Source organism: Ruegeria sp. ABV3_008, assembly GCF_056161185.1.
Map to the genome: position 1 here is coordinate 1 of NZ_JBSWYP010000004.1, position 115,343 is coordinate 115,343.

The following is a 115,343-nucleotide window of genomic DNA, read 5'->3' on the forward strand; positions in this document are numbered from 1 at the left end:
TCAAAGACAAATGATCCCGCAAAAAACCAGACAATAACGTCCGACCCTCAACTTCACCGCTCACAGACATGCCATTCACAGTCAGCGATATATTTGGCATAAGACCTCCCCTTCTTTAGCTTGTTCGCTTGGGGCGAGTTAAACACGGGAGGTCTGGCTTGAGAACAGGAATTTGTCGCTTTTTGACGCCAGAGGGACGCAAAGGACCGATGTCATAGTTTCACCGGCGTCGCCTGTGGGCGTCCGACCTACTTCTTTCGCTGTGCGCGAGGTTGCGGCCGGGTTGGGATTTCCTTGAGCAGACCACCCACACCCATCGCAGCAATATCAGCACCAGTGGTCTCGACCCCACAGGCCACCCGGGACAAAACCCAATCAGCCCCGTTCAAAGCCGGAGAGCGCGCGCATCCTGGCAGGCCGATCACAGGTCGAGTGTTCAACGCCCCCAGAAACAGCAAGTTGCCCGGATCTACCGGCATGCCGAACCGGTCAACATCCCCGCCCGCGGCGCGCACGGCGGACGGGGCCACGTCGTTCACATCCGACGTGGCCGAGGCCGTCAGGATCATCAGCACATCGCCTTCAGCACGATCAATGGCGGATGCAAGTTGATCGATTTTATGCGGGACGATTTGAACATCGCACAGGTCCATGCCCAGAGCTTCGACACGCCCGCGCATGGCTGCGATGCCCTTCTCATTGGGCGGCCCTCCGGCGATGTCCGTTACGATCAATCCCGCGCTGCGATAGACCGGCGCGACAAGGCGGACCGAGGCCTGCGCCAAGGTGGCCGCGCGTTGGACATCGGCTTTGGGAACGGCGTATGAGATCACCTTGATTGTCGCGACCATACCGCCCGCGCTCATCTGCTGATGCTGCGGGACCGTTGCGACGGTGATCATTGGATTGATGCGGTTGAACTGCTCGAGTGCGGCCACATCCAGCAGCACCACGCCCGGCCCCTCGGCCAGAAGGTTCACGCGGCCGGTAAACGCCTCGGTCAGGCGCAAATTGGCGTCGGAGGGGTCAGGGACCAGAGCGCGGGCGAGCATCTCGGCGGCCTCGTCCTCATGACAATCGCCCGGCTCCAGACCGGCGACGATAACCTCGTCAAACCCCGCGCTGGACAATTGCGAGACATGCTCGGCAGTTAGCATGAGCCCTTTGCGCAGCTTTTGATCCGAGACTTTGACGGAATGCGCAAGAATGGCTCCGGCGGCTTCGGTCACGGGCACAGGGCCGAATTTCATGCCTTACCTCGCAAAACCGCCGTCATCTGGGCCAGAATAGCCACGGCAATCTCGGAGGGTCCTGCAGCACCGATATCAAGACCGATCGGCCCGTGAATGCGTGCGATCTGAGCTTGGGTGAACCCCGCCTCGGTCATCCGCTCAACCCGTTTTGCATGGGTGCGGGTCGACCCAAGGGCGCCAATGTAGAGCACATCCGCATCCAACGCGGCCTGCAGGGCCGGATCATCCAGTTTCGGATCGTGGGTTAACAGCACAATCGCCGTGCGCTGATCCAAACCTAACTTGGCAACCGCTTCATCCGGCCAATCGGTCAACAGGGTCTCTCCGGGGAAGCGGCTGTCTGAGGCAAATGCCTCACGCGGGTCGATGATGGCCGGGTCGTAACCCGCAATCCGCGCCATCGGCACCAAGGCCTGCGCGATGTGAACCGCACCGACGATGATCAACCGCAAAGGCGGGTTGTGAACGGCGACGAAGGTCTTGCCGTCTTCCTCGAACCCAGACCGATCCATACGCAACCGATCCGCATAAGCATTGCGGCGCAAGGCCCTGTGTCCGCTGTCTGTATTCACTTCATAGGCCAGCGGTTCACGGCGCGCACGGGCGGCGACCAGCTCGGCCAGCATCGGTTCAGGCAGGACAGAGCCGACCGGCTCGACCAAAACCCGGATCGTGCCGCCGCAGGCCAGACCTACGGCAAATGCGTCCTCGTCGCTGACACCGAATTCAAGCAGGCGCGCCTCACCCTCGTCAATTGCTTCAATGGCTTCGACGATCACGGCGCCTTCGACGCAACCGCCCGAGACCGACCCTTCAATCCGCCCATCCCCGCCAATAACGAGCTGTGACCCCACGCGCCGAGGAGCGCTGCCCCAGGTTTCGACAACAGTGGCCAGCGCGGCACCGCGACCGCTGCGGTGCCATTCCAAAGCGCGTTCCGGGCTGCTGTCGAATCGATCCATCGAATCCTCCTGGCTTGTTGCAAACCAACATAGGCAGCCTTGGACCAATGAAAAGCGAACGTTAGTCGGAGACGCCGGTCAATTCGCCATTATGTGGGCAGTAAAAGGCCGATTTGATATTCACACTCTCAAAGGATTGATTGCGAATACCCCACGTCTTAAGTTGAAACCGTGCCTGAATTTGGATTGGGCGCTCTCAATAAATTTCTCAACGGAGACGAAGAGTTGAAACGCATTCTTACACTGGGAACGGCGCTCGGCCTGTTGGCCTCGACCGCTGCATGGGCTGATACATTCGAACGCTATGGTGAGGTCGAAGGCTGGAAAGTCTTCATCGACAACGAAAAGAAATCCTGTCTGATTGAGGCCGTGGATGACGCGGAAAACGTTGTTCAGATGGGCCTGACCGAGGATCGCGGTGTGGGTTACGTTGGCGTTTTCACCAAGGCGGCAACCAATATCAAACGCGGAGAAAAAGAAGCCGTGGCAATCCTGCTGGGTGATAACCTGTATGTGGGTGAAGCCACTGGCATGAAGGGCAATATCACCAAGGGTTATTCAGGTGGCTATGTCCTGTCCGACGACCCACAGTTTGCGGATGATCTGGCCAAGAAACAGGTCATGATCGTCTTCCCCGAAAAGGAATTTGCTTTCACCGTCGATCTGACTGGCACTTACAAGGCCATGGAAATGGCGCGTGAGTGCAACGAAAAACAGCTGGGCTAAATCCTAGCCGGAAAGCGCGGACATGAGCCGCGCTTTCTCTCCGACGTCGTCCTGAGCAGAGATGACCGTGGCGAGGTCTTCCAACGACGCAATTGAATGGCCTGCGCGGAAGCTGTCGACATGGGGCAGCATGGCCGCCACGCCTTGTGCTTTGGGGGCGAACCCATCCCAGCGCAGCAGCGGGTTCAGCCAGATCAGACGACGGGCCGAAAGATGCAGGCGCTCGGTTTCTTTCGCCAAGGCTTCGGGCGCGCCGCGATCCAGCCCGTCCGAGATCAGCAGAACCACCGCGCCCTGCCCCATGACGCGCCGCGACCAGTCTCGGTTGAAGGCGTGCAGGCAGTCTCCGATCCGCGTGCCGCCTTCCCAATCTTGCGCCTCGGTCCCAGCGGCAGCTAGGGCGACATCCACGTCGCGCTGGTGTAGGTGACGGGTGATATTGGTCAGTTGCGTGCCGAAGGTGAAGGCATGGACCTTGGCCCAGCCGGCCCCCTTGGCGTTCGAGACCGTGTGCAGAAAATGCAGGATCAGGCGGCTATATTGGCTCATCGAGCCGGAGATATCGCAGAGCACGACCAGATTGGGCCAGCGCGGCCGGGGTTTTTGTTTCGCGATATCGTGCAGCTCTCCGCCCTGACGCATGGCGGCGCGCAGGGTTCTCGCCCGGTCGATCCGGTGGCCGATATGGCTGGCCTGGCTGCGGCGGCTTTCGATCGGTTTCACCGGCAGGCTGAGGCGCGACAGGAGGCGCTTGGCCTGAGCGATCTCTTCGGTACTCATCTGTTCGAAATCCAGACTGCGCAGACGTTCCTCGGACGAGGCGGTTTGCGAAGCGTCAATCTCAAGCTCGGTCTCTCCCTCCTGCTCCTCGGAGGTTTCAGGCTGATCGCGTTCAACCCCGTCAAGCAACGCCTCAGCCGCACGTTTTTCACCAGCGTCAGCTTTGCGTTCTTCCTGCACGCCGCGAATGGCGGGCAGCATCATGGACATCATGTGTTCAAGATACCTTGGGTCCCGCCAATAAAGGCGAAAGACCTGCGCGAAGACGGTGCGATGTTCGGGGCGGTTCACGAAACAGGCGTGCAGGGTCCAGTAGAAATCCTGCTTTTCGGTGAAGCCTGCCGCCTCAACAGCGCGGATGGCATCCACCACACGACCGGTGCCGATCGGCAGCCCGGCTTTTCGAAGGGCGCGGGCGAAATGTGTGATGTTCTGCGCCAGCTTCGGGTTTTCGGGAATGTCGAGCGGGATCTGTTCGGCCATCAGCGCTCATGGGGGCTCTGCCCCCATACCCCCGAGGTATTTTCAAACAGAAGAAACATCAGGCCAGTTCTAAATCGGCCTTGGCTTCGTCAAGAATGCGTTTGGCCTCGGACCCTTGCAGTTTCTGGATGTCGTCCTGGTATTTGAGAATCGCGCCGAGGGTATCTCCGATCACTTCGGGGCTGAGGTTGATAACGTCCAGCGCCAGCAGGCATTTGGCCCAGTCGATGGTTTCGGCCACGCCGGGTTTCTTGAACAAGTCTTCGGTGCGCAAACGCTGCACGAAGGCTACGACCTCACGACTGAGGGACTGGGCCGCTTCGGGCGCGCGGGCGTTCAGGATTTCAATCTCCCGGTCGAAACCCGGGTAGTCGACCCAGTGGTATAGACAGCGGCGTTTGAGGGCATCATGCACCTCACGCGTGCGGTTTGAGGTGACGATCACAACCGGCGGTTCGGGGGCTTTGACGGTACCGAGTTCCGGGATCGTGACCTGAAAATCGCTAAGCGCTTCCAGCAAGAAGGCCTCGAATGGTTCATCGGTGCGGTCAAGCTCGTCGATCAGCAGCACCGGCGCGCCGTTTTCATCGGGCCTCATGGCTTGTAGCAATGGGCGTTCGACGAGATAGCCATCCGAGAACAGCTCGGTCTGCAGGGCTGAACGGTCTGCGCCACCCGCAGCTTCGGCGGTTCGGATGGCGACCATCTGCGCAGGAAAGTTCCATTCATAGACGGCAGAGGACGCGTCCAGCCCTTCGTAACATTGCAGGCGGATCAGGCGGCGACCAAGTCCTGCGGCCAGTGCCTTGGCGATCTCGGTCTTGCCGACACCAGCCTCGCCTTCCAGAAACAGCGGCCGGCCGAGTTTCAGCGACAGAAAAACGACCGTTGCCAGCGCACGGCCGCAAACATAGCCCTGTGCGCTCAGCATGGTTTGAACCGCGTCTATGGAATCTGGCTGTGTCATGTGCTGAATTCTCCCTTGCCACAAAAGGTCATGGCCGCGCCTGTGCGTCAAGGCCATCACCCATTTCTGAGCTACGACGTTCGAACGAGTTGACAAGGGCTTTTACGGCGGCGGCCTCTGTGTTAGCGGAGGCCTCATGACCGATAGCATCACGATCCGCCGCCCCGACGATTGGCATCTGCACCTGCGCGATGGCGCAATGTTGCAGGCCGTCCTGCCCGAAACCGCGCGCCATTTTGGCCGTGCGATCATCATGCCCAATCTGGTGCCCCCGGTGGTCACCGGCGCGCATGCTGCCGCCTATCGCGAGCGTATCATGGCTGCGCTGCCCGAAGGCATGACGTTCGAGCCGCTGATGACCCTGTATCTGACCGAAGATACCGATCCTGAAGACCTCGCTGCCGCGCATGCAAGTGGGTTGGTTAAGGCGGTCAAGCTCTACCCCGCGGGTGCGACGACCAATTCGCATTCGGGTGTTCGGAATTTCGACAATGTGCGCCCGGTGCTGGAGAAAATGGCCGAGATCGGCCTGCCTCTATGTGTTCATGGCGAGGTCACCGATGCCGAGATAGACATTTTCGACCGCGAAGCCGTGTTCATCGACCGCGTTCTGGATCCGATCCGCCGGGCCACGCCGGGCCTACGCGTTGTGATGGAGCATATTACGACCCGCGACGGTGTTCAGTATGTTGCGGCAAATAAGACCGATCTGGGCGCAACGATCACCGCGCACCATCTGATCATCAACCGCAACCACATTCTGGTGGGCGGGATCAAACCTCACTACTACTGCCTGCCCGTCGCCAAGCGTGAAGAGCATCGGTTGGAGCTGCTGAAGGCCGCGACCTCTGGCGATCCGCGTTATTTCCTGGGCACGGACAGCGCGCCACATACGGATGACAACAAGGAAATGGCCTGTGGCTGTGCGGGCTGTTTCACGGCGACCAACACCATGTCCTTGGTAGCCGAGATGTTCGACCGCGAAGGTGCCATGGACAAGCTGGAAGGGTTCGTGTCGTTGAATGGTCCGGCCTTCTATCGCCTGCCGGTGAACGAAAGTTCGATCACGCTGACCAAGGGTGACCCGGTCGAATACCCGTCGAAGATCGAAAGTGGCGACGGCCCCGTCACCGTATTCGACCCCGGCTTCCCCCTGCACTGGCGCGTGGTTTAACCCGCCAGTTTTGCAGCCAGATCGCGGGCGCGACCTCCGGTGCGCAGCATCGACCAGATCGCGTCTGCCTCGTCCCCTCCAATCAGTTTCGACGCTTTGGCCCGGACACGGTCTTCCCGATCCGCCAGAGACATCGGAGCCATCAGATCATGGGTAACCTCGCGTCGCACGCCGTCGCGCCGCAGAAGCTCTAGGCGGGCCTGGGTCTCGGTGAGGGTTTCATCCGCCTCGACCGTGATGCGATCTCGTAAAGAGCGAATTCGAGGATCAGCGCAGACCTTTTCGGTGTAACTGCTTGGCAAAGCGGTGTCGTAGCCGAGCGCCTGCATGGCGATCACCGAGCGATAGGAAAACTTCGCCCCCAACCCCGTGGTCGGAGACATCTGGTTGCACACGCTCATCCAGCGCGGATGGGTTTTGACCTTGATTTCAGCCACTTCGGGTTCGGCAATATCAAGACGCAGAGCAGCCTCAAGCGCGGCGTGCAAACCGTGGCAGCAGGCGTGGAACTTGTGGCTGACCGATTCGAACAGCCATTCCTCTCCCAATCCGTCCAGCGCCGCCGACGTATCCGCCGCGCCCTGATGGGTGGCGCCAAAGCCGTACTGGCCCTCTAGCGCACTCGCATTGGGCTCAAAGCCCCGTTTAATCAGCAACGCGGCCTCAACCCCGGCTGATGCGGCCAATCCTGCATTGTAGGGTTTGCCCATGGTGCCGAACTGAGTTTTCAGACCGGCCGCGCGCGTGGCCGTCAAGCCCAGAACTTCCTGCATCTGGTTGGCATCGAACCCAAGCACTCGACCCACTGCAACCGCCGCCCCAAAGGCCCCCGAAGTCGCCGTTTGGTGGAACCCAGCCTGATAGTGGTCTCGACCGAGCCAGAGGCCGATACGGATCGAAACCTCCATCCCGATCAGGGCCGCCTCCAACAGATCAACGAGGATACGGTCATCCCATTCTGAAACCGCCAAGGCCGCAGGAAGGATGGCAACGGACGGATGTCCGATATGGGCGAAATGGGTGTCGTCATAGTCCAGCGCGTGAGACACCGTTCCATTGACCAGCGCCGCCGCGCGCAAGGGCGCTGCCCCGCCGCCGAAAAGATGGGCCTGCGCTGCTCCGCCCTCCTCCTGCACCATGTCCCGGACGGCGACCGACACGGGTTCGGACACACCGGCACGGCCCACGGCGATCCAGTCGAGAACGGACAGAGACGTAACAGCCCGCGCCTGCGCGGTTGTGTTTACGGGGCCAGCGGCAAAACTCGCGAGTGTTGAGGTAAATCCAGACATAGCGCGCAGTCTAGCGCGCGTCGGTCGTTGGTAAAGCCTTAGCTGTAAAGCTCAGCGGCACGCGCCTCAAACGCGCGTACGATGCGCTGCATGGCCTCGTTGAAGACTACACCAATGATCCCTTGCAGGATGGCGTTCTTGAACTCGAAGTCTACATGGAACGAGACGTTGCACCCACCTTCGGGCGCGTCTTCAAACTGCCAGTCCGATTTCATGTATTTGAACGGGCCGTCCAGATATTCAGTATCGATCTTCTTTTGACCGGCAAACAAGGTCACTCGGCTACCAAACCGTTCGCGAAACACCTTGAACGAGATCACCAGGTCCGCCTCCATCACCTCTGCCTCGCCAGACGCATAGGTCTTTCGGATACGCGCGGCGGCACACCAAGGCAGGAACTTGGGATAGCTCGCCACGTCAGCAACCAAATCATACATCTGCTGAGCCGTATAAGGCAGGTGACGAGTTTCCGAGTGGATAGGCATGGCAATCCGGCATTAGAAGGTGACAATGGCGCGTCATGTCGTATGTTGCGCGCCAAAGATCAAGGGGGCTGCGATGACTGACCGCGCTTATGTGATAGATGAGATGATCTCGGCCAAGGCAATTGCAGCCAGAATCGAAGAGCTTTGCCGCGAGATTACCGAGGAATTCGGCAATACCGACAAGCTGGTCGTCGTCGGCCTGCTGCGCGGCTCTTTCGTGTTCATCGCTGATCTGGTCCGCGAGTTGGACCTGCCGATCGAGGTGGATTTCCTCGAGGCATCCTCTTACGGCGACGCGATGGAGAGCAGCCGAGAAGTGCGTATTCTCAAGGACTTGCGCGGCGCGATTGAAGGTCGCGATGTGCTGGTAGTCGAAGATATCGTCGATACGGGCCATACGCTGAACCACGTCACCAACCTGCTACGCAGTCGTGAGCCAAAACGGCTTAAGTCCATTGCGCTACTGGACAAACCGAGCCGGCGCGAGGTTGATTTTCGTTCGGATTGGATCGGGTTCGAAATCCCTGACGAGTTCGTTGTGGGCTACGGAATCGACTACGCGCAGCGCAATCGCAACCTGCCGTTCATCGGTAAGGTTCGGTTTACCTGAACGCGACCTCAGCCCAGCACCTGCCGGATCGCCGCCAGAAAGACGCCTGTTCCAATTGGGATCAGCGCGTCGGGGAAATCATAGTCGGGATTGTGCAACTGGGGGTGATCTCGCCCTGCTCCCAACCAGAACATCGCCGATTTTGCGCCTTTACCGAACTGGCCAAAATCTTCCGAAAACCTTTGCGGCTCATTGGTCAACTTGCATGCAACAGAATGATCCGCGCAGGCCTCGGCCAGAATAGTCACCGCCTCAGCGTCGTTGATGCAGGCCTCGAAGACATCCTCATAGGTGAACTCGGCACTCAGGTTCTCGGACTTGGCGACCTGCTTAACCAAGGCTTCAGCATCGGCAACGAGCTTTGCCATACGGTCGTCTGACACGGTGCGCAATGTCACCCACAGCTCAGCCTGACCGGGGGCGACGCCAAAGGTCTGTGCCCCGAGGCTGGCATGCGTGATCGTAGTCAGCGCATAGTCGGCGTTTAGGGCGCCCGCCGTGCCGAGCCGGGTGAGTTCCGGTATCAACGCGGACAAAGCGCCCGCCGGAGAAACCCCGTCCTGCGGCGCAGCGGCATGAGAGGTCTTTCCGGTCAACGCAATCCGCATACCCCGGGAGGCGCAGTTGGTTGGCCCCTGACACAGCTCAACCTCGCCCAGTTCCAGCCCCGGCAAGTTATGGAGAGAAAGCACGTAATCCGGCGCAAGTTGCGCGAATTGGGCATCGTCGCGGAACGCCCTGGCCCCCTGCCCCGTTTCTTCAGCGGGTTGGAAAATAAGAACCACCCGTCCGCGCGTCGGGCGCTGTTCCTGCAACTCAAGCGCCACGCCGAGAACCATCGACATATGGCCGTCATGCCCGCACAGATGCCCATTACCCGGCACGGTCGAGATATACGGCAGTTCCGAGAGTTCCTTGATCGGCAACCCATCCAGCTCGCACCGGATGGCGACGGTGGGCCCGGTTGTGCCGCTGTCGAAGACCGCCGCAACTCCGTGCCCGCCGAGGTCGGTCACCACGGTATCCGCCCCTGCGCGACGCAGCTCATCAGCCATACGCTTGGCGGTCTCACGTTCTTGCCCAGAAAGTTCGGGATGTTGATGCAAACTGTGGCGCAGCGCTGTCAGCCGCGCCAATCTTTCAGGCGTCACGCTTGACCCAGCTTCGCTTGCCGCGCCGCGCGCAAACACGCGAAATCGTCGCCCGCGTGGTAGGAGGAGCGCGTCAGAGGTGTAGCTGAGACCATCAGGAAGCCCTTGCCATAAGCCGCTTTTTCATAGGAGGCGAACTCTTCGGGCGTCACGAAACGGTCCACCGCGTGGTGCTTTGGCGTTGGCTGCAGATACTGACCAATGGTCAGGAAATCTATGTCAGCGGCGCGCATGTCATCCATGACCTGACCGACTTGCTGTTTGTCCTCTCCCAAACCGACCATAATGCCGGATTTGGTGAAGATCGACGGGTCCAGTTCCTTCACCCGCTGCAACAGGCGCAGCGAATGGAAATACCGCGCGCCGGGGCGAACCTCAGGGTAGAGGCCCGGTACCGTCTCGAGATTGTGGTTGAACACATCCGGCTTGGCTTCGACCACGGTCTCAAGCACTTCGGGCTCACATTTCAGGAAGTCCGGCGTCAGAATCTCGATCGTCGTCTTGGGTGAGCGGTGACGTACGGCGCGAATTGTCTGCGCAAAGTGATCCGCTCCACCGTCTTTCAAATCGTCCCGATCAACCGAGGTGATCACAACGTGGTTCAGACCCAATTTTTGAACCGCATGCGCTACACGACCCGGCTCGAATGCATCCAGCGAGTCCGGACGTCCCGTGGCAATATTACAGAAGGTGCAGCCGCGGGTACAAATCTCGCCCATGATCATCATGGTGGCGTGACCCTGGCTCCAGCACTCGCCTACGTTGGGGCATCCGGCCTCTTCGCAAACCGTCACCAGATTGTTTTCACGCATGATCTTATGCGTCTCGGCATAACCCTTGCCGCCTGGCGCCTTGACCCTGATCCATTTCGGCTTCTTAGGCTGGGCGTTGTCCGGGCGATGCGCCTTTTCGGGGTGACGTTGTTCTGGGATTTTCAGATCGCGCACGGGCAGTTTTCCTAACTTTGGGTCAACTTTGTGTACCCATAACATAAAACACTCACGCCTGTTACACCAGCGACGCATAGCCGCTATGCACATATCTCGCGAGCGTCAAATTAGTTTAACCTTAAACTGTATTTTTCACGCAAAAATCAATAGATAAGTCAATCAAACCTATCTTGCAGATGCAGCATTTCATGGATTGAAGGCAGTTTAGAACTGATTTAAATCGCCAGAACGTCACAACTGAATCACAGGAACTTGAACATGAAGACCGGAGCAAAACTGCCCGATGTGACCTTCCATACGCGTGTCCGCGACGAGGCCATCGAAGGCCCCAATCCGTTCCGCTGGGAAGACAAGACAACCGCCGATTATTTCGCTGGCAAACGGGTGATCCTGTTCTCGCTGCCCGGCGCTTTCACCCCCACATGTTCAACCTACCAGCTGCCCGGGTTTGAAAACGGCTACGCCGACTTCACCGCCAAGGGTATCGACGAGATTTACTGCATGTCCGTCAATGACAGCTTTGTCATGAACAAATGGGCTCAGGATCAAGGCCTGAATAACGTCAAGGTCATCCCTGATGGTTCGGGTGAGTTCACCCGCAAGATGGGCATGCTGGTCGACAAGGACAACCTGGGCTTTGGCATGCGCTCTTGGCGCTATGCGGCCATCATCAATGACGGCGTTGTCGAAGCATGGTTCGAAGAGCCTGGCCTGATGGATAACTGCCCCGAAGACCCCTATGGTGTGTCCTCGCCCGAGACTCTGATCCAGCATCTAGAAGCTGCCGCCGAACCCGCGTTGGCGTAAATCTCTTGCTTAAGCGCTGAATACAGGCCCGCTTCCGGCGGGCCTTTTCATGTCCGCGTGGCCGAAACGATCTGGTCCCCCACGTCCCGGATCACCTGGGCCAAACGATCCACCCAACCGTCATCCGTTGTTGACGCACGCCGGACAAGCCCCACCGTGCGTGCAGGTTGCGGGGCGCCGAAACGCAAGAGCTTCATGCCCGGCACCGCCTCTGATTCCGATTTCGCGGCGAGTTCGGGCATCAGCGTCAGGCCGAACCCCTCGGCAACCAGCCGGGAAAGCGTCGCAAGCGAGGAGGCCCCCATGTTGATCTGCCCACTGCCCCGATCCTGCCCGCAGACTTCAAGCGCTTGATCCGTTAGGCAGTGGCCATCCTCCAACAACATCAACTGCGCTGATTGCAGATCCAGAGGGCGCAGCATCTCGGGACTGGTGTTCACACGTTGCAGACGCGCTGCGCTGCCTGCCAGCAGGAAGTGATCCTGGAACAACGGCGTTTCGCGGAATTCCGAGCCGCCCGCCGGCAGGGCCAGAACTGCAGCGTCGATCTCACCTTCGCGGAGCAAAGACAGCAACCGTTCGGTCCTCGCTTCGCGGATCTGCACACGCAACGAAACATCTGCGGCGCGTAGACCACCCAGAACGCCGGGTAGAAGATACGGTGCAATCGTCGGAATGATCCCGATCGACAACGACCGATGGCCGCCAGAATGATCCCGCGCGAACTGGTCCAACCGCACAGCTGCCCCCAGCACCTGACGCGCATGTTCCAGAACGTCTCGCCCCAACGGCGTCAGCAGGATGTCCCGCGCCTGACGTTCGAACAGTACACCGCCCAGCGTTTCTTCAAGCGATTTGATCTGAACAGACAGCGCAGGTTGCGAAACGTTGCAGACCTGCGCGGCGCGGCCGAAATTGCGCTGCTCGGCCACGGCTTGAAAGTACTGCAACTGTTTGAGTGTGAAATTCATAGCCCTTGATTATCACCAAGGGCTGAAACCACAAGAGGGACTTATACCTAGCCAATCATGCGATCTTGCCCAGAGAGGTCCTCATAGTGTCGATTCAGGCGCTGCAACGCGATGCGCAGAACGATCTTGCCCGAGCGGGCGGACCAGCCCATGCGTTTTTCGGCCAGTTCCAGCCCCTCAAGATAGCAACAACAGCGCAGCGCTACATCACTGAGTCCCGGCCCGAGGTCCGACAACGCGTGCGCCACACGGTCTTTCGCGTCCGAGGCCCTTCGCCCGCCGTGAGATTCACTTTCGAAATTGCCGCGCCCTCCTCCGGTCAGAAAGCGATCCCAGTTCTGCGTAACCTGCGGGCCGATCTGCGCAAGTTCAAAGTCTTCGCGCAGTCTTTCCCCGGCACGGACAAGCGTTTCATCGAGAAAGGGTTTGCCGTCTCGGTCCCGCCGCCGCGCCAAGGCGATCAACGGGCTTTCCGCAGCACTGTAGCGCATACGTCGGGCGCGTTCCGGGACGTCTCCGTTCGACTTCGGCTGAAACGCTGCCTGTGCCTCGGCCACGCCGAATTCATTGCGCGACCGGGCCTTGTTTTCCGCCTCGGCCACCAATCGGTTGAGCGCGGCGCGCCCCGATGTCGAGATCCGGTATCGGGAAATACGGCCCGGATTGTCGCAAGTAATCCAGTCCTGCAAGGCAAGCGCCTGAGCGATCTTGCAATCAACAACGGCCGTTCTTGTGGTCCCGGCCTCACCGGTGTCACGTACGACCACGGCCTTCTCCATATCCTCGGCCACCGCCAAAACCGATCCCGTCTCACATAGGCGTCTCAGCACACGCAGCGCTTCGCCCTCGAATGAGTCGTCTTCCTGGTTGTCCTGTCCGCCTGCGTCAAAGCGGCGCGTCCGATCAGAGACCGAGAAATGTGTCTCGGCCAGCGATTTCAGAGCCGCATCGACCAAGGGATCATCGCGGCGCATTTCGACCCGTCGGATTTGTCTGAGAATGGTAGAGGCATGGCACCCGGCCGATCTTGCGATATCCCGGATCGACTGACCAGTTTCCGTGTGCGCAAGGTAGCGCTGTGCCCCCTCGGGAACCCATGCCGGAATAGAGAATGCCACGTTGTTTTCCATGTTCATTTGCCCTCGTCGACAAAACAGACTGCCACTTTTGCCCCCCGAAATTATAGTTAACCAAATCTAACTAGAGGTGGTTTCGTTACTCGTTCGTTAACCCCGACGCGCAGCAACCAGATTTGGTTCAAAAAGATAAACAGTCGTGAAACCAACGTTCGGGGCGATCCTTAGCGACGCAACACCCGCTCAGGTTGTGTGACAAACAGGGCGTCAATTATCCGAACAAGAGGCACATGAAATGCAAGACCTGATGACTATGAGCACGAACCTGCGCCGCCCCCGTCTATTGGCGCGCGCTGCAAAATTCGGAGCTCAGGATTACAACCGTGACCGGCATCTTCAGCGTATACTGGGCTATGGTCGACTGCCGGGGAACGGGGCCGCTCTGATGCGACTTATGGATATGGAGAGAGAGCAAAATACGCTTCGAAAAGAAGAGGATGCCGCCTATTCTCTGGTCAGGCACCTTGATCTTCTGATTGCGCTTTTGGGTGAGGCGCAGCTGTACCAAGCCAGCCGCGCCGCACAGTTCGAGTAATCAGGTAAACGCGTCCGGCATCGAGGCTTTCTTGTCGGCAATATAAGCCTCGAGCGCCTCTTTGGCGGCCGGGTCCATCTGCGGCTGCTGGTAGTTAGCCAGCAGATGCTCGACCCGGGCCGAAGCCAGCTGACGCGTATCGCGCGAACCTTCGTCCTGCCAGGTCTCGAAGGGTTTGTAGTCCAGTACCTCGGTTTTCCAGAAGGCTTCCTTGAAGTTGGCCTGCGTGTGTTCGCAGCCAAGATAGTGGCCGCCCGGTCCCACTTCGCGGATCGCACCCATCGCCTGTGCGTTCTCGTCATAGGCGACACCTTTGGCCAGACCGTGCAGAACACCAAGTTGATCGGCATCCATCACGAACTTCTCAAAGTCTGCAACCAGACCGCCTTCGAGCCAGCCGCACGAGTGCAGCATGAAGTTCACGCCCGACATCAGACCCATGTTCAGCGAGTTCGCGGTCTCATACGCCGCCTGCGCATCAGGCAGTTTCGAGCCACAGAACGACCCCGCAGAGCGGTAAGGCAGGTTCAGACGACGTGCCAGCTGACCTGCACCATAGGTGATATGCGCGGCCTCGGGTGTACCAAAGGTCGGCGCGCCCGAATTCATGTCAATCGAAGTCACGAACGCACCAAAAATCACGGGTGCGCCCGGACGGATGATCTGGCTATAGGCGATACCCGCCAGCACCTCGGCCAGAACCTGCGTCAGCGTCCCTGCAACCGACACCGGCGCCATCGCACCACCGACGATGAAAGGCGAGACGATGCAAGCCTGATTGTTCTTCGCGTAAACCTCTAGCGACCCCATCATCACATCGTCAAAGGTCATCGGCGAGTTGATGTTGGTCAGCGAGGTCATCACGGTGTTGTTCTGAACGAAGTCCTTGCCGAATAGAATCTCGCACATCTCAACCGAATCCTGCGCGCGGCTGGGGTCGGTCACGGATCCCATGAAGGGTTTGTCCGAGAGGCTCATATGCGCCATCAGCATATCGAGGTGGCGTTTGTTCACCGGAATATCGGTCGGTTCGCAAACGGTACCGCCCGAGTGGTGCAGCCACTTGGACATATAGGCCAGCTTCACGAACTTGTTGAAATCATCCATGGTCGCATAACGACGACCACCCTGCGCATCACGCACGAACGGAGGGCCGTAGACAGGCGCAAGAACCATGTTGCGGCCGCCGATCACCACCGATTTTTCGGGGTTGCGGGCGTGCTGAGTGAACTGGCTCGGGGCCGTTTTGATCAGCTGGCGCGCCAGACCACGCGGGATGCGCACGCGTTCGCCATCGACATCTGCACCTGCATTGCGCCAACGCTCCAGCGCGGCGGGGTTGTCGACAAAGTTGACGCCAACCTCTTCCAGAATCGTTTCCGCGTTGTACTCGATGATCTCCAACGCTTCCTCGTTGAGGACCTCAAAGTTCGGAATGTTCCGCTCAATGTACTTTGCGGTGTCGATCCGAACCGCAGTGCGTTCTGCCCGGCGGGCGGCTCCGCCACCACCGCGACCTCGACGACGTGCTGATGCTTCAGCCATTTTTCCTCACCATACTTTGGATGTGTTGATTGGGGTTCTATCTAGCCCGCCAACACTCGCTACTATTGGAAGATAACGGCTTTTGGCACATAAAAGCGACATCAAGCCGCGACGGGACCCTTTAAAACAACGGTTTCAGGTCTCGTTCGAGTCTTCCCATTCGACACTCAGAATCCCCGGCTCAAGAATTAGGGGCGCAGCAATTTTGTGTTGCACATTTTCTGGATGATCTTCGGTGGAAATGAGAATTTCCAGTGTTTGCAAACCTTTGTCGTCTGCATCCCCCTTCTGAAACCCGACAATGCGCACCCCGTTTTGCGCCAAAGCCTGTAGTGCCGCCGCGCGAACCTCTGCCTGCGCATCTGCCGCACACTGCACGAGGATGCGGAACTCTTGCGTCAAGGGAACCCCGGCACGTGTCGTTTTTTTCAACCATTTCACCAAAGGCCGAAGCCCCAGATTCACAAAAATGACGAAACCCGTCATCATTATCGCAAAGACCCAGGCACCACTGCCAGCCATCATCCCCACAGCCGCCGAGCACCACAAGGTCGCCGCCGTGTTCAAGCCGTGAATGGTGAAACCATGCCGAAAGATGATGCCAGCGCCAAGAAACCCGATCCCCGAAACGACCTGCGCGGCCACACGAGTCGGGCTCACCTCATCCGGATAGAGCGCCGAGAAAACCACAAAAGCCGCGGCGCTCAGGGCCACCAGCGCATTGGTGCGCAAACCTGCCATACGTTGGCGCACTTGACGCTCGGACCCGATCAATGCCCCGCAGAACATGGCCAATGCTAGATTTAAGGCGGCAAGTTCAACAGCTATCGGCAAACGCATCTCTCCTATTCGGGTGTCCGTATGACGTGGACGGAAAGATCGTCATATTTTTGTTACAAAACTTTTACAATAGCCGAAGCGCAGTTTCCCGGAAATGCGGGTATCCGCCCTTCAGCAAAGACCTTATCTCTTGCGAATTCGTTACGCTTGGCCTATGGCCCGCACATGAGTGATACATCCCACGACCGCCTTCTGATCATCGACTTCGGCAGCCAGGTAACGCAGCTGATTGCACGCCGTCTACGCGAGCTGAATGTCTATTGCGAAATCCACCCTTACCAGAACGTCACCATGGAATTTGTGCGCGAAATGGCGCCCAAAGCGGTGATTTTTTCGGGTGGGCCGGACAGCGTCACGCGCAAGGGCTCTCCGCGCGCGCCGCAAGAGATTTTCGACTATGGCGTTCCGATCCTGGGCATCTGTTATGGCCAGCAGGTGATGATGCACCAACTGGGCGGCAAGGTCGAAAGCGGCCATGGCACTGCCGAGTTTGGCCGCGCCTTTGTCACTCCGAAAGGTCAGTTGGATATTCTGAAAGACTGGTTCGCGGATGGTGATGAACAGGTCTGGATGAGCCATGGCGATCATGTCAGCGAGATCGCTCCGGGGTTTGAGGTTTACGGCACCTCCCCCAACGCGCCGTTTGCCATCACGGCAGACAGCAAGCGCCATTTCTACGCTGTGCAGTTCCACCCCGAGGTGCATCACACACCTAAGGGCGCCAAGCTGTATGAGAATTTCGTGAAGCTCGCCGGGTTCAGCGGCGACTGGACAATGGGTGCTTATCGCGAGCAGATGATCGAGAAGATCCGCGAGCAGGTTGGTGACAAGAAAGTCATTTGCGGCCTGTCCGGCGGTGTCGACAGCTCGGTCGCGGCGATCCTGATCCACGAGGCGATTGGCGATCAGCTCACCTGTGTCTTTGTCGACCACGGCCTGCTACGCAAGAATGAGGCGCAGGAAGTCGTCGGCATGTTCCGCGACAACTACAATATTCAGCTGATCCACGCGGATGAGAGCGATCTGTTCCTAGGCGAGCTGGACGGTCAAAGCGACCCTGAGACCAAGCGCAAGATCATCGGCAAGCTGTTCATCGACGTCTTCCAGAAACACGCCGACACTATCGACGGGGCCGAGTTCTTGGCCCAAGGCACTCTCTACCCCGACGTCATCGAGTCCGTCTCTTTCAGCGGAGGCCCTTCGGTCACGATCAAGTCGCACCACAATGTTGGTGGCCTGCCCGAGAAGATGGGCCTGAAGCTGGTCGAACCCCTGCGTGAGCTGTTCAAGGATGAGGTCCGCGCGCTGGGTCGCGAACTGGGCCTGCCTGACAGCTTCATCGGCCGCCACCCCTTCCCCGGGCCGGGTCTGGCCATTCGCTGTCCCGGAGAAATTACCCGCGAGAAGCTGGAAATCCTGCGGGAGGCCGATGCGATCTACATCGACCAGATTCGCAAACACGGGCTCTATGATGAGATCTGGCAGGCTTTCGTGGCGATTCTCCCCGTCCGCACGGTCGGCGTCATGGGCGATGGCCGCACATACGACTACGCCTGCGCGCTACGTGCCGTGACATCAGTAGATGGCATGACCGCCGACTATTACCCCTTCAGCCATGAATTCCTCGGCGAAACCGCCACTCGGATCATAAATGAGGTCAAGGGCATCAACCGATGCACCTATGACATCACCTCGAAACCTCCGGGAACAATTGAGTGGGAATGAGACAAAAGCCGGGTTCTGACCCGGCTTTTTTGTTTCTCCGACACTGAGAAAAGTGATTTAAAGTCAGACATCTAAACCAATCGTTAAGAGGCGCAGCGTGCAGGGCGACAAAACGCAGTTTGGTAAGGCCGCTCTGTGGATGACCGGCGCTATTGCCTCGTTCTCCTCAATGGCCGTCGCCGGTCGAGAGTTGAGCCTGCATCACGATACTTTCGAGATCATGATGTATCGCAGTTTTGTCGGCGTGATCATCGTAGCGCTAGTATTGACGGCGACCCGCAAATGGCATCAGGTCACAACCGAGCGTCTTGGTTTGCACGCCCTACGCAACACGTTCCATTTCACCGGCCAAAACCTCTGGTTCTACGCGGTCGGAGTGGCTCCTCTGGCGCAGGTCTTTGCGCTTGAGTTCACCCAGCCGATCTGGGTAATCCTGCTCTCTCCGCTGCTGTTAAAAGAGCGCCTGACCGCTATCCGCATGACATCGGCACTGATCGCGTTTGCTGGCGTTCTGATGGTGACAAGACCCGGAACCTCAAGCCTTTCGCCGGGCATTCTAATGGCTGCTGGAAGCGCGATTTTCTTCGCGTTTACAACAATCACGACGAAACAGCTCACTCGACATGCAAGTATCGGATGTATCGTGTTTTGGCTGACTGTGATGCAGGCTGTTCTGGGCACGATTGCGGCAGGGGTAGACCAGCAGATCGCATTGCCAACACTGCAGACGGCACCCTTTTTGTTGCTGGTTGGTCTAGCCGGTCTTTTGGCGCACTTCTGTATCACAAACGCGCTTGCAATCGCCCCCGCGACCGTGGTGGTGCCGTTCGACTTTGCCCGCCTGCCGACGATCGCAGTTGTCGGTATGCTTCTTTATCATGAACCACTGGATCACTGGACGCTGCTCGGAGCAGCAGTGATCTTTTCAGGTATCTTTCTGAATGTTTGGTCCGAAAATCGTAACAGTTTAGCAACAGTTCGTGCCGACACTCATAAGAAGTAACGCACGGTCACTAGTTGACGATAAAATAGACACCGAGACAGTATCGGGCATTCAAATCGAGCGGGTCGGCATCCGTACACTCACACGATGCCATACAGGCCTTCAAGGGACAGTAAGGGAGGAATACATGAGAAAGGCGCTACTATCAGCGTGCGCGCTTTGCGTGGGGGCAACGGCTGGCCACGCTGGCGGCCTGGACCGAAGCGGTCAGGGCATCAATCTGATTTTCGAAGAAGGGTCGGTTGTGCAGTTCCGCCTCGGGTATACAGATCCGAGCGTCAGCGGTACGTTACTTGACGCGAACCCCGCCAGCCCCACAAACGGGCAGGTTATTAACTCTGGAAACGTCTCCAACGACTTCTTCACGCCACATCTTGGCTACAAGACGTCTTTGACTGAAAAGATCGACTTTGCGATCATGTACGACCAGCCCTATGGCGCTGACATCGCATATGCTTCCAACTACCCACTTTCGATCAATCCGGCATCGCCCACAACCACCGGCTCTTTGCGCGCAACGGCTGATACCGATGCAATCACCGCCTTGTTCCGCTACAAGTTCGACAACGGGTTCAGTGCTCTTGGCGGCGTTCGCGCCCAACGCGTGAAAGCAAGCGTAGATGTGCCGGCCGCATTGGGGTATTCAGTTGAAACGGATGCTGATACGGCCTTTGGCTACGTGCTTGGTGTTGCGTGGGAAAAACCAGAAATTGCCGCTCGCGTCTCGCTGACATACAACTCGAAGATCTCGCACGATCTGTCGCAAACAGAGAGCGGCACTCTATTTGGATCGGTCGATACCAGCAGCGAAATCGAAACGCCGCAGTCGGTGAACTTGGATTTCCAAACCGGCGTAGCACCGAAAACGCTGCTATTCGGCTCGATCAGATGGGTTGATTGGCCGCAATTGGAGTACGATCCGCCAAACTATCCGCCGACCACTGCACTGGTTAGCTATGGCAATGCCACCTACACTTACACTCTGGGTTTGGGATACCAGTTCTCTGAAGAGTTTTCGGGCGCTGTGACGTTAGGCTATGAAACCGACGAAGGAGAACCGGTGACCAACCTGGGTCCCACAGACGGTTTCTGGAGCATCGGTCTTGGCGGCACCTACTCTCTGGAAAAAGCCAAAATCTCGGCGGGCGTTCGCTACACCGATATTGGTGACGCAACAGCTGACGGTGGGTTTGGTCAAACAGCTGACTTCTCGGGCAACAGCGCTTGGAGTGTCGGCTTCCAGATCACCTACGCTCTGGACTAATCACCCCCACACAAAAAACCAATCAGACCTCGCTATTTTCGGTGGGGTCTTTTTGTTTCCGCATCTTTCGGGTCGCCGCATGAACTCAAAGCTGCCACAACCTTTTCATGGAACACCAAAAACACCTATCCCCCCGCGCATGGGCTGAGCTTTCGCTGCTGGGTGCCATATGGGGCGCCTCATTCGTTTCAATTCGGATTGCGCTGGATACGATACCGGTGATGACCTCGGTGCTGCATCGGACTTTCTGGGCTATGCTGGCCTTGTGGTTGGTGGTTTGGCTTAGGGGTCTAAGCGTCCCGTCCTCACCACGCCTGTGGTTTGGTTTTCTGGTCATGGGACTGCTCAATAACGTGATTCCGTTTTCGCTTATGGCGTGGGGACAGTTGTACATTGACACCGGCCTCACGGCGATTTTGAACGCGGCGACGGCTATCTTTGGCGTTCTCGTTGCTGCGCTCTTCTTTTCCGACGAGAGGTTGACACCACCGCGCCTTCTCGGCGCTGGACTCGGCTTTTTTGGCGTCTCAATCGCAATCGGTATCGGCAACCTCACCAGCTTCAGCCTGCAAAACACAGCTCAACTTGCCATCCTCGCGGGCACTATCTCCTACGCGTTTGCCGGCGCTTGGGCGCGCAAACACCTAAGCTCCCTGCCCCCTATTGTTGCGGCTGCAGGGATGCTAACCGGCTCGACTCTCTTCATGATCCCGATTGCCCTTATGACTGACGGCATCCCAAGTCTCAGCCTGCCTGCGGTCACATGGGCGGCAATCGCGTATTATTCCCTGATCGCGACGGCGGGTGCCTATCTTCTCTACTACCGGGTCCTTGCAATGGCTGGCAGTGGCAATTTGTTACTCGTGACCCTCATCATCCCACCTGTCGCGATCGTTTTGGGCGCCTTGCTGCGCGACGAGGCACTGGATCCACGCGCCTATGTCGGCTTTGCCGTGCTGGCCGCGGGACTATTGATCCTCAACCGAGCCTCCCCACGCGATTGACGCCGCCGCCTGCCCGAATTAGCAAAGGCAAAAACAAGGGACAGCACAAGATGATCTACAGCTCGGCAAGAGATTGGCGTGTGGCTGCACGCAAGAAGGTGCTGTTTTTCGGCATGTCGGGGCTGGGCAAGACCTATGTATCCAACATCCTGCGAGACAGCGGTGGCTGGTTTCACTACTCGGTCGACTACCGGATCGGCACCCGCTACATGGGCGAATACATCGCCGATAACGCCAAGGCTGAGGCGATGAAAGTCCCATTCCTGAGGGACCTTCTGCTGTCGGATTCGATATATATCGGCTCGAACATCTCGTTCGAGAACCTGACCCCTGTCGCATCCTATCTTGGCAAACCCGGTAATCCGGCGCTTGGCGGATTGGAGATGTCCGAGTACCGCCGCCGACAGGAGCAATTCCGACTGGCCGAAATTCACGCCCTTCTCGACACCGAATACTTCGTGGATCGGGCAGAGCGTCTCTATGGCTATCCGCATTTCATCTGCGACACAGGCGGGTCGATTTGCGAGTGGGTCGACCCGAACGACCCAACAGATCAACTGATGTCCGAGCTGTCAAAACAGGCGCTGATGATCTGGCTGAAGGGTGACGACGACCACACGGCCGAACTGGTCCGACGCTTTGACAAGGCCCCCAAGCCGATGTCCTATCAGGCTGAATTCCTGACCCGCGTCTGGACCGAATATCTAGATCAACACGGCTGCTCCGAGTCTGACGTGGACCCGGACGCGTTCATCCGGTGGACCTACGCTCAGGCGCTTGCCCATCGTCAGCCCCGATACGAGGCGATGGCGAAGAACTGGGGCGTTAAGATAACGGCCAAAGACATCGGAAAAGTGCGCGATGCGGCTGATTTCGATGAGTTGATCGAACGCACCCTTGAGACCGGGCGCGATCGCGCCTAACTACCTCCTCCTAACCTACTCAAAAGTCTGACCCGATGCCGATCAAAATCCCATCCGAACTGCCCGCCTTTGACGTCCTGACCCAGGAAGGCGTCATGGTCATGGCTGCGGATCAGGCAATGCGGCAAGACATTCGCCCCCTGCGGATCGGGCTGCTGAATCTGATGCCCAAGAAGATCCAGACCGAGAACCAGTTCGCGCGGTTGATCGGGGCCACTCCGCTGCAGATTGACCTGTCGCTGATCCGCATGACCGAGCATCGGACCAAAAACACCGCCGCCGCGCATATGGCGGAGTTCTATCAGTCGTTCAAGGACGTGAAGGATCAGAAGTTCGACGGTTTGATCATCACCGGTGCGCCGATCGAACATCTGGAATTCGATGATGTCACCTATTGGGAAGAACTCCGCGAGGTGTTTGAGTGGACTCAGACCAATGTCCATTCCACATTCGGGGTCTGCTGGGGCGGTATGGCGATGATCAACCATTTCCACGGTGTGAAAAAACACATGCTGGACGCCAAGGCCTTTGGCTGTTTCCGGCATCGGAACCTCCTCTCGTCCTCGCCGTTTTTGCGGGGCTTTTCGGATGATTGCGTTATTCCCGTCAGCCGCTGGACCGAGATGAAGCAGGCCGAGATCGACGCCGCTGATGGCCTCGTCACCTTGCTTGGCAGCGATGAAGCAGGTCCTTGCCTTGTCGAGGACCCGGCGCATCGTGCGCTCTATATCTTCAATCATTTTGAATATGACAGCGATACGTTGAAGCAGGAATATGATCGGGACATCGCCAATGGCACACCGATCAACGTGCCGATGAACTACTATCCGGATGATGATCCGACGCAGGCGCCGCAGAACCGGTGGCGCAGCCATGCGCATCTGCTCTATGGTAACTGGATCAATGAAATATATCAGTCCACACCATTCGATATGAGTGAAATTGGCCGTTAAAATCTGGATACTTCTGACGCTGGGCCTGATCGGCTTTGCAGCGTTTACCCTGTGGCGCGCGGCCCAGAGCGAGGCCCGCGCCGCGCAGGCGTTTCCGCCCGAAGGCCAGATACTCGACGTAGACGGAATTGCCGTGCACGCGGTTGTCATGGGGAATGGACCTGATGTCGTCTTGATCCATGGCTCCAGCGGCAATACCCGTGACATGACCTTCGCTTTGGCCCCTATTCTGGCCGAAAACTACCGCGTGATCGTGTTTGACCGTCCCGGCCTTGGCTATTCGGACAGTTTCAATCCCGAAGGCGAGACCATTCAGGAGCAGGCGGATATCCTGCAACGTGCCGCTGCCAAACTTGGCGCAGAGAAACCCATCGTCGCCGGGCAGAGCCTTGGAGGGTCGGTGGCGTTGGCGTGGGCGGTGACCCGGCCTGACAATCTCTCGGGCCTCGTGCTGATCGCCCCGGCCGCGATCCCGTGGGAGACGCCGCTGGACAATTTCAACCGATTGGCAGCGACGGACCTTGGCAATGCGCTTGCCCTGCCCCTGATCACCTCCTACGTGCCGGAGTCTTATGTTGAAACGGCCCTCGACAAAGTGTTCGCTCCGCAAACTGCACCGGAAGGCTATGCCGAGCATTTCGGCCCCGCCCTGACGATGCGCCGCGCCTCGATGCATGCCAACGCAAAACAACGGGTCCGGCTGCTGGAAGAGGTTGAGCGCCTGCAGCCCCGATACGGTGAAATCTCTGTGCCCACCGAGATCATTCACGGCACGGCAGACACGACGGTCAAACTGGATTGGCACTCGATCCGCTTGATCGAACAGATCCCCGGTGCTGAGTTGATCGAGCTGCCGGGCATCGGCCATATGCCTCAGGTCGTTGCCGCCGATGAAGTTGCCGCCGCCATCGACCGCGCCGCACAACGGGCGGGTTTGCGTTAGACTAGCACCTAATCCATAGTAAGATATGGATTTTATCGCGAGGTAGCTCATGGCCCGGTCAGAAAAAGGTGCAATCGAGAAGTATTACCGCAAGAAAGCGCCCGGCGACGTGCGTAAAATTATCGAAAAGGCTAACAAGGGCGACATCCTGAATCCGAGCTATCCTTACACCGAAAAAATGAAGACCAAGGACTACGAGCAGCAGATCGAGGCGCTGCAAATCGAACTGGTCAAAATGCAATCCTGGGTCAAAGAAACCGGCCAACGCGTCGCGATCATCTTTGAGGGCAGAGATGCGGCGGGAAAAGGCGGCACCATCAAACGGTTCCGCGAGAACCTAAACCCACGCGGGGCTCGGAATGTTGCGCTCAGCAAGCCCTCGGATTCCGAGCGCAGCCAATGGTATTTCCAACGCTATATCCAGCACCTGCCCTCGGCCGGTGAGATAGTGTTTTTCGACCGCAGCTGGTACAACCGAGGTGTCGTGGAGAACGTCTTTGGGTTCTGTAACCAGGAGGAGCGCGAACGGTTCTTCCGTCAGGTCTTGCCGCTCGAAACCGGGTTCGTGAACGACGGGATCAGCCTGTTCAAGTTCTGGCTGAACGTCGGCCGTGCTGAACAGCTGAACCGCTTCTTGGCGCGTGAAACGGATCCGCTGAAACAGTGGAAACTCAGCCCGATTGATATCGCCGGTTTGGAAAAATGGGATGAATATACTCAGTCGATCTCTGAAACTCTGACCCGATCACATTCGGAAAACTGCCCATGGACGATCGTGCGATCAGACGACAAAAAACGTGCGCGCCTTGCTGCCATCCGGACGGTGCTGCTGGCTTTGGACTACGATGAAAAAGACGAAAAAGCCATCGGCGAGAATGATCCGAATATCTGCGGCGGGCCGGATGTCTGGGAGTCCTGACGTAAATAAAGGGCCGGGCAAGAATTGATCGCTTGGGCGTTGGACCATTGGCTGAAATTGGACTATCTCTTGGCACCCGAACACGTGAAAAACCAATAACCTGAGGCCGGAATGACGAAGCGCGGGTATCACCACGGAAACCTGAAGCAGGCCTTGATTGAGGCCGCGCTGTCGTTGATTGAAGAGAAAGGCCCCACTGGTTTCACCCTGTCCGAGGCCGCCAAGACCGCCGGGGTCACTCCTGCTGCCGTCTACCGGCACTATCACGGGCGTGAGGACCTGATTGCCGAAGCCGCCCGGCAAGGGTTCGAGATGTTCGCCGACCTGATGCAATATGCCTATGACGAGGGCCAGCCATCCGCTCTGGCCGCGTTTGAGGCCACCGGGCGCGCCTATCTGGCCTTTGCCCGCAAGCATCCCGGCCACTACATCGCCATGTTCGAAAGTGGGATTTCCCCGAACCGCACGCCCGAGCTGTCGTTAGCGTCAAACCGGGCCAAAACGGTTCTGGAGAAGGCCGCTGCGGACCTGTCGCAACATATCCCACCTGAAAAGCGGCCTCCCGCGTCCATGTTCTCGGCCCATATCTGGGCGATGAGTCACGGTGTGGTCGAACTCTATGCGCGCAACGCGACAGGTGCGACCTCCCCCTTTTCGCCCGAGGACCTTCTGGAAAGCGGGATTGGGATTTACCTGCGCGGGCTGGGTCTGGTGCCGCAGGACGACTGACCCTCAGAACAATCGGCTTCCTTGATTGGCACTGAGGCCCGATGAGACGTTGATCAGGTCCATCTCTCCCATCCCCTTGATCTCGACCCGCCCCAGATCTGAGACCTGAAACTCGTCGATCAACGCGTATTTCATCTCCTCTGGCGCGACGATATTCATCGGGTTTGCGAAGACCTGCAGACGCGCGGCGATGTTCACGGCTGGGCCAAACACGTCATAGACATATTTCTGAATGCCCACGACCGACCCGACAGCAGGCCCCATACCTAGACCGATCCGGGCCTGCCATTTATGCGGATGGCTTTCGTTTCGACGTTCCAAATACCGCAAGAAGCGCACCGCGCAATGGGCGACAGCCGTGGCATGGTCGGGCGTCGCATCCGGCATGCCAGAGACGGCCAGATAGGCGTCCCCAATCGTTTTGATCCGCTCGCAACCGTATTGCTCGACAATCCGGTCGAAGGCCGTGAAGATATCGTTCAACTCGCTCAACGTGACCGTCGGGTCGGTTTTGGCAGCAAAATCCGTGAACCCGACGAAATCCAACATCACCACCGAGACTTGATCGAACAACTGAGGGGTCACGACGCCAAAAGTCTTGAACTCTTCATACACAGCGCGGGGCATCACGTTCAGCAAGAGGCGTTCAACCCTTTCCTTCTCGCGCTCCAATTCACGCGTGTTGCGCTCGACCATGGTCGAGTAGCTGTCAATCATGCTCTCCAGTTCGCGAATGCGCGTGATGTTCTGGCATTCTACGATCAGCACCTGTTCCGACAACCCACTGGCCAGTGAGACAGTGACCGCAAAGATCAGCGTCCGGCGTTTGGGTTTGATCTGAAGCTCGACCGAATACCGCAGGCCGGATTGCTTGACGTCCTCCAGCTCTCTCACGTCGAGGTCCGGTAGGATATCCAAAAGAGATTGCTTTTTCTCAGGCTTGCCAAACCATTCGGCGAAGGGGCTGTTATGAAAGACGAATTTCAGATCCGAGGCCCGCACAACGGCAACGCCAACGCCGATGGCACGCAGCAGCTGTTCGTTGATGGCAAGGATGCTCATGCCGCGTCACGGCTGACGATGATCGAACGTTTGCCTTCAATCGCGCCAAGGGCCGTTTTGATATCGCGCTCGGACATGCCATGCATCTCGAGCGCTTTGCCGAATAGCTCTGCCATGACATCGAAATGATCATGTGAAATGCCAAGGTGCCGATGAACGGCTTCGATCCTGTCGTCGCTGAACGCTGCAGGACCACCAACGAGGGATGAGACGAATTTGGTCTGATGGTCAATCAAGCGCGGCATGTCGATATCTTCGAAGAAATGCCCGATTTCATCGGACTCCAGGGCTATTTCGTAGAAACTCATCACCACACGGCTGATGGTTTTGAAGCCGCCGTATTTCTCATAAAGCGTTTGTGACACCCCAACACCCAGTCAATAACTAGAAATAACGTCACAAGCTTATATCAAATTGGTATTTTTGTTAATGCTTTTGAAAACTTGGTTTCTTCAGACTCGGTTTGCCTCTGCATCGGTGAGACAGGCCTCAGACCCGAAGGTCCTTATCAACCGGAATGAACCCAACAAACCCACCCTGATCGAGCAGTTTCTTCTGCCCTCCAAAGCGCCAACCAAGCTTGCGTTTTGCCGCCAACAGTTCGCGTCGCGCGCGGAACCAGAACGGGCCTTTGTCCAAGCCTTTATTGGTGGATTGATCGCCTTCCCGCTCACTGGTCTTGACCTGTTCAAGATCCTGCTGCTGCTTCGACCAGATCATCTGCACACCCACAGCCGGGAACACCTGATACATCCGCCAATCTGGCCGGGGGATCGATACGAAATCATCGAGATGGTCGGAATACTGCTGAGACCATGCCAGCAGTTTGCGACACCCTTCCTGCGATAAGATATAGGCGGCAGCACTTGGGGCCATTTCCAGCATTGGGCGAACTGTGACACCGCCTATTTCCACCTCCGCTCCAAAGCGCAGGCTGCGGGGCGAGTAGTCCATCTTTGCGAAATCGAACCTGTCCGCGTTCTCGACAAGGCTGTCGATCACCTGCCCCAGTTGGGACGACATCTCGACATCATCCTCGAAAATCGCGGCCGCCTTCAGGTTTTGATCCACTGCTTGCTGCCAGACGGCGCGATGGCTTTCAAAACAGGCGATCTCGCTTTGCTTCAAACCCCAGCGAGAACCAACGCCCGGCACATACCCATTCCCCTCCAGAGCATCCGCCTGACGTGCATCAACTGCGCCAAAACGGATCGGGTCGCTCACGCCAGCTTTTGCGAACTGCGCCTCCATGAACGCACGGCGTTCGGGAACCCGGTCAAGGTTTATGTAGAACACAGCCGTCTCCAGCTGTTCATCCGCTTGCGTCACGCGTTGTCCTTTCGCTGCCTTTTATGTGCCATGCGACCGGTCATAAGCCGAGACACTGGGCTGCACATGCGACCGCCGCACGGGCTCACCCGGATCAAAGACCTCGATCAGCAAGGGGTAGCACGCGGCGGTATCCGAGGAATGCTCGGAGGAACAGTCCCCGCCCGGACAGGCTGAAAGGCCGACGATCAAGTCGATCTCGGCGTGGAATTCAAGGTAGTCACCTGGACGTACCGGGCTGGCCTTCATGAAGTATTGGCCGGTGTCACGCGTGAAGCCGGTACACATGAAGACGTTCAGAACGTCATGCACATAGGTCTCCGCCTCGTGCAGAGGCAGATCGCAATGCTGCGCCAAGGCCCGGGTCAGGTTCGAATGACAGCAATAGTGGTAGTCATCCCCCGACAGCAACCGCCCGGTATACGGGTCGCAGCGGGTGCCGATCACGTCATGAACGGAGCCCCCAAAGGCGTCAAAGCCGTACCAGTCCAGCGTATCAGCCGTGATGGTCGCCATGGGCCGCATATTTGGGAAACTCGACCACATGCGGTCTCCGGTCGAAAGATGCGTTCCGTGCAGCGCGCGGGTTTTACCGGAGTAGAACCGTTCGGTCAGATCGTGCTTGTTCCACAGGTTCAGATCGCCGACCTGCGCGCCTTCGACGGATGTGATGCGGAAAAAGGCACCGGCTGGAACGTCGATACAGGCAGCGTCTCGCGGTGCGGCGGTGACCTCGGCAGTTTTCTCGGATGTGTCCCGCAAGCGGGTCAGCCCGTCTAGATCAGGGCTGGGCAGAGTTTCAGGCGGATAGCAGATGACAGGGCGGATGGCCTTGCGGTCCTCGGCGTCAGTTGGGGCCGGGAAATTTGGGGTTGAGAGTTTCACTTAGCACCTCCGCCAATTTGGGCTGTCTTGCACCTAACATCGCCAGACATAAAGCAAATACAGGACAGCGGCCAATGCTCAAATTGGTCCATTCTGACGCAACTAGCCCGCCATGCGCGCGCGCCGCCGTGCCATGGATTTGCGAAACGCCCAATCGCTGAACAGTGTCAAAGGCAACAGGACCCTCTCGCCCAACCCGTCAATGACGACAAGCCTGCCACCGCGCTCCTGCGCGCGCACGATGTTTCCGATCCCCATGTCACCGACAATGATGCGTCCGCGCTCCAGATCATCCAGCAACTCCAGCAAGTCGGCCCGCAGCTTCTGAGCCACTTCCGGGTCACCATTTGCAGCCACCATTTCTGCATGCAGGGACGGGGCGAGATCCCCATCCGGGCCGGTCATCTTTTCCACCACGATTGCAGGCCCCCGCGAAGTTGGTGCATAGCCCATGAACTTCGCCAGACGCTCGATCTCGGGGCAGCCACGGTGCAGCGCGGCAAGGTATTCGTTTGCCTCGCGATTCCACTGTCGCAAATTGCCGTAACGCCATTCCGCATAACGCGGGATAAGGTGGTTTCGCTTCGGCTCATCCACTCGGACTTTCAGCAGGGCGCCATCCATTTCGGGATGCTGGAAAATCTCATAGTTCTGGCTTGTACGCAGAGGCACCTGCCCGGTCAGGTCAATCATGTTCGTTCGTCTGTCCTGTGCAGAAAATTCGCGTCGACCGGCACTATATGGCTGTCACGGAACTGATACAATGCAACCAGATCTCGCCACACAGAACGCTCATATCTAGGTGCGACAAAAACTGATTCAGGGGGATTGTGGCGGAGAGACAGGGATTCGAACCCTGGAGACGGTTTCCCGCCTACACACTTTCCAGGCGTGCGCCTTCGACCACTCGGCCACCTCTCCGTGAGCGCGATATGTGACGCAATGCAAACGGATTTGCAAGGCCCCAATTCCGTGAATTCGCGTCCGTTTGCACATTAGTTTGCGGACCATTCCCCACGCGAGCAATCCTCAGACTTCGTCCCCTCCGTCGCCGTCCAGATCTCCCTCGGTCATGGCTGCGGGTTCGGTGCTGGGTGCTCGTTGCTCCGGGGCTGACGCGGTTGGATCTTGTGCTTCAGTGCGCAAGGCTTCTGGGTTGCGAAGCCAAACGTCTCGTTGTGCGAACGGGATCTCGATCCCCTCTTCCACGAAACGGCGGTTGATTTCGTGGTTCATATCGGATTTGACCGACAGAACCCAATTCACGTCGCGCAGAATACCCCGGATTTCAAAGTCCAGCGAATCCGCGCCGAAGCCTTGAAAGACCACGCTGGGGGCTGGGTTCGCCAAAACCATCGGATGAGAATTCGCGATCTCGCCCAGAATGGTCTCGACCTTGCGCGTGTCGGTCCCATAGGCCACGCCCACAGGCACGATCACCCGGCCAATCGTGTTGCCACGGGTATAGTTGGTGACGACGCCGCTGATCAGATCCGAGTTCGGAACAATGACATCAGTCCGGTCAAACGTCTCAATCCGCGTGGATCGGACCGAGATATCGCGGACGTAGCCCATCATGCCGTTCACATCGATCCAATCCCCTTTCGAGATCGGCCGCTCAACCAGCAGGATGATCCCCGAAACGAAGTTCGAAACGATGGTCTGAAGGCCAAAACCAATACCAACAGACAAGGCACCGGCGACAATCGCGAGCGATGAGAGATCAAAGCCAGCCACCGTGATTGCAACCAGCGAAGCGAGGAAAATGCCGACGTAGCCAGTGCCCGATACGATCGCATTTTGCCCACCCGGATCAATGCTCGTCTTGGGCAGCAGCGAATTGCGCAAGCCTCCCTGTAGCAGTCGTGTCAGTCCATATCCGATGGCAAACACGGCAACAAAAGTCAGGAAGTTGGAAGGAGAGATCGTAACCCCGCCCAAGCTGAACCCTTGCAGGATCTGCGACCAGATCTCGCTAAGATCCGCTTCGCGCGCGCCCCAGAAAAGGGCCAGGATAGGGATCGAAATCAAGGCGAGGAAGAAACCCACCAGAACCGCGAACAGAGAATCGCGGGCGTTATCCCCCTGCCCAGTAAACCAGCCGTATAGCGAGCTGATAAAGCGCTGTACGATCACAAGAATGGCTATCAGGATCAGCGTATTGACTGCAGGAAACACAATCGCTTCGGCCGCATTTGTGTAGCCCAACAAGGCCAGAACAGGCGCGCTGACACCAAGCAAGAGCACGATGCGCCGGACAACCTCGACAACCTGTGAAAACCCGCTGACGCGTTGGACCTCGCCGCCCTCGGTTGCTGGATCTGACCGTCGGATCTGACGAATGCGCAGCAGAAGAAGTGAGGTGACGACAATGACCGGAAAGACCACAACAGCGCGGGTGGACTCCGCTATGTTCTCAATCCTCTCGAACAGACCGATCAAGTCATGCAGGATCAGCATCACTGCCAGAATATCGACGTAGATACGAATCTCGGTGATCTGCCCCGCCGAGAATCTTCGGAAATTCTGTGCCGCGGCCATCAGGTAGACCTGCCGTCCCACCCAGTCGAAAACAAGTACGATTGCCGCCCAATACGGCACCTGCTGCAGCAAAAGCGTGCCGCGCAGCCCAAGTACACCAGTCAGGTCAATCGCAGCCGTCAGAGCCACCACGCCAATCCAGGGAAGGATGATGCGCAACAAGGAAATCACAAAGGTCCACGCACCGGTTCCGCGCCCACCGAAACGACGCAGATAGTCGCCTCCGCGTTCAGACCAACGGCGTCCATAAACCAGTAAGATGACGGCCAGCGCGACCAAAGCCAGTATCGCAGGGGCCTGATTCTGTACACGTTCTTTAGTGACGTCCGAGGTCAGATTGGCCGACGTCTCGTTGAACAGTCCGAACAGAGCCTCGCGAATATCGGACCATGCGGCGGGCCATGTCGAAAGATTCAGCGGCGATGGACCACGTTCCAGAAACTGCTTTCTCTGTCGTTCTCGCAGAATACGGTCAATTTCGCTGATCAGACCGTTGGCGCGGCTAAAGGCTTCCTCGGAGATAATCCGCGGCACCCGCAAGGCGTTGAGCTGTTCATCCAAATGCTCGCGAAGTTGCGCGATATCCTCCGGCTCCGTGCCCCCTTCTTCAGGTTTAGGACCCAGCGCATTTACCTGGCTTTCCAGTGTCTGGATGCGGTCGGCATTGGCATTGCGGGCCGTATTGAACGTATTGCGATAGCCATCGATCTCGGTTCGCAATTGCTCCATCGCCGCGTCCGACGCCCTGTCGGCTTCAACAACGCTTTCGGCACGGTCCGCAGTGCTGAGCCAGCCTTTGTAGAACTCGCTTTGCCGGTCGGTCAGTTGGGCCGAGGCCGCCCCCGCCAATCCGACAAAGATCAGCGCGGCGAGAGCCAGAAACAGGCGGACCTGTCGCAGCATCAGACGTCCTCGAACACGCCCGGTATCTTGCGCGGGGCGTCTGTCATCCAATCCGGTACCGGCAGTTCTTTTTCGCGCAGGAATTCGGGATTGAACAGTTTGGACTGATAGCGTGTGCCATAGTCACACAGTATGGTCACAATCGTATGCCCCGGCCCAAGGTCCTTGGCCAAACGCACCGCACCAGCCATGTTGATCGCGGTCGAACCGCCCATGACCAGACCTTCTTCGCGCAGCAAATCAAAGATGTAAGGCAAGGCCTCATTGTCGGTCGCCTGATAGGTGTAGTCCGGCTTGAACCCTTCGAGGTTCTTGGTGATCCGCACCTGTCCGATACCTTCCGCGATCGAACCGCCCTCCATCGCGATTTCGCCGGTTGTGTAATAGGAATACAGCCCCGCACCCATCGGATCGACCAGGCCAATCTTCACGCCCTTGGGCTGCAGCGCATCGGCCACGCCCGCCAGTGTTCCGCCCGAGCCGACCGCGCAGACAAAACCATCGACCTTGCCGCCGGTTTGTTCCCAGATTTCGGGGCCAGTTGTTTCCACATGGGCCTGACGGTTGGCAACATTGTCGAACTGGTTTGCCCAGATCGCGCCATTGGGTTCCGTCTGCGCCAGTTCCTCGGCCAGACGGCGGGAGTAGTGAACGAAGTTGTTGGGGTTACGATACGGTGCCGCAGGAACCTGAACCAATTGCGCGCCCGCAAGGCGCAGCATGTCTTTCTTTTCTTCCGACTGGGTTTCCGGGATCACGATCACCGTTTTAAAGCCCATCGACGCGCCGACCAAAGCCAAGCCGATACCGGTATTGCCTGCGGTGCCTTCCACAATGGTGCCACCGGGCTTCAACTCACCCCGCGCAACTGCGTCGCGGATGATATAGAGCGCGGCGCGGTCCTTGACCGACTGGCCGGGGTTCATGAATTCAGCCTTGCCGAGGATCTCGCACCCGGTTTCTTCACTGATGCGCTTCAACCGGATCAGTGGCGTTTTTCCGACTGCGTCGGCAAGATCTCTTGCAATGCGCATGGCACCCTCATTTCATTACGTAACACTGCAGATTTACAGCCGCTATGCGCCAACCACAAGCGCGATAGTCAACCACGCAGGCGGTCGCGATGGCGCGCCAGCCAATGGGCCAGAGTCAGCAGAGGTAAGTCCTTGAATTCACCGCGATCCACCATGGCGATAAACGTCTCAAACGGTAGAACACGAGAGCGTATATCCTCACCTTCGGTGGCCAGCCCTGCGGTTGCTGCAGGATCTGTCAGATCGCCAAGCCCGACATAGAGATAGACGTACTCGGTCGACGACCCGCTGGAGGAATAACCTCCGCCTGCGTTGTACAGAGCATCGAAAGCGATGCCGGCCTCCTCCATCCCTTCACGATGTGCGGCCAGCTGTGGCGTTTCGCCTGGGTCGATCATTCCCGCAACCGGCTCCCACATCCAAGGTTCGGGATCATCGATCAGATAGATTGCGGCGCGGAACTGTTCTACAAGCAACACGGCATCTCGCACAGGATCATAGGGGAGAACGATTACCGCGCTGCCTTGCAATAGCGCGCTTCGGTTCAGCGTCGGCCCCATGGTTCCATCGTATTGACGGTGTTGCAGGTCGATCTCTTCCATCGCGAAGTAGTTGACATGGGCGCGGTGATGTCGATGCACGATCACATCCTTGGACACATCGCGCGCATCCCCAGTTAGGCGCTGCCGCGCGAAGAGTTTCGCCCAGGCCCGCGTCTGAATCGCCGGCATGCTGCGCGCCACATCCGACGGCTCAACACGCCCGAAATAGCTCATCTCTTCCACGGCGGCGAGCGCGGTGACTTCTCCGAGACGTTCAACCCACGCGTCCAGAGACCAAGGGCCATCCGGCACCCACACCGCAGGTTCGGGAAAAAATACCTGAGCCTGCGTTTCGGTTCCATCCCCTAGCGTTACAGTCAACGGCCTCAGATCATAGTCGAACCCACCCTCATAATAGGCCAGTCGATCCAGATCCGATTGCGACAGGCCTTGCACAAACAGTCCCGCGGACTGCTCACCATCTGCTTGTTGGATCATCGGGAAATCCTGCCCCTGAACCGCAGAAACGATGTGGTCTGGCAAGGCGGCAGGCGTCAGCGACAGCTCAGACGACGAGCGCCCCAGAACGGCCTCCAACAGCGGCACATGCCGCAGGGTTCCATAGAAGAACAAATCGGACACGAGAGGCTAGACTTTCGCTAAGTGTTCACATTCAACGCCAGCGACGGCTTGCTATTTCAGTCAGCAAGCCGGTGGCAACGGCCCCAACACCCAAGGTGATCAGGATTTCCGGCGCGAGCAACTGCTCCCCGAATTCGACGCCAATCTTGAAGATGGCAATCAGCGCCTCGAAAGGGCCGTCATAGCGGTGGCGCATGGCCAGTCGGAACATTTCATAAGTGCCCTGAACGAAAAGGCCCCAAAACACCAGTGAAGCCACGCCGGTCAGGCCGTTATTGATCCCGGCCGTCCAGCCTCGGCCAGCGCGCTTGCCCATGATCTTCCAACCACAAATCCAACCCAAGGCTATGTTGACCACAGTAAAATACCCGTAGTCCTTACCCTCTTCTCCGTTTGCGATAACCATGCTGGACACGATGAACGCCAACACCACAAGACAAGCGGCGGCGACAAGGCGACTGGCGGTGGGCATGTATGAATTCCGTTCGTTAACTGGGCTTTGCTATGGTGATCTGTGTCACATCGCAATTGCCCGTGTCAAAGGCTGCGCCGCAGGCCGTCAAATAATAATTCCACATGCGGCGGAAACGCTCATCAAATCCCATCTCCGAGATCTGGTCCCACTTGTCGTTGAACGTATCGAACCAACGCCGCAAGGTCAGGTCATAGCTCTTGCCGAACTCCTTCGAACGCACGACATTCAGCCCCGCCTGATCAATCTGCTGTCGCAAGATCGTAGGCGATGGCAGCATTCCCCCCGGAAAGATGTATTTCTGAATGAAATCAACGCCGTTCTTGTAGTAATCCCAGCGATGATCTCCCACGGTGATGATCTGCAACGTGGCTTGCGCCCCCGGCTTCAACCGATCCCGCACAGTATCGAAATAGACCGGCCAGTATTTCTGACCCACGGCCTCAAACATCTCGATCGAGGCGATGCCGTCATATTGCCCTTGTTCGTCGCGATAGTCTTGCAACTTCAGATCAACTAAATCCGATATGCCTGCTTTCTCAATGCGTTCCTGCGCGAACTTCAACTGTTCTTGGCTGATCGTAAGACCCGTTACACGCAGGCCACGCTCTTTCGCGGCATATTCGGCGAAGCCGCCCCAGCCACAGCCGATCTCAAGCACATGGTCGCCGGGTTTGACGCCCATCTCATCGACCATGCTAGCGTATTTGGCAGTCTGCGCCTTCTCGAGGCTTTCCTGCCCTGTCTCGAAAATTGCGCTGGAGTAAGTCATCGTATCGTCAAGCCAGAGCGCGTAAAAATCGTTCCCCAGATCGTAGTGATACGAGATATTCTTCTTGGCCTGTCTACGATTGTTCCGATGCAGCCAAAACCGCAGACGCTCATAGGCCTGCACGAGAAACTTGCCTGTGAAGCCATCGTAGGCCGTCTCACTGCCCATATGGACCAAATCCATGAAGGCGCGCAGATCAGGCGTGCTCCAATGCCCTTCCAGATATGCGTCGGAGAAGCCAAGCTCACCTTCCCGGATCAGGCGGGCAAACACGTCGGGATCGTGAATTTCGACCTCGGCAACCGGGCCTGGCTTTGTGCCCTCAACACGGAAGGTCCGGCCGTCGGACAAAGTAATGTCCAAGCGCCCGGCTTCCATTTTGCTCAGCATCTTGAACACCTGCGCGAAATATCTGGGCAGACCTTTCTGGCCTTCGGTCGTTGTCAAGATCATCCGCTCTCCCCTCTGCGGTGGTTGATGCAGGCTAGGACGCAATTGTGTTTGTGGCAAGTTTTCAGTTCCTTACTGGTTTTTTCGGCTTTCATACGCGGCCAGCGCGCGGGTGCGCCCTGTTGGCAAATCGACCACCGGTGGCGGGTAATCTGCCTTCGGGTTCAAACCCCAAGAACGGGGTGTGGCTTCAAAGTAGGACAAAGCCGTCTCAGACGGGTTTGGCGTGCCCTCGGCAATCCACTGTTTTAAGTAGGCACCCTTGGGGTCGAATTTTTCCTGCTGTGTAACGGGATTGAAAATGCGGAAGAATGGAGACGCATCCGGTCCGGACCCCGCGACCCATTGCCAGCCCATCGCATTGCAGGCCGGGTCCCAATCGATCAGGCAATCCTCGAACCACTCCATCCCAATTTTCCAATGGATCATCAGATGCTTGGTCAGGTAACTTGCAACAATCATCCGGGCACGATTGTGCATCCGCCCAGTCACATACATTTGCCGCAGACCCGCATCCACAACCGGAATGCCGGTTCTGGCTTGCAGCCAAGCTTGCACCTCGGGCGCATCTCGGGCCTCGTTCCACGGAAAAGCGTCCCATTCCGGCTTCCAGTTGCCCGACACCAGCTGAGGCGTGTGGTACATTAGATGATAGGCGAACTCGCGCCAGACAAGCTGTCGCAGAAATGAACCGGTGCCTTGGGTCCCTTCGAAAGCCGCACGTTGTACGCGATGCCAGGCGGTACGCGGGCCGATTTCACCCAATGAGAGGTACTCGGACAGGTTCGAGGTACCGTCCAAATCCAGCCTGTCACGGTCAGCGCCGTAATTCGCGATCCGGTTCAGGAACCCCTCAAGATGATCATGCGCCGCTTGTTCGCCGGGTTGCACATAATGTCTGACGACCGCCGCCCCTCGGTTCATCGCCGCGCCAAGGTGCCAGGTCGCCAGATCGTCAGAGGCAGGCCAGTGCGCGGGGGCGGTCAACTGGGTCGGCGCGGCCTCGGGCGGAGGGACCTCACGCCCCTGCACTGCGCGCCACATCGGGGTGAAGACGCGAAACGGCTGACCGGCCTTGGTTGCAACCGTCCAGGGTTCGAACAGAAGATGACCGGCAAAGGATTTTGCCTCGATCCCCTGCTCTTTCAGCGCCGTTTTGATCTTTGTATCCCGCGCAATCGAGACCGGATCGTAAGCGCGCGACCAGTACACATCCGTCGCGCCGGTTTCAGAGATCAGCCGCTGCAACTGTGCCAACGCATCGCCCCGTCGCAGGATCAGACGGCTGCCAATATCGTTCAGCGCGCGACCAAAGACCTCAAGCCCCAGCCCAAGCCGCCATTTCGGGGCCGCGCCAAGGGTGTGCACCAGATCATCACACAGGAACACCGGCACCACAGGACGCCCCGTCGCCAGTGACGCAGCAAGCGCCGGATGATCGCTTAGCCGAAGGTCACGCCTGAACCACAAAATAATCGGAGGTTGCCCGCCTTCCATATTCGCCCCGCCGTTTTCTTTCCACTACGGAGCGTATCGAAAACTGGATCACAAAACCCGGTCAAGTGCATTCAATAACTGATCAATTTCCCGTTGGGAGGTGTAGTGCGTAAAGCTGACCCGCAAAACGCCTTGATCCGGATCGACCCCCATCGCCTGCAAGGCGCGTACAGCATAGAAGTCACCACCGCCGGCCATCACGCCATGCTCCGCCAGTTCAGCCGCTACAGCTTCGGCCGGTCGCCTCAAAGCCAAGGCGACGGTGGGCGCGCGTCGAGTGGCATCAGACGGGCCAAGCAGTCGCACCGCGTTTCGGTTTTTGACAGCATCAAGCACCGGTTGCAGCAGCGACACCTCGTGATTGCGCATCAGGTCGTGGGCGAAAGCGCCTTGCGCCGCGGCAACCTCAGTTGGGCCGCCATGGTGGGTGCTGAGCAGCGAGATGTAATCCGCCATTCCCGCGCTGGCAGCGATTTGCGCATGGTCCGGGCCTGCCGGCGTGAACCGTTTGTACAGAGTATCGCCGTTGAAATAATGCGCCTGATTGGGCAGCAACTCACCCAATGCGCGCCGAATGATCGTGCAGCCCTGATGCGGGCCGTAGGTTTTATAAGCCGAAAACAGATAGATATCCGGCCCCAGATCGCCCACATTCGGAAAACCGTGCGGCGCGTAGGACACGCCATCCACGCACACGAAAGCGCCTGCAGCATGGGCAATGGCGGTGATCTCGGTTACCGGGTTGATCTCACCCACCACGTTCGAGCAATGCGGGAAGCAGACCAACCGAACTTTTTCATCCAGCAGGTTTTCCAGATCCTGCGGGTTCAGAGATCCCGTTTCGGGATCAATCTTCCACTCGCGCACTTCGATCCCGGCCTCGACAAGGCGTCTCCACGGGCCGGAATTGGCTTCGTGATCTTGATTGGTGACAATAGTTGCTTCGCCGGGGTTCATCCACTGACGGAAGGCCTGCGCCAGAACGTAGGTGTTCTGGGTGGTCGAGGGACCAAAACTCAGTTCGTCAGTCTCAACCCCCAGAATCGCGGCCATCCGGGCGCGGGCTTCATCCATCTCGGCACCTGCGAGACGGCTGGCCTCATAGGGCGCGTAAGGCTGAACTTTGCGTTGAGTGTAGAACCGCGTCAGCCGGTCGATCACTTGCTGGCAGGTGTAGGAGCCACCTGCATTCTCGAAAAAGGCCTGTCCCTGAAGGCTGGGTTCGGCAAAGGCGGGGAACTGAGCCCGAACGAAATCAATATCCAACGTAGTCATGGCCAGGCCTATCGATGAGTGGAGAACGGTATTAGCTGAGCGCGCGCCTCAGCCTTCAACCTTGGTATAGGTCCCCTCACCGGCCAGAATGCCCCGAAAGCCGCCCGGCTCATCCAGACCGAACACGATCAGCGGCAGGTTGTTGTCACGCGCCAGTGCGATGGCCGAGGCATCCATGACCCGTAGCCGTTTAGCCAATACGTCGTCGTAGGAAACCGTGTCATAGCGCTTTGCATCGGCATGTTCTTTTGGGTCTTTATCATACACCCCATCCACGCCGTTTTTGCCCATGAAGATCGCCTGGCAAGCCATCTCATTCGCACGCAGGGTCGCGGCCGTATCTGTAGTGAAATACGGGTTGCCCGTCCCAGCAGCAAAGATACAAACCCGTTTCTTTTCAAGGTGGCGCACGGCGCGGCGGCGGATATACGGCTCGCAGACCTCATCCATACGGATGGCCGAGATCACGCGGGTAAATACCCCGATCTCTTCCAACGCCGACTGCATCCCGAGCGCGTTCATCACGGTCGCCAGCATCCCCATATAGTCGGCCGTGGTCCGCTCCATCCCCTGGGCCGAGCCGCTGAGGCCGCGAAAGATATTGCCGCCCCCGATCACCATGCAGATCTCGACGCCCAGATCATGGACCGATTTCACCTCCTGCGCGATGCGCTGGACGGTGGGCGGATGCAGGCCGAATCCCTGATCACCCATCAGCGCCTCGCCGGAAATCTTCAGCATCACGCGATCATACTTGGGTTTTTGGGTGTTGGGGGACGAGGTCAGGCTCATATTGCGCTCCGGGCTAGCACGGGTTTATTTTCCGGCGCAAAATGAAGCAAAACGACCGCAGGTTCAATGCGGATACTGAGGGACCATGACCAATCACCCCACCGCATCGATTTGGGACCGGCTCCCCGAGATACCGGATGACAAGCCGGTTCTGATCGCTGGCCCGACAGCCTCGGGCAAGTCCGAGCTGGCGCTGCGCATTGCCGAAAGGTTCGGAGGGGTGATCGTCAACGCCGATGCAAGTCAGGTTTACGACTGCTGGCAGGTGATCTCGGCGCGCCCCTCGCCGGACGAGGAAGCGCGCGCGCCGCATCGCCTCTATGGTCACGTCGCGTTTGATCAGGAGTATTCCACTGGCCACTGGCTGCGTGAGGTCACACCACTGCTGACGGGCAGCCAGCGCCCGATCATTGTCGGCGGCACCGGGCTGTATTTCACCGCTTTGACGGAAGGAATGGCCGAGATACCGCCAACACCCCCGCATGTACGTCAGGATGCCGATCAGATTGATCTGGCCCAGCTGATGGCGGGTGTGGATTCCGAAACCCTGGCCCGGCTGGACACCAACAACCGCGCCCGCGTTCAGCGCGCGTGGGAGGTTCAGCAGGCAACCGGTCGCAGCCTTGCATCCTGGCAGGACGACACTCCGCCGCCTGTGCTGGCCCTGCAGGAAACAGTGCCCATTGTTTTTGACGTCGACAAGTCATGGCTGCTGGACCGCATCACCCGTCGGTTCGATCACATGTTAGAGAGCGGCGCTTTGGACGAGGTTGTGGCCATGCGCGACCGCTATGATCCGTTGCTACCCGCCTGCAAGGCCATAGGGGTGCCGGAACTCATGGCCTATCTGGATGGCTCAATGACATTGGAGCAAGCACGCGAACGGGCCACGATCTCGACCCGTCAGTTTGCCAAACGCCAGCGCACATGGTTCCGGGCGCGCATGAAGGCGTGGAATCACCTTGATTTATCAAACTGATACGAAACGCGGTTGATTCTCGTTATCCAATCTGGCCGCCCGTCGAAATGAACCAATATTTCCAGTACTTACGGCGCTTGGCTTCCATGAGTTGGCGTCGCGCCCCGCGTCGAGAATAGGTAAGAAACACTGGGCAAGTGACGCGCAACAACCGCCCAGACATGTCGTTTTTTTGCTCTTCATGCCGCATTCGAACATTGACGTCCTTCGGATTCTGTTGCCGAATACCGACATGGGGAATTTCAACGTTCAAAAAACCGAACCCTTCGACCTTCGCCTTGGCCTGAAAAACGCCGGCTAGGTTCGTTCATTCCATGCAAAAAAACAAATATGTCACAGGGAGAGACATTCATGACTAACCATACAACAAAGGGAACGTCGGTGCACTGGGCCGCAGAGATGCACGCCCAGGAATACCGCGACGGCAATCTGAGCCGCCGTGAGTTTATGGCCCGCGTCACCGCACTGGGCGTTGCCGCTCCGGTCGCCTACGGCATGATCGGTCTGCAATCACCAGGAGCGGCAGCTGAGCCGCAGCAAGGCGGCACTATCCGTTATCAGATGGAAGTCCGCGCCCTCAAAGACCCACGCACCTATGACTGGACGCAGATTGCGACCTTCACTGCGGGCTGGCTGGAGTATCTTGTCGAGTACAACAACGACGGTACGTTCAAGCCCATGTTGCTGGAAAGCTGGGAAGCCAATGACGACGCCACTGAATACACGCTGAACGTCCGCAAGGGCGTCAAGTGGAATAACGGTGACGACTTCACCGCCGAAGACGTGGCTCGCAACATCGAAGGCTGGTGCGATGCGTCGCTGGAAGGCAACTCGATGGCCTCGCGCATGGCGTCGCTGGTCGATGAGAGCACCCAGAAAGCCGCTGATGGCGCCATTACCGTGGTCGATTCGCACACCGTCAAACTGAAATGCAACGCGCCGGACATCACCATCATCCCCGGCATGGCGGACTATCCGGGTGCTATCGTCCATAGCAGCTTTGACGCAAATGACATGCTGTCGAACCCGGTGGGCACAGGCTTCATGATCCCCGAAAGCCACGAGGTCGGCGTGAAGGGCGTTCTGGTCCGCAACGAGGGCTTCGACTGGTGGGGCTATGAAGCTGGCAAAGGCGGTTATATCGATCGGATCGAATTCATCGATTACGGCACCGACCCTGCCGCCTTCCTGGCCGCTTATGAGGCCGAAGAGATCGACATGAACTGGGAGTCGGTCGGTGAGTTCGTCGACATCTTCGACGGCATCGGTCTTGTTCGCTCGGAAATCCCGTCGGGCTTTACCATCGTCATCCGCCCGAACCAGCTGGCTGAAGATGCGGACGGCAACAAAATCTACGGCGACAAGCGAGTCCGTCAGGCCCTCGCAATGGCCGTGGACAACGAGGTTTGTCTTGAACTCGGCATGTCCGGTTACGGCATCCCTGCCGAGAACTGCCATGTGGGCCCGATGCACCCCGAGTTTGACTCGGCTGTGACCCGCATACCTTACGATCCGGCCGGCGCGAAAGCGCTGATGGACGAAGCAGGTATGGGTGATTTCGAGCACGAAGTGCAGTCCATCGACGATGACTGGCGCCGGAATACCACTGCGGCGGTTGTCGCTCAGCTGAACGACGCGGGCATCAAGGCCAAGCACACGGTTCTACCGGGCTCGACCTTCTGGAATGACTGGACCAAGTACCCGTATTCCTCGACCAACTGGAACCACCGCCCGCTGGGCACTCAGGTTCTGGCGCTGGCTTACAAGTCCGGTGTTGCGTGGAACGAATCCGGCTTTGCCAACGAAGAGTTCGACAAGCTGCTGGCCGAGGCAAACTCGCTCGCTGATGTCGACATGCGCCGCGAGGTAATGGCGAAACTGCAGGCGATCATGATCGATGAAGGTGTTGTCATTCAGCCTTATTGGCGGACTGCAATGCGCCACCATCGCGACAACATGGTCGGTGTCGAAAAGCACATCGCGGACCTGCCGCAGCTTTACAAGTTCGGCCTGACCTCCTGACCCAAAACACACAAGGGCCGCGCCACACTGGCGCGGCCCTTCGTCCTCAATACGGCGACCATAAGAATAGCAACGCGTGAGGCGAAATGCCGTCCACGCCAGCCGACCAACAGGGGCTAACATGGGACTTTTCATTTTAAGGCGTGTGGGGATTATGCTGCTGACAGCATTGTGCCTGACATTCCTGGTTTTTTTCCTCACCAATCTCTACCCGAACCTGGAAAAGCTAGCGAAAACGCAGGGCAATTTCCGGATGTCAGATGAGCAGGTCGAGAGCTTTTTAGAAAAAGGCGGATACCTTCAGTCGACGCCCATAAAATACGGTGAATGGCTGGGCGTTCTGCCCTCATACCGGCACACGAATGAGGACGGCACAGTTCAGGGCCGATGTATTCTACCGGGCAAAACCGCCGAAGAGTCTCCTAATTTCTGCGGAATCCTTCAGGGCTACTGGGGGTATTCGACAGTCTTCAAAGAAGAAGTCGGAACCGTCGTCGGCACCCGGCTCGCTTTGACCGGCAGGCTGATGTTCTGGGTGATGCTGCTGATGGTCCCCTCGGCCCTGATCCTTGGCATTCTGGCTGGGATGAAAGAAGGGTCGGCTACGGACCGGACGCTGTCGACCTTTGCCATCACCACCACCGCGACGCCGGAATACGTCTCGGGTGTGATCTTCATCGCGATCTTCACGTCATCCGCTGTGGGCCTGAAATGGTTCAAGGGCACGGCGACGCAAGCGATGGAGAACCCGACGTTTGAGAACTTCTTCTTACCGGTGCTGACAATTGCGCTTTATGGGATGGGCTATATCGCCCGCATGACCCGCGCCTCAATGACCGAGGTAATGACCGCGCAATATATCCGCACCGCACGCCTGAAGGGTGTCTCGTTCCCGAACATCGTCATGAAACACGCGCTGCGAAACGCTCTAATCGCGCCGTTCACCGTCATCATGTTGCAGTTCCCATGGCTGCTGAATGGTGTGGTGATTGTCGAGACCCTGTTCAACTACAAGGGCTTTGGCTGGGCGCTAGTGCAGGCGGCGGGGAACAATGACATCCAACTGTTGTTGGCGATCTCGGTCGTGTCGGTCTTTGTGGTGCTGGTGACGCAGCTGATCTCAGATATCGGCTACGTCTACCTCAACCCGCGCATTCGCATTTCTTAAGGGAGGGTCAGATCATGGAACCACTTACCTGGACCGGCTCTATCGCCTTCCTCAACCCGCTACTCGCGCTGGCACTGGGGGTCATGGCCCTGTCCATCGTCGTCTGGATGCTGGCCAGCATTGTGCTGCCCGAAGATCAGATGACAGTGAACCCGGACGGTACGTTAACCTCAAGCTCGGGCCTGCGGAACATGATACAGGCCGCGCTGCGCTATAGCTTCATGGCCAGCGTGGTGATCGCGGTCGCCTATGTCGTGTTGGGCATACTAATGGGCACCAGCGCCGGGATCATTGGTGCGATCTCGCAGCAATTCCTGCCCGTCTGGCTGTCACTGATCATACTGTATGCGATGTCAATCGCGTTCAAACGCAAGCTGGGTCTTTACGGCAAGCTGTTCGACAGCCCTATTGGCATGATCGGCTTTGGCCTTGTGATGTTCTGGGTTTTCACCGGCATCTTTGGGGCGCTTGATCTGATCGTGACCCATGACCCGCTTGCACAGATCTCTGGTATGAAGAACAAGGTGCCCGGCACGCCGTTGCCTAACCTGGAGGATGGCCAATACGCCTGGTACCTTCTGGGCGGAGATAACCTGGCCCGTGACGTATTCAGTCGCATGGTCAAGGGCGCATGGATCGTGGTGCAAATTGCGCCGCTGGCCACGATGTTTGCCTTTATGGTTGGGATCACACTGGGCCTGCCTGCCGGGTACTACGGTGGTCGCCTGGATACGCTGTTGTCGTTCCTGGCAAACCTGATCCTCGCCTTCCCTGTGATCCTGCTGTTCTACCTGTTGGTGACACCCGAGATCGTGGCCACCGGTGTGCCGAACTATATGGCAGCCATCCTGTTTGTCTTCCCGATCATCTTCCTAGGCGTCCTGCTGAATTCGCGCTATTACACGCGTCCGAATTTCCGAACACCTCTGCTGATCGGGGTTCTGGGCGTGGCGCTGTGGTTCTACCTGTCGCTGATTTCGACCGGTGGATACATTATCAACACCGACAGCTACCGCATCTGGGGTCTGCCGACCTATCTGGATTTGTTCGACATTCCGGGCGGTATTCTGGTCGTGTTCGTTTCGGTGGTCTTTGTGAACTCTCCCACGGTGTTCCGCATCGTGCGCGGGTTGGCGCTGGATATCAAAACCCGCGACTACGTCGCTGCGGCACAGACGCGTGGTGAGGGTCCGTGGTACATCATGCTGTGGGAAATCCTCCCCAACGCACGTGGTCCGCTGATCGTCGATTTCTGTCTGCGGATTGGCTATACAACCATCCTTCTGGGGACTTTGGGTTTCTTCGGGTTGGGCTTGCCGCCCGAAAGCCCGGATTGGGGCTCGACGATCAACGAAGGGCGCAAGCTGCTTTCGATCTACCTGCATCCTGCCCTTCCGCCTGCTTTGGCCCTGCTGTCATTGGTTCTTGGTCTGAACCTGCTGGCAGACGGTCTGCGCGAAGAAAGTCTGAAGGACTGATGTGATCAAGGCCGGGGGCTCTGCCCCCGGACCCCCGAGGTATTTTTAGCCAGATGAAGGGGATCCCCCGGACTCTCGCGAGGAGTAACAAGATGAACAAACTGGCGGACTATGACGGGCCTATTCTTGAGATCGACAAGCTTTCGATTTCGTTTTTCACCCGGCTGAGGGAAATTCCCGCCGTGATGGATTTCTCGGTCAGTGTGCAGCCGGGTGAGGCTGTCGGGCTGGTGGGTGAATCCGGCTGCGGCAAGTCTACGGTGGCGCTGGGTGTCATGCAGGATCTGGGCAAGAACGGGCGCATCGTTGGCGGCTCGATCAAGTTCAAGGGGCGCGATCTGGGTGAGATGACCACCGAGGAACTGCGCGACATTCGTGGCAATGAAATCGCAATGATCTATCAGGAGCCGATGGCCTCCCTGAACCCGGCGATGAAGATCGGCAAGCAGTTGATGGAAGTGCCGATGATCCATGAGGGCGTCGGTCAGGAAGAGGCTTATGCGCGTGCATTGGAGGTCGTCACGGATGTACGCCTGCCAGACCCTGAGCGGATGCTGAACTCCTTCCCGCACCAGTTGTCGGGCGGTCAGCAGCAGCGGATCGTCATTGCGATGGCGTTGATGTCGAAACCCGCCCTGTTGATTTTGGACGAACCCACCACGGCTCTGGACGTGACCGTTGAGGCCGCCGTGGTCGAACTGGTCAAGGATCTGGGTAAGAAATACGGCACCTCAATGCTGTTCATCTCGCACAATCTTGGGTTGGTTCTGGAGACCTGCGACCGACTGTGCGTGATGTATTCTGGCGAAGCGGTCGAGCGTGGCTCGATCAAGGATGTGTTCGACGAGATGCAGCACCCCTATACGCAGGCGCTATTCCGGTCGATCCCCCTGCCCGGTGCCGACAAGAACGCGCGCCCGCTGGTGGCTATTCCGGGGAATTTCCCTCTGCCGCATGAACGTCCGCCGGGGTGTAATTTCGGCCCGCGCTGCGACTATTTCGAAGAAGGTCGCTGCGACGCTCAGAACATCCTCATGGAAGCGGTGCCGGGCAATGATCGGCACCATACGCGCTGCCTGAAGTTCCAGGAGATCGACTGGAACGCGCCGATCACAGTCGGTGAGCAAAAGGAAAAGGGCGAGATCGGACGGACTGTCCTGAAGATGGACAACCTCAAGAAATACTATGAGGTGGCAGCAAACGCCCTGTTCGGAGGCGGTACGACCAAAGTGGTCAAAGCCAACGAAACCCTGAGTTTTGAGGCGCACGAATCCGAGACCCTAGCCATCGTGGGCGAATCCGGTTGCGGTAAATCCACTTTCGCCAAGGTTCTGATGGGTCTGGAAACGGCGACCGACGGGCAAATCCTGTTGGACAACCGCAATATCGAGGCCGTTCCGATCGAGGAACGCGACGCCAAGACAGTGGGTGAAGTTCAGATGGTGTTCCAGAACCCGTTTGACACTCTGAACCCTTCAATGACCGTCGGACGTCAGATCATCCGGGCGCTCGAAATATTTGGGGTCGGCAATTCCGAGGCCGAGCGCAAAAAGCGCATGCTGGAACTGCTGGATTTGGTGAAACTGCCACGCGCCTTCGCGGACCGGATGCCGCGACAGCTCTCCGGTGGCCAGAAGCAGCGTGTCGGTATCGCGCGCGCCTTCGCGGGTGATGCACGGATCGTGGTGGCGGATGAGCCGGTCTCGGCCTTGGATGTTTCGGTGCAGGCGGCCGTGACCGATCTGCTGATGGAGATCCAGCGCGAACACAAGACAACCTTGCTGTTCATCAGCCATGACCTGTCGATCGTGCGCTATCTCAGCGACCGTGTGATGGTGATGTATCTCGGCCACGTGGTCGAGCTGGGCACAACCGATCAGGTCTTTTCGCCTCCGTATCATCCCTACACCGAAGCACTGCTGAGCGCGGTTCCGATTGCCGATACCTCGATCGAAAAACAGCATATCGTGCTGGAGGGCGATATTCCGTCGGCTATGAACCCACCGCCTGGTTGCCCGTTCCAGACGCGTTGCCGTTGGAAATCCGAGGTGCCGGACGGGCGTTGTGAATCTGATGTTCCGCCTGTGAAAACTCTGGCCGATGGTCATCAGGTCAAATGCCATCTGGCCGAAGATGTTCTGGCCCGAATGGAACCTGTGATCAAAATCGCCGCTGAATAGGCGCTTGTGCGAACTTGAAAGGCCGGTCCCTGACCGGCCTTTTTCGTTGAATACTACGGTCAAATTGCGCTGTTCTGCGCCTTAGCCGCCCCAGATCACCTTCACGTAATTCTGGGTTTCTGCATAAGGCGGAATGCCGCCGTGTTTCTCAACGGCCTTAGGGCCCGCATTATATGCTGCAAGCGCCAAGGGCCACGATTTGAACTTGCGGTATTGCCATGACAGATACCGCGCGCCGCCTTCTAGATTCTGCTTGGGGTCATGTGGGTTGACGCCCAACAGCTGAGCCGTCTGCGGCATCAACTGCGCCAAACCAAGGGCCCCTTTGTGAGATTTCGCTGTGGGGTTCCAGCCGCTTTCCTGCTGCACCAGACGCAAAAACAGCTCCTCTGGGATGTTGTGCTGGCGGGCGGCTTGTCGGGCAAGCTTCAGGTATTCTCCACGATACTTTCCTGTATATCGTTTGTCGAAACGCTCCTGCGCCACCTTCGGTTTCAACCGCTCGGACCCGCGATATTGCGTAGCCGCGCGCGAGTCCAACACTTTGGATTGCTTCAGGAATAGGTCTTTTCTGTTCTTGGTAGAAAGTGTCTCGGCCTGCACCGGGACCGAGGTCAGCAGCAGAAACACACCGACAAAACCTAAAACCAAAGACCGCATGAATGCCTATCCTGCCCGATCCAAAAACAAGCGGAGTATATGATCCTGCCGGCCGAATTAAAAGCGTGCAGAACAGGGCAGCCAGATTCTTGTCTGACACTGTGTCATCAACTGTGTTTCAACCCTGATGCAGGCCGTATAGGGTCTCTGGCATATTCAGCGCCAGATTCGGCGCATTCAAGTGAGAACAAAGCGGGGAACTACATGGCGGGTTCAGTTAACAAGGTCATTCTGATCGGCAATCTTGGTGCCGACCCTGAGGTGCGGTCGTTCCAGAATGGCGGGAAAGTGTGCAACCTGCGCGTTGCAACATCCGAGACGTGGAAAGATCGCAACACCGGTGAACGCCGGGACCGCACGCAATGGCATCAGGTCGCCATCTTTTCTGAACCGCTGGTTCGGGTGGCAGAACAATACCTGCGCAAAGGCAGCAAGGTTTACATCGAAGGCCAGCTTGAAACCCGCAAGTGGCAGGATCAGTCGGGCCAGGATCGATACACAACCGAAGTTGCCCTGCGTCCCTATCGCAGCGAACTGACGATGCTGGACAGCCGCGGCGAAGGCAGTGGCGGCGGCTATGGTGGCGGTCAGTCGGGCGGCTATAGCGGTGGTCAGGTCGGTGGCGGCTATGGCGATCCTTATGGCGCACCGTCCAGCTCTCCTGCCCCTGCATCCGGCGGAATCGACGACGACGAGATTCCGTTCTAAACGAAACGGAGACACAACATGGCATGGTCCTTCGCTCTCGGCCGACTTCTCGGGTCCGAACTGAGGGTCCATGTCACCTTTTTCCTGTTGTTGGCCTGGGTCGGATTCGCGGCCTATTCCAGCGGAGGTTGGCCGGCCGCGATCGAAAACCTGATCTTCGTGTTGGCCCTGTTTGCCTGCGTCGTGGCGCATGAGTTTGGCCACGCCCTGATGGCGCGCCGCTTTGGCATCAAAACCCCTGACATCACCCTGTTGCCCATCGGCGGTCTGGCCCGGTTGGAGCGTATGCCAGAAAAACCGATGCAAGAGGTCTGGGTGGCCCTCGCCGGTCCGGCTGTGAATGTCGCGATCTGGTTGGTTCTGATGGGGTTTGGCGCCGGGATACCCTTTGAGACGATCAGCCAGATAGAATCCGCAAATGTCGGGATGCTGGACCGTCTCGCCTACATCAATCTTCTGCTTGCCGCGTTCAACATGATACCTGCCTTCCCAATGGATGGAGGTCGCGTTTTCCGGGCGCTCCTCTGCCTTCGTCTGGACCGCGTCACAGCCACGCGCGTCGCAGCGCTAAGCGGTCAGATGCTTGCCGTTGGGCTCGGGTTTTACGGGCTCAGCTCAGGTAATCCGATCCTCGTCGTGATTGCGGTTTTTGTGTTCTTCGCGGCCAATGCGGAAAGTCAGGATGTGGCGCTGCGCTCGGCCACGCGGCATGTTTTGGCGCGTGATGCGATGATAACAGAATTCCACGCGCTGTCGCCTCAGGACACATTGAATACAGCCGCACAGGCCGTGATCCATACAACGCAACATGAGTTTCCGGTTCTGGACGACAAAGGCCACCTGCAGGGCTTCGTAACCCGAGATCACTTGTTCAAGGCGCTGGCGGGCGACCACCCACGCTCTGACCCCGCCGTTTCGATCATGGAGCGTAACATCCCGCAGGTCGGCTTGACCGCTGGATTGGCAAAGGTTCTGGACGGGTTGCACAAAGGCGCGCCGGCGGTCGCCGTGATCAATCGCACCGGGCTTATGATCGGCTATATCACCCGTGAAAACATCGGTGAGTTGATGGTTATCCGAGGGCGCTGACCGTCTCGTCAGACGGACGCCAACGCATCCTCTAGCACCGACAGGACTGCCTCACGCGGGACATCCGAGGTGACAAAGGCCTGACCGATCCCTCGCGCCAAAATGAAACGCAACTGACCGTCGATCACCTTTTTGTCCTGCGCCATCAGGTCCACCAGGGCCTCGGCCCCGGGAAGATCACCTGGAATATCAGCCAGATCGGTTTTCATCCCCATAGCCTTCAGATGCGCCCGCACTCGGCTTGGGTCTTCCTGCGAACACAGGCCCAGTCGTGCCGACAATTCAAAGGCCAGCGCGCAGCCGATGGCAACGCCTTCGCCATGCAGCAGCCGGTCGGAATACCCCGTCGCGGCCTCCAACGCGTGGCAGAACGTGTGCCCGAGATTCAGAAGCGCGCGATCGCCCTGCTCGGTCTCGTCGCGTGCGACAATGTCAGCTTTCATCTGAACCGAGCGTGTCACGGCACGCACCCGCGCGGCCATATCGCCTGAGGAGACATCGGTGCCATTCCCTTCAAGCCATTCGAAGAAATCAGCGTCGCCCAGCAGGCCGTATTTGACCACCTCTCCATAGCCAGACAGGAAATCACGCTGGGTCATCGTGCCCAGAACCGAGGTGTCAGCCAACACCAAGGAGGGTTGATGAAACGCTCCGATCAGGTTCTTGCCCTGCGGCGCGTTGATCCCGGTTTTACCTCCGACCGAACTGTCGACCTGCGCCAGCAACGAGGTCGGGATTTGAACGAAACGCACGCCACGGCGCAGCACAGCGGCAGCGAAACCTGCGAGGTCCCCGATCACTCCTCCACCAAGGGCGATGACGATGTCCCGCCGTTCGACCTTTTCGGCCAGAAGCCATTCAACCGCGCGTTCAAAATGCGGCCAGCTTTTGGTCGCCTCACCTGCGGGCAAAGCCAGTGAGGACATCTCAATCCCCGAAGCCGCCAAACCGTCGCGCAGGGCCTCCAGATGAAGGGCGGCGACGTTTTCATCGGTCAGAACGGCAACTTTCGGACGGTGCAGTAAAGGCGCGATCCACGCGCCGGATTGCGCCAGCAGGTCCGGGCCAATCTCGACATCATACGAGCGTTCGCCCAATTCCACATGTACGGTTTGATGCATCTAATTTCGTTCCAAAACATCAGGTCGCGCCAACAGGGCGTCGACCACGCGGTCCACCATATTGTCGATCGAGGTCTCCCCATCCGAGGCCACCGTCAGATCGGCCTCGGCATAGACCGGGACACGCGCCTCGTACAGCGCCTTCAACGTCGCATAGGGATCGTCCGTCCTCAGCAACGGTCGGGTATCCTTGTGACGTACCCGGTTCCACAACACGTCAAGATCCGCCCGCAACCAGACCGAGGCACCCCGTTCGGTGATCATGTCGCGGTTGCCCTCGGACAGAAACGCGCCGCCACCCGTCGAAAGAATACTTTTCTGCTCATCCAGCAAGCGACCGATAACCTGGGTTTCCTTGGCGCGGAAAAACGGCTCTCCGTCGCGCTGGAAAATCTCGGGGATGGTCATATTGGCGGCTGATTCGATCTCGGCGTCGCTATCGAGGAAAGGAACACCCAGCCGCGCCGCTAGTGCGCGGCCCACAGCGGTCTTTCCGGCCCCCATCATGCCCACAAGAACAACGGTTTTGTGCAGATCAAACCCGCCCTGTGTGCCTGCCGCGTGTGTGTTATGCTTAATTTCGCTCATTTAACCGTGAATGACGTGATCTTAAGAAAAATGCCAGTTATAACTTGGTCAAAACCAAAAATTGAGGCAGCGTGGCGCCATGGGCCGTCTGATCAAGTTCCTGATATATATTGTTTGCCTGGCCTTCATCGGGCTGGTGGCCTACGCCTATGTGGGTCCTTATTTCGGTGCCAATTTCTCGGCCCCGCAAAGCGAAATCCGTGAACCGGTCACGTTGGATGTCGATTAAGCACGTGTTGGTTGCGCTGTCTCTGGCCGGAGCAGCGCAGGCGCAGCAGCCGCTGACTGCGATTGATTGGCTGAACGACCCGCCCGAGAACCTGCCGGGAACTGTGCTGCTGGAACCTCCGGTCGCGCAGAACGGAGGCCAGCCCGAGGTTGAGGTCACGCCTCTGGACGCGCTGTCGCAGCCGATTGGTTTGGTATCGTCGAGTGTAACCGGGCTACCCGTCGACCTCTGGCATGGCAGTGACCCCGAGCGGATTTCTGAACTGATCGCCCGCATCCCGGTCAAGCACAACCCCGCGATGCAGCGGTTGCTATTCACCCTTCTGCTGTCCGAGGCCCGCGCGCCCGGCGGTACGTCTGGGGAAGAGACGCTTTTGCTGGCGCGTCTGGACCGGCTGATGCAGCTGGGTGCGGCGGACCCGGCGCAGTCGCTGGTGCAACTCGCCGGTCCTACGGACACGCAGGCCCGGTTCGAGCGATGGTTTGACGCGACGCTTCTGACCGGAGACGAAGATCGCAGCTGCACGGCGCTGATTGCCCAGCCCAACCTATCCAAGGACTATGCGGCCCAGATCTTCTGCAAGGCCCGCCGGGGAGATTGGCCCTCTGCCGCTTTGACGCTTGAGGCCGCCCACGCGCTAGAGCTGTTGCCGCCCGAGGAACTGGACCTCCTCGACCGTTTCCTCAACCCCGACATTTTTGAGGACGCGCCTTACCTGCCCCAACCCGAGGACCCCGATCCGCTGAGCTTCAGGTTGTTTGAGGCCATTGGGGAGCGTTTGCCCTCAGCCCCTCTGCCGCGGGCCTTCGCCAATGCCGACCTGCGCGATGTGGCAGGCTGGAAGGCGCAGATCGAAGCCGCTGAACGCCTGACCCGCATTGGCGCGCTGACCCCGAACCAGTTGCTTGGTCTTTACACCGAACGTTCTCCGGCAGCTTCGGGTGCCGTTTGGGATCGGGTGGCCGCTGTGCAGCAGTTCGAGACCGCCCTTGAAACCGGCAATGTCGAGGCGATCAGCAAGACCCTCCCCCTTGTCTGGAAACAGATGCGCAGCGTCGGGCTTGAAGTGCCCTTTGCCGATCTCTTCGCCGAACGCCTCTATGGGGTCGAATTGCAGGGGGCCGAAATGGAAGCCCTGCGCTGGCGTATCCTGATGCTCTCGGACTTCTATGAACGCGCCGCGATGCAAGCGCCGGACACAGCGGTTGAGACGCAGTTCCTGGCAGCTTTGGCGCAGGGTGATCCGGGCCGCGCTGTTTCGCCGTCGCCCTTGGCTGATGCGGTCGCGCAAGGGTTCGCCTGGGCCGCGCCGGTGCCGTCGGACATCGAGGCCCTGCTGGACAATGGCCAACTCGGTGAGGCGATTTTGGAAGCAATGCAGCTGTTTGCCCACGGTGCCCGCGGCAATCTGGTGGACATGACCGCCGCCATCGCCGCCTTCCGCCGTGTCGGGCTGGAGGAAACCGCCCGCCGCGCTGCACTGAACTTGCTGATCCTGAACGAGCGCGGATGATGAGCGGCCCGGCATCAGATGAGCTGTGGATTTCGACCTTTCTGCAGGCGCAGGCCGCCGAATTGGGCGCGGCCACTAACACTCTCCTGGCCTATGGTCGCGACCTGAAGGATTTCGCCACGTGGCTAGAGCATCGAAAAACCAGTTTCGAGCAAGCGGATCGGGATCGGATCGAGGCCTATCTGATTGACTGCGATGCGCAGGGCCTGTCCCGCGCGACCCGCGCCCGGCGGTTGTCGGCGATCAAACAACTCTACCGGTTTGCGTTCGAAGAAGGCTGGCGCGAGGCCAACCCGGCCATTCAGATCAAAGGCCCGGGGCGCAAGAAGCAACTGCCCAAAACGCTGGACGTCCCCGAGGTCGACCGTCTGCTCGAGGCCGCTCGCCAGACTGGGCGCAGCCCGGCCGACCGTATCCGCAACACCTGCCTGATGGAGCTTCTCTACGCGACCGGTATGCGGGTGACGGAACTTGTCTCCCTGCCCGTCTCATCCGCGCGCGGCGATCCCCGCATGTTGCTGGTACTGGGTAAGGGCGGCAAGGAACGAATGGTCCCCTTGTCTCCTCCGGCCCGCGATGCGCTGGCCGTTTGGCTTGAGGAACGAGACAAGGCCGAGGATAAGACTGTTGAAAAAAGCGGCACCCGCTCAAAGTTCCTGTTCCCGTCGCGTGGCAAATCCGGGCACCTGACCCGGCACAGGTTCTTTCTTCTGGTCAAAGAACTGGCGGTTCAGAGCGGTGTCTCGCCCGAAAAGGTCACACCGCATACGTTGCGCCATGCCTTCGCCACCCATCTGTTGGCAAACGGGGCCGACCTGCGCTCAATCCAGACCCTACTGGGTCACGCAGACATCGCGACGACCGAGATCTACACCCATGTGCTGGATGAACGGCTGTCAGAACTGGTGCTGGAACATCACCCGCTGGCGAAAGACAAGGGTAGCAAGGGCTAACCCCTTGATTGCAAGGGTCCGCATCCCCATAACGGGTGCAGAAACACGAACAACCAAGGACCGATGGAACCCACATCCTCTCTGATCGACGGCGCATTCTGGTTTACCACTGGCGCTATCCTGCTTTTGCTTGTCCTTTCGGGCTTTTTCTCAGGCTCAGAAACAGCGCTGACCGCATCGTCCCGAGGGAAACTGAGGGCACAGGCCGACAAAGGCTCTCGCGGGGCGCAAAAGGCGCTCGATATCACCGATGATAATGAGAGGCTGATCGGCTCAGTCCTGCTGGGCAACAACCTTGTCAACATCCTTGCAGCCTCGTTGGCAACGGCCCTGTTCACCCGACTGTTCGGTGAAAGCGGCGTGGCACTTGCGACGCTGGTCATGACCCTGCTGGTTCTGATCTTTGCCGAGGTCCTGCCCAAGACCTATGCCATCACCAATTCGGAAAAAGCCGCCTCTGCCGTGGCGCCGATCATCAGCGTCGTCGTCACCGTGTTCTCGCCCATCGTGGCTGCGGTACGCCTGTTGGTGCGCGGCGTCTTGCGCATTTTCGGTGTCCAGATCGACCCCGATAGCAATATCCTCGCTGTGCGCGAGGAAATCGCAGGCGCGCTGCAGCTGGGCCATTCGGAAGGCGTGGTCGAGAAAGAAGACCGTGACCGCATTCTAGGCGCATTGGATCTGGGGGATCGCGCTGTTGAGGAGATCATGCTCCACCGCTCGAACATCGAGATGATCGACGCCGATGCAGAGCCGGATGCCATTCTGGAACAATGCCTGCAAAGCCGCCACACTCGCCTGCCCGTCTTCCGTGACGAGCCCGAGAACATCATTGGTGTGGTACATGCCAAAGACCTGTTCCGCGCGATGTACGCGCAAGTCGGCGGATCCGAAAGCAACTCGGACCGTTTGGCAGGGTTCGACATCACCAAAGTCGCCAACGATCCCTATTTCGTGCCGGAAACCACCACTCTGGACGACCAGATGCGAGAGTTCCTGCGCATTCGCAGCCACTTTGCTCTAGTGGTCGACGAATACGGATCGCTGCGCGGCCTGATCACTCTCGAAGACATTCTGGAAGAAATCGTTGGTGAAATCGCCGACGAGTTCGACATCGAGGAAGAGGTTCCCGTCACCCGCACCGAGGACGGCCAGTTTCTGGTCGAAGGGGCCATGACCATCCGCGACGTCAACCGTGCCCTAGACTGGTCCCTGCCGGATGAAGAGGCGAACACCGTCGCTGGCCTTGTTATACATGAGGCGCAGATGATCCCTGTGGTCGGTCAGGTGTTTTCCTTCCACGGGTTCCGGTTCGAGGTTACCGCGCGCGAGGGCAACCGGGTGACGGAGCTGAAGATCAGACCTCTCTAAGCGCGGGACGACGTGCGCGACATTTTTTGTCGTTTTTACACTTGCACCCCCGGAGCCTCCGGTCAGACTTCCAGAAAATCTGGGAGTCTTTCATGAAACTGCAAACCCGCGTGGCAGTCATTGGGGGCGGCGTTGTTGGCTGCTCGGTTCTGTATCACCTGACCAAACTGGGGTGGTCCGATGTGATGCTGCTAGAACGGTCCGAGCTGACCTCAGGCTCGACCTGGCACGCGGCGGGTGGGTTTCACACGCTGAACGGCGACACCAACATGGCGGCGCTGCAGGGCTACACGATCCGCCTCTATAAGGAACTGGAAGAGATCACCGGCATGTCCTGCGGCTTGCACCATGTAGGCGGGGTGACGCTGGCCGACAACCAGGATCGGTTCGACATGCTGCTGGCCGAACGCGCCAAGCATCGGTTCATGGGGCTCGAAACCGAAATCGTCGGCCCGGATGAGATCAAGAAAATCGCGCCAATCACCAATACCGACGGCATTATCGGCGCGCTCTATGATCCGCTGGACGGGCACCTGGACCCATCGGGCACTACCCATGCCTATGCCAAGGCTGCGCGGATGGGTGGGGCCACGATCGAGACGCATTGTATGGTGCGCGAAACCAACCAACGCGCGGATGGCACCTGGGATGTGGTCACCGACAAGGGCACGATTCACGCCGAACATATCGTCAACGCGGGTGGTCTCTGGGCGCGTGAGGTCGGGGCGATGGCGGGTGTCTATTTCCCGCTACATCCGATGGAACATCAATATCTGGTCACCGACTCGATCCCTCAGATCGAGGCCATCATCGACGCGGGTGGAGAGCATCCGCATGTGATGGACCCTGCTGGTGAGAGCTATCTGCGGCAGGAAGGACGCGGGTTGTGCGTCGGGTTCTACGAACAACCCTGCAAGCCTTGGGCCGTCGACGGAACGCCATGGGAGTTCGGGCATGAACTGCTGCCCGACGACTATGACAAGATCACCGACAGTATCGAGTTCGCCTATCGCCGCTTCCCGGTTCTGGCCGAGGCCGGGGTGAAATCGGTGATCCACGGCCCGTTCACCTTTGCGCCCGATGGCAATCCTCTGGTCGGTCCGGTGCCCGGGATGCGCAACTATTGGTCTGCTTGCGGTGTCATGGCCGGGTTCAGCCAGGGCGGTGGCGTTGGTCTGACGCTTGCGCAGTGGATGATCGAAGGCGAACCGGAGCGCGATGTGTTCGCCATGGACGTGGCCCGGTTCGGCGACTGGATCAGCCCCGGCTACACCCGCCCGAAGGTCATCGAAAACTATCAGAAACGGTTCAGCGTGGCATACCCGAACGAGGAACTGCCCGCCGCGCGCCCCAATCGCACCACGCCGATGTATGACATTTTCAGCGATCTCGGCGCGGTCTGGGGTCAGCAATATGGGCTGGAGGTGCCGAACTACTTCGCACAAGGCGACGAGCCGGGTTATGAGACGCCCTCGTTCCGGCGCTCGGACGCGTTTGACGCAACCGGGCGCGAGGTCCGCGCTGTCCGCGAAGGCGTGGGGATCAACGAGGTCCACAATTTCGGCAAGTACCGCATCTCGGGCCCGAATGCCCGCGCGTGGCTGGATCGGATCATGGCGGGGCGCATCCCTCAACCGGGCCGAGTCTCCCTGACCCCGATGCTGTCCCCGAAAGGCAAATTGATCGGCGATTTTACCGTGTCTTGCTTGAGTGAGACTGACTTCCGCCTGACCGCCTCATACGGCAGCCAAGCTTACCACATGCGTTGGTTCCAGCAGAACGCAGGCGAGAACGTCTCAATCAGCAATATAAGCGACCAGCTGAATGGCTTCCAAATCGCGGGCCCTAAGGCGACCGATGTACTGGCCGCCTGCACGCGCGAGGATGTCTCGTCCCTCCGGTTCCTAGACGTGCGCCCGATGACGATCGGCATGACGGATTGCCTCGTACAGCGGGTCAGTTACACCGGCGATCTGGGCTATGAGTTCTATTGCGATCCGATGGCGCAACGACAGCTCTGGTGGACCTTGTGGGAGGCAGGACAGCCCCATGGGATGGTGCCTTTCGGAATGCGGGCCATGATGTCCCTGCGTCTGGACAAGTTCTTTGGCTCATGGATGCGTGAGTTCTCTCCTGACTACACAGCCGCAGAAACGGGGCTGGACCGGTTCATTTCATTCTCCAAAAACACCGACTTCATCGGCCGAGCAACGGCCGAGGCAGAGCGGTACAGCGGTACGGCTCGCAAACTGGTCGCCTTCAAGGTCGAGGCCGAAGATGCGGATGTGAACGCGTACGAGCCGATCTGGCTGGACGGAGAAGTAGTTGGCTTTTGCACCTCAGGCGGCTATTCCCACTATGCCCAAACCTCCGTCGCGATGGGGTTCCTTCCGACGGACCGTATCAAAGACGGGCTGGAGGTTCAGATCGAAATCCTCGGTCAGATGCGGACCGCGCGGGTGATCTCCACCCCACTGTTTGATCCTGAGGGCGACCGAATGAGGGGCTGACAACGCAGCAAGTGGACGGCATGTTGCCCCTATGACAGAAATACCCACCATACTGCTTGCGGCAGGACAATCGCGGCGCATGCGCGGTGCAGATAAGCTGCTTCAAGCGGTCGACGACATGCCCCTTTTGCGGCGATCTGCCATGACAGCCTTGGAAGTCGGACCGGTGATCGTTGCGCTTCCTCCACGCCCTAATGCGCGTTACGACGCGCTGGGTGGTTTGGATGTGCAGAAGGTCCCAGTTGCGGATGCGGCAGAAGGCGTGAACGCCAGCCTGCGCGGCGCGCTGGCCAAAGTGGATGGCGCTGCGCCGGCTGTCATGGTTCTGCTGGCGGATTTACCTGAGCTAACCTCGAACGATCTAAGAGCTGTGAAGACCGCCAGACGCGTCAATCCCGATAATCTGATCTGGCGCGGGGCCACGTCGGCTGGCAGGCCTGGCCATCCCGTTATATTTGATCGTCAGCTTTTTCCAGAGCTTCGGAAGCTGACCGGAGATCAAGGTGCCCAATCCGTCATTCGCACGCATAAAGATAAGGCTCACCTGACACGTCTTCCCGGTGAAAATGCCCTACTTGACCTCGACACCCCCGAGGCATGGGCGGATTGGCTCAGAAAACGAGGGTCGTAAATGAACACGACCCGGTCGTTAAAGACCGGGTCGCGTGCCCAAAACAGGACTACCACTTTCAGCAATCAATAAAGCTAAACCAAATCACCTATACAGGTGGTCGGGCGTACAGCAGCTAAAACCTAAACAAGACCCCCTCGTTAACATGCCACCAGCGCTTTAAGACTGAGCAAGCCACGGGCACCCCCTAGTGCCTTTGGCTCCCCCTCACTTGGGCATGTTTATATTTGCTGATCCGATCCTTCGAAACAACGTAAAATTGGAAGAAACGGTTAACGAGGGACGTCTCAGTTTGGTTTTTGGGCAACATCCCGTCGCATCAAGATCAACCCTAAGGGGATTTCCGTTAGCTGAAGCTCCGACAACCGCCCCATTAAACGTGGTCTTATTCAAAAATAACTATGTAATTGCAGTAATATAGTTTACATCGTCTGAATATTTTTCGGCCAACTTCTACTTTAAGTAGAGTATCCAAAAACACCACCAAACGACCTACCGTTTGTTCATGTTCAATATTCAATTCAACTAAATTCAAAGTTTGACAGCCGATTCAGCAACAATCCTCCGATTCGCAGTGTGTCAGCAGGCCTGAATCCGCGAATCCCAACAGAGCTCCGCCGACACGGAACATGTACTTTGTGGCAAAATTAAGTTTTCTTAATTCATCAGTCAGGAAAGACACAGATTGAGGGTTCATTTGCTGTTTCAACGCGCGCCTCAATTCGCGCGACGTGAACAGGAGACAAAAAATGAGCATCCGTAAATCCTCACTATTATTACCGAGCAAATCCAGCTGGGTTGGCGCCAGTGCCTTGGGCGCAGCCCTTCTGGCCACAACGGCCCTGCCCTCGATGGCTGATGAAGCGCTGGCCGATCTGGTCGAGACGGTCTCGCCTTCGGTCGTGACCATTATTGCCGAACAGGACGCGGTCGCGACGCCTGCTCGGGGTCAGGACTTTGATCTGGAAAACCACCCCTTTGGTGAGTTCTTCAAAAGGTTCGGAGCGCCCGAAGGCTTCGACATGCCACAGCGCGGTCCGTCCCAGGGTCTGGGCTCCGGTTTTGTACTGGATGCCGAGGGTTACATCGTCACCAACCATCACGTGGTCGACAATGCATCAACCATCACCGTCCGTCTGAGCGACGACCGCACTTATCACGCCGAGGTCGTCGGAACCGACCCGTTGACCGATATCGCCGTCCTGAAGATCGAGCCAGAGGCTGAGCTGCAAGCGGTGACTCTGGGTGACAGCGACGTGATCCGCGTCGGTGAAGACGTCGTGGCCATCGGTAACCCCTTCGGTCTGAGTTCCACCGTCACCACCGGCATCGTGTCCGCCAAAGGGCGCAATATTTCGCAAGGACCATACGCCGAATTCATCCAAACCGATGCCGCCATCAACAAAGGCAATTCGGGTGGCCCGCTGTTCAACATGGAGGGCGAGGTTATCGGCGTGAATTCAGCCATTTACTCGCCAAGCGGCGGTTCGGTCGGGTTGGGTTTCGCCGTTACATCCAACATCGTGGATCACATCACGGCCGATCTGCGCGATGATGGAGAGATCAGCCGCGGATGGCTGGGTGTTTCGATCCAGAATGTCAGCCCTGAATTGGCAGCTGCGTTGGGCATCGACGCTTCAACCGGCGCGCTGGTGTCAGATGTCGTGACTGACAGCCCGGCAGATGGTGTACTGCAGCAAGGCGATGTGATCCTGAGCTTCAATAATGAACCCGTGGACAACAGCAGCGACCTGCCTCTCCTTGTGGGCACCACCAAAGTAGGCACCGACAGCGTTCTGACTGTCCTGCGGGATGGCACCGAGCAGCAGCTGGAGCTGACCATCGGTCAACACCAGACGGCGTCTGCCCAGACCGATGCGCCGGTTGAAGCCGAGGTATCGGGCACTTCGCTCGGCGTTACCGTTGCCCCTCTGACCGAAGCCGCACGTGCTGAAATGGGTGTGGGCGAAGGGATCGATGGGGTTGTCGTGACCGATCTGAAGCCCGATAGCCCTGCCGCCAAGGCCGGACTGCAGCGGGGCGATGTGATCGTCAAGCTGGGCAGCCAGGAAACCGCTTCGCCAGATGCCCTCAAGGCGGCTTTGGACAGCGAGAAGACGGACCCTGCCCTCGTTCTGATCAACCGCGGTGGCAACCAGATCTTCGTGGCGGTTGAAATCGCCTGACCTCAGGCCCGCGCGCGCCACATGATGGGGAGATCTGGTGCGCGCCTCCTGGCGGATTGGTTTGTCCGCAATTCGCCGGGCGTGCCGGGTGCGCAAGGACGCACCCGGCTCGTGTTTTCCTAAGGCCATGTGCTTTGGCCAAAAATTGTGTTTAAATTCGAATAGAAAGGAGCCTCCATCATGAGCAGACGCCTGCTGATCGTCGAAGATGACGCAGATACACGGGACTTCATCGCGAAGGGTTTCAGCGAAGAAGGCTATGTGGTCGAGGTTGCCGCAGATGGCCGCGAAGGTCTGTATCACGCCACTGACGGAGGTTTTGACGCCATTGTTCTGGATCGGATGCTGCCCGGATTGGACGGCCTGTCCCTGATCAAATCTATGCGCGCGGCCGGGCTGAAAACGCCGGTTCTGATGCTGACCGCCATGAGCGCTGTTGATGAACGTGTCAAAGGGCTACGGTCGGGCGCGGATGATTATCTGGTCAAACCCTTCTCGTTCCAGGAACTTCATGCACGGATCGAGGCGCTGCTGCGCCGCCCGCAGGACGCAGAAGAAACCCCGACCCTGACCTGCAAGGACCTTGAGATGGATTTGCTGACCCGCAAGGTCACACGTGACGGGCACGAGATCTCACTGACCCCGCGCGAATTCCAGATCCTTGAATTCTTCCTGCGCCGCAAGAACCGCGTTGTGTCACGGACCATGCTGCTAGAGGGCGTTTGGGACTATCACTTCGACCCGAACACAAACGTCGTGGACGTCCACATCTCGAAACTGAGGCGGCAACTGGACGAAGGCGGAGATGTACCGCTAATTGAAACCGTCCGGGGCGCGGGTTACATGATGTCTGATGGATAACCTTCGGCTTTCGGTAAATAATTCCAGAACAAGACTTGTCGTTGCCAGCATGGTTCTCAGCACCATTCTGACGGCGACGGTGCTGGCTTTGGTCTATGTTACGGCCAATCGCAGCATCGAATCCGAAACACGTTCGGTCGTCTCGGCAGAGCTGACTGGGCTTGCAGATGAATATGAGCGGCGCGGCCTCATTGGCCTTATCACCGCCATCGAACGCCGCCTGCCCAGTGCCTCAGAGCGCGACGCGCTTTATCTTTTGACCGACCGGTTCGGCAACAAGCTGGCGGGCAATCTCAAGCATTGGCCCGAGGACATCACAGCAGGCAGTGGCTGGGTCGATCTTGAGGTCCGCCGGGCCGACAATGATGAGCTGGTGCCAGTCTCGGCCGCCTCAATCCGCCTGCCCGGTGGCGAGCGCCTTATCGTTGGACGTGATGCTGTTGCCCGTCAGCAGTTTGACCGCGTCTTGCTACGCTCGGTTGCGCTGGCGCTCGGGATTGCCCTGCTCCTCAGCCTGTTGACCGGATGGCTGTTCACCCGGCTGGTGTTTTCACGACTGTCCGACATTGCCAGCACAGCGGAGAACATTGTCTCGGGTGATCTGTCCCGCCGGATGCCCATACGCGGCACCGGAGATGAATTCGATCAGGTCGCCGGGACCTTGAACACCATGCTCGACCGGATTGAAGAGCTGATCAGCAACCTGCGCACGACCTCGAACTCGATCGCGCATGACCTGCGATCCCCTCTTTCCCGGTTGAAACAACGGGTTGAAGCGCTGTCCGACCCGGACAAAAGCGATCTGGACCGAGAGATCGACATCGTACGGGCCACCACCGAGGTGGATCACGTGCTACGCGTGCTGGGGCAGCTGACCGAAATCTCACGCGCCGAGGCCGGGCTGGGGCGCGAACAGTTTGAGGATGTTGATCTACACCAACTAGTTGCGGATGTTGTGGACCTTTATGAGCCGGTTGCGGCGGATCAGAATGTCCGACTTGAGGTGACAGGAAAGGCCAGCCCCATCCAAGGTCACCGCCCCCTTCTGTCGCAAGCCTTGTCCAACCTTCTGGACAACGCGTTGCGCTATGCGCCAGAGGATTCGACCATCACCGTATCCCTTGCAGAGGACACCGCCTGCACCCGCGTCAGCGTGCGCGATGAAGGGCCCGGTGTTCCGGAACAGGACCTGCCTCGCCTGCAACAGCCTTTCGTAACGCTCGACCCCGCGCGGACTGAGCGCAATGCCGGGCTGGGCCTTGCCTTAGTGGCTGCAATCTCACGGATGCATGGCGGCGCGTTCGAGGCGCGCAACTGCGATCCCGGCCTCGAAACTACGCTGAAACTGGCGCGCTAACTCGGACGTCCGTTGATCGCCATGTTCTTGTTTTTATAGCGCTTATCCTCGGTCACATCCGCACCGAACCACGCGGGCGGCGTGTAGCCTTTCGCATCTTTCTCCGAGGTGAATTCGACCTCAACCAAACACAGCGGCGCCAGATCGCCTTCGAAAACATCCAATTCAAACACATGCCCATCCGGCAACGTACCTGTGTATCGCACCTTCTCAACCCGCCGGCCCTCGGTCTCGGGCCAGAAGGTTTCGAACTGATCGACTGAAATCTCGGCCTCCCGCTCGACCCGAACCAGTCCGCCCGCTCCTTTGAGGGTCAGAAAAAAGCTGTCATTCTTCTGCCGCAGCCGCATCTCAACCGAGTCCTCACTGGCCGTCAGATAACCCTGCCGCACCACGGCCTTTTTGGTTCCAGCCAAATCGGGCAGTTCAGCGACCAGGAATTTGCGTTCGATTTCGATGCTCATTTGGATGCAACCACCCCGTTTTCCAATTCATCATAGAGCGCCTGATAGGCTTCACTGGCCGCACTGCGTGCAGCATAGGTGCTGACCGGTGCGCGATGCTGGCCCATTTTCTCGATATCCGCGGTAAAGGGAATCGAGGTCTGCAGAAACCGTTTGCGGTATAGCCCCCGCATCTTCTCCATGGTGTCCTGATGCAAAATCTTGCGCTTCTGCACCATTGAGAAGAACGCCCTCAGCTTCTTTTTCCGCAGCTTGTGCTCGTCGAAAAAGCCGACCAGTTGATCGAAGGTACGTTCAGACAGCGTCGTCGGGATCACCGGCACGACAATCTCATCAGCAGCGCGGAAGATATTCTCTGACAGGGTCGAGAAGTTCGGCGGGCAATCCAGAATAATCACGTCATAGTCGCTGCCTGCCGCGACCAGAGCCTTCTTCAAACGCGAGCGCTTGTTGCGCATCCGGGATAGGAACACGTCGAAGTCACGGAATGTCAGGTTAGCGGGCAACACATCCAGACCTTCGAAGTCACTGGCCCGAATGGCCTTGGTAAACCGTTCAACATCTTCAAAAAAACGCGCGTCTGTCAGCTTTCTCGAAGGTTTAACCCGAAAATAAAACCCCGAGGCCCCCTGCGGATCAAGATCGCATAAAAGCACCTGCTGACCCGCCTGCGCATAGGCATAGGCAAGGTTCACCGAGGTCGCGGTCTTCCCGACCCCGCCCTTGTTGCTGTAGCAGGCGATGATCTTCATTCCTCACTCCTTTGTATGGTGAAACAGGCTGCGGAAAAGATGCCGAATCTCCGGGCTGTCGAAATGCTGGAAGTTTGAAATCACGCGCGCACGCTCGGCCTTTTGGCGCTGATCCAGCACGGCGATCAGCCCTCCTGCGGCCAAACCAAGCTGCGCGTCCACGCGGCCTTGGACGGTGCTTTGGTCGGAAACAAACGCCAGCAACGCCTCTTGCTGGACCGAGTAATCGTTGAACAGACCCAGGTTATCCTGCAACTTTTTCAGAGGCTTGAGGATCGTTTTGAAATCCTTCGCGTCGAACAGAGGCCCGAAGAACTCCATCAGATAGCGCAGTTTCTTACAGTCGATCCGTAGGTCGTGGACGGTTTGATCCGGCGTCTCTTCACTGATGCTGCGGGCGAGTTTGCAGGTTTTGCGATAGCGTTTCCAGATCAGCGCGCAGGCATAGCTATAGGCGCCTCGTTCCGCACTTGGGCCGGGCATCAGGGTTTCAGGGGTTGAGAATTTCTGCGCCAGATCGGTCATCGCAGTTTCATAGGTCGCGCTGCGCAAATGGCGGGTCAGCCGGTACAGTTCCTTGGTACGCTCTTGTTCGAACCGGTCGAACATAGTCATCACACCCGCATGAAGATTTTCCGGTACAAGTCTGAGATACATATCTTTTTCCAGAAGATAAACATCCAGATCCCGCAATCGCCCGGTTGGGGCCATCAGGTCCGAAAAGACCCGTTTCAACTCTGCCGTCCGCTGGTCTGAAAACACCCCTTTGAACAAGCTCACAACTGAGCGGATGCGCCGCAAAGACACTCGGTAGTCATGCAGAAATTCGGTATCGATATCCGCCACTATGCCAGCTTCATTCTGACGCGCGACGCTGAGATAGGTCCGGATCAGGTCGGTCGCGACCTCCAAAGAGGGTTCTTGCGTGCCAAGCGCGATCTCCGGTTTGGCACGGTAACGCATCATGTCTGGGAACAAAACGTCGAACAAGTCGTCAATACCGCCCGAAGTCATCCCCTTAAGGCTCTCACAAGCTGCGGCAAAGCCGCGATCATAGCCGCGTAGTTTTTGCAACCAGACAAGCGCCACCTGCCCTCGATCCGTGCGCAACGTCAGGATATAACCCCGAACCCGTGTCTTTTGCAGATCGTCGAGAATCGCAAGCGCGCCTTCCTCAACCTCGCCCGTGCCAATCGGTGTCAGCGCGCGCAGCGTGGGAAAGCCGCTCAGCGCCGCCTTCACCGGACCTTCAGGCAGGTTCTGAACGAATTGCCCCTTGCCCTTGGCCTGCTGCTCGGAGACCTGCCCCTGCATCGAGACAAGCCGCAAGCTCCCTCTGTTCTCGAACAGGACCCGGCCGGAGCTGCGCAGCGACTGATCGTGGCAATCAAGCATAAGGACAGGCGCGGCGCTGCCCATCTGGATATCGACAGTGTGATTGGGCAAAGCGCGCTCTAACGCGGCCTGATCAAGCCCGCCGGGGAGGATGAAGAACCCGTTTGTTCCCTGCGACACGTCTTACCCCTGCCCGATCCTTCTACATAAAGTCATGAGACAGTGAATCGCGCCCTGCATCAAGAACAAGATCAACCAAACCGGGGATTTGTGCGGGTGACAGGTCAAAACCGTCCGGCTAAAACCAAGACATGTCTGATCCGGTCTCCTCCATCCGTAACCTCGGCCCCGCCTTCGAACAGGCCTGCACCCGTGCAGGCATCCACTCGGCGCAGGAGCTGCGAGAACTGGGCGCCGACGCTGCCTATGCCAAGCTGCTGGCGGCAGGCACAAAGCCGCATTTCATCGGCTACTATGTGCTGGTGATGGGACTGCAGGGCCGCCGTTGGAACGACTGCAAGGGCGAGGAGAAAAAGGCGTTAAGACAACGGTTTGACACGATCAAATCCGGAACCAAGGCGCCCCCGGAAAGCCAAATGGTCTCAGACCTGGATGCCATCGGGGTACGGATTGCAGCCCACGATCTAAAGCAGATCTGAAACGAAAAAGGCCGCCCCAATCAGGAGCGGCCCAATCTGTTCACCAAAGCGGCGGCTTAGCCGACCAGTTCGATGCCCGAGAAGAAGTAGGCAATCTCGACCGCAGCGGTTTCCGGAGCGTCCGAACCGTGGACCGAGTTTTCGCCGACCGATTCAGCGAACTCAGCGCGGATGGTGCCAGCTGCTGCGTCTGCAGGGTTGGTTGCGCCCATGACTTCACGGTTCTTTGCAATGGCGCCTTCGCCTTCCAGAACCTGAACAACGACCGGAGCAGACGACATGAATTCGCACAGTTCGTCATAGAACGGACGCTCGGCGTGAACTTCGTAGAACTTGCCAGCTTGCTCTTTGGTCATGTGGATGCGCTTTTGCGCAACGATGCGCAGGCCAGCTTCTTCGAACTTGGCGTTGATTTTGCCAGTCAGGTTGCGGCGGGTTGCGTCAGGTTTGATGATCGAGAATGTGCGTTCCAGTGCCATGTCGGCCTCTCCTTACAATGTGGCGCTAGATGTGCGCCAAAATCCATCGCGCGCCGCCTAACATGGTCTGTGGCTCATGAAAAGTCTTATGATGCCTTGCCCCGCGCTTTGCGGTTCAGATTGTGTCAGGCAAAGGCTCTAGACGGTCGACACGGCGGACGTAGAGCACCGCTAGCAGGCCGATGAAACTGCTGCCGCTCATCATGCCCAGAACCAGATACGGGCCGTTTTCGGCGTTGACGAATGCTCCGGTGATAGAGGTCAGCACAGCCCCCAGCGCCACGATCATCGCGCCCGAAAGACCTGCGGCGCTGCCTGCCAGCTTTGGGCGTACCGACATGACGCCAGCCGAAGCATTGGCGTTGGTCAACCCGTTGCCAAACCCCACGCAGATGGCAGAGCCGAAAAACACCCAGACCGAGCCCATCTGGCCCAGAAACAAAAGCAACCCGAGCATGGGGCCGGTCGAGGCCACGATCCGTCCGATCAGGATCATCGTGGTCAGCCGGGTCCGTGCAGCAATGCGTCCGGTGATGAAATTACCCACCATGAAGCCGCCGGTGATGATGCCTATGCCTAGACCCAGCGTCGCGGGGCTCAGATCGAACCACGCTGCAGCCACTAAGGGTGCACCGGTGATAAAGCTGTAGAACCCCCCAATTGAGAACGCCGCGCATAGGGCATAGCCCCAGAACCTGCGGGCACGGAACAGGTGCGGGTATTCTCTCAGCTGTGCAGCGAAAGTTGAGGAGCGATTTGTATTGGTCTCACCCATATCGAACCAAAGCAAGGTCAACAGTCCCGCCCCCAACAGCGAATACAAAACGAAGCCCGCCCGCCAACCAAATAACATATCAAGCGCCCCCCCCAGCATCGGCCCCAGCATCGGTGCGAGGGCCATCGCCATAGCGACATAGCCAAGTTTGCTGGCGGCTTCATTCGGTGGGTACTGATCCCGGATCGACGCGCTGGACAAGACTGAACCCGCCACCACGGCGGCTTGCAACAGGCGGAAGCCAAGAAATAGCCAGATCGACTCGGCAAAGGCGCAACCGATTGAAGCGCAAACAAAGATCGTCATGCAGATTAACAAGACAGGTCTGCGTCCATAGCGATCCGACAGCGGCCCCATGATCAGCTGAAGTATGGCTGAAACCGCCAGATATCCCGCGACGGACAGGTTCACGAGGCCATAGTCGACCGCGAAATCTTCACTCATATGCGCCAGCGAAGGTAGGAACATATTCAGTGAAAGAACCGACAGCGCCGTGGCAAAGATCAGCGTGATCAAAGTTGGAGGCGTCTGGGCGGCGCGCATGGTCAAAACCGTTTCAAATTGGCAAACGAGAAAGCGCTAACACATCGCTGGACGGTTGAACATGCTTAGCCGCTGGCGGCGGCATCGCGGCTCTGCTAAGAGCGCGTCATGCTACGGATCGAAGACATCACTTACGCCGTTGAGGGCCGCCCTTTGTTCGACGGAGCCAGCGCGACCATCCCGGATGGCCATAAGGTTGGCCTTGTGGGCCGCAATGGCACTGGGAAAACCACGCTTTTCCGCCTTATTCGGGGGGAGTTGGCACTGGAATCAGGCAATATCTCGATCCCGAAACGCGCCCGGATTGGCGGTGTGGCGCAAGAGGTGCCCTCGTCCGACGTGTCGCTGATCAATACCGTTCTGGCCGCCGATACCGAGCGCAGCGCATTGATGGCTGAGGCTGAAAGCGCCGAAGACCCCGCTCGCATTGCCGAGATCCAAACCCGCCTTGCCGATATCGACGCCTGGTCGGCCGAGGCGCGCGCGGCCTCGATCCTCAAAGGTCTAGGCTTTGATGACGACGACCAACTGCGCCCCTGCTCGGATTTCTCGGGCGGTTGGCGGATGCGCGTGGCGCTGGCTGCAGTGCTGTTCTCGCAGCCCGATCTGCTGCTACTGGACGAACCGACCAACTATCTCGACCTTGAAGGCGCGTTGTGGCTGGAAAGCTATCTGGCGAAGTATCCGCATACGGTCATCATCATCAGCCACGACCGTGGGCTTTTGAACCGGGCCGTTGGCTCGATCCTGCATCTGGAAGATCGCAAGCTCACCTATTACGCGGTTCCTTATGACAAGTTCGCCGAACGCCGAGCGGAACGTCTGGCGCAGGCGGAGTCCGAGAACGCCAAAGCCAAAGCTCGTATAGCTCATCTCCAAAGCTTTGTGGACCGCTTCCGCTACAAAGCGTCCAAAGCTGTTCAGGCCCAATCCCGCCTGAAAATGATTGAACGCATCCAACTGGTCTCTACCCCGCAAGAGGCAGCTTTGCGCGCGTTTTCCTTCCCCGAGCCCGAGGAACTGTCGCCGCCCATCATCCAGATCGAAGGAGGTGTAACAGGCTATGGCGAGGTCGAAGTGCTGCGCCGTCTGAACCTGCGCATTGACCAGGACGACCGGATCGCGCTGCTGGGTAAGAATGGTCAGGGTAAATCGACACTGTCCAAACTCTTGTCAGACCGTCTGCCCCTGATGGCCGGCAAAATGGCCCGCAGTAACAAGCTGCGGATCGGTTACTTCGCGCAGCATCAGGTGGATGAGCTGTATGTGGACGAAACCCCGCTGGACCACCTGCGCCGTCTGCGCCCGAACGAGGCGCCGGGCAAATGGCGCTCGCGTCTGGCCGGGTTTGGCCTGAACGCCGACCAAGCTGAGACAGAGGTTGGCCGCCTGTCCGGTGGGCAAAAAGCCCGCCTGTCTCTGCTGCTGGCTACGATTGACGCGCCGCATATGCTGATCCTCGACGAGCCGACCAACCACCTCGATATCGAAAGCCGCGAGGCGCTGGTTGAGGCGCTGACCGCCTATTCCGGTGCGGTTGTGCTGGTCAGCCACGATATGCACCTGCTGTCGCTGGTGGCGGATCGGTTGTGGCTGGTCTCGGACGGGACGGTCAAGCCGTTTGACGACGACCTCGAGGCCTACCGGACCATGCTGCTGGCGCGGGACAAACCGGTGAAAGCAAAGCCGCAGGTTACAAAGCCTAAGCGCCCCTCGCGCGAGGCAATGCTGGCCCTGCGCGCCGATCTACGTAAATGCGAAGACCGGATCGAAAAGCTGACGGATATGCACGAAAAACTCTCGGCCAAGCTGGCGGATCCGACGCTATATGAGGATGACAGGATCAACGATCTGGAGACCTGGAACCGCAAATTCGCCGAGGTGTCCGAAGCCATGACAAAAGCCGAAGCCCTATGGGTGGCCGCAGCGGAACGCCTTGAGCAAGCTGAGAATGCCGCATGATGGACCTGGCCTTTTTCATTACAGCATTCACCACCTTGTTCGTGGTGATCGACCCGTTTGGCACCACGCCGATTTTCGTAGCGCTGACGCAGGACATGGATGCGAAGACTCGGCGCAAGACTGCCTTTCGTAGCTGCCTGACCGCCGTCTTCATCCTGATCGCCTTTGCCGCTTTTGGCGAGGCACTGCTGGGCTTTGTCGGGATCTCGATGGCCGCCTTTCGCGTTGCAGGCGGAGCTTTGCTGTTCCTCACCGCGCTGGACATGCTGTTCGACCGCCGCACCAAACGCCGCGAAGACCGCGCCGAGGAAGAGGAACATCCTGACCCGTCTGTCTTCCCTCTGGCCATTCCGCTGATCGCGGGGCCGGGTTCGATCGCGACGATCATCCTGCTGGCCGGTCAGCATCCCGGCGTGCTGGGCATTGTCGAGGCTTGCATCGTCATGCTGGCGGTGATGTCTGTTGTCCTGATCTTCTTTCTGGCTGGCGGGTTGATCGGCCGCATTCTGGGCAAGACCGGGTTGAACGTCCTGACCCGGCTGTTGGGTATGTTGCTGGCGGCTTTGTCGGTTCAGTTCATTCTGGATGGCCTCAAGGCCTTTGGATTCGCGTCCTGACCCCCCATATACTGCTGTGTAGCGAGTAAGGAATTGGGCATGGACACCGACAATGTAATGCGTTTGGTCTACCTCAGCGTGCTGGGCACAGCCGTTGTGTTCTGGTTCCTGGCGCAGAACCGCCAATCGCTGAACAAAACCCTGCAGCAGGTCATGGCCTGGGTGTTCATCTTTGTAGGCGTTGTGGCCGTGGTTGGCCTGTGGGAGGATATCCGCACAACGGTCGGCCCTGCTCCGCAGATGACGGTGACGGGTGAGTCGATCGAGGTCCCCCGATCAGCCGACGGGCATTACTATCTGCCGGTTCAGGTGAACGGAGAACCGATTACTTTTCTGGTCGATACCGGTGCAAGCCAGATTGTTCTCAGCGACAAGGACGCCAGACGCGCGGGGATTGACCCGAACCAGCTGAACTACTTTGGCCGCGCGCTGACTGCCAATGGCGAGGTTCGGACTGCTCCGGTGCGGCTGGACACGCTGACGGTGGGGCCGATCACCGACCAGAATGTCTCGGCCTGGATCAACGAAGGTGAGTTGCACAAGTCGCTTCTGGGCATGGACTACCTGCATCGTTTTTCGAACATCCAGTTCACTGACGGGCGTATGATCCTGTCGCGCTAGGCATGTGTGACGCTTGAGAACAAAATAAGAACATGGTATGAGTTGCTCATGTCTGTTCAGCTTCTTGGTCAAAAGCCCGCGCGCGCCGCGCCGGGGGTTACGCTACAGGATGGGATCACCCTGCAACTGGGGCGCGTACATGAAGGCTGCGGCCCCGCGCGGCGCAGCTTTGCCATGTGGCTGGCCGGTCAGATGCAGGGGCCGGTCCTATGGATTTCCCCTGCGTGGGAGCCCGGCCAGTTGAACCCCGACGGGATGATGCCCTTTGCCGATCCCGCCCGATTCATCTTTGTCCGTCCCACCCGCGCCGAGGACCTGCTGTGGTGCATGGAAGAAGCGCTGCGCAGCGGGGCCATCCCGCTGATCGTCGGGGATCTGCCCGGCGCGCCGGGACTGACGCCCGTGCGCCGGATGCATCTGGCAGCCGAACAGGGCGGCACCATGGGGCGGGCCCCGCTGGGCCTGCTGCTGACGCCCGGTGATGGAGGTGCGCAAGGGATCGAGACCCGCTGGCACATGGCCGCCGCGCATCAGGGCGAGGCCCGCCGCTGGACCCTAACCCGCCGCCGCGCCCGTGCCTTGCCTCCGGTCAGCTGGACGGCCACGCAGATCAAACCGCGCGCCGGGCTGCAGCTTGACCAGATCGCCGCCGTGGACTGAGCGCAGCTGATCACGCATTTTTTTGTTGGTCCAAGGGGCCGCGCGCCCTAGCGTCCGGTCATGAGAGATTTGAACCGACGTGCCATTCTTGCAGGGCTGGCGACCCTACCATTCGCCCAAACGCTGCATGCAGCGCTCAGCCCCTATGCCCTATCGGAAAGCGATACGAAGGTTGGTTTCAGCTTCGATCTGTCCGGCGTCGCGCAAAGCGGTACCATGCCGATCCGGACAGCGGATGTTCAAGTGGATACGACCCGCCTGCAAAACAGCCGGGTGCAGGTGGCATTGGACGTGAGCAAAGCCAAGACCCAACTGCCCTTCGGGCGCGCGCCGATGCTCAGCCCCAGTGTTCTGGACGCCGAAAGCCATCCGACCATCACCTTCGTCTCAACCGGGATCGAGCTTGGGCAGGATGGGCGCATCTCGGATGGGGCCCGTATCACCGGGGACCTAACAGTTCGGGGGGTGACGCGTCCGATCACATTGCAAGCCAGCCTCTACCGTCCGCAGGGCACAGCGGCGGGTGATCTGGATCGCCTGTCGATCAGCTTGAAGGGCGCGCTGAACCGGCACGACTTTGGCGCCTCGGGCTATCCCGATCTGGTGAATGACACCGTCACACTGGACATTCGAGCCGAGATCAGCCGCCTTTGACCAAAGGCGAAAGTTCAAAAACGACTCCTTGACGTCGAATAGCTGCGCGCATTGTCTGAAAGCCTCGCCAAGGTGGACCCATCATGCGCACGATCATTTCCTTTGCCGCCCTATTCCTTTCTGTCATTCTGCTGCAACTGTCGACCGGCGGAGTTGGGCCGCTTGATGCCATTTCCGGCATCACGCTGAATTTCACGACCGAACAAATCGGTCTGTTGGGCTCGGCGCATTTCATCGGTTTCTTTGTCGGCTGCTGGTGGGCTCCGCGTCTGATGGGCAGCGTCGGGCATTCCCGCGCCTTTGCCGTCTGCACCGCACTGGGCGCGATGGGCCTGATTGGCCATACACTGACCGAAAATCCCTATGTCTGGGCGTTCCTGAGGATCGCGTCTGGCACCTGTGTCGCCGGGTGTTACACGGTGATCGAGGCCTGGCTGAACGCAAAAGTCACAAATGAGACCCGTGGACGCGCCATGGGCACCTATCGCATCGCTGATATGGGTGCATCGCTGTGCGCGCAGTTGATAATCGCAGTGTTGCCGCCCGCCTCTTACGTCTCGTACAATCTGCTGGCGATCCTGTGCTGTGCCTCCCTGCTGCCGCTGACCCTGACACGCGCCAGCCAGCCTGCAACCCCAGACGCGCCGCGCCTACGCCCCAAACTAGCCTGGCGCAGCTCTCCTCTGGCGGTTGCCGGAGTGATCGTTGCGGCGCTTAGCTCTGCCTCATTCCGCATGGTCGGCCCCGTCTACGGGCAAGAAGTCGGGCTGGGCATAGATCAGATCGCCTTCTTTCTCGCCTCGTTTGTTCTGGGTGGCGCGATGGCGCAATATCCGATGGGATGGCTTGCAGATAAATACGACAGGCGCTGGGTATTGATCTGGTTATCTGCCGCTGCGGTGTTGAGTTGTGGAATAACCATGATGGCCAGCAACACAGGGACGCTCGGGGTGATGCTGGCGGCATGGTTGTTCGGGTTCACCACCTTCCCGATCTTTTCGGTCTCCTCGGCTCATGCCAACGACTTTGCCACCACTGAACAACGGGTCGAGCTGTCTGCAGCCCTGATGTTCTGGTACGCGCTGGGCGCGATTGCCTCGCCCTACGTCTCATCCACGCTGATAGAGAAATTCGGCCCGGGTGCGCTGTTTGCCTTTGTCGCTGTTGGTCATTTGGGTCTGATCGCCTTCGGTCTGGCCCGGATGCGTTCTCGCCCCACCCCAGAGGAGCGAACGAACTATGTCTATGCCCCCAGAACATCCTTCACGATTGGGCGTTTGTTGAAACGCTCGCGCGAGGAATAGAGGCAGCGACGAGACACCCTTGGTGCTATGGTTCTACGGATTGGAGATCTGTTCTATCGGACAGTCCGACCAGCACGAAACGGTCAAGGAATCTGTCCCGCAGAACAAGAACGTCCGTGCCTTGCTCAAGCGTGTCCCGGTCCTGCAACGGCTCTGCCTTCACGTAATGCGCATTGCCGAACCGATCCATGACACGCACCTCAGCCGGTCGTCCGCGCGACGCAGAGCCTTGGGTCACTACCCCCCTGCGCCGTGCCAGCTCCCGTTCAGGCATTCCGTACGTTTTGGTTTTTGTCAACAAACGAGTAAAAACCGGGCCGAAACCGCGCGCAAACCAAAGGCTAAAAATACCCGCCGGGATGGTGGCCAACCCAACAGGCCAATCAGAGTCCAACAGATCCTCGACGATCAGTTGAACGCCAATCCCAGAGATCGCAAAACCGGCCAACAAGACCACCAGCCAGATCATGACCGGCACATCGCCAATCCCCAACCGCGTCAGAGTTCCTGTTGCAGAGGCCGCCGGAGCCTCGGCCTCAATCTCGGCCAGTTCCAACGCACTCAGATCAATGCCAGCTTCGATATCGAGATCGAAATCCGCAACACTCAGACCGGGGGCCTTTAGTTCGACCAGACCTTCGCTTGCCAGAAGACTTCCACCAAAAAGCGCGGCGATGACCTCGCCCCCCAACAGGCCAAACAGCAGCGCAAGCGCCATAGTAAAGGGCGTGAATGCGCTTTGGAGAAGAAAATCGAACATAAACAAATACCATGAAATCGAAGTTCTTTCGCCTGAAAAGGGCGCAGAACGTCGTGCAACAATAAATCAAAAGGCCGAAATTAAATTGGCCACCAAAAGGGTATCGCGCGCCCTTGCCCGAATACAATCGACAATTTGGTCGTGGGGCCTTTTTTCACCGCAACCATGGTTTTCGTGCCATCCATGACAAACCCGGTCTTTTGCTGACCGGTTACATAAGGTAGACGGGCGCGCAGACAGTTACGTGGACACGCAAAATGGCTCGGATTCTCATCACTTCGGCGATCCCCTACATCAACGGGATCAAGCACCTCGGCAACCTGATCGGCTCGCAATTGCCTGCCGACCTGTACGCACGTTACCAGCGTGGCCGGGGGAACGAGGTCATGTTCCTCTGCGCCACCGACGAACACGGCACCCCGGCCGAGCTGGCCGCGGCCAAGGCGGGCAAGCCCGTCGCGGAGTACTGCGCGGACATGTATGCGGTGCAGGCCGATATCGCCAAACGATTTGGCCTGAGCTTCGATCACTTTGGTCGTTCGTCCAGCGAACAGAACCGCCACCTGACGCAGCACTTCGCTGGCAAGTTGGATGAGGCCGATCTGATCCGTGAGGTCAGTGAAAAGCAGGTCTACTCGAACGCCGATGGCCGGTTCCTGCCGGATCGTTATATTGAGGGCACCTGCCCCAATTGCGGCTACGACCGCGCGCGTGGCGACCAGTGCGAGAACTGCACCAAGCAGCTGGACCCGACCGATCTGATCGAGCCTCGCAGCGCGATCAGCGGCTCGACTGATCTTGAGGTGCGCGAGACCAAGCACCTGTATCTGCGCCAATCGGCGATGAAGGATCAGCTGGATGCCTGGATCGACAGCAAGACCGATTGGCCGATCCTGACCACATCCATTGCCAAGAAATGGCTGCATGACGGAGACGGCCTGCAGGATCGCGGCATCACCCGCGATCTGGACTGGGGTGTTCCAGTCAAGAAAGGCGATCAGGACTGGCCCGGTATGGAGGGCAAAGTCTTCTATGTCTGGTTCGATGCACCAATCGAATACATCGCATGCGCCAAGGAATGGGCCGACGCGAATGGCAAGACGGATGCGGATTGGGAACGCTGGTGGCGCACCGACAAAGGTGCGGACGACGTGCGTTACGTGCAGTTCATGGGCAAGGACAACGTGCCCTTCCACACGCTCAGCTTCCCGGCCACCATTCTGGGTTCAGGCGAGCCGTGGAAGATGGTCGACCACCTGAAATCCTTCAACTATCTGAACTATGACGGTGGTCAGTTCTCGACCTCTCAGGGCCGAGGCGTTTTCATGGATCAGGCGCTGGCCATTCTGCCCGCCGACTACTGGCGCTGGTGGCTGCTGAGCCATGCGCCGGAAAGCAGCGACAGTGAGTTCACCTGGGAGAATTTCCAGCAATCGGTGAACAAAGACCTTGCCGACGTACTGGGCAACTTCGTCAGCCGGATCACCAAGTTCTGCCGCTCGAAATTCGGCGAAGCTGTGCCGGAAGGCGGTACATTTGGCGCGCGCGAACAAGAGCTTATCGCGGACATCACCCGCCGCGTCCGCGCATACGAAGGCCACATGGAGGCCATGGAAGTCCGCAAATCCGCGCAAGAGCTTCGGGCGATCTGGGTGGCCGGTAACGAATATCTGCAATCCGCAGCCCCGTGGTCGACCTTTAAGGAAGACCCCGAACAGGCGGCAGCGCAAGTTCGCCTTGGCCTCAACCTGATCCGCCTCTACGCGGTTCTGAGCGCGCCCTTTATTCCCGACGCTTCAGCCAAGATGCTGAGTGCAATGAATACGCTGGATACAAGCTGGCCCGAAGATGTCGAGGCTGCGCTGAACGCCCTGCCCGCAGGTCATGCGTTCTCGGTACCTGATGTCCTGTTCGCCAAGATCGCCGACGAGGACCGTGAAGAGTGGCAGGAGAAATTTGCGGGTACGCGCGACTGACACCCGCTGCATGAAGTTCTGAAACGGGGGCCTATACGGCCCCCTTTCTTTTGGGCCCTTCAAACAGCACGCACCCCGTAAACCGGCCTGGTTGCACGGGATTTTCGCTACCTGCCAACCACTCCGCCCCTTCAATCACCTTGAGATATGTTTGCAAAACGGCCATCCTGCCTTCAAGTTCTGCCGACTCGTCGCTTTTTAAGGCTGCGTATAGGCTCAGTTTTTTGAAATGTATGAGGCTTTTGACATGTCCGTCGCTCTGAAGCAGCCCCGCAACCGGTCTCGTGGTGCTGTCACCGCACTTTGCCGCCCTCTGGTCATTTTGTCATGCATCGGTTTTGGTTATACGGCACTTGCGCAGGATGAAAGTGAAGCACCCGCCGCAAAAGTGTCGATCGCCGCAGCCTACACCGAAGAGATCACCGATGAGGCAAGCTTTATCGGTCGTGCAGAAGCCATCAACAAGGTCGACATCGTCGCGCGCGTCAGCGGATTTCTTGATAGTCAGGAGGTCGAAGATGGCGCCCTGGTGACCGAGGGCGATCTGCTGTTCAAGATCGAACCAGACCTCTATCAAGCAACGCTTGAGGCGCGGAAAGCAGATCTTGACCGCGCCGAAGCCAATTTGGAGCTGGCCAAGGTCGATCTGGCGCGGAAAGAGGAACTCTTCCGGCGCGATGCTACGCCAGAGTCGGAACGCGACATCGCACGCGCCAATGAACTTGTCGCTGAGGCCGAGGTCAAAGCCGCAAACGCCGCCATTCAACAGGCGGAGCTGGACCTGAGCTATACCGAGATCCACGCGCCCTTTACCGGTCGCCTCGGTCGGGTCACCACGAGCGTAGGCGACGTGGTTGGCCCCACGAACCCACCGCTAGTCAACTTGGTCAGCGAAGCGCCGATATATGTTAACTTTTCCTTGAATGAGAAACAGTTTACCTCGGTTCTTCAACAGGTTGGTGAAAGTGCTGCCTCTTTGGCGGAAAGCAACAAAAGCCCCAATGTGCATGTCATTCTGCCGAACGGAACCGAGCTGGATGAAACCGGTGAGATCGTCTTTGTCGACAACCGCATCGACCCTCTGACCGGCGCTATCACGGTGCGGGCCGAGTTTGACAACGCAGATCGCCTGATCATCGACGGCGCGTTTGTGAATGTGCAGATCGAGGCGCTGGAGCCGACCCTGCAGGTTCTGATCCCTCAGGCCGCGTTGCAGCGTGACCAGCGCGGCGAGTTCGTACTGGTCGTCAATGACCAACAGATGGTCGAGCAGCGCTATATCACGACCGGCGACTCCGTAGGCACGGCCATAATCGTCTCGGAAGGTCTGCGCGAAGGTGAAAGCGTGATTGTCGAGGGCCTGCAACGCGTGCGCCCCGGCGTGGCGGTGGACGCGGTTGTCGCGTCCGAGCAGCCGGGAGAATAAGGCATGTTCTCAGCCCTGTTCATCAGCCGGCCCAAGCTGGCGCTTGTCATTTCTCTCGTCCTGACGATCATGGGCAGTATCGGTTATATGGTTCTGCCGGTCGCCCAGTTCCCGGACATCACACCTCCGGTTGTCAGCGTCTCGACCACCTATACCGGCGCCAATGCCGAGACCGTGGAAAACACCGTCGCCGCGCCCATCGAGGCGCAGGTCAATGGTGTGGACGACATGATCTACATGACGTCGACCTCTTCCGACAACGGCTCCTATTCGTTGAACGTTACCTTTGAGGTCGGCACCGACCCGGATATCGCCTCGGTCAACGTGCAGAACCGCGTTGCCCAGGCCATGTCATCACTTCCGTCCGAGGTGACCTCATCCGGCGTGGTGACGCAGAAGGCATCGACCAACATGCTGTTGCTGGTCACTCTGACCTCGCCCAATGGCACTTATGACAGCGTGTTTCTGTCCAACTATGCCTCGATCAACCTGAAAGACGCTCTGGCGCGGGTTCAAGGTGTGGGTAAAGCGGATGTTCTGACCAATCTGGAATACGCCATGCGGATCTGGATGGATCCCGACCAGATGGCTGCTCTGTCGATCACGCCCGGCGATGTGATCAATGCCATTCGCGAACAGAATATCGAAGTCTCCGCAGGCTCCATCGGTGCCCCTCCGGTGCCCGAGGGACAGACTTTTCAATACACGATCAAAACCAAAGGGCGCCTGACATCGGCAGAAGAATTTGGTGACATCGTAATTCGAACGGGTGACGCCGGTTCCATTGTGCGCGTACGTGACATTGGACGCGTTGAATTGGGTGCCGAATACTATGCGGCGTCAGGCTATTTCGATGCGGTGCCTGCGACCGTGATCGGCATTTACCAGGCTCCCGGCGCTAACGCGCTTGCTGTATCCGAGCGGGTGCAGGCCGAGCTTGACCGCCTGTCCCGGTCTTTCCCCACAGACGTGGAATACAGTGTCCCCTTCAACACCACAGACTTCGTTGAAGCCTCGCTGAACGATGTGGTCTCGACGCTGATCCTGACCTTCATTCTAGTAATCTCGGTCGTATTCGTGTTCCTGGGGAGTTGGCGCGCAACCATCATTCCGGCGGTGGCGATCCCGGTCTCATTGATCGGGACATTCGCCTTTCTACTGGCCTTCGGAATGTCGCTCAACACGATCTCGCTGTTCGCTTTGGTTCTGGCCATCGGGATCGTGGTGGATGACGCCATCGTGGTCGTCGAAAACGTCGAGCGGATCATCGCGGATGAAGGGCTGCCCCCCGCCGAAGCGACCCGTAAGGCGATGGGCCAGATCACCGGCCCCGTTATCGCAACAACGTTGGTTCTGCTGGCCGTATTCGTGCCGGTGACCTTCATGCCTGGCATCTCAGGCAGGCTCTATTCGCAGTTTGCCGTGACGATTTCAACGGCGGTTGTGATCTCGTCCATCAACGCTCTGACCCTATCGCCTGCCCTGTGTGGCTTGGTTCTACGCGCACGCTCCGGCCCGCCCAAAGGGTTGCTGGCGCTGTTCGAAGGGCTGATCGGGACCGTCCGAAACGGCTACGTCGCCATTGTGCGTAAACTGCTGATCCTGCCGATTGTCGCGCTGGGTGTGATTGTCGCCTTGGGGATGGGAACCGGGACGATCATGTCCAACACCTCCAGCGGATTTATCCCGCTTGAGGACAATGGCTATCTGTTCGTCGACATCCAGCTGCCCGATGCGGCAACTTTGGAACGGACCGAGACGATCTCGGCCCGCGTGGACGACCAAATTCGCGAAATCCCAGGCGTTGCCAGCACCGTTCTGATCAACGGCTTCTCGCTGCTGAACGGCACCACGACCAACGGCGCGGCGATTTTCGTCAACCTCGAAAACTGGGCCGACCGGCAGGAAGAAGACCTGAGTGCTGACGCCATCCTCGCCAAGGTGCTCGCGATTGCGAACGGGGAATCCGCGGCTTCGATCGTGGCCTTCAACCCGCCGCCCATTCAGGGCTTGGGTATGTCGGCCGGTGTTGAGATGGAGGTGCAGCAGACCGGTGGCGGCACACCTCAGGATCTGGCTTCGGCTGTTGGCTCGTTCGTTTACGCGGCGAACCAACGGCCCGAGATCGGCCAGTCCTACACAACCTTCCGCGCCAACGTTCCGCAGCTTTTTGTTGATCTGGATCGTGAAAAGGCCAAGACCCTGCAGGTCTCGGTCGCCGAGATTTTCCAGACGATGCAGGCGCAGCTGGGGTCCTACTACGTGAACGACTTCAACCTGTTCGGTCGTGTCTACCGCGTGATGATTCAGGCAGATGGCACCTATCGCGACAATGTCGAGGATATCTCGAACCTCTATGTCCGCTCGCAACAGGGTGAGATGGTTCCACTGGGCACGTTGATTGACGTTGAAAACGTGTTGGGGCCGGTCTTGCTGAAGCGACACAACCTGTTCAGGTCGGCCACAGTGACGGCGGTTCCCGCTCCAGGCCTGTCGACGGGCGACGCGATCAATGTGATGACCGAGGAATCCGCAACCGCCCTGCCCCCCGGCTATGCCTTCGAATGGACCGGGACAGCCCAGCAGCAGCTGGCCTCGGGCGGGCTGGTCATCGTGATCCTTGGGCTGGCGATCCTGTTTGGCTACCTGTTCCTGGTGGGCCAATATGAAAGCTGGACCTTGCCGGTGTCGATCCTGCTGTCGGTGATTGTCGCCCTGTTCGGGGCGGTCGCGGCCGTGGCGATCGTGGGCAGTGACATCAACCTCTATACGCAGATCGGGATGATCATGTTGGTGGGGCTTGCCTCAAAGAACGGCATTCTGATCGTCGAGTTCGCGATGGAGCAACGCGCCAAAGGCCTGTCGATCAAGGACGCCGCAGCCGAGGCCGCCTATCAGCGTTTCCGAGCTGTGATGATGACAGCGCTGTCCTTCCTATTGGGGGTTGTCCCACTATTGGCCGCCAATGGCGCGGGGGCGGCAAGCCAGAAGGCCATCGGTGTCGCCGTGTTCGGCGGCATGCTGGCCGCCACGCTGGTCGGCGTGATCCTTGTGCCAGTCCTCTACGCCCTGATGCAGGGGCTGCGGGAATGGATCAAGGGTAGCAAGAATGGTCCCGGCCCGAGCGAGGAAACCGCCTAAGATAAAGCCCCGCCAAATCGGCGGGGCTTTTTGTTTTCAAGCTGCGTCGTCCTTTTTCAACCGCTCTGACATCCACTGGTCAATGCGCGCGATCTGGGCGGCACTCAACCGCAGTCCCAGTTTGTTGCGACGCCAGACCACGTCCTCGGCGCTGCGGGCGTATTCCTTGTCCATCAGCCATTCGAGTTCTCGCGCGGTGAGGGTTGCACCGAAGTCTTCACCCAAATCAGCGAGGTCTTTTGCCTCCCCCAACACGGCACGCGCCTCTGTCCCGTATGCGCGGATCAAACGGGCCGCCCATTTCTCAGTGAGGAACGGATAGCCCTGGGTCAACGCCTGCTTGAGGTCCTGCACGCCGTCGACAGGAAAGTCTCCACCGGGCAAAGCCACGCCTGCTGTCCAGGGTCCCGGCAGGTTCGGGAAATGCTCGGCGACTTTTTCAAGCGCGCTTTCCGCCAGACGGCGGTAGGTCGTGATCTTGCCTCCGAACACGTTCAAAACAGGCGCCCCGCCCTGCGCATCGACCTTCAAGGTATAGTCCCGCGTCGCCGCCGTCGCGCTGCTGGCCCCATCATCATAGAGCGGCCGTACGCCGGAATAGGTCCAGACGATATCGTCTTGCGTCACCGGTTTCTTGAAATACTTGGTTGCGAACTCGCATAGGTATTTCTGCTCGGCCTCGGTGCAGACCGGAGGGTCCGAGGGATCAGAATGGTCCTGATCCGTCGTACCGATCAGGGTAAAATCCTGCTCATAGGGAATTGCGAAAATGATGCGGCCATCTTCGCCTTGGAAGAAGTAACACTTGTCGTGATCGTAGAGCTTCTTTGTCACGATATGACTGCCGCGCACCAGACGAACCCCCTCGCGCGAGTTCACCCGGATCTTGGTCTGGATGATGTCCCCCACCCACGGACCGCCTGCATTGATCAGCATTCTCGCACGGACCACTTGGCTTTCCCCGGTCGCCCGGTCGCGGATGGTGACATGCCACAACTCGTCGACGCGTTCAGCCGAGACAACTTCGGTCCGCACCATGATCCGCGCACCACGGGATTCGGCGTCACGCGCGTTGAGAACCACCAGCCGCGCATCTTCGATCCAGCAGTCCGAGTATTCATAGGCTGTTTCGAACTTGCCCTGCAAAGGACCACCTTCCGCAGCGCTGCGCAGATCCAGCGATTGCGTTCCCGGCAAAATTTTGCGCCCCCCAAGGTTGTCGTACATGAACAGACCCAGACGGATCAGCCACGCCGGACGACGCCCGCGCATCCAGGGCATGACGGTGCTGAGCAGCTTCGATGTCGGCGTCTCGGAATCAAAGCGCATGTCCTTGTGATAGGGCAGCACAAAGCGCATCGGCCAACTGATATGAGGCATTGCGCGCAGCAACGTCTCACGCTCGATCAGTGCCTCGCGCACCAGCCGGATCTCAAAATACTCCAGATAGCGCAGCCCGCCATGAAACAGTTTGGTCGAGGCTGACGACGTCGCCGAAGCAAGATCATTCATCTCGGCCAAGGTAACAGACAGCCCCCGTCCCGCCGCATCCCGCGCGATGCCGCATCCGTTGATCCCGCCGCCGATGATGAACAGGTCGCTGATCTGATCGTCCGTCGCTTGCATGGCTTGTGATTCCCTATCCAATCTGGTTGCGCGCATTAATCAGCACTGCATTCGTATAATCAATGTTTATGTTCGTTTATTTTCGCTTTGCAACACAACTATGAATATTCTGCATATCAGCTTGCTTATTTTGGTCAAAAGAAGAAAAACGAAAACACATCATCTGAATGGGTCCAAACATGTCGCTCTCTTTCCGCCAATCCGACATTCTTGAGATCGCCAGCACCGAGGGCCGCGTTACTGTTGACGGTTTGGCCGAGCGGTTTGGCGTGACGGTCCAGACAATCCGCCGGGACCTGTCCGAGCTGGCCGATGCCGGGAAGCTGGACCGCGTACATGGCGGGGCTGTCTTGCGCTCCGGCGTCTCCAACATCGGGTATGAGGATCGCCGCACCCTGAATGCAGACGCCAAGACCCGAATGGCGAAGGCATGTGCCAATGACATTCCGGACGGAGCGTCGGTCTTCATGAATATCGGCACCTCGACCGAGGCCGTGGCGCGGCAGATGCTGAACCACAAGGACCTGATGGTGGTTACGAACAATACGAACGTCGCCAATATTCTCGTCGAAAACCCCGATTGCGAGATTGTGTTGGCGGGTGGTGTCCTTCGTCGCTCGGACGGAGGGCTGGTGGGCAACCTTACTGTCTCAACGATCCTTCAGTTCAAGTTCGACTATGCGGTGATCGGATGCTCGGCGCTGGACCCCGAAGGTGATCTGCTGGATTTCGACTTTCAGGAAGTCCAAGTCAGCCAGACGATCATCGCGCAGGCCCGGCGCACGCTGCTGGTGGCCGATCACTCAAAATTCCAGCGGCTTGCCCCTGCCCGCATCACCTCGCTGGCCGAGATTGATGGCTTCTACACCGATGAGCCGCTTACGCTCGACCTCTCGGCAAAATGTGCAGAATGGGGCACGGGTCTGATCGTCTGTCCTGACTGATCCGCACTGCCTCGGGTTCGGAAACGCTAGGTCCCATCACAAAGTCATTGACGAGACAGGGGCCTACGTCTGAGGATGAGACAACCTTCCCGACAGGAGGCATCGAGCATGGGACTTTTGGGGCAGCCGCTAGGCTACTACGACTATCTGACATTCGTGGCACTGATCCTGCTTCTGGCAGCGGTTATGGCGTTGTTTCTCTTCCTTATGGGGCTGCCTGGACGGATCGCGATCAAGCGCAATCATCCACATGCCGAAGCCGTCAAGATCATGGGATGGATGGGTTTTTTGGCCGTTGTCCCGTGGGTTCATGCCTTCATGTGGGCGTTCCATGACGGCGTGACGGTCGACATGCGTCGCGGTCCGGACGAGGAGAAAGACGCAATCCGCAAGGATATCGAACGCCTTGGCGGTACGGTCAAAGAAGAATACCAGGCTGCGCCTGACGAGACGCAGAAAAGCTAAGGCCAAAGGAAACACTCAGACATGTTCGTCGCCCTCGGCATTACGCTGTTTTACATCATTTTCGTCTGGTTCATCTTCTTCAAGATGGAGTGGCTCAAGTTCAACATCGCCTGGGGAATTGTGTCATTCTGGGTCGGTGCGCATTTGCTGCTGATCTTCCTCGTCGCGCTGCGCTTCTTTCAGCCCTTCTCGGTCGACAGCCATGTCGTGCGATCTACGATTCAGATCGTGCCAAAACTGACCCAGCCGACGATTCTCACCGAGGTTCTGGTCGAGCCGAACACGCAAATCACCAAAGGTGACCCGCTCTATCGCTTTGACGATACCGTGTTTTCGCTCGCCGTCGACAATGCCAAGGCACAACTGGTTGCCGCCGAGCAGAACGCCAAAATTCTGGAACAGGATGTCATTGCCAAAACCGAAGCCGTCGAGCGCGCCAATGCGCAACTGGCCTACGCGTTGACCGAACAGGCGCGGTACGAAAATCTGGTGCCCGCAGGCGGTGCTCGTCAGGATGAGCTGGATCGCTGGAACGAACAGGTATCCGAGGACACCGCCTCGGTCAAACAGGCCGAAGCCAATCTTGAGAAGGCAAATCTGGCACTGGCCTCGCAGATCGATGGCGTAAACACGGGCATCCTGCAAGCACAGGCGCAGCTGTCCGAGGCCCAGTACTTTCTGGATAACACCACGATCTACGCGCCGGAAAACGGCATGATCGTCTCGCAACAGGCCCGTCCGGGTTTGGTGGTGGGTGACATTCGTCTGGGTGCGATTGCCAGTTTCGTCACCGAAGACAGCCCCTATCTTTTGGCCACCTTCCGCCAGCAGAACCTGAAATTTGTTGAAGTAGGCCAAGAGGTTGAAGTCGCCTTGGACCTCTATCCCGGTGAAATCCTAACCGGCAAGGTCGAGGCGATCTGGTGGGCCACCCGTCAGGGTCAGTACCTGCCCTCAGGCCGCCTGCCCGGTTTTGAGCTGCCCAAGCTACCCGGTCGAATTGCTGTACAGATCACCGTCGATCTGCCGGAAGAGCACATCCTGCCCGCTGGCGGTCATGCCGCCGTGGCGATCTACACCGGTCAGGGCAAAAGCTTCGAGTTTCTGCGGCGCATCAACATCCGCCTGTATTCCTTCGCCAATTTCATTCGACCGCTAGACATTTGAGGACGCGCATCATGACACGGGCCACCCCCTTTCGACACTTGATGGGAACAGCCCTCTGCGCCGCGTTTCTGGTAGCCTGCGCGCCAGTTGGTCCTGATTTCGTACGCCCGAACTCTCCGGTCGTGAAACAATGGATCGAGGTGAACAGCCCTAGCACCGGGCAAAGCGGCCTGACCTCGCGCAGCGCGCCGGTCGTGAAGTGGTGGGAGACGTTCAATGACCCCACCCTCAACAGACTAATCGCCGAGGCCTACGCCCAGAACCTGTCACTACAGGTCGCTGGCGCGCGGGTCCTGCAGGCGCGGGCACAGTTGGGCATCGCCTTTGGCGAGTTGTATCCGCAATCGCAGGTCCTCGGGGCCTCAACAGAGCGGCGACAGATCAGCGATAATCTCGGGCCCATCGCTGACATCAACCGGATCATTCCCTTGGATACCGAATTCTCGACCTCTCAGGCCGGGTTTGATGCGCAGTGGGAGTTGGATGTCTGGGGCGCGCAGCGTCGCGGTGTTCAGGCGGCGCGGTCGAACTTGGCGTTGCAGGTGGCGAACTATGATGACGCGCTGGTGACGCTGACGGGTGATGTCGCAGCGCTCTACGTCAACATCCGCGCCTTGCAGGAGTCGCTGGGCGTCGCGCGTGAGAACATCAAACTACAACAGGAGTCGGCAGACCTGACCCAGTTGCGGTTCAACAACGGCATCACTACCGAGTTGGACGTACAGGAATCCACCGCTCTGCTGAACAACACCAAGGCCCTGGTGCCCGAGCTTGAGAGCGATCTCCAGCAAACCAAGAACGCTCTGGCCGTATTGCTGGGGACCACCCCGTCGCGCATGTCCAGCCTTCTAGGCAATTCCGGTCGCATCCCCTCGGCCCGTTCCAACGTCGCGGTTGGCGTCCCGGCTGAGTTGTTGCGCCGTCGACCGGACGTGAGAGCCGCCGAATTGGCCGCAGCCACGCAATCGGCCGAGGTTGGCATTGCCATGGCGGATCTCTATCCGCAGTTCATTCTGTCCGGCTCGGTTGGGTTGCAGGCCTCGGGCGGGCGGAACCTGTTCAGCTCGAACAGCACTACGGGCCTCGCCAGCGCTGGAGTCGTTTGGAACGTACTGAACTATGGCCGCATCAAGAACAACGTCCGGGCGCAGGATGCCGCCTATCAGGCGCTGATCGCCAACTACCAAAACACCGTTCTGACCGCTTATTCCGAGGTCGAAAGCGCTATGGTCGCCTATGCACAGGCGCGCAAGCAGGTCGGGTTCTATCAGCAGAGCGTCGATGCCTCGCGTAAGGCTGCGGAGATTGCCGTCAATCAATACACCGACGGGATCGCCGACTACTCCCGCGTCCTGAACACTCAGACCGCCCTGCTGCAGTCTCAGGCCAATCTGATCGAAGCACGGCAGCAGGTCTCCAGCAATCTGGTCGCCGTCTACAAAGGTCTTGGCGGCGGCTGGCAGATTCGCGAGAACAGAGAGTTCCTGCCAGATACCGTTCTGGCCGAGATGGCTTATCGCACCGATTGGGGCGACCTGCTGCAGGAAACGCCAACCCGCGCCAGCCTGAACTAGAGCGTTTCTGGTTTCACTTAAATCAATGGGCGACGCCAATGTCCCGAGAATGCCGGAGGCATGGCAGGGTATTGGCGTCTCGAACTAAACCTGAAACGCTCGCGCTACTTGGTCAGTCCCCGCAGGCCGCCCGAAATCAGGATGTTCACCTCATACAGGATACGCGGCGCGGCGAGCCCTCCGGGGCTGGCGAGGTAGTTCGGGCTCCATTCCGGATCGAACTTCTGTTTGAACGCGCGCAGCCCTTCGAAGTGATAAAACTGCTCGCCATGTTCGTAGACGAATCCGCCAATCCGGTTCCAGAGGGACGCAAGCTGACGGTTCTCGATCCCAGAAAACGGCGCCGCGCCGAGTGAGAACCAGTGGAACCCCTGCTCGGCCCCCCAGGACATCATCTCGGCGAACAGGGCATCCATGACAAAGCTGGGGCTATCCGGCTCGTACCGCATCAGATCCAGAGAAAGCTCGGACTTATGGCCACCTTGAAACAGATTGGCAAAGGCCATGATCTGACCGGTTTCTCCATTCCGCAAAACGGCATGATCAAAGTAGGACAGGTAGTCATCGTCAAAACCACCCAAGGCGAACCCTTTCTCGGCCCCTGCTTTTTGCTCCAGCCAGTGATCGGAAATCGCCCTCAGCTCCGGCAGAACGGGCGCAAGGTCTTCTTTTGGAATGATCTCGAACACATAGCCTTCGCGCTCGGCTCGGTTCTTGGCCTGACGGAAGCGTTTCCGGGATTTGCCGTCAAGCGAGAAGTCTTTCAGCGGTACGCGTGCGACCTCTCCGATCTTCAGGATCGACAGGCCGAGGTCCAGAAAGGTTGGCAGGTACTTGGTTGAAACGCTGTAGAAGGCGCAGAGCTTACCCTCTCGATCCGCCATTTCTCGCAGTTGCCAGACCAGTTGTTTGCCAGCCTTTTCATCGCCCACAGGCTCACCCTTTGAGATGATTGCATTGCCGGTGTCCGCATAGGCGATGAACGCGGACTCGTCAGGCGCAATCAGGAATTGCTTGTCGCCAGTCAGGGAAATCTGGGATTCTGTATCTTCACTCTCCATCACCAGCTTTTCGACGCATTCGGGGATTTCCGTGCGCACCGGCGCTGGGATTTCACGCCCGAACAAGGACGTAACGGCCACAATACCGAGGATGACCGCCACCACGAGGCTGGAGCGCAGGAATCGGGACGCGTCGCCATTCCAAGCGAACTCCCACCATAGCGCGTTTTGGTATTGCACATGTGAATAGGCAAAGAGCCCGATCCAGAAAATAACGGCCAGCAGCGCCACAACGCTGACCAGCCAAGGGATGTTCAATCGGAAGATCGACGCTCCGCTGACGCGGTAGAACGCACCACGGAACAGCGCCAGTACGGCGATTGTTGCCAACATGCCCAACGCCTCATGCGTATCCAATCCCTTTGCCAGAGACGCGGCGAAGCCCGCGACCATCAGCAACATCGCGACCACCCACGCGCGATAGAGCTTGCGGAACAACCCGCGCGACACAAGCAGCAGCAGCACACCCACGGCGCTGCCAGCCAGATGCGAGGCCTCGACAAAGGACAATGGCAAAACCTCGCGCAACGCGCCGAGGCTTTTGCTGTCCGTCGGCAACGCGCCCGAGACCAGCAGGATGATCCCAGCAACCGCAGTCACCCCGGCGGCAACCATGGGCACAATGGGGCGAATGGCGCGGTACACCCATGTCCCCGCCCCGATAATCCTGTGGCGTTGCGTCAGCGCCGAGGCAACTGCGATGGACAGGCTGGCGATGGCGAAAGGCAAGAACGTATATACGACACGGTAGAGCAGCAGCGCCGCAATGACATCCGATCGACCCGAGGCCCCCAGCCCTGCGATCAGCGTCGCCTCAAACACCCCGATACCGCCCGGTGCATGACTGACAATCCCAACGGCAATCGCGGCGATGAAGATGGTGAAGAAATACGGATACCCAACCCCAAGGTCGTCCGGCATCAGCACGTAAAGGACCATGGAGGCCCCGGCCAGATCGCCAATCGCCGCCAGTGTAAGGCATGAGGCCAGCTTGCCACCCGGCAGTTGGAAGCCGATCCCCAGAACCTCTAACCGACGCCCACCGGTAGAGAGCCAGACAAAAACCACTATCAGCGCGCCAAGCAGCCCCAACCCGATGACGGTTTCAACCGTCGCGCTGATCGGCAGCGCGTTCGAGATACCGTCAGGATGAAAGGTCAAAAGCAGGCCAAGGACCAAAACCAGCCCCGTCCAGAACGCCACCCAGGACGTGGCTATGACCCCGGCAACGCGGCTTAGATCCAGACCCAAAGACGCATATATCCGATATCGGATGGCCGTTCCGGTGATGTAGGAAAAGCCCAGACAGTTGGACACCGCATAGCCGCTGGCTCCGGCCATTCCTGCAACCGGCAGAGGGACCTCCCCGTCTGCCACGCTTTGAACCGCGAAGACATCGTATAGCGATAGCGAAAAGAAGCTGACCGCCGTCCAACACAGAGCATAAAACATCACGCGCCAAGGCGTTTCCGAGATATCCGCCTGAACGTCTGTCCATTTCACATGAGAAGACAGCTCATGCAGAACCGTCAGCGCGATCAGGGTGACAAAGATCGGGATGGCGATGCGGACCCACGGCTTCTCAAGGAATGCGGTGATCTTTTCGGCCAATTGCACGGCCCGTGGTTCGTGCTGCTGAGTGGTCATTTTCGATCAATCCTGCCTGTATCCCCGCCGACTGTCGCACAATTTCCGTGGCCGACAAAGTGTAACGGCCCGTTTCACGCAGCGTTTTCAGAACCTTCCCTTGCGCGTGGACAGCAGAAGGTTTGTCTCGGACCGAGTGATCCCTTCCATGCGGCGGATCTGGAACAAGACCTCATCAAGTTCCGCAAGCGTGTCCGTGCCGATCTCAGCGATCAGATCCCAGCTTCCGTTTGTGGAATGCACGGCGCGCACCTGCCGTAGCGCTCCGATCCGGGCCATTGTGCGTTCGGTCCCACGCCCCTCGATCTCAAGCATCATCAGACCCCGAACCGGGCTTTGCGCCACATCGCGCTTGGTCTGAACGGTAAAGCCTACGATCTCGCCAGACTGCTTGAGGCGCTGCAGTCGACTACGAACGGTCGTGCGCGTGACGCCAAGCGTCTCGGCCAGCTCAGACAGCGACGCCCTTGCGTCCCGGTGTAGCGCGCTGAGCAACCTGTTGTCCAAATCGTCCATGAATAGCTTCCTTTTCGGATATTCACCTTTCTTATTGAGCAATTTGCTCTCTTCACGCAAGACAGACTGTCACGTTACATGAAGCATATGGATACCAAGAACATAGTTTTAGTTGGCGCCCCCATGGACGCGGGCAAGCGTCGGCAGGGTTGCCGAATGGGGCCGGATGCCTACCGCGTGGCCGGGCTGGATCGCGCCCTTGCGGATCTTGGTCACACGGTGATCGACTACGGAGATGTCGCCCCGGATGCGGTCGAGACCCCGGACCACTCCCACCTTTTCGCTCTGCCCGAGTGCATCGGGTGGACGCAGGCTTTGGCCAGAGTCGCTGCCCAAGTCTCGCCCCAAGGTGTGCCAATCTTCTTGGGCGGCGATCATGCCTTGTCGATGGGAACCGTGGCCGGAATGGCGGATCATGCACAGCGCATCGACCGGCCTCTGTTCGTTCTGTGGCTGGACGCCCATAGCGATTTTCACACCCCCGGAAGTACCGACAGCGGCAACCTGCATGGAACACCTGTCGCCTACTTCACTGGCCAGCCCGGCTTCGAAGATTTTCCACCCTTGCCTGCCGTAGTTCCAACCAATCGCGTTGGTATGATCGGATTGCGTTCGGTCGACCCCGCTGAACGCGCCTCGCTTGAGAAGAACCACGCGATGCTGGCCGATATGCGAAGCATTGACGAGCATGGGATCAAAGCGCCCCTCATGGCCTTTCTGGACCGCGTAAGGGCTGAGAACGGCATCCTTCACGTCTCACTGGATGTCGACTTCCTCGACCCCGCAATCGCGCCCGCCGTCGGGACAACCGTGCCCGGGGGCGCCACCGAACGCGAAGCCCATCTGGTCATGGAGCTTCTGCATGAAAGCGGGCTGGTCTGCTCCCTCGATCTGGTCGAGTTGAACCCCTTTCTGGATGAACGCGGACGCACCGCAAAACTCATGGTCGATCTGGCTGCATCCCTGATGGGACGCCGGATCTTTGACCGCCCCACTCGGAGTTTCTGATGACTATACCCTCAGACAAGGCCCTGGTGCCCTTTGTTTCTGTCGACAACATGATGCGGCTGGTTCACCATGTCGGCGTCGAAAAGATGATCACTAGGATCGCCGAACAGATCGAGGCCGATTTCAAACGCTGGGAAAGCTTCGACAAGACCCCTCGGATTCCGGCTCATTCCCCGCATGGGGTGATCGAACTCATGCCTACTTCGGATGGTGAGGCGTATGGTTTCAAATACGTCAATGGGCACCCGAAGAACACGTCCGAAGGGCTGCAAACAGTAACGGCCTTTGGACTGCTCGCGGATGTCTACACGGGCTACCCGACCCTTCTGACCGAGATGACCATCCTGACCGCCCTGCGGACGGCGGCGACATCAGCTTTGGTCGGTCGGTATCTCGCCCCTAAAGGTGCGACCACAATGGCCATGATCGGCAATGGCGCGCAGTCCGAGTTCCAGTGCCTGGCCTTCAAGGCCATGTGCGGTATCGACACCGTGCGGCTCTACGATACGGACCCGAACGCCACCGCCAAATGTGCTGCCAACCTGCAAGGCAAAGGCCTGAACGTAGTGCCTTGTAAAACCGCCGAAGAGGCGATTGAGGGCGCGCAGATCATCACCACCTGCACCGCGGACAAGAAATACGCCACGATTCTGACCGACAACATGGTCGGCCCCGGCGTCCATATCAACGCGATTGGCGGCGACTGCCCCGGTAAGACTGAGCTACATCGCGACATCCTTCTGCGCTCGGAGATATTCGTGGAATACCCCGAGCAAACCCGGATCGAGGGCGAAATTCAGGCTTTGGAGGATGACCATCCTGTCACTGAACTGTGGCAGGTCATGACCGGTCAGGCACGCGGTCGGACAGACGATAAGCAGATCACTCTGTTCGACAGTGTCGGCTTCGCAATTGAGGACTTCTCGGCTCTGCGCGTCATCAAGAGCGCAATCGCGGAGACTGACTTCTTCGAGCCGCTGGATATGCTGGCCGACCCTGACGATCCCCGCGATCTGTTCGGGATGCTCATGCGCGCCGGCTAACCCGCTTCCGATCCTGCGCCGGGTCAGTGTCGAAAAGGGGGCTCTGCCCCCGCCGCCCGTTCCGGGCGTCTCCCCCGGGATATTTCTAGCCAGATGAAGAAACGGATCGTTAACCTAGATTCGGTATTCGTCTTATGCGGTTGACCGCGCCAGGTGAAGCTCTCTGACGTTGAGGTCAGGGAGCGGATCCCTGCTTCATCTGGCTAAAAATATCCCGGAGCGCGAGGCAGAGCCTCGCAAAATCCTAGCCAGCCAAAGACGGTAAGTAGAGAACGATGCTCGGAAATGCCACAAGCAGCGCAATGGTGGCCGCGTCAGCCAGGAAGAACGGGGTAACCCCCTTGAAGACGTCCTGAACACTCAGGTCCGGCCGGACCCCTGCCACCACAAAGCAGTTCAGACCAATGGGTGGCGTGATCAGACAGAATTCGGCCATTTTCACCACCAGAATCCCAAACCAGATCGCACACATCGGGCCGGACATGCCAAAAGCGCTTTCTGCGGCACTGACGGTTTCCCCTCCGTTCAGGGCCATGACGGCGGGGTAGACGACGGGCAAAGTCAACAGCAACATCCCGATGGCATCCATGAACATACCCAACACCGCATAGGCCAGAAGGATGCAGATCAGGATTAGCATTGGCGACATTTCAAGCGAGGTGATCCAATCCGAGAAGGCACCTGGAAGGTCTGCAAAGCCCAGGAACCGCACGTAGATCAGCACGCCCCAGATGATCGAGAAGATCATGGCCGTCAGCTTGGCTGTCTCTAACAGAGCCGATTTGAACTCGGGCCAGCGCATGCCATGAACCAGGGCGAAACAGAAGACGATGAACGCGCCTATGGCCCCGCCTTCGGTTGGGGTTCCCCACGCCTGTTCTCCGAATGGGTTATAGACGAAACAGATGATGATCAGGATGACTGCAACAATCGGGATCGCCCCGGGAAGTGCTTGGAACCGCTGTTTCCAAGTGAAACCGGTGACAGGAGGGCCAACGGATTTGAACACGACCGCGATACCGACAATGAGCAAACCGTAGATCACGGCAGAAAACGCTCCGGGAATGAAGCCCGCCAATAGCAGCTTGCCGACGTCCTGTTCGACGATGATGGCATAGATCACAAGGATGGCTGACGGCGGGATCAGCGAGGCCAGCGTCCCTCCAGCAGCAACGACGCCTGCGGCGAAGCGCTTGTTGTAACCAACGCTCAGCATTTCGGGAATCGCGATACGGGCAAACACAGCCGAGGTGGCGACCGAGGCACCAGAAACGGCGGCAAACCCTGCCGTGGCAAAAATGGTGGAGACCGCGAGGCCTCCGGGAACCCAGGCAATCCAGCGTTTAGCCGCTTCGAACAGCGCGCGCGTCAGGCCCGCGTAGTAGGCAAGGTAGCCGATCAGGATGAAGGTCGGGATCAGGCTAAGCGTATGGGCGGCGACCTTTGAATGGGGCACCTGCCCTGCTGTTTTGACCGCGACGGTGAGCGCTTTGCCAAACCGGTCGGGATCGTACCCGAACTTTGCCCAGAAAATCCAAACCAAGCCGAACAACCCTGCCAGCCCTGCAGCAAAAGCCACTCGCATGCCCGTGACCACAAGGACCAGCAGCCCAGCCGTTACCCAAAGGCCGATGTCAATCGTGTCCATCTGTTAGTCCTGCCCTTCGAACTGCTCTGCCTCTGCGGCAGCCTGTGCGGCGGCGTCCTGAATCAAGGGCACCGCCACGGGTGCCTCAAGGCCCAAAACAAACGCGCGGCCGTAGCCCCAAATTTGAAGCACCAGGCGAAGTGACAAAACCGAGAACGCCACCGGGGCCAACAGTTTCGCGGGCCAAAGCGGAATGCCTATGTCAATTGAGCTGTCGCGGCTCCACATCGGCGCGCCGAAATCAAAAGATCGGTCAAAATGGGACCAGCTGCCCCAGACCAATGCCAGCATCAGGACAAGGATCAGGATTACCGAGATCAGCTCGAACAACCACAGCGCCCGTCCGTGCAGACGCGAGATCACAATGTCCATCCGGATATGGCCGCCATCGCGCTGCACGTAAGAGATGCCGAGAAAGGCGATCAGTGGCATCGCCTGTTCGATCCAGTCAACATAGCCCGGCAACGGCGCGTTTATCGCGTTGCGGCCGCTGACCGAGACGACGGCCAGGACCATCAGTCCAAAGACGGCTATTCCGCTGATCAATGCGAGAGCCCGCTCCAACTTCAGCAAGTGCTGATCTATCTGGCTGAGGCGGCTGCCATCCTCCAGCACCGTGGCCTGTCCCGCCATTCCGGTGATCCCCTTTGTCAAGAAAGACCGGGCGCAAGGACGCGCCCGGTGAATGCGATCAGTTGCCGCCGCGCTGTTGCGTCAGCGTGGTCTGAACCAGATCGTAGAGGTCCTGCGCTGGTAGGCCCTGCGCGCTCATATCTGCAATCCACTGTTCGCGGATCGGATCGGCGGCCTTGGCACGGAACTCTTCAATGACCGCTTCGTCGATCATAACCTTCTGCACACCCTTTTCTTCCAGGACGCTATCCCATTGCTCCAGAAGCCCAGCATAGTTGGCCAGATAATGCTCAATGGCCTCATCAATTGAGCTGTCGAGAGCTTCGCGGTGCTCAGGCGACAGCGCTTCATACGCGTCGATATTCGCAACAACCGGGCAATTCACGGTGCCGGGGTTGAGGTTTGCCGTCCACCAATCGGCCTCATTGATCGTACCGAATGACAGGTGCGCGTGCTGGGCGAAAGCGACCGTATCGACCACACCGGATTCCATGGCGTTAAACGCCTCAGTCGCAGGGACAGAGGTTGGTACACCGCCCACGGCCTCAAAAGCTTTGCCCAGACCACCTGTTGCACGTACGCGCATGCCTTCGAACGCTGCCAGATTGTCGCGTGGATCGCCGGTGCCGACCAAATTGTACTGCGGCATGGGCGAGGTCATCAGAATTCGCGCATTCCATTGCGCCATTTCTTCGGCCACCGCAGGGTGATCATAGACCGCATGGCTGACGGCAACCTCTTCTTCCAGATTGTTCACGCCCAGAAACGGCAGCTCCAGCACCGTAATCGCGCGGTTCTTGTCGCGGTGATAGCCCGCACAGAACTGCGCAATCTCGAATGCGCCGATCTCGATACCATCCAGGTTCTCGCGCGGCTTCGACAGGCCGCCATAGCTGACATTGATCGTGAACTCTCCGCCGGTTTTTTCCGAGACCAGCTCGGCCAGTTTTTCGACATGTTCGGTAAAGGCGCGGCGCTTGCCCCAGACCGAGGCGTTCCATTCGGTGGCTGCGGCCTCGGACACGAAGGCAACGCCAAGGGCGGCGACAGCGGCACCGCTCAGCATCTTTTTCATAGTAAGTTCTCCCTTTGATGCGCCCCCTCCCGAGGCGCTTGAAAGGATGCTAGCGCCAACATGTATATGTGCCAACCCCTGCGTCCTGATAGGTGATTTTCAGACTGATCTTTTAAGTTTTCATGCTTAACGACATACGCGCGAAAAAACCGGTTTTCGCGTTTAACGGTCGAGCTAGCAACGTTACAAACTTAACATTGTTAATAAAGGATTTTTCACGTTCATTCGAGTTTTGTTGACTCTTTCACCCCCTATGGAAAAATTTCTTTACAAACAAATCCAAAGAATACGGCAATTTATTTCATTATTTTCTGAACCCGGCCATACTTCGATCGGGGAGGAACGGGATCGACTATGCCCAAATAACTGGCAAGATATGTCCCAACGTTACTAGCCTAGAGGGAGGAGCCTCAACATGACCACCGCTGCCCAGGCAGATGCCAAGACCTATCCGCCAACTGCAGAAACCGTCGCGCACGCGCATGTCGACGCTGCTAAATACGACGAGATGTATTCTGCATCGGTAAATGACCCGGACGCGTTCTGGGGCGAACACGGCAAGCGGATCGACTGGATCAAGCCCTTTACGCAGGTCAAGGATGTCAATTACGATTTCGGCTCGGTCAAGATCAACTGGTATGCCGATGGTACTCTGAACGTCTCGGCCAACTGCCTCGATCGCCATCTGGAGACGCGCGGCGATCAGACCGCAATCATCTGGGAACCGGATGATCCAAATGATGCTGCCCAGCACATCACCTATGCCGAGTTGCACCGCCGCACATGTCGCCTGGCCAATATTCTGGAATCCATGGGCGTGCGCAAAGGTGATCGCGTCATTATTTATCTGCCGATGATCCCCGAGGCCGCCTATGCAATGCTGGCCTGCGCGCGCATCGGTGCGATTCACTCAATCGTTTTTGCAGGCTTCTCGCCAGACGCTCTGGCGGCCCGTGTCAACGGTTGCGACGCCAAAGTCGTCATCACAGCAGATGAAGCCCCGCGCGGCGGCCGCAAAACGCCGCTGAAATCGAACGCTGACGCGGCGCTGCTGCACTGCAAAGACAGCGTCAAATGCCTGGTCGTCAAACGCACGGGTGGTCAGACCACTTGGATCGATGGGCGTGACTACGACTACAACGAAATGGCGCTGGAGGCCGATGACTATTGCGCCCCAGCCGAGATGAGCGCTGAAGACCCGCTGTTCATTCTTTACACGTCGGGTTCGACCGGCCAGCCCAAGGGTGTGGTTCACACTACCGGCGGCTATCTGGTCTATGCCGCAATGACCCATGAGATCACCTTCGACTATCATGAAGGCGATGTGTACTGGTGTACGGCAGACGTGGGTTGGGTCACTGGCCACAGCTATATCGTCTATGGTCCGCTGGCCAATGGTGCCACAACTCTGATGTTCGAAGGCGTGCCGACTTACCCAGATGCAGGTCGTTTCTGGGAAGTTTGCGCCAAGCACAAGGTCAACCAGTTCTACACGGCCCCAACCGCGATCCGCGCCCTGATGGGACAAGGAAGTGAGTGGGTCGAAAAGCACGATCTCAGCGACCTCAAAGTTTTGGGTACCGTGGGTGAGCCAATCAATCCGGAAGCCTGGAATTGGTACAACGAAGTTGTCGGCAAGGGCAAATGCCCGATCGTCGATACATGGTGGCAGACTGAAACCGGTGGTCACCTGATGACCCCCCTGCCCGGCGCGCATGCGATGAAGCCCGGCTCGGCGATGAAACCGTTCTTTGGCATCGAGCCGGTGGTTTTGGACCCGCAATCGGGCGTCGAGATTGAAGGAAACGGTGTAGAAGGTGTTCTGTGCATCAAAGACAGCTGGCCCGGCCAGATGCGCACCGTCTGGGGTGATCACGAGCGGTTCGAGAAGACCTACTTCTCGGACTACAAAGGCTACTACTTCACCGGCGACGGCTGCCGTCGCGACGAAGGTGGTGACTACTGGATCACTGGCCGCGTCGATGACGTGATCAACGTCTCGGGCCACCGTATGGGTACTGCTGAAGTCGAAAGCGCGCTTGTGGCGCATGCCGCAGTGGCCGAGGCCGCCGTAGTGGGCTATCCCCATGAAATCAAAGGGCAAGGCATCTATTGCTATGTCACTCTTATGAATGACCGAGAGCCTTCGGATGAGCTGCTCAAAGAGCTGCGCACCTGGGTTCGGACCGAGATCGGCCCGATCGCCTCGCCTGACGTCATTCAGTGGTCCCCAGGCCTGCCCAAAACACGCTCGGGCAAAATCATGCGCCGCATCCTGCGCAAGATCGCCGAGAACGACTTTGGCTCGCTGGGCGATACGTCCACTCTGGCCGATCCGTCAGTTGTCGACGACCTGATTGCAAACCGAGCGAATAAGTGAGGGCATGATGGACGCTGCGACCATGACAACTCCTGCTGTTCTCATCCTTCTCGGCCCTCCGGGTGCCGGGAAGGGCACTCAGGCGCGCATGCTGGAAGACAAGTTCGGGCTGGTGCAACTCAGCACCGGTGACCTTCTGCGTGCGGCCGTTGCTGCAGGCACCGACGCCGGAAAGGCGGCGAAAGCCGTGATGGAGGCCGGCGAGCTGGTCAGCGACCAGATCGTCATCGACATTCTGCGCGACCGTATGGCTGAACCCGACTGTACTAAAGGGGTCATTCTCGATGGCTTCCCCCGCACCACGGTTCAGGCCGAAGCGCTGGATGGTCTTCTGGCTGAAAAGGACCAGAAGATCAGCGCCGCGATCAGCCTTGAGGTTGAGGATGCGGAAATGGTGGTCCGGATCTCGGGCCGCTACACCTGCGCCGGTTGCGGCGAAGGCTACCATGACACGTTCAAGAAACCGTTGGTCGACGGAACTTGTGACAATTGTGGCGGGACCGAGTTCAAGCGCCGGGCCGATGACAACGCGGAAACCGTTGCCTCACGCCTGAGCGCCTATCACGCACAGACAGCCCCACTGATCACCTATTACGACGGTCAGAGCGTTCTTAAGCGGACGAACGCCATGGGCAAGATTGAAGACATCGCGCGCGACCTGGAGGACATCGTCGCCAGCGCGGTGAGCTAAGGGAGGGAGACAGGCCGTAAGGCCTTGATCCTTAAACAGAATACTTCGATGCACCGCCTTGGCGGAACAGAGGAGTTTTGTCAGATGCCACGGGGTATCTGTCACATTCGAGAAGCGGTCCGGCGCGCTGGAGGAACGAAGCAAAGGACCGCCCAACGAGGAAGCGAAGGAGGAACCCGCAATGGCGGATCAATCTACCAACTCCGCGCAGACTGCCGAAGCCGATAAGGGCTATTGGCAGGCCAACCTGCGCCTCATCTACATCAGCCTCGCGATCTGGGCGCTGGTGTCGTTTGGATTCGGCATCCTGCTGCGTCCGCTGCTGTCCGGCATTTCTGTTGGCGGTACCGATCTGGGCTTTTGGTTCGCTCAGCAGGGATCAATCTTGGTCTTTCTGGTGCTGATCTTCAACTACGCCTGGCGCATGAACAAGCTAGACGCCGAACACGGCGTAGACGAAGAGTAAGGGAGAGCGGGGACAATGGATCAGTTTACCATCAACCTGCTGTTTGTTGGCGCGAGTTTTGCGCTATACATCGGCATCGCGATCTGGGCCCGTGCGGGTTCCACATCTGAATTCTACGCTGCTGGTCGCGGCGTTCACCCGGTCACCAACGGTATGGCGACAGCGGCGGACTGGATGTCTGCGGCCTCGTTCATCTCGATGGCGGGCCTCATCGCCTTTACCGGCTATGACAACTCGACCTTCCTGATGGGTTGGACCGGTGGCTACGTGCTGCTGGCTCTGCTGCTTGCGCCCTACCTGCGTAAGTTCGGCAAATACACCGTCTCGGAATTCATCGGCGACCGTTTCTACAGCCAGACTGCACGCGTCGTTGCCGTGATCTGTCTGATCGTTGCGTCGGTGACCTACGTGATCGGTCAGATGACCGGCGTTGGCGTGGCCTTTGGCCGCTTCCTTGAGGTTTCGAACACATCCGGTCTGCTGATCGGCGCCTGTGTCGTGTTTGCATACGCGGTGTTTGGCGGGATGAAGGGTGTGACCTACACCCAGGTTGCTCAGTACTGCGTGCTGATCACAGCCTACACCATCCCGGCGATCTTCATCTCGCTGCAGCTGACCGGCACGCCGATCCCTGCACTGGGTCTGTTCGGTGACACCGCAAGCGGTGAACCTCTACTGACCAAACTGGACGCCATCGTGACCGAGCTGGGCTTCAACGAATACACAGCCCACCACTCGAACACGCTGAACATGGTTCTGTTCACGCTGTCGCTGATGATCGGTACTGCGGGTCTGCCGCACGTCATCATGCGCTTCTTCACCGTTCCGAAAGTGTCTGACGCACGTTGGTCGGCTGGCTGGACTCTGGTCTTCATCGCGCTGCTGTACCTGACCGCCCCTGCGGTTGGCGCAATGGCCCGTCTGAACATCACCGACATGATGTGGCCCAACGGTGGCATCGAAGGTGGCGCTGTCTCAGTCGAGGAAATTGACAACGATCCGCGCTATGACTGGATGCAGACGTGGCAGAAAACCGGTCTTCTGGATTGGGAAGACAAGAACGGCGACGGCAAGATCCAGTACTACAACGACAAGTCCGAAGCGATGACTGCAATCGCGGAAGAAAAAGGCTGGGTCGGAAACGAGCTGACCAAATTCAACCGTGACATCCTGGTTTTGGCCAACCCCGAAATCGCCAACCTGCCGGGTTGGGTGATCGGTCTGGTCGCTGCCGGTGGTCTTGCGGCTGCTCTGTCGACCGCTGCGGGCCTGTTGCTGGCGATCTCGTCGGCGGTGTCCCACGACCTTATCAAAGGTGCGATCAATCCGCAGATCTCGGAAAAAGGTGAACTGCTGGCCGCGCGTATCGCAATGGCCGTAGCCATCCTGGTTGCAACCTATCTGGGTCTGAACCCACCGGGCTTTGCGGCGCAAACTGTGGCCTTGGCCTTCGGTCTGGCGGCTGCCTCGATCTTCCCGGCGCTTATGATGGGGATCTTCTCGACCCGCATCAACAACACCGGCGCGGTTGCTGGTATGCTGGCTGGTCTGGTTGTCACTCTGGTCTATATCTTCCTGCACAAGGGCTGGTTGTTCATTCCGGGCACCAACTCGTTCACCGATGCTGACCCCCTGCTGGGTCCGATCAAGTCGACTTCGTTCGGAGCCATCGGTGCAATGATCAACTTCGCAGTTGCGTATGTTGTTGCCGGCATGACCAAAGAGACTCCGCAGGAGATCAAAGATCTGGTCGAAAGCGTACGCATTCCCCGTGGTGCGGGTGCAGCTCAGAACAAATGAGCTTGATGCGGCCTGAGGTTCTTGCCATTGGCCGCGTCTTTCGATCCACTACTCCCGTCCGGCACACCACCGGGCGGGATTTTTGTTCCACGGAGTATTTAGATGCCCCTGTCCCATGACCAGATCACCCGGTTTCTGGAATCCGTACATCCTTACGATGCCCTGCCCGCCGACGTACTGGATGAAGTCGCCAAACAGATCGAGGTCTGGGAGGTTGATGAGGACTACCCTGTTTACGATCTAGGCCACAAACTACCCGGCGTATTCGTGATCTATGAAGGGCAGGTTGAAATCACGGATGAGAACGATGAGGTCGTTTCGCATCTGGGATTGCGCAATTCCTTTGGAGAACGCGGACTGCTTAAAGACGGCAAAGCCGCGACCAAGGCACGCGCCCATACCCCATCTGTGCTGATCGTACTTCCACCTGAACTGGTGCGAGAGTTGATCGACAACCATGATGTGGTCTCGAAGTTTTTCGATCGCTCACGCGGGGGCCGCAGCGGTCCGCAGAGTTTGGCGACCAGCGCCATTGATGTCCTGATGGCGCACAATCCGGCCACCTGCCCTCCGGCCACGACCGTGCGCGACGCCGCGCGCCTGATGCGCGACAAGGGGATTTCGTCGCTATGCGTGACAGAGGCCGACGATCTGGTAGGCATCACCACCTTGCGTGATATCTCGGGCAAGTTTGTGGCCGATGCAATGCCGGCGGATACTCCGATCTCTCAGATCATGACGCCGAACCCAACCACCCTATCGCCATCGGATATCGGTTCGGATGTGCTGCACGTGATGATGGAGCGAGGGATCGGCCACATCCCGATTTGCGAGGGCGGAAGTCTAGTCGGCGTCGTTACGCAGACAGACCTGACCCATTATCAGGCCGTGAACTCGGCAGAGCTTGTTCGCCGAATTGCCCATGCCGACACTGCCCAGGAAATGGCCAAGGTCACGGCAGAAATCCCTCAGCTGCTGGTGCAGTTGGTTGCGGGTGGCAACCGGCATGAAATCGTAACACGGCTGATCACGGATATCGCCGACACTGCCACGCGTCGGCTGCTGAGTCTTGCTGAAGCCGAACTGGGGCCCCCGCCCGTGCCATACCTGTGGCTGGCGTGCGGATCGCAAGGACGACAGGAGCAGACAGGTGTGTCCGATCAGGACAACTGCCTGATACTCAACGATGCGGTGACCGAAGATGACATGGCCTATTTCACGCAACTGGCCAAACATGTCTCGGACGGGCTGGATACCTGCGGCTATTTCTACTGCCCCGGTGACATGATGGCGACCAATCCGCGCTGGTGTCAGCCGCTGCATGTCTGGCGCGACTATTTCAAGGGGTGGATTGCCAAACCGAATCCCGAAGCGCAGATGTTGGCCTCGGTCATGTTTGACTTGCGTCCTATCGGCGGCTCGTTCGAGCTGTTCGCCGATCTTCAGGCCGATACGCTGAACGCGGCCAATGCGAATTCGATTTTTGTCGCGCATATGATCTCGAACTCGCTGAAACACACGCCGCCGTTGGGTCTGTTGCGGGGGTTTGCCACCATCCGCTCGGGCGAGCATCGCAATACGCTGGATCTGAAACACAACGGCGTGGTGCCCGTGGTCGATCTGGCACGGATTTACAGCCTGCAGGGCAAACTGCCCGAGGCTAATACCCGCGCCCGCCTGAAAGCCGCTGAGGCCGCAGGTGTTCTAAGCCCGTCAGGTGCGCGTGATTTGCTGGATGCCTATGATCTGATTGCGGAAACCCGGCTGGAACATCAGGTCGCGCTGGTCAAATCCGGGGAAAAACCCGACAATTACCTGCCACCTACAAACCTGTCGGATTTTGAGCGCAGCCACCTGAGGGACGCATTTGTTGTGGTGAAAACCATGCAATCCGCCGTTGGTCACGGCAAAGGAATGCTGGGTTAAAATCGAGAGATCAGGGTCGCCCTCGGTGATCGAATTTGAAACGAAAAGAATGGGCGAGTAACGCCCGAAGGCTGGAGAAGACCAATGTTTCTGGAATTGATCGGTACGATATTTGCGGGCTTTGCCTTTGCCGGGATCGTGCTGGTGCTGAACAAGCTGACCGGCGGAAGGTTGCCCCGGTGGGCAACGCCAGTTGCTGCGGGGCTGGGCATGATCGGGATGACGATTGCCAGCGAATACTCGTGGTACGACCGCACCCGCGAAACGCTGCCGGACAGTGTCAGCATCATCCAAGAGGTCGAAAGCCGCGCGATTTACCGCCCCTGGACCTATGCCGTGCCTTTCGTGGACAGGTTTGCTGCCATCGACACAGACTCGGTGCGCAAGAATGAACAAGTGCCGGATGAACGGCTGGTCGAGCTCTATTTCTTTGGCCGCTGGGCACCGGTCTCGAAGGTACCGGTGGTCGTAAACTGCGCCGAAAACCTGCGGGCCAATCTGGCCGACGGGGCCGAATTTGGCGACGATGGCCGCGTTCTGAATGCCGACTGGATCAAGGCCGGGACCGGCGATCCGATCATCGAGGCCACCTGCGGAGTTTGATCATGCTGACCAAGTTGAGTCTGCGTCTGAGAATCTTTCTGTTCTTCTGCCTGTTAGCGGCTGGTGGGCTGGCGGTCAGCGCTCTGGCGCTTTGGTTCAGCTATGCCCGCGAGGGCAACCCCGCCCTTTTCGACCCGTTCCTTTTTGCCGGGATCGTGATTGCCTTTGGGCTGTTGGCCTTGATCGCCGGGGTCTGGTTGCTGTTTGACGACAACGTGGCAAAACCGATTGAGCGTCTGTCAGCCGAATTGCGCACGCGCGCGCATGCCGGAGTCAGCAGCAACATGGATGTCCAAACGGCGAAATACTTGGGCGACCTTGCCCCGGCCGCGGCTGGGCTGGCGGATCAGCTATCGCACAAGACGCTCAGCGTGGCCGAGGCTGTCGCATCCGAGACCGCCCAACTGGCGGCCGAAAAGAACAGGCTCACTGCCCTATTGACCGAAATCCCGGTTGCGATGCTGCTCGCCAGCCCGAACCACAAGATCGTCCTCTATGATGCGCAAGCGGCCGAGGTTCTGGCCCAGATCGCACATCCGCGCCTGAACGCCGCGCTTGAGGACTATCTACAGCCAGACGCGCTGTATGCCGCCTATTCGAAACTGGTCAAAACCGGTCAGGACGTTACCTGCACGTTGACCAGCATCGACGGAGCGCAGACTTACGCCGCGCGCGTGAAACCGTTGGGAGATGCGCCCGGATACATGCTGATCTTCGACGACAGCGCGGCGCAGATCGCCCCGGACGCGGCGCGCCCACTAGTCTATGATTTCGATCTGTTGAACATGTCGGCCTCGGACAGTTTCGAGGCCCAAACGATTGAAGATCTTTGCTTTGTCGTCTTTGACACCGAAACCACCGGCCTGTTGCCGCACAAGGACGAGATCGTTCAGATCGGTGCGGTCCGCGTCGTGAAAGGACGCATCGTTGAGGGGGAGCGGATCGACATGCTAGTCAATCCCGGCATCCCCATTCCAGCGGCCTCGACCAAGGTTCACAAGGTTAGCGACCAGATGGTGCAAGGCGCACCAGAGATTGGTGAAGCCGGCCGTATCTTTCATCAATTCGCTCGGGACGCCGTGATTGTTGCCCATAACGCGCCATTCGACATGGCATTCCTGCGCCGTCACGCCAAGCGGATGGGTGTTGAATGGGACCACCCAATTCTGGACACTGTGCTTTTGTCTGCTGTCCTGTTCGGCGCCAGCGAAACGCATACACTGGACGCGCTATGTGACCGTTTGGACGTAGAAATTCCTGAAGCGCTCCGTCACACGGCGCTGGGGGATGCGGTGGCCACGGCCGAAGCGCTTGTGCGGATGCTGCCGATGCTGAAAGCGCGGGAAATCACCACCTTCGGCGCAATCATCACCGAGACCCGCAAACATGGTCGCTTGTTGGAGGACCTGAACTGACCTAGTTTTTCAACGTGATGAACCAAAGTTACCATGGACAATACGGAACGGTCATGGCACCTGACGATCGGGCAGAGAACAGATGTGCAATGACCGAGAAGACTTTTATCCCGACCCCTGATCAAAGCACCGCGTTTCGTGAAGCGCTTGGGTGTTTCGGGACAGGTGTTACGGTCGTCACAACACAGACGGCACTTGGGCCGCGCGCGATCACCGTGAACTCCTTCACCTCGGTTTCACTGGACCCACCGCTGGTCCTGTGGTGTTTGGCCAAGGAATCCAACCGGTTCGGGGCGTTTTCGGACTGCCAGCACTATTCCATCCATGTCATGGCACAAGAGCAGCAGGACCAAAGCCTGCGGTTTGCGCGCGACGGAGAAGACTTCTCTCACGCAGACTGGAGCGCAGATGATATGGGCCGGCCGCAACTGGCCGATTGCCTCGCGCGGTTTGACTGCCATCTGCATGCCTGCCACGAAGCGGGCGACCACCTGATCATGGTTGGTCATGTGGATCAGGTCATGTACCGCACGGGCCAGGGCCTGATCTTCAAGCGGGGTCAGTTCGGCGGGTTTGTCGACCTGATCTGACGACCCTTAGTCGTCAAGCGAGCCATGAACCGCCAGCGCCTCGAGCTGAGTTTCCTGCGGAGTGATCACGCGGAACGCTTCATGCACTCCGCTTTCGGTCAATTCGCGCGCAACGGTCAGCAAGGTGTTGGCAGGGTGTTCGTCGCAAAGCTCGGACATATGATCTATCTCCGATTGCGCCACGCCCATCGCGGCCTCGACAGACGGTGCGCCGTAGAATTTCACGAAATGCTCGGCCAGATTTTCGACGATCTGGTCCTTCTCGGCCGGTTCGATCTGGGTGACGGCCACAAAGGTCACACGCCCGAAGGTCTCTAACCCCAACCAGCCATTGGCAAAGGCCTGACGGGCCTTGCCTTCTAGGTCTCCCTGCCCCCAATTCGAAAACTCAAACCCGCCCGAGATGCACCATTCCCCCGTGCGCGCGGGCGAGTGGAACACGTTCATGTCGCTTTCGTCGAAATGTATCGCGCGGGCCAGTTTCATCGGGTCGCCTCCAATAGGTTTGTGAGCGGGCGAAGGTGGGTCTCATCCTTCTCGCGGATCAACATGCCGAACCGCTCATCCGTGCCAAGGAACACGCCCTGCCCCTCGATCGGTTCTCCGACGCCGCGCAGAAGGCCAAGCCATTCGCCATGTAGCGGCGCGTTGCCGTCCTCGGACCAACGGTTGAGCCAGGTCAGCGTATGCCGTGACCAGCTTTCCACCAGTTGGGTTGCCGAAACCTCGGCGCAGCCCTCATCATAAAGCGCGGTGACGTCCGGCGTATGGCCGGGCGCATCGCTGGTTTGCAGCAGTACCAATTCCCACCCGACGACCAGCCAGTCGGGTATCTGGTCGGGATCGGTGGTCGACGCGGCAACATGGAACTGTCCGCATTTCGCACCGTTCACGCATATCAGGCCATCCCAGCCCAGATGCACCGCCACTTCTGGCGGGGCCAGAGCACCCAGCGCGTTCTGAAATCCAACGGCGCAGAGCGGCAGCATCGCCATGGCGTCCTGCAAGGCGACCTCCGGCGCGAATACAATGGCCGCGCGCAGGCGATCGGCCTGAATATTGTACACGACCGAGCCGGAATCGCAGCCCAGCGCCGCCATGGCTTGGGCCTTCTCGAATGGGTCCTCCCCACCCTTGGCGGGATGACCTGTGAGCAGAGGGGGAAAGACCGGTTCGCTCATGCGTTGCCTTTGGCAATAAGGTCGCGTGCGATCTTGCGGAACGCGTCGGCCTGCGGGCTGTCGGGCTTGCTGACCACGATGGGCGCCCCCCCGTCCGCGGCCATCCGGATATCCAGATGCAGTGGGATTTCACCCAAGAGCGGCACGCCCAGCGCCTCCGCCTCGGAGGCGACACCGCCATGGCCAAAGATATGCTCCTCATGCCCGCAGTTGGAACAGATATGGGTCGACATGTTTTCGATCATACCGAAGATCGGTGTCTTGAGCTGGTTGAACATGTCGATCCCCTTGCGGGCGTCGATTAGCGCCACGTCCTGCGGCGTTGAGACAACGATGGCCCCATCCACCTGGAACTTCTGGCTGAGCGTCAGTTGCACGTCACCAGTGCCCGGTGGCAGGTCAACGATAAGCACGTCCAACGCGCCCCATTGAACCTGGTTCATCATCTGTTGCAGCGCACCCATCAGCATGGGACCACGCCAAACAACGGCCTGCCCTTCGTTGGTCATCAGGCCCATCGACATCATGGTCACGCCGTGATTGCGCAGAGGCAGGATCGTCTTGCCGTCCGGGCTGGCCGGGCGTCCCGAGACACCAAGCATCCGAGGCTGCGAGGGCCCGTAGACATCCGCGTCAAGCAACCCGACACGTCGCCCCTCGGCCGCCAAGGCACAGGCAAGGTTTGCGGATACGGTGGACTTGCCGACCCCACCCTTGCCCGAGGCAACGGCGATAATACGATCCACTCCAGGCACAGCCTGCGGACCAGTCTGAGAGGGCTTTGGTTTCGGCTTCAAATCCGGCGGAGCCTTGTCGGAATGCGCGGTCATCATCGCCGACACTTTCGAAACCCCTTCGACCATCTGCGCGGCCTGCTCAGCGGCGGCGCGCACAGGCTCCATCCGCTCGGCCTGTTTGGGGTCGATCTCAAGTACGAAGCGCACAGTATCGCCTTCGACGTTCAGGGCGCGCACGACGCCCGCGCTGACGATATCCTGACCAGAAACCGGGTCAGTGATCTTTTTCAAGTTTGCAAGAACCGCGTCACGGACACTCATGCCATCATCCCCATAACCTGCCCCATCGCATGGTTGCTTTTCATTGCATGTGTCTCCGTCTCTTTTCGTTCATTTGACGCATTTGCCTTTTGGCGATTAGGCTTGGGCATGCGCTTTTTCCTTTTGTGCCTCAGCCTGACGCTCTCCGCCACCCCTTCCGGGGCGCAAGACGCGATTGGCTTGGCCAGCCCGACCGAAGTTTCGAACTCGGGCCTTTTGCAACATATTCTTCCGCGCTTTTCACTCAAGACCGGGATACGGGTAATCAGCGATGCTGAGGGCGTTATGTCGTTGAATACCGGCGCCGAAGGCGATCCGGTCTTTGCGCGTGGCGAGATCGTCTATCACCTGCGCATTCAGGACGACCCGAAACAGGAGCGGTTTCGTGACTGGCTGCTGTCGGATATCGGCAAGCGCACGATCGAAAGTTTTGCTCCGGATCAAGGCCCGCCCTTTAGTGCCAGTTTCGAGGTTGCCAGCGCCGAGGCCTCCGAAGTCATCGACGGCAACACCGCATTGGGTGAGGAGCTTTCGATGACCCATTGCGGCCGCTGTCATGTGATCGGCCCGCAGAACCGCATGAATGGGCTCGGCTCGACCCCGTCTTTCGCTGTGTTGCGCACTTTGCCGGATTGGGATGAAAGGTTTCAGGCCTTCTTCGCCCTGAACCCCCACCCGGCCTTTACGCAGATCGAAGGCCTCACGCCCCCCTTCGATCCCTCGCGTCCGTCGCCTATACACCCTGTTGAGATGACACTGGACGATCTGGACGCCATTCTGGCCTTTGTCTCGGTCATCAGCGCAGCGGATCTGGGCGCGCCGCTGCAGCATCAATGATCCTTCCGTTTTGAGAAATAGTCATCCGTCGTTACAACCTTGGGCCGCGGATTGGACTGGAAGGGATTGTCCTGCATGTTGAACTGCGCGCCCACCCGGCAATTGTCGCACATCTGGATCATCCGCGCCTGCTCGGACGAGGCAAACATCGGGTGTATCCCCGACAGCTTCTCCATGACCCGCTCGACCGTTGACTTCACACCGAACGGGGCACCGCATTCGACACATTCAAAGGGCTCTTCCTCGTTCAACACCTGCTGAGACAACGCGGCATCGCTCAGGTCCAGTTGGGGAACCAGCGCAATGGCATCCTCGGGGCAGATGTTGCGGCACAGGCCGCATTGCAAACAGGCGTCCTGCTGGAAGTTCAGCTGCGGTTTATCCGGGTTGTCGATCAGGGCCCCCGATGGGCAGAGCGACACACAGCTTAGGCACAGCGTACACGCATCCGTATCCACCGCGACGGCCCCATAGGGTGCGCCTTGGGGCAAAGCCAGAGGTTCCTCGGCCTTGGGGTTCAAAGCCTGTGCTGCCAATCGGGCGATTTGCCTGCGGTTGCCCAACGGCAGAACCGGATCGGTCAGTGCCGCCGGTACCTCTTGCGCATAGAGCAGATCGCTCATCGCATCCGGGTCGGCCTCATCAATCAGTCCAAGCCCTGCGTACGGTGCGATCGCCTGTGCAAGCTCCAGCTCGCGGTCCAGCGCATCCCGCTCCGTCGTGGGGGCCAGAAGGATGTCGACCCTCGCAAAGCCGTGGGCCAAAGCGGCCAGCATCTCGGCGTGGCCGAAACCGGAAATCACACTCGACTCCATCGGAATGACATCGGCGGGAAGTCCACGTCCGAACCGCGCGGCAAGTCGGACCATCTCGGCCCCATGGGCGTCATGCACCAGCAGACGCGGCGCGGAGCCTCCGGCCCGGCGATAGGTCCGGGCCAGGACATGCATGCGCGACAGCACCGCCGACACAGGCGGGTCTTCATAGGTGATCGCGGTCGAGGGGCACAATGCAGCGCAAGCCCCACAGCCAGCACAGATCATGGGATCTATGGCAATATGCTCTCCGGCGGGCGTGATGGCCCCGGTCGGGCAGATATCGAGGCAATTGGTACAGGCCACCTGCTCCGCCCGCGAATGGGCACACAGAGTTTCCTCTAGACGTACATAGAGGGGTTTTTCGAACGTCCCCACCAACTGCGCTGCATCAAACGCCAGCTTGGAGACAGCCAGCGGGTCGCGCGGGTCCGGCCGCAAATAGCCTTCGCGCTTGGCCGGAGCTTGAACGAATGGCGTCTCTCCGGTCACATCAATCAGGATGTCGCAGGCCGACTGCGCCCCGTCGCGCGGATCGGTCCATCCAAACGCCCCACGACCACCCGGGGCAATTTGCTGCAACCCGTCGATCCGCAGGGCAAACCCACCCAAAGCGCCCGAAACCGAACGCACCTGCCCCCGTACCACGTCAAAGCTGCGGCTGATGGGCGAGGTCTCATCTCCCGTCACAACAGTCACCGCCAGCGTGGTTGCCAAACGCTCGGCCAGATCAAAGGCGACCTCGGCCGGGCCAACGATGCAACAGGTCCCCTCGCTGATGACATCAACACTGGGCGAGATGGGCATCGGCACCAACGCCTCAGCCGCCAGGGCCGCCATCTTGGGGGCCGCGTCACCGGATTGGTCCGACCAGCCAGCGCGGTCCCTCAGATCAACAAAGGCGGGTGGTTCAACCTCAAGATCCTCGGCCAGATCGCGAAACACTTCCTGCTCCTGCCCGCAGGCGATCAGCAGTTGGTCATCCCCCTTCATAAACTCCGCAACGACACCCAGCTCTCGCGTGCAAAGGGCAGTGTGTGTTTTACTGCACTCCAGCTCGGTGGCCGCGCGGATACGGTCGGCATCCACCTGCTGCGAGCCTTCGCAGTTACATAGAATAAGTTTGGTGGCCATGTCCCTCCCCCGGACAGCTTCCTGACTTGTTACCTTAGATGGTATCGCTCGGCTGGCAATCCAGTCTTTGTCAAACACCAAGCATCGCACATTAAATTCTTTGAGAGCGCCTGTTTTTCCTGACACAAACGCTCGGAATTTCACTTGTTAAACTTTAGTCGTACAAGAGGTTTTTCACGCGATTGAGACTTGGCAGAGCCGCCCTATGTGTACCATAGTAGACTTAGGGTAAGGCAGGGGAGAGCCTTACGGGGAGGAGCCAGTGGCCAAGGCCGCAAGCCGTATTGAAATGCCTGTTGGCGTCATCGTGCGCAAAACACCCGGGGTAACTCGCTGGGCGAAGTGGAACTGGCGAGCAGTTGCCGTGCTGCCCGGTGCCGCCCCGGCCGACTGGGTCGAGCTTCGGCGCGAAGGCGATGCCGTGGAATACCATGCCGCCACCCTACCCCTGACCCTCTGGGCTGATGAGACCGAAGCTTACATGGTCAACCTCTCCGATGGACAACCTTCCGTCTATCTGGTTCTTCGCAATGATTTGGACGGTAACCGCCCGATGGATGCGGCGCTGATCACCGCCTCTCCATTCGAGGGGCAGGATTACGCGGATACTGGGGAAGAGATTGTTGAGAAGATCCCGATGACCGAAGGCCTGATCGCCTGGGTTCGGGATTTCACCTTGGAACACCACCGGGATGAAGTTTTCATCAAACGCCGTCGTGACAAGAAACGCACGGACCTTGTGGAGGACGGCAAGGGGGATGCGCGTATTCGGCAAACCTCGGACGTCTACCGCGCACCGAGGAAGGTGCTGCAATGACCCAAGCCCGCGATTTCTGGTCCCGCCGCAAGGCAGCCGTTCAGGCCGAAACCGAGGCCGAAGCGATCGCGGTGGAACAACAAACAATTGCGGCGCAACAGGCCGAGTTGGAAGAAAAGAGCGACGCCGAAATTCTGGCCGAGTTCAATCTGCCCGACCCCGACCAGTTGCAAGCTGGCGATGATGTGTCGGGCTTCATGGCTAAGGCAGTCCCCGACCGCTTGCGCCGACGCGCCTTACGTCGGCTTTGGAGGCTAAACCCGGTTCTGGCCAATGTGGACGGGCTGGTCGACTATGGCGAAGACTATACCGATTCCGCTTGTGTGATCGAAAACCTCCAAACCGCTTATCAGGTCGGCAAAGGGATGTTGGCGCATATTGAGGCTTTGGCAGCGGAAGAGGATGAGCCAGAGGTCGACGCCCCCGAGCCTGTCGAGGAAGAAGAACCCATCCTCGCCGAGCCCGAACTAGCGCCGGAACCGATAGCTCTGACCAAAGCGGAAGAACCTGAGGACGAAGCATATACCCCGGCCCCTCGCCGTATGAGATTTGAATTTGAAGGATAACTGATGACAGCAAGCAACGCGCAACAAATGGATATCTCGGCCGAGGATCGGCTGCGCGCGGATTTCTACAACTTCCTGGGCTTGCTGCTGGCAGGCCCACCGGATCAATTGCTGTTGGACCAGATGGCGGGGCTAAGCGGCGATGACACCGATCTGGGTCAGGCTATTCAAGCCATGGCGCGGGTGGCCAAAGTGACCAAACCCGCCGCAGCAGAACGCGAGTTCAACGCGCTGTTCATCGGTTTGGGGCGCGGTGAGCTCCTGCCCTATGCCAGCTTTTACCTGACCGGGTTCCTGAACGAAAAACCTCTGGCCCAGTTGCGCAATGATATGGCCGTGCGCGGCATTACCCGTGCCAAGAATGTGTTCGAGCCCGAAGATAACATCGCCTCGCTGATGGAGATTATGGCTGGCATGATCGTCGGCCGGTTTGGAACCGCTGCGTCGCTCGACGATCAAAAAGCGTTCTGGAACAAACATATCGGCCCGTGGGCCGCACATTTCTATTCGGATTTGGAAGCTGCCGAAGCTTCGGTTCTCTATGCCTCGGTCGGGACGGCCGGTCGGGTGTTCATGGAGATCGAGCGTGAGGCATTCCGAATGACGGCGGCATAACCCGCCACTCACCGGCGCCCAAGAAGGCGCTAGATCGCAAATGGGAGAGGAGACACCCATGAGCAAGACCAAGGAAGAAGGCGCAACCCGCCGCGACTTCCTCAAACTGGCCGGAACCGCAGCGCCCGCTGCTGTCGCCGCCGCCAGCCTGAGCGGTCAAGCCGAAGCAGCCGAGCTGCCGACGGACGAGACCCGCATGCAGGACACCGCGCATACCCGCGCATATCTGGAAAGCGCGCGCTTCTAAGCCGCCTCGACTGCGCCCGGCCTAGCCGCCGGACGATGTCATCTACCCGACGGACGGTTGCGATTGGCCCTGATGTCGGTTCGCGAAGTACCAAGCCAGCCGTGGCTGACACGGCGCGCAAGGGAGGAAAACAATGCTTAGGAAAAAGACCAACGGGGTTGCGAGACGCCCCCAGCGGACAAGTATCCTGTCCCAGGTCGGCGAGAAAACCGTCGATCGCCGCGCATTCCTGCGTGGCTCGGGCCTGACGATCGGCGGCCTTGCCGCGATCAGCGCTACGGGTGGAACCGTGACGCAAGCCAGCGCCCAGACAGCGGCAAACCAAGCCGTTGAGAATATCAAATCCGTCTGCACTCACTGCTCGGTCGGCTGTACAGTCGTTGCTGAGGTGCAAAATGGTGTCTGGGTCGGGCAAGAACCCGGTTGGGACAGCCCGTTCAACCTGGGTGCGCACTGCGCCAAGGGCGCCGCGGTCCGCGAACACGCCCATGGCGAACGCCGCCTGAAGTATCCGATGAAAAAGGAAGGCGGAGAGTGGAAGCGCATCAGCTGGGACGAGGCGATCAACGAGATCGGCGACGGCATGATGAACATCCGTCAGGAATCCGGGCCGGACAGTGTGTACTGGCTGGGTTCTGCGAAGCATAATAACGAACAGGCCTATCTGTTCCGCAAGTTCGCCGCCTACTGGGGCACGAACAACGTGGACCATCAGGCCCGTATCTGCCACTCGACCACTGTTGCGGGCGTTGCGAACACGTGGGGCTACGGCGCCATGACTAACTCGTATAACGACATGCACAACAGCCGGGCCATCTTTATCATCGGTGGCAACCCGGCCGAGGCGCACCCCGTCTCGTTGCTGCATATCCTGCGTGCGAAAGAACAGAACAACGCACCTCTGATCGTCTGCGACCCGCGCTTTACGCGCACCGCGGCGCACGCGGATGAATATGTCCGTTTCCGTCCCGGCACCGACGTCGCATTGGTCTGGGGTATTCTGTGGCACATCTTCGACAACGGATGGGAGGACAAAGAGTTCATCCGCACCCGTGTCTGGGGTATGGACCAGATCAAGGAAGAGGTTGCCAAGTGGACCCCGGATGAGGTCGAGCGCGTCACCGGTACACCCGGCTCGCAGCTGCGCCGCGTCGCCCGGACCATGGTGAACAACCGTCCCGGCACCGTTGTCTGGTGTATGGGTGGTACTCAGCACACCAACGGCAACAACAACACCCGCGCCTACTGTGTGCTTCAGCTTGCGCTCGGCAACATGGGCACCACGGGTGGTGGCACCAACATCTTCCGCGGCCATGACAACGTGCAGGGCGCGACGGACCTTGGTGTTCTGTCCCACACCCTGCCCGGCTACTATGGCCTGTCCAAGGGTGCATGGGGTCACTGGGCCCGTGTATGGGGTGAAGATCCCGAATGGCTGGCGGGTCAGTTCGCCACGATCAAGGACAAGGAAGGCAAGGATAAACCGCTCCAGAACGAGCGCGGCATCCCGGTCTCCCGCTGGATCGACGGTGTTCTGGAAGATCCCGCCAACATGGATCAGGACAACAACGTCCGCGCCATGGTTCTGTGGGGCCACGCGCCCAACTCGCAGACCCGGATGACGGAAATGAAGACGGCGATGGAGAAGCTGGACATGCTGGTCGTGATCGACCCGTATCCCACCGTCTCGGCCGTTCTGCAGGACCGCACTGATGGCGTTTATCTATTGCCAGCCTG

General features: G+C 58.7%; 104 protein-coding genes and 1 tRNA gene (1 of these 105 running past the window's edge). 60 read left to right on the plus strand and 45 right to left on the minus strand.

Going from position 1 to position 115,343, the window contains the following annotated elements:
- Positions 1–248: 248 nt before the first annotated feature.
- Positions 249–1,250: a molybdopterin-binding protein gene (locus ACXAH8_RS08475; RefSeq protein WP_475217580.1), complete on the minus strand. Its 1,002-nt coding sequence runs from the start codon at positions 1,248–1,250 to the stop codon at positions 249–251.
- Positions 1,247–2,215: an XdhC family protein gene (locus tag ACXAH8_RS08480; protein WP_475217582.1), complete on the minus strand. Its 969-nt coding sequence runs from the start codon at positions 2,213–2,215 to the stop codon at positions 1,247–1,249. The genes ACXAH8_RS08475 and ACXAH8_RS08480 overlap by 4 nt, the downstream gene beginning before the upstream one ends.
- 225 nt (positions 2,216–2,440) lie before the next feature.
- Here ACXAH8_RS08480 and ACXAH8_RS08485 point away from each other — a divergent pair, with 225 nt between their 5' ends.
- Positions 2,441–2,941: a hypothetical protein gene (locus ACXAH8_RS08485; protein ID WP_475217584.1), complete on the plus strand. Its 501-nt coding sequence runs from the start codon at positions 2,441–2,443 to the stop codon at positions 2,939–2,941.
- Positions 2,942–2,944: 3 nt separating this feature from the next.
- On the opposite strand, the gene ACXAH8_RS08490 is transcribed toward ACXAH8_RS08485, so the two are convergent.
- Together ACXAH8_RS08490 and ACXAH8_RS08495 are read right to left on the minus strand one after the other, a co-directional pair.
- Positions 2,945–4,204, minus strand: coding sequence for a vWA domain-containing protein (locus tag ACXAH8_RS08490; RefSeq protein ID WP_475217586.1), 1,260 nt, complete (start codon positions 4,202–4,204; stop codon positions 2,945–2,947).
- 58 nt (positions 4,205–4,262) lie between these two features.
- Positions 4,263–5,171, minus strand: a complete 909-nt coding sequence (locus ACXAH8_RS08495) for an AAA family ATPase (RefSeq protein ID WP_475217588.1) — start codon at positions 5,169–5,171, stop codon at positions 4,263–4,265.
- A 136-nt stretch (positions 5,172–5,307) separates the two neighbouring features.
- On the opposite strand from ACXAH8_RS08495, the gene pyrC reads away from it, so the two are divergent.
- A complete protein-coding gene (gene pyrC / locus ACXAH8_RS08500; RefSeq protein WP_475217590.1) occupies positions 5,308–6,345 on the plus strand; it encodes a dihydroorotase in 1,038 nt (345 codons plus the stop codon).
- Here pyrC and ACXAH8_RS08505 read toward each other — a convergent pair.
- Positions 6,342–7,637, minus strand: a complete 1,296-nt coding sequence (locus ACXAH8_RS08505) for an MmgE/PrpD family protein (RefSeq protein ID WP_475217592.1) — start codon at positions 7,635–7,637, stop codon at positions 6,342–6,344. The genes pyrC and ACXAH8_RS08505 overlap by 4 nt on opposite strands.
- A gap of 38 nt (positions 7,638–7,675) precedes the next feature.
- Complete coding sequence (locus ACXAH8_RS08510; protein WP_475217594.1) at positions 7,676–8,122, minus strand: type II toxin-antitoxin system RatA family toxin; 447 nt, start codon at positions 8,120–8,122, stop codon at positions 7,676–7,678.
- Positions 8,123–8,195: 73 nt separating this feature from the next.
- Here ACXAH8_RS08510 and hpt point away from each other — a divergent pair, with 73 nt between their 5' ends.
- Positions 8,196–8,732, plus strand: coding sequence for a hypoxanthine phosphoribosyltransferase (gene hpt, locus ACXAH8_RS08515; RefSeq protein WP_170642023.1), 537 nt, complete (start codon positions 8,196–8,198; stop codon positions 8,730–8,732).
- An 8-nt stretch (positions 8,733–8,740) separates the two neighbouring features.
- Here hpt and ACXAH8_RS08520 read toward each other — a convergent pair whose 3' ends face one another.
- Positions 8,741–9,883 (minus strand): amidohydrolase, encoded by a 1,143-nt coding sequence (locus ACXAH8_RS08520; RefSeq protein ID WP_475217596.1) that lies wholly within the window; start codon positions 9,881–9,883, stop codon positions 8,741–8,743.
- Entirely contained in the window at positions 9,880–10,830 is a 951-nt protein-coding gene (gene lipA, locus ACXAH8_RS08525) for a lipoyl synthase (protein ID WP_475217598.1), read from the minus strand. Before lipA ends, ACXAH8_RS08520 begins: the two co-directional genes overlap by 4 nt.
- 261 nt (positions 10,831–11,091) lie before the next feature.
- Here lipA and ACXAH8_RS08530 point away from each other — a divergent pair, with 261 nt between their 5' ends.
- Complete coding sequence (locus tag ACXAH8_RS08530) at positions 11,092–11,640, plus strand: redoxin family protein (protein WP_475217600.1); 549 nt, start codon at positions 11,092–11,094, stop codon at positions 11,638–11,640.
- Between the two features lie 47 nt (positions 11,641–11,687).
- Here ACXAH8_RS08530 and ACXAH8_RS08535 read toward each other — a convergent pair whose 3' ends face one another.
- On the minus strand, positions 11,688–12,611 hold the full coding sequence (locus ACXAH8_RS08535) for a LysR substrate-binding domain-containing protein (RefSeq protein ID WP_475217602.1): 924 nt from the start codon (positions 12,609–12,611) through the stop codon (positions 11,688–11,690).
- A gap of 47 nt (positions 12,612–12,658) precedes the next feature.
- Positions 12,659–13,741: a DUF6456 domain-containing protein gene (locus ACXAH8_RS08540; RefSeq protein WP_475218079.1), complete on the minus strand. Its 1,083-nt coding sequence runs from the start codon at positions 13,739–13,741 to the stop codon at positions 12,659–12,661.
- 253 nt (positions 13,742–13,994) lie between these two features.
- On the opposite strand from ACXAH8_RS08540, the gene ACXAH8_RS08545 reads away from it, so the two are divergent.
- Entirely contained in the window at positions 13,995–14,282 is a 288-nt protein-coding gene (locus ACXAH8_RS08545) for a DUF6477 family protein (protein WP_475217604.1), read from the plus strand.
- Here ACXAH8_RS08545 and ACXAH8_RS08550 read toward each other — a convergent pair whose 3' ends face one another.
- Together ACXAH8_RS08550 and ACXAH8_RS08555 are read right to left on the minus strand one after the other, a co-directional pair.
- Positions 14,283–15,827: a trimethylamine methyltransferase family protein gene (locus tag ACXAH8_RS08550; protein ID WP_475217606.1), complete on the minus strand. Its 1,545-nt coding sequence runs from the start codon at positions 15,825–15,827 to the stop codon at positions 14,283–14,285.
- 135 nt (positions 15,828–15,962) lie between these two features.
- On the minus strand, positions 15,963–16,667 hold the full coding sequence (locus tag ACXAH8_RS08555; RefSeq protein WP_475217608.1) for an MgtC/SapB family protein: 705 nt from the start codon (positions 16,665–16,667) through the stop codon (positions 15,963–15,965).
- A 165-nt stretch (positions 16,668–16,832) separates the two neighbouring features.
- Between ACXAH8_RS08555 and guaA the strand changes: the two genes are divergently transcribed.
- The 9 genes from guaA (at position 16,833) to ACXAH8_RS08600 (ending at position 26,130) form a co-directional block, all read left to right on the plus strand.
- Complete coding sequence (guaA, locus tag ACXAH8_RS08560; protein ID WP_475217610.1) at positions 16,833–18,392, plus strand: glutamine-hydrolyzing GMP synthase; 1,560 nt, start codon at positions 16,833–16,835, stop codon at positions 18,390–18,392.
- 97 nt (positions 18,393–18,489) lie between these two features.
- The gene (locus tag ACXAH8_RS08565; RefSeq protein ID WP_475217613.1) at positions 18,490–19,395 is read left to right on the plus strand and encodes a DMT family transporter; all 906 of its coding nucleotides are present in this window, start codon (positions 18,490–18,492) and stop codon (positions 19,393–19,395) included.
- 127 nt (positions 19,396–19,522) lie between these two features.
- Positions 19,523–20,659: a porin family protein gene (locus tag ACXAH8_RS08570; RefSeq protein WP_170376791.1), complete on the plus strand. Its 1,137-nt coding sequence runs from the start codon at positions 19,523–19,525 to the stop codon at positions 20,657–20,659.
- Positions 20,660–20,766: 107 nt separating this feature from the next.
- Positions 20,767–21,663 (plus strand): DMT family transporter, encoded by an 897-nt coding sequence (locus ACXAH8_RS08575; RefSeq protein ID WP_475217617.1) that lies wholly within the window; start codon positions 20,767–20,769, stop codon positions 21,661–21,663.
- Between the two features lie 50 nt (positions 21,664–21,713).
- Entirely contained in the window at positions 21,714–22,586 is an 873-nt protein-coding gene (locus ACXAH8_RS08580) for an ATPase (protein WP_475217619.1), read from the plus strand.
- Positions 22,587–22,621: 35 nt separating this feature from the next.
- On the plus strand, positions 22,622–23,539 hold the full coding sequence (gene metA / locus ACXAH8_RS08585) for a homoserine O-acetyltransferase MetA (protein WP_475217621.1): 918 nt from the start codon (positions 22,622–22,624) through the stop codon (positions 23,537–23,539).
- Positions 23,529–24,482, plus strand: a complete 954-nt coding sequence (locus tag ACXAH8_RS08590; RefSeq protein ID WP_475218081.1) for an alpha/beta fold hydrolase — start codon at positions 23,529–23,531, stop codon at positions 24,480–24,482. Before metA ends, ACXAH8_RS08590 begins: the two co-directional genes overlap by 11 nt.
- Positions 24,483–24,531: 49 nt before the next feature.
- Positions 24,532–25,401 carry a polyphosphate kinase 2 gene (gene ppk2, locus ACXAH8_RS08595; protein WP_475217623.1) on the plus strand — a complete coding sequence of 290 codons (870 nt, stop codon included), beginning with the start codon at positions 24,532–24,534 and terminating at the stop codon, positions 25,399–25,401.
- Between the two features lie 111 nt (positions 25,402–25,512).
- Positions 25,513–26,130, plus strand: coding sequence for a TetR/AcrR family transcriptional regulator (locus tag ACXAH8_RS08600; protein ID WP_170487400.1), 618 nt, complete (start codon positions 25,513–25,515; stop codon positions 26,128–26,130).
- Between the two features lie 3 nt (positions 26,131–26,133).
- Here the strand turns inward: ACXAH8_RS08600 and ACXAH8_RS08605 are convergent, their stop codons facing one another.
- The 14 genes from ACXAH8_RS08605 to pyrH form a co-directional block, all read right to left on the minus strand.
- A complete protein-coding gene (locus ACXAH8_RS08605; RefSeq protein WP_475217627.1) occupies positions 26,134–27,192 on the minus strand; it encodes an adenylate/guanylate cyclase domain-containing protein in 1,059 nt (352 codons plus the stop codon).
- Positions 27,189–27,557: a group I truncated hemoglobin gene (locus tag ACXAH8_RS08610; protein WP_475217629.1), complete on the minus strand. Its 369-nt coding sequence runs from the start codon at positions 27,555–27,557 to the stop codon at positions 27,189–27,191. The genes ACXAH8_RS08605 and ACXAH8_RS08610 overlap by 4 nt, the downstream gene beginning before the upstream one ends.
- 124 nt (positions 27,558–27,681) lie before the next feature.
- Positions 27,682–28,521 carry a glycosyltransferase family 25 protein gene (locus tag ACXAH8_RS08615; RefSeq protein WP_475217631.1) on the minus strand — a complete coding sequence of 280 codons (840 nt, stop codon included), beginning with the start codon at positions 28,519–28,521 and terminating at the stop codon, positions 27,682–27,684.
- A 21-nt stretch (positions 28,522–28,542) separates the two neighbouring features.
- Entirely contained in the window at positions 28,543–29,406 is an 864-nt protein-coding gene (locus ACXAH8_RS08620) for an urea carboxylase-associated family protein (protein ID WP_475217633.1), read from the minus strand.
- A gap of 102 nt (positions 29,407–29,508) precedes the next feature.
- On the minus strand, positions 29,509–30,099 hold the full coding sequence (locus ACXAH8_RS08625; RefSeq protein ID WP_475217635.1) for a YrbL family protein: 591 nt from the start codon (positions 30,097–30,099) through the stop codon (positions 29,509–29,511).
- A gap of 138 nt (positions 30,100–30,237) precedes the next feature.
- Positions 30,238–30,327: transfer RNA gene (locus ACXAH8_RS08630), tRNA-Ser, on the minus strand.
- Between the two features lie 108 nt (positions 30,328–30,435).
- Positions 30,436–32,850: a DUF3772 domain-containing protein gene (locus tag ACXAH8_RS08635; RefSeq protein ID WP_475217638.1), complete on the minus strand. Its 2,415-nt coding sequence runs from the start codon at positions 32,848–32,850 to the stop codon at positions 30,436–30,438.
- Positions 32,850–33,884, minus strand: a complete 1,035-nt coding sequence (locus ACXAH8_RS08640) for a cysteine synthase A (RefSeq protein ID WP_170376768.1) — start codon at positions 33,882–33,884, stop codon at positions 32,850–32,852. The genes ACXAH8_RS08635 and ACXAH8_RS08640 overlap by 1 nt, the downstream gene beginning before the upstream one ends.
- Positions 33,885–33,952: 68 nt before the next feature.
- Positions 33,953–35,068, minus strand: a complete 1,116-nt coding sequence (locus ACXAH8_RS08645; RefSeq protein WP_475217640.1) for an NUDIX domain-containing protein — start codon at positions 35,066–35,068, stop codon at positions 33,953–33,955.
- Positions 35,069–35,099: 31 nt separating this feature from the next.
- Positions 35,100–35,540: a TrgA family protein gene (locus ACXAH8_RS08650; protein ID WP_170469704.1), complete on the minus strand. Its 441-nt coding sequence runs from the start codon at positions 35,538–35,540 to the stop codon at positions 35,100–35,102.
- Positions 35,541–35,556: 16 nt separating this feature from the next.
- Positions 35,557–36,765 carry a class I SAM-dependent methyltransferase gene (locus ACXAH8_RS08655; protein WP_475217642.1) on the minus strand — a complete coding sequence of 403 codons (1,209 nt, stop codon included), beginning with the start codon at positions 36,763–36,765 and terminating at the stop codon, positions 35,557–35,559.
- Positions 36,766–36,834: 69 nt separating this feature from the next.
- Positions 36,835–38,259, minus strand: coding sequence for a cryptochrome/photolyase family protein (locus ACXAH8_RS08660; protein WP_475217644.1), 1,425 nt, complete (start codon positions 38,257–38,259; stop codon positions 36,835–36,837).
- Between the two features lie 48 nt (positions 38,260–38,307).
- Positions 38,308–39,534, minus strand: a complete 1,227-nt coding sequence (locus ACXAH8_RS08665) for an aminotransferase class V-fold PLP-dependent enzyme (RefSeq protein WP_475217646.1) — start codon at positions 39,532–39,534, stop codon at positions 38,308–38,310.
- A gap of 48 nt (positions 39,535–39,582) precedes the next feature.
- Positions 39,583–40,326: a UMP kinase gene (gene pyrH / locus ACXAH8_RS08670; RefSeq protein WP_170469717.1), complete on the minus strand. Its 744-nt coding sequence runs from the start codon at positions 40,324–40,326 to the stop codon at positions 39,583–39,585.
- 85 nt (positions 40,327–40,411) lie between these two features.
- On the opposite strand from pyrH, the gene miaA reads away from it, so the two are divergent.
- The 5 genes from miaA (at position 40,412) to ACXAH8_RS08695 (ending at position 48,153) form a co-directional block, all read left to right on the plus strand.
- On the plus strand, positions 40,412–41,305 hold the full coding sequence (gene miaA, locus ACXAH8_RS08675) for a tRNA (adenosine(37)-N6)-dimethylallyltransferase MiaA (RefSeq protein WP_475217649.1): 894 nt from the start codon (positions 40,412–40,414) through the stop codon (positions 41,303–41,305).
- 351 nt (positions 41,306–41,656) lie between these two features.
- Positions 41,657–43,327 (plus strand): ABC transporter substrate-binding protein, encoded by a 1,671-nt coding sequence (locus tag ACXAH8_RS08680; protein ID WP_475217651.1) that lies wholly within the window; start codon positions 41,657–41,659, stop codon positions 43,325–43,327.
- A 121-nt stretch (positions 43,328–43,448) separates the two neighbouring features.
- Positions 43,449–44,495 (plus strand): ABC transporter permease, encoded by a 1,047-nt coding sequence (locus tag ACXAH8_RS08685; RefSeq protein WP_170376750.1) that lies wholly within the window; start codon positions 43,449–43,451, stop codon positions 44,493–44,495.
- A 14-nt stretch (positions 44,496–44,509) separates the two neighbouring features.
- Complete coding sequence (locus ACXAH8_RS08690; protein ID WP_475217654.1) at positions 44,510–45,973, plus strand: ABC transporter permease; 1,464 nt, start codon at positions 44,510–44,512, stop codon at positions 45,971–45,973.
- Between the two features lie 92 nt (positions 45,974–46,065).
- Positions 46,066–48,153: a dipeptide ABC transporter ATP-binding protein gene (locus tag ACXAH8_RS08695; protein WP_209250628.1), complete on the plus strand. Its 2,088-nt coding sequence runs from the start codon at positions 46,066–46,068 to the stop codon at positions 48,151–48,153.
- 81 nt (positions 48,154–48,234) lie between these two features.
- Here the strand turns inward: ACXAH8_RS08695 and ACXAH8_RS08700 are convergent, their stop codons facing one another.
- On the minus strand, positions 48,235–48,813 hold the full coding sequence (locus ACXAH8_RS08700; protein ID WP_170718117.1) for a lytic transglycosylase domain-containing protein: 579 nt from the start codon (positions 48,811–48,813) through the stop codon (positions 48,235–48,237).
- 204 nt (positions 48,814–49,017) lie between these two features.
- Here ACXAH8_RS08700 and ssb point away from each other — a divergent pair, with 204 nt between their 5' ends.
- The gene (ssb, locus tag ACXAH8_RS08705; protein ID WP_475217657.1) at positions 49,018–49,521 is read left to right on the plus strand and encodes a single-stranded DNA-binding protein; all 504 of its coding nucleotides are present in this window, start codon (positions 49,018–49,020) and stop codon (positions 49,519–49,521) included.
- A gap of 18 nt (positions 49,522–49,539) precedes the next feature.
- Positions 49,540–50,610 carry a site-2 protease family protein gene (locus ACXAH8_RS08710; RefSeq protein ID WP_475217659.1) on the plus strand — a complete coding sequence of 357 codons (1,071 nt, stop codon included), beginning with the start codon at positions 49,540–49,542 and terminating at the stop codon, positions 50,608–50,610.
- Positions 50,611–50,618: 8 nt separating this feature from the next.
- On the opposite strand, the gene aroB is transcribed toward ACXAH8_RS08710, so the two are convergent.
- Together aroB and ACXAH8_RS08720 are read right to left on the minus strand one after the other, a co-directional pair.
- Positions 50,619–51,731, minus strand: a complete 1,113-nt coding sequence (gene aroB, locus ACXAH8_RS08715; RefSeq protein ID WP_475217661.1) for a 3-dehydroquinate synthase — start codon at positions 51,729–51,731, stop codon at positions 50,619–50,621.
- A complete protein-coding gene (locus ACXAH8_RS08720) occupies positions 51,732–52,319 on the minus strand; it encodes a shikimate kinase (RefSeq protein WP_475217663.1) in 588 nt (195 codons plus the stop codon).
- A 79-nt stretch (positions 52,320–52,398) separates the two neighbouring features.
- On the opposite strand from ACXAH8_RS08720, the gene ACXAH8_RS08725 reads away from it, so the two are divergent.
- The 9 genes from ACXAH8_RS08725 to ACXAH8_RS08765 all read left to right on the plus strand — a co-directional run bounded on the left by ACXAH8_RS08725 (position 52,399) and on the right by ACXAH8_RS08765 (position 63,930).
- Entirely contained in the window at positions 52,399–52,548 is a 150-nt protein-coding gene (locus ACXAH8_RS08725) for a hypothetical protein (RefSeq protein ID WP_475217665.1), read from the plus strand.
- Complete coding sequence (locus ACXAH8_RS08730; protein ID WP_475217667.1) at positions 52,538–54,061, plus strand: hypothetical protein; 1,524 nt, start codon at positions 52,538–52,540, stop codon at positions 54,059–54,061. The genes ACXAH8_RS08725 and ACXAH8_RS08730 overlap by 11 nt, the downstream gene beginning before the upstream one ends.
- Positions 54,061–55,014: a tyrosine recombinase gene (locus ACXAH8_RS08735; protein WP_475217668.1), complete on the plus strand. Its 954-nt coding sequence runs from the start codon at positions 54,061–54,063 to the stop codon at positions 55,012–55,014. The genes ACXAH8_RS08730 and ACXAH8_RS08735 overlap by 1 nt, the downstream gene beginning before the upstream one ends.
- Positions 55,015–55,077: 63 nt before the next feature.
- Positions 55,078–56,385, plus strand: coding sequence for an HlyC/CorC family transporter (locus tag ACXAH8_RS08740; RefSeq protein ID WP_170376728.1), 1,308 nt, complete (start codon positions 55,078–55,080; stop codon positions 56,383–56,385).
- Positions 56,386–56,477: 92 nt separating this feature from the next.
- Complete coding sequence (locus ACXAH8_RS08745; RefSeq protein ID WP_475217670.1) at positions 56,478–58,895, plus strand: GcvT family protein; 2,418 nt, start codon at positions 56,478–56,480, stop codon at positions 58,893–58,895.
- Positions 58,896–58,926: 31 nt separating this feature from the next.
- A complete protein-coding gene (locus tag ACXAH8_RS08750; protein ID WP_475217671.1) occupies positions 58,927–59,526 on the plus strand; it encodes a nucleotidyltransferase family protein in 600 nt (199 codons plus the stop codon).
- Positions 59,527–60,275: 749 nt separating this feature from the next.
- Entirely contained in the window at positions 60,276–61,712 is a 1,437-nt protein-coding gene (locus ACXAH8_RS08755) for a DegQ family serine endoprotease (RefSeq protein ID WP_475217673.1), read from the plus strand.
- Between the two features lie 180 nt (positions 61,713–61,892).
- Positions 61,893–62,573, plus strand: coding sequence for a response regulator transcription factor (locus ACXAH8_RS08760; RefSeq protein ID WP_170376721.1), 681 nt, complete (start codon positions 61,893–61,895; stop codon positions 62,571–62,573).
- Positions 62,566–63,930 (plus strand): sensor histidine kinase, encoded by a 1,365-nt coding sequence (locus ACXAH8_RS08765; protein ID WP_475217674.1) that lies wholly within the window; start codon positions 62,566–62,568, stop codon positions 63,928–63,930. The genes ACXAH8_RS08760 and ACXAH8_RS08765 overlap by 8 nt, the downstream gene beginning before the upstream one ends.
- Here the strand turns inward: ACXAH8_RS08765 and ACXAH8_RS08770 are convergent.
- Genes ACXAH8_RS08770 through ACXAH8_RS08780 form a run of 3 tightly spaced genes read right to left on the minus strand, consistent with a single transcriptional unit; the run spans position 63,927 to position 66,661 of the window.
- A complete protein-coding gene (locus tag ACXAH8_RS08770) occupies positions 63,927–64,394 on the minus strand; it encodes a CYTH domain-containing protein (RefSeq protein WP_475217676.1) in 468 nt (155 codons plus the stop codon). The two genes, ACXAH8_RS08765 and ACXAH8_RS08770, sit on opposite strands and share 4 nt — an antisense overlap.
- Positions 64,391–65,146, minus strand: coding sequence for a ParA family protein (locus ACXAH8_RS08775; protein WP_475217678.1), 756 nt, complete (start codon positions 65,144–65,146; stop codon positions 64,391–64,393). Before ACXAH8_RS08775 ends, ACXAH8_RS08770 begins: the two co-directional genes overlap by 4 nt.
- Before the next feature lie 3 nt (positions 65,147–65,149).
- Complete coding sequence (locus ACXAH8_RS08780; RefSeq protein ID WP_475217679.1) at positions 65,150–66,661, minus strand: CHAD domain-containing protein; 1,512 nt, start codon at positions 66,659–66,661, stop codon at positions 65,150–65,152.
- A 131-nt stretch (positions 66,662–66,792) separates the two neighbouring features.
- Here ACXAH8_RS08780 and ACXAH8_RS08785 point away from each other — a divergent pair, with 131 nt between their 5' ends.
- Entirely contained in the window at positions 66,793–67,140 is a 348-nt protein-coding gene (locus ACXAH8_RS08785) for a TfoX/Sxy family DNA transformation protein (RefSeq protein WP_475217681.1), read from the plus strand.
- 56 nt (positions 67,141–67,196) lie between these two features.
- Here ACXAH8_RS08785 and ndk read toward each other — a convergent pair whose 3' ends face one another.
- Positions 67,197–67,619, minus strand: coding sequence for a nucleoside-diphosphate kinase (gene ndk / locus ACXAH8_RS08790; RefSeq protein WP_155143779.1), 423 nt, complete (start codon positions 67,617–67,619; stop codon positions 67,197–67,199).
- Between the two features lie 115 nt (positions 67,620–67,734).
- Positions 67,735–68,937 (minus strand): multidrug effflux MFS transporter, encoded by a 1,203-nt coding sequence (locus ACXAH8_RS08795; RefSeq protein ID WP_475217683.1) that lies wholly within the window; start codon positions 68,935–68,937, stop codon positions 67,735–67,737.
- Positions 68,938–69,045: 108 nt separating this feature from the next.
- Here ACXAH8_RS08795 and ACXAH8_RS08800 point away from each other — a divergent pair, with 108 nt between their 5' ends.
- The 6 genes from ACXAH8_RS08800 (at position 69,046) to ACXAH8_RS08825 (ending at position 74,755) form a co-directional block, all read left to right on the plus strand.
- Positions 69,046–70,899, plus strand: a complete 1,854-nt coding sequence (locus ACXAH8_RS08800) for an ABC-F family ATP-binding cassette domain-containing protein (protein ID WP_475217684.1) — start codon at positions 69,046–69,048, stop codon at positions 70,897–70,899.
- Entirely contained in the window at positions 70,896–71,516 is a 621-nt protein-coding gene (locus ACXAH8_RS08805; protein WP_170469775.1) for a MarC family protein, read from the plus strand. The genes ACXAH8_RS08800 and ACXAH8_RS08805 overlap by 4 nt, the downstream gene beginning before the upstream one ends.
- A gap of 39 nt (positions 71,517–71,555) precedes the next feature.
- On the plus strand, positions 71,556–72,137 hold the full coding sequence (locus tag ACXAH8_RS08810; RefSeq protein WP_170458005.1) for a TIGR02281 family clan AA aspartic protease: 582 nt from the start codon (positions 71,556–71,558) through the stop codon (positions 72,135–72,137).
- A 48-nt stretch (positions 72,138–72,185) separates the two neighbouring features.
- Positions 72,186–72,797, plus strand: coding sequence for a hypothetical protein (locus ACXAH8_RS08815; protein WP_170765480.1), 612 nt, complete (start codon positions 72,186–72,188; stop codon positions 72,795–72,797).
- Positions 72,798–72,857: 60 nt separating this feature from the next.
- Positions 72,858–73,451: a YceI family protein gene (locus ACXAH8_RS08820; protein WP_475217686.1), complete on the plus strand. Its 594-nt coding sequence runs from the start codon at positions 72,858–72,860 to the stop codon at positions 73,449–73,451.
- A gap of 83 nt (positions 73,452–73,534) precedes the next feature.
- Entirely contained in the window at positions 73,535–74,755 is a 1,221-nt protein-coding gene (locus ACXAH8_RS08825) for an MFS transporter (RefSeq protein ID WP_475217688.1), read from the plus strand.
- Positions 74,756–74,780: 25 nt separating this feature from the next.
- On the opposite strand, the gene ACXAH8_RS08830 is transcribed toward ACXAH8_RS08825, so the two are convergent.
- Entirely contained in the window at positions 74,781–75,515 is a 735-nt protein-coding gene (locus tag ACXAH8_RS08830) for an OB-fold-containig protein (RefSeq protein ID WP_475217689.1), read from the minus strand.
- Between the two features lie 257 nt (positions 75,516–75,772).
- Here ACXAH8_RS08830 and metG point away from each other — a divergent pair, with 257 nt between their 5' ends.
- The 3 genes from metG (at position 75,773) to ACXAH8_RS08845 (ending at position 82,058) form a co-directional block, all read left to right on the plus strand.
- Positions 75,773–77,491: a methionine--tRNA ligase gene (metG, locus tag ACXAH8_RS08835; protein ID WP_475217692.1), complete on the plus strand. Its 1,719-nt coding sequence runs from the start codon at positions 75,773–75,775 to the stop codon at positions 77,489–77,491.
- 247 nt (positions 77,492–77,738) lie between these two features.
- Positions 77,739–78,917 (plus strand): efflux RND transporter periplasmic adaptor subunit, encoded by a 1,179-nt coding sequence (locus tag ACXAH8_RS08840; RefSeq protein WP_475217694.1) that lies wholly within the window; start codon positions 77,739–77,741, stop codon positions 78,915–78,917.
- A gap of 3 nt (positions 78,918–78,920) precedes the next feature.
- A complete protein-coding gene (locus ACXAH8_RS08845) occupies positions 78,921–82,058 on the plus strand; it encodes an efflux RND transporter permease subunit (protein WP_475217696.1) in 3,138 nt (1,045 codons plus the stop codon).
- 36 nt (positions 82,059–82,094) lie between these two features.
- Here ACXAH8_RS08845 and glpD read toward each other — a convergent pair whose 3' ends face one another.
- Positions 82,095–83,684 (minus strand): glycerol-3-phosphate dehydrogenase, encoded by a 1,590-nt coding sequence (glpD, locus tag ACXAH8_RS08850; protein ID WP_475217699.1) that lies wholly within the window; start codon positions 83,682–83,684, stop codon positions 82,095–82,097.
- Positions 83,685–83,863: 179 nt separating this feature from the next.
- On the opposite strand from glpD, the gene ACXAH8_RS08855 reads away from it, so the two are divergent.
- The 4 genes from ACXAH8_RS08855 to ACXAH8_RS08870 all read left to right on the plus strand — a co-directional run bounded on the left by ACXAH8_RS08855 (position 83,864) and on the right by ACXAH8_RS08870 (position 87,834).
- A complete protein-coding gene (locus ACXAH8_RS08855) occupies positions 83,864–84,628 on the plus strand; it encodes a DeoR/GlpR family DNA-binding transcription regulator (protein ID WP_419739760.1) in 765 nt (254 codons plus the stop codon).
- A 108-nt stretch (positions 84,629–84,736) separates the two neighbouring features.
- The gene (locus tag ACXAH8_RS08860) at positions 84,737–85,093 is read left to right on the plus strand and encodes a DUF3302 domain-containing protein (RefSeq protein WP_170376673.1); all 357 of its coding nucleotides are present in this window, start codon (positions 84,737–84,739) and stop codon (positions 85,091–85,093) included.
- Positions 85,094–85,114: 21 nt separating this feature from the next.
- The gene (locus ACXAH8_RS08865; protein WP_170638894.1) at positions 85,115–86,260 is read left to right on the plus strand and encodes an HlyD family secretion protein; all 1,146 of its coding nucleotides are present in this window, start codon (positions 85,115–85,117) and stop codon (positions 86,258–86,260) included.
- An 11-nt stretch (positions 86,261–86,271) separates the two neighbouring features.
- Positions 86,272–87,834: an efflux transporter outer membrane subunit gene (locus ACXAH8_RS08870; RefSeq protein ID WP_475217701.1), complete on the plus strand. Its 1,563-nt coding sequence runs from the start codon at positions 86,272–86,274 to the stop codon at positions 87,832–87,834.
- A 104-nt stretch (positions 87,835–87,938) separates the two neighbouring features.
- Here the strand turns inward: ACXAH8_RS08870 and mprF are convergent, their stop codons facing one another.
- Complete coding sequence (gene mprF, locus ACXAH8_RS08875; RefSeq protein WP_475217702.1) at positions 87,939–90,542, minus strand: bifunctional lysylphosphatidylglycerol flippase/synthetase MprF; 2,604 nt, start codon at positions 90,540–90,542, stop codon at positions 87,939–87,941.
- Between the two features lie 87 nt (positions 90,543–90,629).
- Positions 90,630–91,058, minus strand: coding sequence for an Lrp/AsnC family transcriptional regulator (locus tag ACXAH8_RS08880; RefSeq protein ID WP_170469819.1), 429 nt, complete (start codon positions 91,056–91,058; stop codon positions 90,630–90,632).
- An 87-nt stretch (positions 91,059–91,145) separates the two neighbouring features.
- On the opposite strand from ACXAH8_RS08880, the gene rocF reads away from it, so the two are divergent.
- Positions 91,146–92,066: an arginase gene (rocF, locus tag ACXAH8_RS08885; protein WP_475218083.1), complete on the plus strand. Its 921-nt coding sequence runs from the start codon at positions 91,146–91,148 to the stop codon at positions 92,064–92,066.
- Positions 92,066–93,109, plus strand: coding sequence for an ornithine cyclodeaminase (locus tag ACXAH8_RS08890; protein WP_475217704.1), 1,044 nt, complete (start codon positions 92,066–92,068; stop codon positions 93,107–93,109). Before rocF ends, ACXAH8_RS08890 begins: the two co-directional genes overlap by 1 nt.
- A 244-nt stretch (positions 93,110–93,353) precedes the next feature.
- Here the strand turns inward: ACXAH8_RS08890 and ACXAH8_RS08895 are convergent, their stop codons facing one another.
- The 3 genes from ACXAH8_RS08895 to dctP are packed head-to-tail and all read right to left on the minus strand — an operon-like array spanning position 93,354 to position 96,465.
- Positions 93,354–94,757, minus strand: a complete 1,404-nt coding sequence (locus ACXAH8_RS08895; protein WP_475217707.1) for a TRAP transporter large permease — start codon at positions 94,755–94,757, stop codon at positions 93,354–93,356.
- 3 nt (positions 94,758–94,760) lie between these two features.
- Positions 94,761–95,390: a TRAP transporter small permease subunit gene (locus ACXAH8_RS08900; RefSeq protein ID WP_170376651.1), complete on the minus strand. Its 630-nt coding sequence runs from the start codon at positions 95,388–95,390 to the stop codon at positions 94,761–94,763.
- Positions 95,391–95,448: 58 nt separating this feature from the next.
- Positions 95,449–96,465 (minus strand): TRAP transporter substrate-binding protein DctP, encoded by a 1,017-nt coding sequence (gene dctP, locus ACXAH8_RS08905; RefSeq protein WP_475217709.1) that lies wholly within the window; start codon positions 96,463–96,465, stop codon positions 95,449–95,451.
- 415 nt (positions 96,466–96,880) lie between these two features.
- Here dctP and acs point away from each other — a divergent pair, with 415 nt between their 5' ends.
- From acs to ACXAH8_RS08945, 8 genes are all read left to right on the plus strand, one after another.
- Complete coding sequence (gene acs, locus ACXAH8_RS08910; protein WP_475217711.1) at positions 96,881–98,845, plus strand: acetate--CoA ligase; 1,965 nt, start codon at positions 96,881–96,883, stop codon at positions 98,843–98,845.
- A 7-nt stretch (positions 98,846–98,852) separates the two neighbouring features.
- Positions 98,853–99,536: an adenylate kinase gene (locus tag ACXAH8_RS08915; protein WP_475218085.1), complete on the plus strand. Its 684-nt coding sequence runs from the start codon at positions 98,853–98,855 to the stop codon at positions 99,534–99,536.
- Positions 99,537–99,717: 181 nt separating this feature from the next.
- Complete coding sequence (locus ACXAH8_RS08920) at positions 99,718–100,002, plus strand: DUF4212 domain-containing protein (protein WP_170376639.1); 285 nt, start codon at positions 99,718–99,720, stop codon at positions 100,000–100,002.
- A 15-nt stretch (positions 100,003–100,017) separates the two neighbouring features.
- Positions 100,018–101,802 (plus strand): sodium:solute symporter family protein, encoded by a 1,785-nt coding sequence (locus ACXAH8_RS08925; RefSeq protein WP_475217715.1) that lies wholly within the window; start codon positions 100,018–100,020, stop codon positions 101,800–101,802.
- Positions 101,803–101,904: 102 nt separating this feature from the next.
- Positions 101,905–103,728 (plus strand): DUF294 nucleotidyltransferase-like domain-containing protein, encoded by a 1,824-nt coding sequence (locus ACXAH8_RS08930; RefSeq protein ID WP_475217716.1) that lies wholly within the window; start codon positions 101,905–101,907, stop codon positions 103,726–103,728.
- 84 nt (positions 103,729–103,812) lie between these two features.
- On the plus strand, positions 103,813–104,331 hold the full coding sequence (locus tag ACXAH8_RS08935; RefSeq protein WP_170376630.1) for a hypothetical protein: 519 nt from the start codon (positions 103,813–103,815) through the stop codon (positions 104,329–104,331).
- A gap of 2 nt (positions 104,332–104,333) precedes the next feature.
- Positions 104,334–105,746: a 3'-5' exonuclease gene (locus ACXAH8_RS08940; RefSeq protein WP_475217718.1), complete on the plus strand. Its 1,413-nt coding sequence runs from the start codon at positions 104,334–104,336 to the stop codon at positions 105,744–105,746.
- An 89-nt stretch (positions 105,747–105,835) separates the two neighbouring features.
- Positions 105,836–106,336, plus strand: a complete 501-nt coding sequence (locus ACXAH8_RS08945) for a flavin reductase family protein (RefSeq protein ID WP_170376612.1) — start codon at positions 105,836–105,838, stop codon at positions 106,334–106,336.
- Between the two features lie 6 nt (positions 106,337–106,342).
- Here ACXAH8_RS08945 and ACXAH8_RS08950 read toward each other — a convergent pair whose 3' ends face one another.
- Genes ACXAH8_RS08950 through ACXAH8_RS08960 form a run of 3 tightly spaced genes read right to left on the minus strand, consistent with a single transcriptional unit; the run spans position 106,343 to position 108,575 of the window.
- Positions 106,343–106,822, minus strand: coding sequence for a DUF6505 family protein (locus ACXAH8_RS08950; protein ID WP_475217720.1), 480 nt, complete (start codon positions 106,820–106,822; stop codon positions 106,343–106,345).
- Positions 106,819–107,517, minus strand: a complete 699-nt coding sequence (locus ACXAH8_RS08955; RefSeq protein ID WP_475217721.1) for a biotin/lipoate--protein ligase family protein — start codon at positions 107,515–107,517, stop codon at positions 106,819–106,821. Before ACXAH8_RS08955 ends, ACXAH8_RS08950 begins: the two co-directional genes overlap by 4 nt.
- Complete coding sequence (locus ACXAH8_RS08960) at positions 107,514–108,575, minus strand: Mrp/NBP35 family ATP-binding protein (protein WP_170526484.1); 1,062 nt, start codon at positions 108,573–108,575, stop codon at positions 107,514–107,516. Before ACXAH8_RS08960 ends, ACXAH8_RS08955 begins: the two co-directional genes overlap by 4 nt.
- A 108-nt stretch (positions 108,576–108,683) precedes the next feature.
- On the opposite strand from ACXAH8_RS08960, the gene ACXAH8_RS08965 reads away from it, so the two are divergent.
- Positions 108,684–109,412 carry a c-type cytochrome gene (locus ACXAH8_RS08965; protein ID WP_475217723.1) on the plus strand — a complete coding sequence of 243 codons (729 nt, stop codon included), beginning with the start codon at positions 108,684–108,686 and terminating at the stop codon, positions 109,410–109,412.
- Here ACXAH8_RS08965 and ACXAH8_RS08970 read toward each other — a convergent pair.
- Entirely contained in the window at positions 109,406–111,361 is a 1,956-nt protein-coding gene (locus tag ACXAH8_RS08970; RefSeq protein WP_475217724.1) for a 4Fe-4S binding protein, read from the minus strand. The genes ACXAH8_RS08965 and ACXAH8_RS08970 overlap by 7 nt on opposite strands.
- 262 nt (positions 111,362–111,623) lie before the next feature.
- Between ACXAH8_RS08970 and ACXAH8_RS08975 the strand changes: the two genes are divergently transcribed.
- From ACXAH8_RS08975 to ACXAH8_RS08995, 5 genes are all read left to right on the plus strand, one after another.
- Positions 111,624–112,178: a DUF3305 domain-containing protein gene (locus ACXAH8_RS08975; protein ID WP_170376596.1), complete on the plus strand. Its 555-nt coding sequence runs from the start codon at positions 111,624–111,626 to the stop codon at positions 112,176–112,178.
- Positions 112,175–112,744, plus strand: coding sequence for a DUF3306 domain-containing protein (locus ACXAH8_RS08980; protein WP_475217726.1), 570 nt, complete (start codon positions 112,175–112,177; stop codon positions 112,742–112,744). Before ACXAH8_RS08975 ends, ACXAH8_RS08980 begins: the two co-directional genes overlap by 4 nt.
- Positions 112,745–112,747: 3 nt before the next feature.
- Positions 112,748–113,359 carry a TorD/DmsD family molecular chaperone gene (locus tag ACXAH8_RS08985; RefSeq protein ID WP_475217728.1) on the plus strand — a complete coding sequence of 204 codons (612 nt, stop codon included), beginning with the start codon at positions 112,748–112,750 and terminating at the stop codon, positions 113,357–113,359.
- Between the two features lie 58 nt (positions 113,360–113,417).
- A complete protein-coding gene (locus ACXAH8_RS08990) occupies positions 113,418–113,606 on the plus strand; it encodes a ubiquinol-cytochrome c reductase iron-sulfur subunit N-terminal domain-containing protein (RefSeq protein WP_170376587.1) in 189 nt (62 codons plus the stop codon).
- A gap of 133 nt (positions 113,607–113,739) precedes the next feature.
- Positions 113,740–115,343, plus strand: partial view of a formate dehydrogenase subunit alpha gene (locus ACXAH8_RS08995; protein ID WP_170376584.1) — the 5' portion only. The gene runs 1,291 nt beyond the window's last position; the window shows 1,604 of its 2,895 coding nt (coding positions 1–1,604); its start codon is at positions 113,740–113,742; its stop codon lies beyond the right edge, outside the window.

Excerpts from the sequence above, each read along its gene's own strand:
- ACXAH8_RS08475 (WP_475217580.1), bottom strand. The coding sequence starts at position 1,250 with ATGAAATTCGGCCCTGTGCCCGTGACCGAAGCCGCCGGAGCCATTCTT.
- ACXAH8_RS08480 (WP_475217582.1), bottom strand. The coding sequence starts at position 2,215 with ATGGATCGATTCGACAGCAGCCCGGAACGCGCTTTGGAATGGCACCGC.
- ACXAH8_RS08490 (WP_475217586.1), bottom strand. The coding sequence starts at position 4,204 with ATGGCCGAACAGATCCCGCTCGACATTCCCGAAAACCCGAAGCTGGCG.
- ACXAH8_RS08495 (WP_475217588.1), bottom strand. The coding sequence starts at position 5,171 with ATGACACAGCCAGATTCCATAGACGCGGTTCAAACCATGCTGAGCGCA.
- pyrC (WP_475217590.1), top strand. The coding sequence starts at position 5,308 with ATGACCGATAGCATCACGATCCGCCGCCCCGACGATTGGCATCTGCAC.
- ACXAH8_RS08505 (WP_475217592.1), bottom strand. The coding sequence starts at position 7,637 with ATGTCTGGATTTACCTCAACACTCGCGAGTTTTGCCGCTGGCCCCGTA.
- ACXAH8_RS08510 (WP_475217594.1), bottom strand. The coding sequence starts at position 8,122 with ATGCCTATCCACTCGGAAACTCGTCACCTGCCTTATACGGCTCAGCAG.
- hpt (WP_170642023.1), top strand. The coding sequence starts at position 8,196 with ATGACTGACCGCGCTTATGTGATAGATGAGATGATCTCGGCCAAGGCA.
- ACXAH8_RS08530 (WP_475217600.1), top strand. The coding sequence starts at position 11,092 with ATGAAGACCGGAGCAAAACTGCCCGATGTGACCTTCCATACGCGTGTC.
- ACXAH8_RS08535 (WP_475217602.1), bottom strand. The coding sequence starts at position 12,611 with ATGAATTTCACACTCAAACAGTTGCAGTACTTTCAAGCCGTGGCCGAG.
- ACXAH8_RS08540 (WP_475218079.1), bottom strand. The coding sequence starts at position 13,741 with ATGGAAAACAACGTGGCATTCTCTATTCCGGCATGGGTTCCCGAGGGG.
- ACXAH8_RS08545 (WP_475217604.1), top strand. The coding sequence starts at position 13,995 with ATGACTATGAGCACGAACCTGCGCCGCCCCCGTCTATTGGCGCGCGCT.
- ACXAH8_RS08550 (WP_475217606.1), bottom strand. The coding sequence starts at position 15,827 with ATGGCTGAAGCATCAGCACGTCGTCGAGGTCGCGGTGGTGGCGGAGCC.
- ACXAH8_RS08555 (WP_475217608.1), bottom strand. The coding sequence starts at position 16,667 with ATGCGTTTGCCGATAGCTGTTGAACTTGCCGCCTTAAATCTAGCATTG.
- guaA (WP_475217610.1), top strand. The coding sequence starts at position 16,833 with ATGAGTGATACATCCCACGACCGCCTTCTGATCATCGACTTCGGCAGC.
- ACXAH8_RS08570 (WP_170376791.1), top strand. The coding sequence starts at position 19,523 with ATGAGAAAGGCGCTACTATCAGCGTGCGCGCTTTGCGTGGGGGCAACG.
- ACXAH8_RS08575 (WP_475217617.1), top strand. The coding sequence starts at position 20,767 with ATGGAACACCAAAAACACCTATCCCCCCGCGCATGGGCTGAGCTTTCG.
- ACXAH8_RS08580 (WP_475217619.1), top strand. The coding sequence starts at position 21,714 with ATGATCTACAGCTCGGCAAGAGATTGGCGTGTGGCTGCACGCAAGAAG.
- metA (WP_475217621.1), top strand. The coding sequence starts at position 22,622 with ATGCCGATCAAAATCCCATCCGAACTGCCCGCCTTTGACGTCCTGACC.
- ppk2 (WP_475217623.1), top strand. The coding sequence starts at position 24,532 with ATGGCCCGGTCAGAAAAAGGTGCAATCGAGAAGTATTACCGCAAGAAA.
- ACXAH8_RS08600 (WP_170487400.1), top strand. The coding sequence starts at position 25,513 with ATGACGAAGCGCGGGTATCACCACGGAAACCTGAAGCAGGCCTTGATT.
- ACXAH8_RS08605 (WP_475217627.1), bottom strand. The coding sequence starts at position 27,192 with ATGAGCATCCTTGCCATCAACGAACAGCTGCTGCGTGCCATCGGCGTT.
- ACXAH8_RS08625 (WP_475217635.1), bottom strand. The coding sequence starts at position 30,099 with ATGATTGACCTGACCGGGCAGGTGCCTCTGCGTACAAGCCAGAACTAT.
- ACXAH8_RS08635 (WP_475217638.1), bottom strand. The coding sequence starts at position 32,850 with ATGCTGCGACAGGTCCGCCTGTTTCTGGCTCTCGCCGCGCTGATCTTT.
- ACXAH8_RS08640 (WP_170376768.1), bottom strand. The coding sequence starts at position 33,884 with ATGCGCATTGCAAGAGATCTTGCCGACGCAGTCGGAAAAACGCCACTG.
- ACXAH8_RS08650 (WP_170469704.1), bottom strand. The coding sequence starts at position 35,540 with ATGCCCACCGCCAGTCGCCTTGTCGCCGCCGCTTGTCTTGTGGTGTTG.
- ACXAH8_RS08655 (WP_475217642.1), bottom strand. The coding sequence starts at position 36,765 with ATGATCTTGACAACGACCGAAGGCCAGAAAGGTCTGCCCAGATATTTC.
- ACXAH8_RS08660 (WP_475217644.1), bottom strand. The coding sequence starts at position 38,259 with ATGGAAGGCGGGCAACCTCCGATTATTTTGTGGTTCAGGCGTGACCTT.
- ACXAH8_RS08665 (WP_475217646.1), bottom strand. The coding sequence starts at position 39,534 with ATGACTACGTTGGATATTGATTTCGTTCGGGCTCAGTTCCCCGCCTTT.
- pyrH (WP_170469717.1), bottom strand. The coding sequence starts at position 40,326 with ATGAGCCTGACCTCGTCCCCCAACACCCAAAAACCCAAGTATGATCGC.
- miaA (WP_475217649.1), top strand. The coding sequence starts at position 40,412 with ATGACCAATCACCCCACCGCATCGATTTGGGACCGGCTCCCCGAGATA.
- ACXAH8_RS08680 (WP_475217651.1), top strand. The coding sequence starts at position 41,657 with ATGACTAACCATACAACAAAGGGAACGTCGGTGCACTGGGCCGCAGAG.
- ACXAH8_RS08685 (WP_170376750.1), top strand. The coding sequence starts at position 43,449 with ATGGGACTTTTCATTTTAAGGCGTGTGGGGATTATGCTGCTGACAGCA.
- ACXAH8_RS08690 (WP_475217654.1), top strand. The coding sequence starts at position 44,510 with ATGGAACCACTTACCTGGACCGGCTCTATCGCCTTCCTCAACCCGCTA.
- ACXAH8_RS08695 (WP_209250628.1), top strand. The coding sequence starts at position 46,066 with ATGAACAAACTGGCGGACTATGACGGGCCTATTCTTGAGATCGACAAG.
- ACXAH8_RS08700 (WP_170718117.1), bottom strand. The coding sequence starts at position 48,813 with ATGCGGTCTTTGGTTTTAGGTTTTGTCGGTGTGTTTCTGCTGCTGACC.
- ssb (WP_475217657.1), top strand. The coding sequence starts at position 49,018 with ATGGCGGGTTCAGTTAACAAGGTCATTCTGATCGGCAATCTTGGTGCC.
- ACXAH8_RS08710 (WP_475217659.1), top strand. The coding sequence starts at position 49,540 with ATGGCATGGTCCTTCGCTCTCGGCCGACTTCTCGGGTCCGAACTGAGG.
- aroB (WP_475217661.1), bottom strand. The coding sequence starts at position 51,731 with ATGCATCAAACCGTACATGTGGAATTGGGCGAACGCTCGTATGATGTC.
- ACXAH8_RS08720 (WP_475217663.1), bottom strand. The coding sequence starts at position 52,319 with ATGAGCGAAATTAAGCATAACACACACGCGGCAGGCACACAGGGCGGG.
- ACXAH8_RS08725 (WP_475217665.1), top strand. The coding sequence starts at position 52,399 with ATGGGCCGTCTGATCAAGTTCCTGATATATATTGTTTGCCTGGCCTTC.
- ACXAH8_RS08730 (WP_475217667.1), top strand. The coding sequence starts at position 52,538 with ATGTCGATTAAGCACGTGTTGGTTGCGCTGTCTCTGGCCGGAGCAGCG.
- ACXAH8_RS08735 (WP_475217668.1), top strand. The coding sequence starts at position 54,061 with ATGAGCGGCCCGGCATCAGATGAGCTGTGGATTTCGACCTTTCTGCAG.
- ACXAH8_RS08740 (WP_170376728.1), top strand. The coding sequence starts at position 55,078 with ATGGAACCCACATCCTCTCTGATCGACGGCGCATTCTGGTTTACCACT.
- ACXAH8_RS08745 (WP_475217670.1), top strand. The coding sequence starts at position 56,478 with ATGAAACTGCAAACCCGCGTGGCAGTCATTGGGGGCGGCGTTGTTGGC.
- ACXAH8_RS08750 (WP_475217671.1), top strand. The coding sequence starts at position 58,927 with ATGACAGAAATACCCACCATACTGCTTGCGGCAGGACAATCGCGGCGC.
- ACXAH8_RS08755 (WP_475217673.1), top strand. The coding sequence starts at position 60,276 with ATGAGCATCCGTAAATCCTCACTATTATTACCGAGCAAATCCAGCTGG.
- ACXAH8_RS08760 (WP_170376721.1), top strand. The coding sequence starts at position 61,893 with ATGAGCAGACGCCTGCTGATCGTCGAAGATGACGCAGATACACGGGAC.
- ACXAH8_RS08765 (WP_475217674.1), top strand. The coding sequence starts at position 62,566 with ATGGATAACCTTCGGCTTTCGGTAAATAATTCCAGAACAAGACTTGTC.
- ACXAH8_RS08770 (WP_475217676.1), bottom strand. The coding sequence starts at position 64,394 with ATGAGCATCGAAATCGAACGCAAATTCCTGGTCGCTGAACTGCCCGAT.
- ACXAH8_RS08775 (WP_475217678.1), bottom strand. The coding sequence starts at position 65,146 with ATGAAGATCATCGCCTGCTACAGCAACAAGGGCGGGGTCGGGAAGACC.
- ACXAH8_RS08785 (WP_475217681.1), top strand. The coding sequence starts at position 66,793 with ATGTCTGATCCGGTCTCCTCCATCCGTAACCTCGGCCCCGCCTTCGAA.
- ndk (WP_155143779.1), bottom strand. The coding sequence starts at position 67,619 with ATGGCACTGGAACGCACATTCTCGATCATCAAACCTGACGCAACCCGC.
- ACXAH8_RS08795 (WP_475217683.1), bottom strand. The coding sequence starts at position 68,937 with ATGCGCGCCGCCCAGACGCCTCCAACTTTGATCACGCTGATCTTTGCC.
- ACXAH8_RS08800 (WP_475217684.1), top strand. The coding sequence starts at position 69,046 with ATGCTACGGATCGAAGACATCACTTACGCCGTTGAGGGCCGCCCTTTG.
- ACXAH8_RS08805 (WP_170469775.1), top strand. The coding sequence starts at position 70,896 with ATGATGGACCTGGCCTTTTTCATTACAGCATTCACCACCTTGTTCGTG.
- ACXAH8_RS08810 (WP_170458005.1), top strand. The coding sequence starts at position 71,556 with ATGGACACCGACAATGTAATGCGTTTGGTCTACCTCAGCGTGCTGGGC.
- ACXAH8_RS08815 (WP_170765480.1), top strand. The coding sequence starts at position 72,186 with ATGTCTGTTCAGCTTCTTGGTCAAAAGCCCGCGCGCGCCGCGCCGGGG.
- ACXAH8_RS08820 (WP_475217686.1), top strand. The coding sequence starts at position 72,858 with ATGAGAGATTTGAACCGACGTGCCATTCTTGCAGGGCTGGCGACCCTA.
- ACXAH8_RS08825 (WP_475217688.1), top strand. The coding sequence starts at position 73,535 with ATGCGCACGATCATTTCCTTTGCCGCCCTATTCCTTTCTGTCATTCTG.
- ACXAH8_RS08830 (WP_475217689.1), bottom strand. The coding sequence starts at position 75,515 with ATGTTCGATTTTCTTCTCCAAAGCGCATTCACGCCCTTTACTATGGCG.
- metG (WP_475217692.1), top strand. The coding sequence starts at position 75,773 with ATGGCTCGGATTCTCATCACTTCGGCGATCCCCTACATCAACGGGATC.
- ACXAH8_RS08840 (WP_475217694.1), top strand. The coding sequence starts at position 77,739 with ATGTCCGTCGCTCTGAAGCAGCCCCGCAACCGGTCTCGTGGTGCTGTC.
- ACXAH8_RS08845 (WP_475217696.1), top strand. The coding sequence starts at position 78,921 with ATGTTCTCAGCCCTGTTCATCAGCCGGCCCAAGCTGGCGCTTGTCATT.
- glpD (WP_475217699.1), bottom strand. The coding sequence starts at position 83,684 with ATGCAAGCGACGGACGATCAGATCAGCGACCTGTTCATCATCGGCGGC.
- ACXAH8_RS08855 (WP_419739760.1), top strand. The coding sequence starts at position 83,864 with ATGTCGCTCTCTTTCCGCCAATCCGACATTCTTGAGATCGCCAGCACC.
- ACXAH8_RS08860 (WP_170376673.1), top strand. The coding sequence starts at position 84,737 with ATGGGACTTTTGGGGCAGCCGCTAGGCTACTACGACTATCTGACATTC.
- ACXAH8_RS08865 (WP_170638894.1), top strand. The coding sequence starts at position 85,115 with ATGTTCGTCGCCCTCGGCATTACGCTGTTTTACATCATTTTCGTCTGG.
- ACXAH8_RS08870 (WP_475217701.1), top strand. The coding sequence starts at position 86,272 with ATGACACGGGCCACCCCCTTTCGACACTTGATGGGAACAGCCCTCTGC.
- mprF (WP_475217702.1), bottom strand. The coding sequence starts at position 90,542 with ATGACCACTCAGCAGCACGAACCACGGGCCGTGCAATTGGCCGAAAAG.
- ACXAH8_RS08880 (WP_170469819.1), bottom strand. The coding sequence starts at position 91,058 with ATGGACGATTTGGACAACAGGTTGCTCAGCGCGCTACACCGGGACGCA.
- rocF (WP_475218083.1), top strand. The coding sequence starts at position 91,146 with ATGGATACCAAGAACATAGTTTTAGTTGGCGCCCCCATGGACGCGGGC.
- ACXAH8_RS08890 (WP_475217704.1), top strand. The coding sequence starts at position 92,066 with ATGACTATACCCTCAGACAAGGCCCTGGTGCCCTTTGTTTCTGTCGAC.
- ACXAH8_RS08895 (WP_475217707.1), bottom strand. The coding sequence starts at position 94,757 with ATGGACACGATTGACATCGGCCTTTGGGTAACGGCTGGGCTGCTGGTC.
- ACXAH8_RS08900 (WP_170376651.1), bottom strand. The coding sequence starts at position 95,390 with ATGGCGGGACAGGCCACGGTGCTGGAGGATGGCAGCCGCCTCAGCCAG.
- dctP (WP_475217709.1), bottom strand. The coding sequence starts at position 96,465 with ATGAAAAAGATGCTGAGCGGTGCCGCTGTCGCCGCCCTTGGCGTTGCC.
- acs (WP_475217711.1), top strand. The coding sequence starts at position 96,881 with ATGACCACCGCTGCCCAGGCAGATGCCAAGACCTATCCGCCAACTGCA.
- ACXAH8_RS08915 (WP_475218085.1), top strand. The coding sequence starts at position 98,853 with ATGGACGCTGCGACCATGACAACTCCTGCTGTTCTCATCCTTCTCGGC.
- ACXAH8_RS08920 (WP_170376639.1), top strand. The coding sequence starts at position 99,718 with ATGGCGGATCAATCTACCAACTCCGCGCAGACTGCCGAAGCCGATAAG.
- ACXAH8_RS08925 (WP_475217715.1), top strand. The coding sequence starts at position 100,018 with ATGGATCAGTTTACCATCAACCTGCTGTTTGTTGGCGCGAGTTTTGCG.
- ACXAH8_RS08930 (WP_475217716.1), top strand. The coding sequence starts at position 101,905 with ATGCCCCTGTCCCATGACCAGATCACCCGGTTTCTGGAATCCGTACAT.
- ACXAH8_RS08935 (WP_170376630.1), top strand. The coding sequence starts at position 103,813 with ATGTTTCTGGAATTGATCGGTACGATATTTGCGGGCTTTGCCTTTGCC.
- ACXAH8_RS08940 (WP_475217718.1), top strand. The coding sequence starts at position 104,334 with ATGCTGACCAAGTTGAGTCTGCGTCTGAGAATCTTTCTGTTCTTCTGC.
- ACXAH8_RS08945 (WP_170376612.1), top strand. The coding sequence starts at position 105,836 with ATGACCGAGAAGACTTTTATCCCGACCCCTGATCAAAGCACCGCGTTT.
- ACXAH8_RS08950 (WP_475217720.1), bottom strand. The coding sequence starts at position 106,822 with ATGAAACTGGCCCGCGCGATACATTTCGACGAAAGCGACATGAACGTG.
- ACXAH8_RS08955 (WP_475217721.1), bottom strand. The coding sequence starts at position 107,517 with ATGAGCGAACCGGTCTTTCCCCCTCTGCTCACAGGTCATCCCGCCAAG.
- ACXAH8_RS08960 (WP_170526484.1), bottom strand. The coding sequence starts at position 108,575 with ATGAGTGTCCGTGACGCGGTTCTTGCAAACTTGAAAAAGATCACTGAC.
- ACXAH8_RS08965 (WP_475217723.1), top strand. The coding sequence starts at position 108,684 with ATGCGCTTTTTCCTTTTGTGCCTCAGCCTGACGCTCTCCGCCACCCCT.
- ACXAH8_RS08970 (WP_475217724.1), bottom strand. The coding sequence starts at position 111,361 with ATGGCCACCAAACTTATTCTATGTAACTGCGAAGGCTCGCAGCAGGTG.
- ACXAH8_RS08980 (WP_475217726.1), top strand. The coding sequence starts at position 112,175 with ATGACCCAAGCCCGCGATTTCTGGTCCCGCCGCAAGGCAGCCGTTCAG.
- ACXAH8_RS08985 (WP_475217728.1), top strand. The coding sequence starts at position 112,748 with ATGACAGCAAGCAACGCGCAACAAATGGATATCTCGGCCGAGGATCGG.
- ACXAH8_RS08990 (WP_170376587.1), top strand. The coding sequence starts at position 113,418 with ATGAGCAAGACCAAGGAAGAAGGCGCAACCCGCCGCGACTTCCTCAAA.